The sequence below is a fragment of the Neobacillus drentensis genome (genome assembly GCF_036962125.1).
Taxonomy (GTDB): domain Bacteria; phylum Bacillota; class Bacilli; order Bacillales; family Cytobacillaceae; genus Neobacillus; species Neobacillus drentensis_B.
On record NZ_JBALOA010000014.1, the window covers coordinates 185,740 to 301,082 of the forward strand.

The 115,343-nt window shown below is 38.8% G+C and carries 127 protein-coding genes and 1 riboswitch (1 of these 128 running past the window's edge); of the genes, 98 read left to right on the plus strand and 29 right to left on the minus strand.

All coding sequences use genetic code 11. From position 1 onward, the window contains the following. The first annotated feature begins 43 nt into the window (after window positions 1-43). The 4 genes from V7121_RS12605 to V7121_RS12620 all read left to right on the plus strand — a co-directional run bounded on the left by V7121_RS12605 (window position 44) and on the right by V7121_RS12620 (window position 2,956). On the plus strand, window positions 44-250 hold the full coding sequence (locus V7121_RS12605) for a YqgQ family protein (protein WP_335496376.1): 207 nt from the start codon (window positions 44-46) through the stop codon (window positions 248-250). Between the two features lie 14 nt (window positions 251-264). Continuing rightward, on the plus strand, window positions 265-1,236 hold the full coding sequence (locus V7121_RS12610; protein WP_335496375.1) for an ROK family glucokinase: 972 nt from the start codon (window positions 265-267) through the stop codon (window positions 1,234-1,236). A gap of 186 nt (window positions 1,237-1,422) precedes the next feature. Further along, the gene (locus V7121_RS12615; protein WP_335546898.1) at window positions 1,423-2,550 is read left to right on the plus strand and encodes a hypothetical protein; all 1,128 of its coding nucleotides are present in this window, start codon (window positions 1,423-1,425) and stop codon (window positions 2,548-2,550) included. 88 nt (window positions 2,551-2,638) lie between these two features. Further along, window positions 2,639-2,956, plus strand: coding sequence for an MTH1187 family thiamine-binding protein (locus V7121_RS12620; protein ID WP_335496372.1), 318 nt, complete (start codon window positions 2,639-2,641; stop codon window positions 2,954-2,956). 52 nt (window positions 2,957-3,008) lie between these two features. Here the strand turns inward: V7121_RS12620 and V7121_RS12625 are convergent, their stop codons facing one another. Next, window positions 3,009-3,185: a DUF2759 domain-containing protein gene (locus V7121_RS12625; RefSeq protein WP_335496370.1), complete on the minus strand. Its 177-nt coding sequence runs from the start codon at window positions 3,183-3,185 to the stop codon at window positions 3,009-3,011. A 207-nt stretch (window positions 3,186-3,392) separates the two neighbouring features. Here V7121_RS12625 and V7121_RS12630 point away from each other — a divergent pair, with 207 nt between their 5' ends. Next, complete coding sequence (locus V7121_RS12630) at window positions 3,393-4,028, plus strand: MBL fold metallo-hydrolase (protein ID WP_335496368.1); 636 nt, start codon at window positions 3,393-3,395, stop codon at window positions 4,026-4,028. A 171-nt stretch (window positions 4,029-4,199) separates the two neighbouring features. Beyond that, window positions 4,200-5,291, plus strand: coding sequence for a class I SAM-dependent methyltransferase (locus V7121_RS12635; RefSeq protein WP_335546738.1), 1,092 nt, complete (start codon window positions 4,200-4,202; stop codon window positions 5,289-5,291). Window positions 5,292-5,330: 39 nt separating this feature from the next. On the opposite strand, the gene V7121_RS12640 is transcribed toward V7121_RS12635, so the two are convergent. The 11 genes from V7121_RS12640 to V7121_RS12690 all read right to left on the minus strand — a co-directional run bounded on the left by V7121_RS12640 (window position 5,331) and on the right by V7121_RS12690 (window position 13,451). Continuing rightward, entirely contained in the window at window positions 5,331-5,573 is a 243-nt protein-coding gene (locus V7121_RS12640; RefSeq protein ID WP_335496366.1) for a DUF2626 domain-containing protein, read from the minus strand. 83 nt (window positions 5,574-5,656) lie between these two features. Beyond that, a complete protein-coding gene (locus tag V7121_RS12645) occupies window positions 5,657-6,355 on the minus strand; it encodes a helix-turn-helix transcriptional regulator (RefSeq protein WP_335496364.1) in 699 nt (232 codons plus the stop codon). Window positions 6,356-6,585: 230 nt separating this feature from the next. Then, on the minus strand, window positions 6,586-6,771 hold the full coding sequence (locus tag V7121_RS12650) for a YqzE family protein (RefSeq protein WP_335496362.1): 186 nt from the start codon (window positions 6,769-6,771) through the stop codon (window positions 6,586-6,588). Window positions 6,772-6,818: 47 nt separating this feature from the next. After that, complete coding sequence (gene comGG / locus V7121_RS12655; RefSeq protein WP_335546740.1) at window positions 6,819-7,262, minus strand: competence type IV pilus minor pilin ComGG; 444 nt, start codon at window positions 7,260-7,262, stop codon at window positions 6,819-6,821. Then, a complete protein-coding gene (gene comGF, locus V7121_RS12660) occupies window positions 7,202-7,687 on the minus strand; it encodes a competence type IV pilus minor pilin ComGF (RefSeq protein WP_335546742.1) in 486 nt (161 codons plus the stop codon). Before comGF ends, comGG begins: the two co-directional genes overlap by 61 nt. 260 nt (window positions 7,688-7,947) lie before the next feature. Continuing rightward, window positions 7,948-8,388, minus strand: a complete 441-nt coding sequence (comGD, locus tag V7121_RS12665) for a competence type IV pilus minor pilin ComGD (RefSeq protein ID WP_335496356.1) — start codon at window positions 8,386-8,388, stop codon at window positions 7,948-7,950. Continuing rightward, window positions 8,388-8,702 carry a competence type IV pilus major pilin ComGC gene (gene comGC, locus V7121_RS12670; protein ID WP_335496354.1) on the minus strand — a complete coding sequence of 105 codons (315 nt, stop codon included), beginning with the start codon at window positions 8,700-8,702 and terminating at the stop codon, window positions 8,388-8,390. Before comGC ends, comGD begins: the two co-directional genes overlap by 1 nt. 20 nt (window positions 8,703-8,722) lie before the next feature. Beyond that, complete coding sequence (gene comGB / locus V7121_RS12675) at window positions 8,723-9,757, minus strand: competence type IV pilus assembly protein ComGB (RefSeq protein WP_335546744.1); 1,035 nt, start codon at window positions 9,755-9,757, stop codon at window positions 8,723-8,725. Further along, entirely contained in the window at window positions 9,741-10,823 is a 1,083-nt protein-coding gene (gene comGA, locus V7121_RS12680) for a competence type IV pilus ATPase ComGA (protein ID WP_335496351.1), read from the minus strand. Before comGA ends, comGB begins: the two co-directional genes overlap by 17 nt. Before the next feature lie 170 nt (window positions 10,824-10,993). After that, window positions 10,994-11,785: a YqhG family protein gene (locus V7121_RS12685; RefSeq protein ID WP_335546746.1), complete on the minus strand. Its 792-nt coding sequence runs from the start codon at window positions 11,783-11,785 to the stop codon at window positions 10,994-10,996. Continuing rightward, window positions 11,763-13,451: a DEAD/DEAH box helicase gene (locus V7121_RS12690; RefSeq protein ID WP_335496348.1), complete on the minus strand. Its 1,689-nt coding sequence runs from the start codon at window positions 13,449-13,451 to the stop codon at window positions 11,763-11,765. Before V7121_RS12690 ends, V7121_RS12685 begins: the two co-directional genes overlap by 23 nt. Before the next feature lie 177 nt (window positions 13,452-13,628). Continuing rightward, window positions 13,629-13,716, plus strand: a riboswitch (glycine riboswitch). Window positions 13,717-13,886: 170 nt separating this feature from the next. Between V7121_RS12690 and gcvT the strand changes: the two genes are divergently transcribed. Genes gcvT through gcvPB form a run of 3 tightly spaced genes read left to right on the plus strand, consistent with a single transcriptional unit; the run spans window position 13,887 to window position 17,811 of the window. Beyond that, the gene (gene gcvT / locus V7121_RS12695; RefSeq protein ID WP_335546747.1) at window positions 13,887-14,993 is read left to right on the plus strand and encodes a glycine cleavage system aminomethyltransferase GcvT; all 1,107 of its coding nucleotides are present in this window, start codon (window positions 13,887-13,889) and stop codon (window positions 14,991-14,993) included. A gap of 18 nt (window positions 14,994-15,011) precedes the next feature. After that, entirely contained in the window at window positions 15,012-16,358 is a 1,347-nt protein-coding gene (gene gcvPA / locus V7121_RS12700) for an aminomethyl-transferring glycine dehydrogenase subunit GcvPA (RefSeq protein ID WP_335496345.1), read from the plus strand. Next, window positions 16,351-17,811, plus strand: a complete 1,461-nt coding sequence (gcvPB, locus tag V7121_RS12705; protein ID WP_335546750.1) for an aminomethyl-transferring glycine dehydrogenase subunit GcvPB — start codon at window positions 16,351-16,353, stop codon at window positions 17,809-17,811. The genes gcvPA and gcvPB overlap by 8 nt, the downstream gene beginning before the upstream one ends. Before the next feature lie 325 nt (window positions 17,812-18,136). On the opposite strand, the gene V7121_RS12710 is transcribed toward gcvPB, so the two are convergent. Beyond that, window positions 18,137-18,523: a rhodanese-like domain-containing protein gene (locus V7121_RS12710; protein WP_335496342.1), complete on the minus strand. Its 387-nt coding sequence runs from the start codon at window positions 18,521-18,523 to the stop codon at window positions 18,137-18,139. A gap of 189 nt (window positions 18,524-18,712) precedes the next feature. Between V7121_RS12710 and V7121_RS12715 the strand changes: the two genes are divergently transcribed. The 4 genes from V7121_RS12715 (at window position 18,713) to V7121_RS12730 (ending at window position 24,138) form a co-directional block, all read left to right on the plus strand. After that, window positions 18,713-19,549 (plus strand): lipoate--protein ligase family protein, encoded by an 837-nt coding sequence (locus V7121_RS12715; protein ID WP_335496340.1) that lies wholly within the window; start codon window positions 18,713-18,715, stop codon window positions 19,547-19,549. A gap of 318 nt (window positions 19,550-19,867) precedes the next feature. Further along, window positions 19,868-22,426, plus strand: a complete 2,559-nt coding sequence (locus V7121_RS12720; protein WP_335546752.1) for a vitamin B12-dependent ribonucleotide reductase — start codon at window positions 19,868-19,870, stop codon at window positions 22,424-22,426. A 220-nt stretch (window positions 22,427-22,646) separates the two neighbouring features. Beyond that, window positions 22,647-23,096, plus strand: coding sequence for a C40 family peptidase (locus V7121_RS12725; RefSeq protein WP_335496336.1), 450 nt, complete (start codon window positions 22,647-22,649; stop codon window positions 23,094-23,096). A 157-nt stretch (window positions 23,097-23,253) separates the two neighbouring features. Next, the gene (locus V7121_RS12730; RefSeq protein WP_335496334.1) at window positions 23,254-24,138 is read left to right on the plus strand and encodes a patatin-like phospholipase family protein; all 885 of its coding nucleotides are present in this window, start codon (window positions 23,254-23,256) and stop codon (window positions 24,136-24,138) included. A gap of 55 nt (window positions 24,139-24,193) precedes the next feature. Here the strand turns inward: V7121_RS12730 and V7121_RS12735 are convergent, their stop codons facing one another. Then, window positions 24,194-24,589: an SA1362 family protein gene (locus tag V7121_RS12735; RefSeq protein ID WP_335496331.1), complete on the minus strand. Its 396-nt coding sequence runs from the start codon at window positions 24,587-24,589 to the stop codon at window positions 24,194-24,196. Between the two features lie 56 nt (window positions 24,590-24,645). Then, window positions 24,646-25,590, minus strand: a complete 945-nt coding sequence (locus tag V7121_RS12740) for a DUF1385 domain-containing protein (protein WP_335496328.1) — start codon at window positions 25,588-25,590, stop codon at window positions 24,646-24,648. Window positions 25,591-26,035: 445 nt separating this feature from the next. Here V7121_RS12740 and V7121_RS12745 point away from each other — a divergent pair, with 445 nt between their 5' ends. From V7121_RS12745 to V7121_RS12830, 18 genes are all read left to right on the plus strand, one after another. Next, window positions 26,036-26,533, plus strand: coding sequence for a YqhR family membrane protein (locus V7121_RS12745; RefSeq protein WP_335496325.1), 498 nt, complete (start codon window positions 26,036-26,038; stop codon window positions 26,531-26,533). 79 nt (window positions 26,534-26,612) lie between these two features. Continuing rightward, window positions 26,613-27,674, plus strand: coding sequence for a M24 family metallopeptidase (locus V7121_RS12750; protein WP_335546754.1), 1,062 nt, complete (start codon window positions 26,613-26,615; stop codon window positions 27,672-27,674). Window positions 27,675-27,695: 21 nt separating this feature from the next. Next, window positions 27,696-28,253: an elongation factor P gene (gene efp / locus V7121_RS12755; protein WP_335546756.1), complete on the plus strand. Its 558-nt coding sequence runs from the start codon at window positions 27,696-27,698 to the stop codon at window positions 28,251-28,253. 136 nt (window positions 28,254-28,389) lie between these two features. Further along, a complete protein-coding gene (locus tag V7121_RS12760; RefSeq protein WP_335496318.1) occupies window positions 28,390-28,893 on the plus strand; it encodes a DUF6803 family protein in 504 nt (167 codons plus the stop codon). Window positions 28,894-29,141: 248 nt separating this feature from the next. Continuing rightward, window positions 29,142-29,804 carry a response regulator transcription factor gene (locus V7121_RS12765; RefSeq protein WP_335496316.1) on the plus strand — a complete coding sequence of 221 codons (663 nt, stop codon included), beginning with the start codon at window positions 29,142-29,144 and terminating at the stop codon, window positions 29,802-29,804. A gap of 131 nt (window positions 29,805-29,935) precedes the next feature. Next, window positions 29,936-30,385 (plus strand): PCYCGC motif-containing (lipo)protein, encoded by a 450-nt coding sequence (locus V7121_RS24935; protein WP_335496313.1) that lies wholly within the window; start codon window positions 29,936-29,938, stop codon window positions 30,383-30,385. 10 nt (window positions 30,386-30,395) lie between these two features. Further along, on the plus strand, window positions 30,396-31,049 hold the full coding sequence (locus V7121_RS12775; protein WP_335496311.1) for a c-type cytochrome: 654 nt from the start codon (window positions 30,396-30,398) through the stop codon (window positions 31,047-31,049). A 388-nt stretch (window positions 31,050-31,437) separates the two neighbouring features. Further along, complete coding sequence (locus V7121_RS12780; RefSeq protein WP_335546758.1) at window positions 31,438-32,499, plus strand: hypothetical protein; 1,062 nt, start codon at window positions 31,438-31,440, stop codon at window positions 32,497-32,499. A 13-nt stretch (window positions 32,500-32,512) separates the two neighbouring features. Further along, window positions 32,513-32,965 (plus strand): cytochrome c maturation protein CcmE, encoded by a 453-nt coding sequence (locus V7121_RS12785; RefSeq protein WP_335496306.1) that lies wholly within the window; start codon window positions 32,513-32,515, stop codon window positions 32,963-32,965. Between the two features lie 25 nt (window positions 32,966-32,990). Continuing rightward, window positions 32,991-34,973 (plus strand): heme lyase CcmF/NrfE family subunit, encoded by a 1,983-nt coding sequence (locus V7121_RS12790; protein WP_335496303.1) that lies wholly within the window; start codon window positions 32,991-32,993, stop codon window positions 34,971-34,973. Window position 34,974: 1 nt separating this feature from the next. Continuing rightward, window positions 34,975-35,481 carry a cytochrome c-type biogenesis protein gene (locus V7121_RS12795; protein WP_335496300.1) on the plus strand — a complete coding sequence of 169 codons (507 nt, stop codon included), beginning with the start codon at window positions 34,975-34,977 and terminating at the stop codon, window positions 35,479-35,481. A gap of 12 nt (window positions 35,482-35,493) precedes the next feature. Continuing rightward, a complete protein-coding gene (locus V7121_RS12800; RefSeq protein WP_335546759.1) occupies window positions 35,494-35,868 on the plus strand; it encodes a hypothetical protein in 375 nt (124 codons plus the stop codon). After that, window positions 35,865-36,854 (plus strand): hypothetical protein, encoded by a 990-nt coding sequence (locus V7121_RS12805; RefSeq protein ID WP_335496295.1) that lies wholly within the window; start codon window positions 35,865-35,867, stop codon window positions 36,852-36,854. Before V7121_RS12800 ends, V7121_RS12805 begins: the two co-directional genes overlap by 4 nt. A gap of 24 nt (window positions 36,855-36,878) precedes the next feature. Continuing rightward, complete coding sequence (locus V7121_RS12810) at window positions 36,879-37,583, plus strand: ABC transporter ATP-binding protein (protein ID WP_335496292.1); 705 nt, start codon at window positions 36,879-36,881, stop codon at window positions 37,581-37,583. Next, window positions 37,580-38,260 carry a heme exporter protein CcmB gene (locus tag V7121_RS12815; protein WP_335496289.1) on the plus strand — a complete coding sequence of 227 codons (681 nt, stop codon included), beginning with the start codon at window positions 37,580-37,582 and terminating at the stop codon, window positions 38,258-38,260. The genes V7121_RS12810 and V7121_RS12815 overlap by 4 nt, the downstream gene beginning before the upstream one ends. Window positions 38,261-38,263: 3 nt before the next feature. After that, the gene (locus V7121_RS12820) at window positions 38,264-39,025 is read left to right on the plus strand and encodes a cytochrome c biogenesis protein (protein WP_335496287.1); all 762 of its coding nucleotides are present in this window, start codon (window positions 38,264-38,266) and stop codon (window positions 39,023-39,025) included. Window positions 39,026-39,037: 12 nt separating this feature from the next. Continuing rightward, window positions 39,038-39,169 (plus strand): CcmD family protein, encoded by a 132-nt coding sequence (locus V7121_RS12825; RefSeq protein WP_335496285.1) that lies wholly within the window; start codon window positions 39,038-39,040, stop codon window positions 39,167-39,169. Window positions 39,170-39,246: 77 nt separating this feature from the next. After that, entirely contained in the window at window positions 39,247-39,756 is a 510-nt protein-coding gene (locus tag V7121_RS12830) for a TlpA family protein disulfide reductase (RefSeq protein WP_335496282.1), read from the plus strand. A gap of 219 nt (window positions 39,757-39,975) precedes the next feature. Here V7121_RS12830 and V7121_RS12835 read toward each other — a convergent pair whose 3' ends face one another. Beyond that, entirely contained in the window at window positions 39,976-40,650 is a 675-nt protein-coding gene (locus V7121_RS12835) for an SIMPL domain-containing protein (RefSeq protein WP_335546760.1), read from the minus strand. 211 nt (window positions 40,651-40,861) lie between these two features. Between V7121_RS12835 and spoIIIAA the strand changes: the two genes are divergently transcribed. From spoIIIAA to spo0A, 22 genes are all read left to right on the plus strand, one after another. Next, a complete protein-coding gene (gene spoIIIAA / locus V7121_RS12840) occupies window positions 40,862-41,785 on the plus strand; it encodes a stage III sporulation protein AA (RefSeq protein ID WP_335546762.1) in 924 nt (307 codons plus the stop codon). Beyond that, on the plus strand, window positions 41,786-42,301 hold the full coding sequence (gene spoIIIAB / locus V7121_RS12845) for a stage III sporulation protein SpoIIIAB (protein ID WP_335496274.1): 516 nt from the start codon (window positions 41,786-41,788) through the stop codon (window positions 42,299-42,301). A gap of 11 nt (window positions 42,302-42,312) precedes the next feature. Beyond that, entirely contained in the window at window positions 42,313-42,516 is a 204-nt protein-coding gene (gene spoIIIAC, locus V7121_RS12850) for a stage III sporulation protein AC (RefSeq protein ID WP_007084610.1), read from the plus strand. Between the two features lie 24 nt (window positions 42,517-42,540). Further along, window positions 42,541-42,921, plus strand: coding sequence for a stage III sporulation protein AD (gene spoIIIAD / locus V7121_RS12855; protein WP_335496761.1), 381 nt, complete (start codon window positions 42,541-42,543; stop codon window positions 42,919-42,921). 25 nt (window positions 42,922-42,946) lie between these two features. Continuing rightward, on the plus strand, window positions 42,947-44,146 hold the full coding sequence (gene spoIIIAE, locus V7121_RS12860; RefSeq protein ID WP_335546764.1) for a stage III sporulation protein AE: 1,200 nt from the start codon (window positions 42,947-42,949) through the stop codon (window positions 44,144-44,146). Between the two features lie 11 nt (window positions 44,147-44,157). Then, window positions 44,158-44,787, plus strand: coding sequence for a stage III sporulation protein AF (gene spoIIIAF / locus V7121_RS12865; protein WP_335496270.1), 630 nt, complete (start codon window positions 44,158-44,160; stop codon window positions 44,785-44,787). Next, on the plus strand, window positions 44,780-45,433 hold the full coding sequence (gene spoIIIAG, locus V7121_RS12870; RefSeq protein WP_335496268.1) for a stage III sporulation protein AG: 654 nt from the start codon (window positions 44,780-44,782) through the stop codon (window positions 45,431-45,433). The genes spoIIIAF and spoIIIAG overlap by 8 nt, the downstream gene beginning before the upstream one ends. A 15-nt stretch (window positions 45,434-45,448) precedes the next feature. Next, a complete protein-coding gene (locus V7121_RS12875) occupies window positions 45,449-46,021 on the plus strand; it encodes a SpoIIIAH-like family protein (RefSeq protein ID WP_335496265.1) in 573 nt (190 codons plus the stop codon). Window positions 46,022-46,980: 959 nt separating this feature from the next. Beyond that, the gene (gene accB, locus V7121_RS12880; protein ID WP_335496262.1) at window positions 46,981-47,496 is read left to right on the plus strand and encodes an acetyl-CoA carboxylase biotin carboxyl carrier protein; all 516 of its coding nucleotides are present in this window, start codon (window positions 46,981-46,983) and stop codon (window positions 47,494-47,496) included. An 18-nt stretch (window positions 47,497-47,514) separates the two neighbouring features. After that, complete coding sequence (gene accC, locus V7121_RS12885) at window positions 47,515-48,870, plus strand: acetyl-CoA carboxylase biotin carboxylase subunit (protein WP_335496259.1); 1,356 nt, start codon at window positions 47,515-47,517, stop codon at window positions 48,868-48,870. 19 nt (window positions 48,871-48,889) lie between these two features. Next, the gene (locus V7121_RS12890) at window positions 48,890-49,300 is read left to right on the plus strand and encodes an Asp23/Gls24 family envelope stress response protein (protein WP_335496257.1); all 411 of its coding nucleotides are present in this window, start codon (window positions 48,890-48,892) and stop codon (window positions 49,298-49,300) included. A 209-nt stretch (window positions 49,301-49,509) separates the two neighbouring features. After that, on the plus strand, window positions 49,510-49,908 hold the full coding sequence (gene nusB / locus V7121_RS12895) for a transcription antitermination factor NusB (protein WP_335496255.1): 399 nt from the start codon (window positions 49,510-49,512) through the stop codon (window positions 49,906-49,908). A gap of 36 nt (window positions 49,909-49,944) precedes the next feature. Further along, on the plus strand, window positions 49,945-50,802 hold the full coding sequence (gene folD / locus V7121_RS12900; RefSeq protein WP_335496252.1) for a bifunctional methylenetetrahydrofolate dehydrogenase/methenyltetrahydrofolate cyclohydrolase FolD: 858 nt from the start codon (window positions 49,945-49,947) through the stop codon (window positions 50,800-50,802). Between the two features lie 95 nt (window positions 50,803-50,897). Then, entirely contained in the window at window positions 50,898-52,256 is a 1,359-nt protein-coding gene (gene xseA, locus V7121_RS12905; RefSeq protein WP_335496249.1) for an exodeoxyribonuclease VII large subunit, read from the plus strand. Further along, window positions 52,246-52,479 (plus strand): exodeoxyribonuclease VII small subunit, encoded by a 234-nt coding sequence (locus V7121_RS12910; RefSeq protein ID WP_335496246.1) that lies wholly within the window; start codon window positions 52,246-52,248, stop codon window positions 52,477-52,479. The genes xseA and V7121_RS12910 overlap by 11 nt, the downstream gene beginning before the upstream one ends. A 3-nt stretch (window positions 52,480-52,482) precedes the next feature. Continuing rightward, the gene (locus V7121_RS12915) at window positions 52,483-53,376 is read left to right on the plus strand and encodes a polyprenyl synthetase family protein (protein WP_335496243.1); all 894 of its coding nucleotides are present in this window, start codon (window positions 52,483-52,485) and stop codon (window positions 53,374-53,376) included. A 188-nt stretch (window positions 53,377-53,564) separates the two neighbouring features. Next, window positions 53,565-55,460 carry a 1-deoxy-D-xylulose-5-phosphate synthase gene (dxs, locus tag V7121_RS12920; RefSeq protein WP_335496240.1) on the plus strand — a complete coding sequence of 632 codons (1,896 nt, stop codon included), beginning with the start codon at window positions 53,565-53,567 and terminating at the stop codon, window positions 55,458-55,460. Between the two features lie 3 nt (window positions 55,461-55,463). Then, window positions 55,464-56,303, plus strand: coding sequence for a TlyA family RNA methyltransferase (locus tag V7121_RS12925; protein ID WP_335496238.1), 840 nt, complete (start codon window positions 55,464-55,466; stop codon window positions 56,301-56,303). 156 nt (window positions 56,304-56,459) lie between these two features. Beyond that, the gene (ahrC, locus tag V7121_RS12930; protein WP_026563645.1) at window positions 56,460-56,909 is read left to right on the plus strand and encodes a transcriptional regulator AhrC/ArgR; all 450 of its coding nucleotides are present in this window, start codon (window positions 56,460-56,462) and stop codon (window positions 56,907-56,909) included. A gap of 15 nt (window positions 56,910-56,924) precedes the next feature. Further along, on the plus strand, window positions 56,925-58,637 hold the full coding sequence (recN, locus tag V7121_RS12935; RefSeq protein WP_335496235.1) for a DNA repair protein RecN: 1,713 nt from the start codon (window positions 56,925-56,927) through the stop codon (window positions 58,635-58,637). A 181-nt stretch (window positions 58,638-58,818) separates the two neighbouring features. Next, the gene (gene spoIVB, locus V7121_RS12940; protein ID WP_335496233.1) at window positions 58,819-60,108 is read left to right on the plus strand and encodes a SpoIVB peptidase; all 1,290 of its coding nucleotides are present in this window, start codon (window positions 58,819-58,821) and stop codon (window positions 60,106-60,108) included. Between the two features lie 284 nt (window positions 60,109-60,392). After that, on the plus strand, window positions 60,393-61,184 hold the full coding sequence (gene spo0A / locus V7121_RS12945) for a sporulation transcription factor Spo0A (RefSeq protein WP_335496230.1): 792 nt from the start codon (window positions 60,393-60,395) through the stop codon (window positions 61,182-61,184). A 70-nt stretch (window positions 61,185-61,254) separates the two neighbouring features. On the opposite strand, the gene V7121_RS12950 is transcribed toward spo0A, so the two are convergent. Then, window positions 61,255-61,395, minus strand: a complete 141-nt coding sequence (locus V7121_RS12950; RefSeq protein ID WP_335496227.1) for a YycC family protein — start codon at window positions 61,393-61,395, stop codon at window positions 61,255-61,257. 36 nt (window positions 61,396-61,431) lie between these two features. On the opposite strand from V7121_RS12950, the gene V7121_RS12955 reads away from it, so the two are divergent. Continuing rightward, entirely contained in the window at window positions 61,432-62,160 is a 729-nt protein-coding gene (locus tag V7121_RS12955; RefSeq protein WP_335496225.1) for a glycerophosphodiester phosphodiesterase, read from the plus strand. Window positions 62,161-62,170: 10 nt separating this feature from the next. On the opposite strand, the gene V7121_RS12960 is transcribed toward V7121_RS12955, so the two are convergent. Further along, window positions 62,171-62,404 carry a DUF2627 domain-containing protein gene (locus tag V7121_RS12960; protein WP_335496223.1) on the minus strand — a complete coding sequence of 78 codons (234 nt, stop codon included), beginning with the start codon at window positions 62,402-62,404 and terminating at the stop codon, window positions 62,171-62,173. A gap of 185 nt (window positions 62,405-62,589) precedes the next feature. Here V7121_RS12960 and V7121_RS12965 point away from each other — a divergent pair, with 185 nt between their 5' ends. The 18 genes from V7121_RS12965 (at window position 62,590) to V7121_RS13050 (ending at window position 84,120) form a co-directional block, all read left to right on the plus strand. Continuing rightward, window positions 62,590-64,665 (plus strand): sigma 54-interacting transcriptional regulator, encoded by a 2,076-nt coding sequence (locus tag V7121_RS12965; RefSeq protein ID WP_335546766.1) that lies wholly within the window; start codon window positions 62,590-62,592, stop codon window positions 64,663-64,665. Window positions 64,666-64,795: 130 nt separating this feature from the next. Further along, window positions 64,796-65,704, plus strand: coding sequence for a phosphate butyryltransferase (gene yqiS, locus V7121_RS12970; RefSeq protein WP_335546900.1), 909 nt, complete (start codon window positions 64,796-64,798; stop codon window positions 65,702-65,704). 28 nt (window positions 65,705-65,732) lie between these two features. Then, on the plus strand, window positions 65,733-66,836 hold the full coding sequence (gene bcd / locus V7121_RS12975) for a branched-chain amino acid dehydrogenase (protein ID WP_335496218.1): 1,104 nt from the start codon (window positions 65,733-65,735) through the stop codon (window positions 66,834-66,836). 122 nt (window positions 66,837-66,958) lie between these two features. Further along, window positions 66,959-68,062 (plus strand): butyrate kinase, encoded by a 1,104-nt coding sequence (gene buk / locus V7121_RS12980; protein WP_335496215.1) that lies wholly within the window; start codon window positions 66,959-66,961, stop codon window positions 68,060-68,062. Between the two features lie 20 nt (window positions 68,063-68,082). Continuing rightward, window positions 68,083-69,504: a dihydrolipoyl dehydrogenase gene (lpdA, locus tag V7121_RS12985; RefSeq protein WP_335496213.1), complete on the plus strand. Its 1,422-nt coding sequence runs from the start codon at window positions 68,083-68,085 to the stop codon at window positions 69,502-69,504. A 38-nt stretch (window positions 69,505-69,542) separates the two neighbouring features. After that, complete coding sequence (locus V7121_RS12990) at window positions 69,543-70,538, plus strand: thiamine pyrophosphate-dependent dehydrogenase E1 component subunit alpha (protein WP_335496210.1); 996 nt, start codon at window positions 69,543-69,545, stop codon at window positions 70,536-70,538. A gap of 12 nt (window positions 70,539-70,550) precedes the next feature. Continuing rightward, entirely contained in the window at window positions 70,551-71,534 is a 984-nt protein-coding gene (locus tag V7121_RS12995; protein WP_335546768.1) for an alpha-ketoacid dehydrogenase subunit beta, read from the plus strand. A 64-nt stretch (window positions 71,535-71,598) separates the two neighbouring features. Beyond that, on the plus strand, window positions 71,599-72,906 hold the full coding sequence (locus tag V7121_RS13000) for a dihydrolipoamide acetyltransferase family protein (RefSeq protein ID WP_335546770.1): 1,308 nt from the start codon (window positions 71,599-71,601) through the stop codon (window positions 72,904-72,906). Window positions 72,907-73,040: 134 nt separating this feature from the next. Then, the gene (locus V7121_RS13005) at window positions 73,041-74,924 is read left to right on the plus strand and encodes a methylmalonyl-CoA mutase subunit beta (RefSeq protein WP_335546772.1); all 1,884 of its coding nucleotides are present in this window, start codon (window positions 73,041-73,043) and stop codon (window positions 74,922-74,924) included. 37 nt (window positions 74,925-74,961) lie between these two features. Continuing rightward, a complete protein-coding gene (scpA, locus tag V7121_RS13010) occupies window positions 74,962-77,103 on the plus strand; it encodes a methylmalonyl-CoA mutase (RefSeq protein WP_335546902.1) in 2,142 nt (713 codons plus the stop codon). Then, window positions 77,103-78,218 carry a methylmalonyl Co-A mutase-associated GTPase MeaB gene (gene meaB, locus V7121_RS13015; protein ID WP_335496200.1) on the plus strand — a complete coding sequence of 372 codons (1,116 nt, stop codon included), beginning with the start codon at window positions 77,103-77,105 and terminating at the stop codon, window positions 78,216-78,218. Before scpA ends, meaB begins: the two co-directional genes overlap by 1 nt. Before the next feature lie 112 nt (window positions 78,219-78,330). Then, window positions 78,331-78,768, plus strand: coding sequence for a BrxA/BrxB family bacilliredoxin (locus V7121_RS13020; RefSeq protein WP_335496198.1), 438 nt, complete (start codon window positions 78,331-78,333; stop codon window positions 78,766-78,768). A gap of 125 nt (window positions 78,769-78,893) precedes the next feature. Further along, window positions 78,894-80,060 carry a M20 family metallopeptidase gene (locus V7121_RS13025; RefSeq protein ID WP_335546774.1) on the plus strand — a complete coding sequence of 389 codons (1,167 nt, stop codon included), beginning with the start codon at window positions 78,894-78,896 and terminating at the stop codon, window positions 80,058-80,060. A gap of 204 nt (window positions 80,061-80,264) precedes the next feature. Further along, on the plus strand, window positions 80,265-81,041 hold the full coding sequence (locus V7121_RS13030; RefSeq protein WP_335496192.1) for an ABC transporter substrate-binding protein: 777 nt from the start codon (window positions 80,265-80,267) through the stop codon (window positions 81,039-81,041). Between the two features lie 62 nt (window positions 81,042-81,103). Continuing rightward, window positions 81,104-81,763 (plus strand): amino acid ABC transporter permease, encoded by a 660-nt coding sequence (locus tag V7121_RS13035; RefSeq protein WP_335496189.1) that lies wholly within the window; start codon window positions 81,104-81,106, stop codon window positions 81,761-81,763. Then, window positions 81,756-82,478: an amino acid ABC transporter ATP-binding protein gene (locus V7121_RS13040; protein ID WP_335496186.1), complete on the plus strand. Its 723-nt coding sequence runs from the start codon at window positions 81,756-81,758 to the stop codon at window positions 82,476-82,478. Before V7121_RS13035 ends, V7121_RS13040 begins: the two co-directional genes overlap by 8 nt. A 111-nt stretch (window positions 82,479-82,589) precedes the next feature. Further along, window positions 82,590-83,585 (plus strand): aromatic acid exporter family protein, encoded by a 996-nt coding sequence (locus tag V7121_RS13045; protein ID WP_335546775.1) that lies wholly within the window; start codon window positions 82,590-82,592, stop codon window positions 83,583-83,585. Window positions 83,586-83,607: 22 nt separating this feature from the next. After that, entirely contained in the window at window positions 83,608-84,120 is a 513-nt protein-coding gene (locus tag V7121_RS13050; protein WP_335496180.1) for a L,D-transpeptidase, read from the plus strand. A gap of 40 nt (window positions 84,121-84,160) precedes the next feature. Here V7121_RS13050 and prli42 read toward each other — a convergent pair whose 3' ends face one another. Next, a complete protein-coding gene (gene prli42 / locus V7121_RS13055; RefSeq protein ID WP_335496177.1) occupies window positions 84,161-84,259 on the minus strand; it encodes a stressosome-associated protein Prli42 in 99 nt (32 codons plus the stop codon). A gap of 163 nt (window positions 84,260-84,422) precedes the next feature. Between prli42 and mce the strand changes: the two genes are divergently transcribed. The 4 genes from mce (at window position 84,423) to V7121_RS13075 (ending at window position 88,966) form a co-directional block, all read left to right on the plus strand. Continuing rightward, the gene (gene mce, locus V7121_RS13060; protein WP_335496175.1) at window positions 84,423-84,836 is read left to right on the plus strand and encodes a methylmalonyl-CoA epimerase; all 414 of its coding nucleotides are present in this window, start codon (window positions 84,423-84,425) and stop codon (window positions 84,834-84,836) included. Window position 84,837: 1 nt separating this feature from the next. Then, entirely contained in the window at window positions 84,838-86,391 is a 1,554-nt protein-coding gene (locus V7121_RS13065; RefSeq protein ID WP_335496173.1) for an acyl-CoA carboxylase subunit beta, read from the plus strand. A 96-nt stretch (window positions 86,392-86,487) separates the two neighbouring features. Next, entirely contained in the window at window positions 86,488-87,609 is a 1,122-nt protein-coding gene (locus V7121_RS13070; protein ID WP_335496170.1) for a tripeptidase T, read from the plus strand. Between the two features lie 79 nt (window positions 87,610-87,688). Then, window positions 87,689-88,966: a DNA polymerase IV gene (locus V7121_RS13075; protein ID WP_335496167.1), complete on the plus strand. Its 1,278-nt coding sequence runs from the start codon at window positions 87,689-87,691 to the stop codon at window positions 88,964-88,966. 43 nt (window positions 88,967-89,009) lie between these two features. On the opposite strand, the gene zwf is transcribed toward V7121_RS13075, so the two are convergent. Beyond that, entirely contained in the window at window positions 89,010-90,479 is a 1,470-nt protein-coding gene (gene zwf, locus V7121_RS13080) for a glucose-6-phosphate dehydrogenase (protein WP_335496754.1), read from the minus strand. Window positions 90,480-90,759: 280 nt separating this feature from the next. Between zwf and rnz the strand changes: the two genes are divergently transcribed. Beyond that, window positions 90,760-91,686 carry a ribonuclease Z gene (gene rnz / locus V7121_RS13085; RefSeq protein WP_335546776.1) on the plus strand — a complete coding sequence of 309 codons (927 nt, stop codon included), beginning with the start codon at window positions 90,760-90,762 and terminating at the stop codon, window positions 91,684-91,686. 62 nt (window positions 91,687-91,748) lie between these two features. On the opposite strand, the gene namA is transcribed toward rnz, so the two are convergent. The 3 genes from namA to proC form a co-directional block, all read right to left on the minus strand. Beyond that, entirely contained in the window at window positions 91,749-92,768 is a 1,020-nt protein-coding gene (gene namA, locus V7121_RS13090; protein WP_335546778.1) for an NADPH dehydrogenase NamA, read from the minus strand. Between the two features lie 77 nt (window positions 92,769-92,845). Beyond that, a complete protein-coding gene (locus V7121_RS13095) occupies window positions 92,846-93,985 on the minus strand; it encodes a glycosyltransferase (RefSeq protein WP_335496162.1) in 1,140 nt (379 codons plus the stop codon). A 59-nt stretch (window positions 93,986-94,044) separates the two neighbouring features. Continuing rightward, window positions 94,045-94,890 (minus strand): pyrroline-5-carboxylate reductase, encoded by an 846-nt coding sequence (gene proC / locus V7121_RS13100; RefSeq protein WP_335496160.1) that lies wholly within the window; start codon window positions 94,888-94,890, stop codon window positions 94,045-94,047. 218 nt (window positions 94,891-95,108) lie between these two features. Here proC and V7121_RS13105 point away from each other — a divergent pair, with 218 nt between their 5' ends. Both V7121_RS13105 and V7121_RS13110 read left to right on the plus strand, forming a co-directional pair. After that, window positions 95,109-96,071 carry an MBL fold metallo-hydrolase gene (locus tag V7121_RS13105; RefSeq protein ID WP_335496158.1) on the plus strand — a complete coding sequence of 321 codons (963 nt, stop codon included), beginning with the start codon at window positions 95,109-95,111 and terminating at the stop codon, window positions 96,069-96,071. A 30-nt stretch (window positions 96,072-96,101) separates the two neighbouring features. Then, a complete protein-coding gene (locus tag V7121_RS13110) occupies window positions 96,102-96,899 on the plus strand; it encodes an SDR family NAD(P)-dependent oxidoreductase (protein WP_335496156.1) in 798 nt (265 codons plus the stop codon). Between the two features lie 48 nt (window positions 96,900-96,947). Here V7121_RS13110 and V7121_RS13115 read toward each other — a convergent pair whose 3' ends face one another. Next, complete coding sequence (locus V7121_RS13115) at window positions 96,948-97,139, minus strand: YqzH family protein (RefSeq protein WP_335496154.1); 192 nt, start codon at window positions 97,137-97,139, stop codon at window positions 96,948-96,950. A 158-nt stretch (window positions 97,140-97,297) separates the two neighbouring features. Here V7121_RS13115 and V7121_RS13120 point away from each other — a divergent pair, with 158 nt between their 5' ends. The 3 genes from V7121_RS13120 to V7121_RS13130 all read left to right on the plus strand — a co-directional run bounded on the left by V7121_RS13120 (window position 97,298) and on the right by V7121_RS13130 (window position 99,381). Then, window positions 97,298-98,557, plus strand: a complete 1,260-nt coding sequence (locus tag V7121_RS13120) for a DinB/UmuC family translesion DNA polymerase (protein WP_335546781.1) — start codon at window positions 97,298-97,300, stop codon at window positions 98,555-98,557. Between the two features lie 77 nt (window positions 98,558-98,634). Continuing rightward, entirely contained in the window at window positions 98,635-98,970 is a 336-nt protein-coding gene (locus V7121_RS13125) for a YolD-like family protein (RefSeq protein ID WP_335496150.1), read from the plus strand. Between the two features lie 78 nt (window positions 98,971-99,048). Next, window positions 99,049-99,381: an iron-sulfur cluster biosynthesis family protein gene (locus V7121_RS13130; RefSeq protein WP_335496148.1), complete on the plus strand. Its 333-nt coding sequence runs from the start codon at window positions 99,049-99,051 to the stop codon at window positions 99,379-99,381. Window positions 99,382-99,401: 20 nt separating this feature from the next. Here the strand turns inward: V7121_RS13130 and V7121_RS13135 are convergent, their stop codons facing one another. The 3 genes from V7121_RS13135 to V7121_RS13145 all read right to left on the minus strand — a co-directional run bounded on the left by V7121_RS13135 (window position 99,402) and on the right by V7121_RS13145 (window position 101,579). Continuing rightward, window positions 99,402-100,322 carry an alpha/beta hydrolase gene (locus V7121_RS13135; RefSeq protein WP_335496146.1) on the minus strand — a complete coding sequence of 307 codons (921 nt, stop codon included), beginning with the start codon at window positions 100,320-100,322 and terminating at the stop codon, window positions 99,402-99,404. Window positions 100,323-100,453: 131 nt separating this feature from the next. Next, complete coding sequence (locus V7121_RS13140; RefSeq protein ID WP_335496144.1) at window positions 100,454-100,594, minus strand: hypothetical protein; 141 nt, start codon at window positions 100,592-100,594, stop codon at window positions 100,454-100,456. Between the two features lie 82 nt (window positions 100,595-100,676). Continuing rightward, on the minus strand, window positions 100,677-101,579 hold the full coding sequence (locus V7121_RS13145; protein WP_335496142.1) for a hydroxymethylglutaryl-CoA lyase: 903 nt from the start codon (window positions 101,577-101,579) through the stop codon (window positions 100,677-100,679). Between the two features lie 188 nt (window positions 101,580-101,767). On the opposite strand from V7121_RS13145, the gene V7121_RS13150 reads away from it, so the two are divergent. The 3 genes from V7121_RS13150 to V7121_RS13160 all read left to right on the plus strand — a co-directional run bounded on the left by V7121_RS13150 (window position 101,768) and on the right by V7121_RS13160 (window position 103,513). Continuing rightward, window positions 101,768-102,457 carry a CoA transferase subunit A gene (locus V7121_RS13150; RefSeq protein ID WP_335496141.1) on the plus strand — a complete coding sequence of 230 codons (690 nt, stop codon included), beginning with the start codon at window positions 101,768-101,770 and terminating at the stop codon, window positions 102,455-102,457. Window positions 102,458-102,480: 23 nt separating this feature from the next. Then, the gene (locus V7121_RS13155; RefSeq protein WP_335496139.1) at window positions 102,481-103,152 is read left to right on the plus strand and encodes a 3-oxoacid CoA-transferase subunit B; all 672 of its coding nucleotides are present in this window, start codon (window positions 102,481-102,483) and stop codon (window positions 103,150-103,152) included. A 106-nt stretch (window positions 103,153-103,258) separates the two neighbouring features. Further along, window positions 103,259-103,513 carry a YqkE family protein gene (locus V7121_RS13160; protein WP_335496137.1) on the plus strand — a complete coding sequence of 85 codons (255 nt, stop codon included), beginning with the start codon at window positions 103,259-103,261 and terminating at the stop codon, window positions 103,511-103,513. Window positions 103,514-103,551: 38 nt separating this feature from the next. Here the strand turns inward: V7121_RS13160 and V7121_RS13165 are convergent, their stop codons facing one another. Together V7121_RS13165 and mciZ are read right to left on the minus strand one after the other, a co-directional pair. Continuing rightward, window positions 103,552-104,463, minus strand: a complete 912-nt coding sequence (locus V7121_RS13165; RefSeq protein ID WP_335496134.1) for an aldo/keto reductase — start codon at window positions 104,461-104,463, stop codon at window positions 103,552-103,554. Window positions 104,464-104,516: 53 nt separating this feature from the next. Continuing rightward, window positions 104,517-104,657, minus strand: a complete 141-nt coding sequence (gene mciZ, locus V7121_RS13170; RefSeq protein WP_335496131.1) for a Z-ring formation inhibitor MciZ — start codon at window positions 104,655-104,657, stop codon at window positions 104,517-104,519. Between the two features lie 71 nt (window positions 104,658-104,728). Between mciZ and V7121_RS13175 the strand changes: the two genes are divergently transcribed. The 13 genes from V7121_RS13175 to sigF form a co-directional block, all read left to right on the plus strand. After that, window positions 104,729-105,283: an NUDIX hydrolase gene (locus tag V7121_RS13175; protein WP_335496130.1), complete on the plus strand. Its 555-nt coding sequence runs from the start codon at window positions 104,729-104,731 to the stop codon at window positions 105,281-105,283. Continuing rightward, window positions 105,280-106,443 (plus strand): endonuclease Q family protein, encoded by a 1,164-nt coding sequence (locus V7121_RS13180; RefSeq protein WP_335496128.1) that lies wholly within the window; start codon window positions 105,280-105,282, stop codon window positions 106,441-106,443. Before V7121_RS13175 ends, V7121_RS13180 begins: the two co-directional genes overlap by 4 nt. Window positions 106,444-106,573: 130 nt before the next feature. After that, window positions 106,574-107,221 carry a stage II sporulation protein M gene (gene spoIIM / locus V7121_RS13185; protein WP_335496126.1) on the plus strand — a complete coding sequence of 216 codons (648 nt, stop codon included), beginning with the start codon at window positions 106,574-106,576 and terminating at the stop codon, window positions 107,219-107,221. A 118-nt stretch (window positions 107,222-107,339) separates the two neighbouring features. Then, complete coding sequence (gene fur / locus V7121_RS13190; RefSeq protein WP_335496125.1) at window positions 107,340-107,804, plus strand: ferric iron uptake transcriptional regulator; 465 nt, start codon at window positions 107,340-107,342, stop codon at window positions 107,802-107,804. 121 nt (window positions 107,805-107,925) lie between these two features. Further along, a complete protein-coding gene (locus V7121_RS13195) occupies window positions 107,926-108,153 on the plus strand; it encodes a YqzK family protein (RefSeq protein ID WP_335496124.1) in 228 nt (75 codons plus the stop codon). A 5-nt stretch (window positions 108,154-108,158) separates the two neighbouring features. Further along, the gene (gene xerD, locus V7121_RS13200) at window positions 108,159-109,046 is read left to right on the plus strand and encodes a site-specific tyrosine recombinase XerD (RefSeq protein WP_335496122.1); all 888 of its coding nucleotides are present in this window, start codon (window positions 108,159-108,161) and stop codon (window positions 109,044-109,046) included. 215 nt (window positions 109,047-109,261) lie between these two features. Further along, on the plus strand, window positions 109,262-110,446 hold the full coding sequence (deoB, locus tag V7121_RS13205) for a phosphopentomutase (protein WP_335496120.1): 1,185 nt from the start codon (window positions 109,262-109,264) through the stop codon (window positions 110,444-110,446). An 18-nt stretch (window positions 110,447-110,464) separates the two neighbouring features. Beyond that, complete coding sequence (locus V7121_RS13210) at window positions 110,465-111,286, plus strand: purine-nucleoside phosphorylase (RefSeq protein WP_335496118.1); 822 nt, start codon at window positions 110,465-110,467, stop codon at window positions 111,284-111,286. Between the two features lie 27 nt (window positions 111,287-111,313). Continuing rightward, window positions 111,314-112,618 carry a pyrimidine-nucleoside phosphorylase gene (locus tag V7121_RS13215; protein WP_335496751.1) on the plus strand — a complete coding sequence of 435 codons (1,305 nt, stop codon included), beginning with the start codon at window positions 111,314-111,316 and terminating at the stop codon, window positions 112,616-112,618. Between the two features lie 144 nt (window positions 112,619-112,762). Beyond that, a complete protein-coding gene (locus V7121_RS13220; RefSeq protein ID WP_335496116.1) occupies window positions 112,763-113,935 on the plus strand; it encodes a D-alanyl-D-alanine carboxypeptidase family protein in 1,173 nt (390 codons plus the stop codon). A gap of 133 nt (window positions 113,936-114,068) precedes the next feature. After that, entirely contained in the window at window positions 114,069-114,419 is a 351-nt protein-coding gene (spoIIAA, locus tag V7121_RS13225) for an anti-sigma F factor antagonist (protein WP_335496113.1), read from the plus strand. Further along, window positions 114,420-114,860, plus strand: a complete 441-nt coding sequence (gene spoIIAB / locus V7121_RS13230; protein WP_335496111.1) for an anti-sigma F factor — start codon at window positions 114,420-114,422, stop codon at window positions 114,858-114,860. 12 nt (window positions 114,861-114,872) lie between these two features. Beyond that, window positions 114,873-115,343, plus strand: partial view of an RNA polymerase sporulation sigma factor SigF gene (sigF, locus tag V7121_RS13235; protein ID WP_335496108.1) — the 5' portion only. It continues 288 nt past the right edge of the window; only the first 471 of its 759 coding nucleotides appear in the window; its start codon is at window positions 114,873-114,875; its stop codon lies beyond the right edge, outside the window.

Here is a 115,343-nt window from a genome sequence, read left to right on the forward strand (position 1 = left end):
GTATTAATATATCACTCTCAATTAAAATACTAGGAGATATAGGATGAAAACTATTTATGATATTCAACAATTTTTAAAGAGATTTGGAACGTTTATTTATATTGGTGATCGAGTCGCAGATCTTGAATTAATGGAAATGGAACTAAAGGAACTGTATCAATCACAACTAATCGAACCAAAGGAATTTCAAACAGCATTATTAATTTTGAGACATGAAATTCAATTTCAAAAAGAAAAAAGTCAAAAATAAGTTAGGTGATACTATTGTCAACAAAATGGATTGTTGGTGTCGATCTTGGTGGGACAACGACTAAATTAGCTTTCGTTACATTTGATGGCGTAATCGTTCATAAATGGGAAATACCCACGGATAATACTGATGAAGGAAAAAACATAACGATTAATATTGCAAAAACAATTGATGAAAAATTAAATGAACTTGGTCAAACAAAGGATCAGTTGATAGGAATCGGTATGGGGGCACCCGGACCGGTTAACTATGAAAAAGGCATCCTGTTAAATGTAGTAAATTTAGGCTGGCCCGATAACTATCCTCTTAAAGAAAGTCTTGAAGCAGCAACCTCACTTCCAGCAGCGATTGAAAATGATGCTAATTGTGCAGCGTTGGGTGAAATGTGGATGGGGGCTGGTGGTGGAGCGAAGGACCTTGTATGTGTCACCCTCGGTACAGGAGTCGGCGGGGGGGTTATTGCCGGCGGCAGGGTCGTACAGGGTATTAATGGTGCAGCAGGCGAAATTGGCCATATTACAGCCGTTCCAACAGGTGGCGGTCAATGTAATTGTGGGAAAACAGGTTGTCTTGAAACAGTGGCATCGGCGACAGGAATTGTTCGTCTAGCTCGTCTGGAACTGGCGAAGGGGTTAGAAAGTGAACTATCAGCAAAAATGACTGAGAATGGGACCTTTACAGCAAAAGACGTCATTGATGCGGCACGTAATAATGATAGATTGGCAAAATCTGTAATGAATGAGGTTTCTTTTCACTTAGGCTTCGTATTGGCTAGTATCGCCAACACACTTAATCCAGAAAAAATTGTTCTTGGCGGCGGTGTTTCGAAAGCAGGAGAGTTTTTATTAAACCCAGTAAAAAGTAACTTTGAAAAGTATGCCTTTTCAGCGGTCCGTGACTCCACTAAACTTGCTCTAGCTACTCTTGGAAATGATGCGGGAGTATTAGGTTCTGCCTGGCTTATTAAAAATAAATTAAATCAATAGAGTCAAAAGAAGAACCCGCAAATAATGCGGGTTCTCTTTAATATCTTCAACATAAAGTTTAATATTGCAACCTATGGCCTCTTTTATATTTTGAAAAATTTGTTATAATATTGAAACAATATTGTTAAATAAACGTCTAATTTTTAAGTGAGAATAAAGAGAGGAGGAAATATTGATAAATTGAAAGTGAACAAGAGTAATTATCCTACTTTTCTGGTCCTCTATTTATTATCTGTAATCCTCATCTTAGGTGCATGCTCCCAAAAGGAACAAGTAGAAAAAGAAGCTCCCATTAATAAAGAAAAGTTGAAATCTCGAGATATCTCAGACCTAAAGCAATGGAAATTACCAATTTCCATCCCTGAAGGTGAATTTTCCCAACTCGCCGGCTGGATTTCAGGGAACCAAGTCCTCTTTACTACAAATCTAGAAAAAACTTCAAATGTTTATCGGTATGATTTTGTCACAGGTAAAAGTGAAGTAATATATAAAAGTGAATATCCGATTGTCAAAGTGCGAATTGCGCCTTCAAGAAAACATATTTTAATCCATGCCTCAAAGTCATCCACTGAAGGACTTGTTACTATTATCGATACGAGCGGAACAGTATTACTTACCAAGTCGTTCCCATCCTATGAATTAGAAGTTGAATGGAATCCGTATAATGATTCTGAGTTGTTAGTGTCAACTTTTGCAGAGGATTGGAGTTTTAAAGAGTTACTTTTAGACGTTCAGAATGCAAAGATAACAGAACTCACCTTGGCTCAACCTTTTAATAAATGGATTGATAACGATAAGATTGCCTTTATTGATTGGGATGAAGAGAATCCTTCCTTTTTTGCACCGCTTATCGAAAGAAATTTAGAAAACGCAAATGAGAAAACACTGCTCCCTGCAGTCATTGATTTTTCAGTCTTTCCTGATCTGCTAATGACAATCTCTGTAAACGAACAAAACCAGTCTTTGTCTAGTTATTCATTTTTTAATAAAAAAATGAATCAGCAATTTAGTTTTTCTATGCCACAGTTAACCAAGTATTCAGATTGGCTCATTCCTTTTTATGACTATAATGAACGGAGAAATCAATTTATTACCTTTAGTCCACTCTCAAGCGGTGAGGTAGATTCTTATACAGATGGTTTTCAACTTTTAGCATATAATCTTAAGAAGGGGACTAGCACATTGATAATGGATGGTTTAGAAAATGTGCCAATTAGTGTTTCTCCAACAGGCGAAGCTCTCTTATACGGGAATAGGTTGGAAAAAATGATTGACCTCGGGACCAAGAAAATATATGAGTTGATAAAAGAATGACACGATAATTGTGTCATTTTTTTTGTATTATCTCCTATTATGATAAAATCACGTTGATATTAAAAATTATAAGAGGATGGGATTATTCGTGGCAATTGTCGATGTAACAGTCATACCAATTGGAACAGAAACTCCGAGTGTTAGTAAATATGTTGCAAGTGTTCAAAAGGTTTTAAGAAAATATCAAGAAGAAGGGAAAATTCGCTTTCAATTAACTCCAATGAATACAATTATTGAAGGTGAATTGCCTATTCTTTTCGAAGTCATCCAAGATATGCATGAGGTACCCTTCTCAGAAGGAATCCAACGGGTCGCTACAACGATTCGTATCGATGACAGAAGAGATGTCAAGCGGAGTATGGAATATAAAGTAGAGCGGGTAACAAGCCTTTTAAATGAGGAGTAAAGTATTTCCCTATAAGTAAAAAAGACTGCCACATGGCAGTCTTTTTAAGTTCTTAGTGAGTTCCTGTAGGAAAACCAGATTCAACAATGGTCATAACTGTAAACCAGCCGAAAACCAAAAATGATGCTACACCCCAAAAGGCACCTAAGAAGTTTTTATTCTTTAGTGCTGAAAATCCACCGTAAGCAGCAAGGATGGTTACGAGAGCAAAAATAATGACTAAACCCATGGAAAATCCCCCTTTTCGTCACAATCAGATCATACTTAAACATTTTAAAGAAAATTATGTACCTATATTATATACATTCGTTTCTTATTTTATATTTTTTTCTTTGATTTGTCGAGAGCAAAAAAGGCGCAATGCAATTGTAATCTTTCTTCTTGCTTATGTATTAGTGTAAAATAGTGATATCGTAATTTATTGGAGGTACACAAAATGAAATGGCAACAAATTCCTTTAGGTCCGCTTCAAACGAACTGTTACATAGTTGAAAATTCTGATCGCACCTGTTTAATTATCGATCCTGGCAGCGAAGCGAAAAAGCTGATTAATCTGTTGAACAATCGAAAACTTAAACCTCTGGCCATTTTCTTAACCCATGCGCATTTTGATCATATTGGCGGGGTCGACGAAGTAAGAGCTTTTTATCAAATTCCCGTTTATCTTCACAAACAAGAAGAAAAATGGCTGGGCGACCCGGTATTAAATGGTTCACAAATGTTTATGATTCAGGATTCAATAAAAGTAAACCCTGCTGATCATCTCATTAAAAATGAGGGCACCATGAAAATTGGTGATTTCGAGTTTAGTGTTTTTCATACCCCTGGACATTCACCAGGCAGTCTTTCTTATTATTTCGAAAGGGAAGGATTTATCCTCTCAGGCGATGCGCTATTCCAAGGAAGCATTGGACGGACTGACCTCCGAGAGGGGAACGAAGCACAGTTATTAAAAAGCATTCATGACAAGCTGCTAATCTTACCAGAAGAAACCTATGTATTATCTGGTCATGGACCTGTGACAACAATAGGTGAGGAAATGGATAATAATCCCTTTTTGAATGGTTTTTAGATTTTAGATCTGAAAGAAAACAAAATAGAAAAACCCTTCTCCACATTGAGAAGGGTTTTTCTGGGGGATATTCTATTCTAATATGGGAGGGGATAAAGTTTAAGCTACTATCCTAACAATATTATAAAGTTTTCACTATGTCAATAGTGTTTATTCAAAAAAGGAGCATATATGAACACATTTTTAAAAGCTTTGATTACTAATTCACCCAATCAGTTAATAACCTACGCTGAGTACATGGGAGCAGCTTTGTATCATCCTGAATTCGGCTATTATATGAAGAATAAACAAAAGATTGGACGTGAAGGGGATTTCATAACAACAAGTAATATTTCTGATTTATACGGAAGAATGATGGCTAAATGGTTCTCTCACATTTGTGAAAAGTTCCATCTATCGCCTGTTTTTTGTGAAGTAGGAGCAGGTAATGGGCGCTTTGCAAGAGCATTTTTACAGGAATGGAAGGAATCGATTCAAACCCCAATAAAATATATTATTGTTGAGAGCAGTCCTTACCACCATAAATTACAACAGGAATTGCTCGGGGCAGATTTTTCATTTTTCCAGGTTGAGAGTCTTAATGAAGTTGGTGCATTTGAAGGCATGGTTTTTTCCAACGAACTCTTTGATGCCTTACCAGTTCATGTAATTGAAAAGCAAAATGGAGTGCTGTATGAAATAATGATCGGGATTCGAGAGGATGAATTGTATGAGCAAATGGTTCCCTTAACAAATTCAGACATTCAATTCTTTTTACAGGAAAGCCAGATTGAATTAAAGGAAAAGCAAAGGATAGAGGTTCCGTTAGCACTAAAGGAAATGGTAAGAGATTTTTCTCGGACATTGACAAAAGGAATGGTCGTAACAGTGGATTATGGTTATACGAATGAGGAATGGATGCACCCTGGAAGGTCAAAGGGGAGTTTACGAGGATATTATCAGCACCAACAGGTGGATGATGTCTTGCAGCACCCCGGCGAAATGGATATCACCACCCATATTCAATTTGATTATCTTATTCAAATAGGTCAACAAGAAGATTTAGACCTATTAACAAAACACAGACAGGATGAATTTTTATTAAAAGTTGGTATTTTGAAGGAATTAGAGAACCACTATGATCCCAACCCATTTTCCGAAGTAAGTAAACGGAATCGAGCGATTCGCAGCTTAATTATGCCATCAGGGATGAGTTCCTTTTTTCATGTGGTTATCCAGCAAAAAGGCCTTCAATTTAATGCAAATGATATTTTTGCAGAATAAAAAACGCCGGAATTTATCCGGCGTTTTTTCAAATACTTTTTATTCCGCTACACCAGGTGTCATCATGAACGTTGTCCAATAAGTGAAGCCTGCGAAGAAAATTGTTAAATATGCTCCGAATACCCACAAATACATGCGCTCGGATAATTTAAGATAACTAAGTAGAACGAAAAAACCTGTTTGGGCTAAGAATAACATTGCTGTTTTATCCATATCACCTAGAAAAAACATTACTGTAAAAATGCCCGTCCAGAAACCACAAACCCTGAACATGCGATCCATATGTATCCCTCCTTTTACCCTACGATACCATCATTACAATATTATAAAGTAAAAGGAGGTATAATGTAAATAATGGTTTCGAATTAGTTTGATACTAACGCCTGATAAGAACAAGTTTCACAGCCTGATATAATATTGTCCTTTTCAATCAGCTCAACGGATTCAAATAGTGCGCCAAACATTCCTTTAAGGAACTCATGGTGCATACTGCAAACTGTTTCCGAATGTTCTTCTGCCACTTCTTTAAAAGGACAATTAAAAATTTGGAAATAGATCTTTGTTTGATCACCGTTTGCTTCAAATTCAGGATAAAAGCCAGCAAGAGTTGCAGCGCTTTTTAATATTGTTAGCTTTTGCTCAAATTCTAATTCTTCACCTAAAGCTCTTTTTGCTTTTTCTTGATCAATGACTTCTGTACCAAATCGTTTGCCTGTCAAAAATAGTGCTTCTTTTCCAACTTCTCCAAGGGAAATCATTGTTTGAATGGCAACTTTAGATAAAAGCATGTAGTCACGGAATGGGAAATGCAGCTGAATTACATCGTCTGATAAACGATACAATCTGCTTGGTCTGCCGCCTTTACCAGTTTTCTTTGTTTCTGATGCTAACATATTCACATCTTCCAGCTTCGATAAATGCAATCTTGCCACATTTGGATGAATATTAAAGTTTTCTGCCACCTCTTGAACTGTTACTTCTTGATGACGTTTAGTAATGTATTGATAGATATAGTACCGTGTTGGATCTGACAAAACGTTTGTTATCTTTAATGTTTGTTCCATCACTGTTCACCTCGGACCCCCATAATTTATTCCCATTATAATACAGCCCTTGTAACATGGGAATGAGGTTAACAATGTTAACACTATATGTTTAGAAAATGTTCACAATTTGCGTCTTTTTATTGTAACAATATAATAAAAGGACAGCCATATATGATAAAATAGTTTATTGTCAATAGCCTAATTATAGTTATTTTGGAAAAATAATGACCATAGTAAAACCAGCGTTGTTACATTTTTCGACGTTTTACTACTTCAAAATAGAGAATGTATGGTAGAATTCCAAACCAACGATACCAAAAGGAGGCTTTAGTTTCTTTACGCTCTATCCGCATCCTTTTGCGTTCATCCTTCGGTTGATCTGCATATTTCACAATGGTCTGGGTCATGTACTTAACATAGTCATTTGTTTTCATGGACACACCTGCCTTTAATTTTCATCAACAAGTATGTCCATATTTGCCTATTTAAATTCAAGCCATTTGGTTAATCGCTTGGTCCTTGTATCAAAGTATCCTCTTCCATTGGCAGTGACTTTACCTATATTAAGCTGCAAAGTAAAATTGACTTTTTGAGAATACCCAATAGGAGTTTCCGACTGGTAATCCATAGTACCCTTCCCAAACTTAAACGTTCCTTTGATAGGTAAGGTGCCGCTTTTTTGGAATATTACTTCCACTTTTTTTACAGACGATAAAAAATAGTACTCCTCTAGCTGGATAATTTTCGTTTCCTGTGCCATTTTCCTCCCGGATAATAATTGTTCAACTCGCCCTGAAAAAAATAACAAAAATAAAATTAAGAGGCACAAAGTAAGTGGGTAGGTGAAGCCTTTTTCATTATTTTTCATGGGAGTGGCTGTCCATTGACAAAAGGGAAGGCTGTAACAGCATAATCTCTTCCCCATAGGTCAATGACCTTGATATTTACTGAGTTGTTACTAATTGTGAAAGAATGTTGTGCTACATTTTGGAGTATTACTTCATGTCCTGTGGAATTCACACGCCGCCTAAGACTGGTTCCGTATTTTTCATATTGAATGGTTTCAGAATCCTTTGTTAGAATTAACCGGTTAGAGAGTAGTTCTGCACGGGTAGACAGCCTAATTTCCTTCTTAATTTGGCTTGAAAAAACTTCCCACTCCATGGCTTGCAAGTTCTTCTCGGCATCCTTATTATTCACTGATATTTGGAATACAGGTGTGGTAAAAAAAATGATTGTTAAGAAAATCGAAAAAGCTATGAGCGCCTCAATAAGTGTAAACCCTTTTTCATTCAAGGTACCCACAGACTTCAATTTCAGACAGGAAAGAACTTTTTTCAATTCTGACACACACCTCCTTTTGACCAGTCAATTCACTGTCATTCCAATTAATCTTATATTCAATTCCATTCTGCATCGAGGTGTATTTTGAATTAGCTGGTATGCTGATTAAACCTGCCTGTAATTCTTCGTACAACAACTGTCGCGCCTTATTTTCTAATTCCAGAAGTCGAGATTGGTCTCTAAGATCAGTCAATAGCGGTAGTAAAAAAAAACTGAGCAATAATAAGGCTGATAAAGAAAGTAACAGGTCAAGCAAAAAAAATCCTTTAGAACTCCTTAACATAGAATCGTCCCTTTCCAATCAAAACCGTTAGCTGATAGGTTTTACTTGTGGTTTGGATATGTAAGGTACCAAACTTGTTCACATTGCCGTCTCTTAGGAATTTAAAATATAGGGGAATTGTACCTTCGACGAAATAAAAATTTTTTGAATAATTACGTTCGATTATTGGCGGGAGCTCGGGTCTCCCTACCATATAATACCTATACTGCTCTGGTAGAAAAACAACGGATACATCATATTGACGAGATATAGCATATTGTTGTGAATAATATAGGTCGGCTTTTAGTTGTGTTAAAAAGGCCTCATCCTCAAGGACCGAATGCTGTGGTTTTAAGGAGAAAACTGTAATTGAGGAGATAATCATAAAGATGGAGAGAACCAACAAGGACTCAATTAAAGTGAAGCCGTCTTGATTGTTTTTCATTATGGAGTGGTTACTTTTGCTGTTACAGTACCTTCAGAGTCTATTTCAACTATCTTACCATTTGGACATCCCTTCGCATCTTCCTTTATATATCCTTCACTCTTAAGTTCTGCAATTGTCGGTACCTTGTTTTTGTCCATTTCATAGGCTTCAACTTGAGCTTGGACCATTTTTACATAGGCGTCACAGCCTTTATTGTTGATATTAGTATTATGCTTGGCAACGTTTGGAATGGTGATAATTAACAGGACAGATATCACAAGCATGACAATCATCATTTCTATTAAGGTAAAACCTTTTTCATTGTTTCTCATTTTGACTAACCTCCCATTTTTTATATTCCATCTAGTAGGTGGAACATCGGTAAAAGAATTGCTAAATACATAGAAACCACCAGGAATCCAATAAAAACATATAAAATTGGCTGGATCGCTGATAATCGTTTTTCAATCATTTCTTCCATGTTTGTGATACAGTGCTTGCTGAAAAATAGTAATTCCTGTTCTAATTTCCCATTTTCTTGACCATGTTTTACAATCATCGGGAATTCACTTTCAAAAAATGACAATGCGGTCAAAATTGTCTCCAGTCTTTCTCCGGTAATTAGCTTACTCTTAATCATTTTAGCTAAGTGACTATAAAAAGGATGTCTGAGATTTTGTTCAAAGAGTAGCAGTGCTTCAGATACCGATAAACCACCGGATAATAGGAAGCTCAATTGAATGGAAAAGTAATGGGTAAACAGCAATTTGAGGATTCTGCCAACAATGGGGAGCCGGACAAGCAGGGCCCTTTGTCTGAGGACGGAGAGCTTTCGAAAAACAAGTAAATAATAAGCGGCTCCACCAAATAGGGTAATTAGCAAGACACTAATAACCACTGGGAAATAACGGTCGAATGCATAAATGACATTCATGAAAAAATTTGCTTCGAGACCAAGTGATGAAAAAAGAGTTGTGAACCTTGGCAGTAATGTATTTTCGACGAAAATGAATAGAAAACCGGTAATAACTAAGAGCACTGCTGGATACTGAAGCATCTTAAAGAGTTTGTGTAAATCTTTATCCTTTAAGAGGGCAAGGTCACTTCCTTCTAACAGAGCATCCGCAAAGCAGCCATGCTGTTCTGCGAAATAAACATAACCTACTAAGTCTTTGTGAAAGTCAAGTTTATTTAATGCATCGTGAAACGGCAAGCCTTTTTTTAATTCTTCTAAACAATCATTAAGTTCCTCCTTCCTTTTTGATGGTAATTGTAATGCTATGGATTCAATTGCTAGAGCAATTGGATACCCCCTTGCCAATAATTCACCAATTCTTCTCAGAAAATTAGCTTGTTCATTGATTGACCATTTATGACGATTCATCATTATATACCAAACGTTCGTACTCAGATTCTTGAATATATCCAAGGGCGATCCCTTTGTTAATCACTTCTTTAATCGTGCGGTAATTTGTTTTGACCGATTCTCCTTGGGCTGCTTTCATGACTCCATGTAAATTTCTGCCCGCTAGTAGCTCAAATACACTCGCACGTTTCCATCTTCCATAGGAATAACATATGGGTGAGCAATCTCCCTCACAAAACGGGCAGGTTAGTTCCACCAACCTCTGGGCCGTTATTGCAATAAGAGTCTGCTCGACTTCCAACCAATTTACACCAAATTCCCGGAGGCGATAAACCGCTCCTTTTGCATCGCGTGTATGCATGGTGGAGAGGACAAGATGGCCTGTTAAGGCAGCTCTTACAGCAATCTTCGCTGTCTCAGCATCGCGGATTTCTCCGACCATAATAATGTCAGGGTCATGGCGAAGAATCGCTTTTAGACCAGAAGCATACGTTACACCTGCTTTTTCATTCACTTGTATTTGTAGGACGGAGTCATAGTTTTTCTCAATGGGATCTTCAAGAGTGATGACGTTGCGATGAAATAAGTGGGCCGTTTCATTTAAAAGGGAATAGAGTGTAGTTGTTTTGCCGCTGCCTGTTGGCCCGGTGAAAATGATTAAGCCATGAGCATGTTTGAGTAGGGCGAGTAGTTTTCGTGTCATGGATGGGAACAGTGAGAGTTGATGAAATGGGATTTGTTCTTGCTGTGGAAGGAGCCGGATGACAAGACTTTCGCTGTTATTAGAAGGAAGTGTGGAAAGCCGTAGACCCATTAAATGTCCGTCGACCTCACAAAAGATTGCTCCACTTTGAGGCCGTCTTCTTTCGCCGATATCCATATTGGCTGTGAATTTAAAATGTGAGATTAATCTGTCGCATTCATCTTTTGGAAGGGATAGTCGAGGAATAAGTTTGTTGGTTAATCGAATTTGGACAAGTGTGTCTTTCTTCCTTGGGATAATGTGAATATCTGTTGCCTGGTTTCGTGCCGCATCTGTAATGATTCGATTCGCTAAAATTTCTATCGCGCTAACAATGGGTACCACCGCCTTAATATTTTTACTTTGGTTAAATTCGACAGGGTTCTACCTAATCCTTTTTTATTTTCAATAATTTTTATATTTTCTGCCAAATAATTTAGGGACTGTCAATAAGTTGTCACAAAAGGGTGTCAGGTACCATGTGGAATTTTCACATGGTACCTGACACCCTAATTTTATATCGCTTTTTCAGTTAGGTAAAAAAGGCCGCCGTTGATGAAGGAAATGGATATTTTTGGTTCGTATTGTTCTTTTAGGGCTAGTTTTTCCGTTTCATAGTTTTCATTTTCTTCTTCAACATCTTCGTAAAAATGGTTTAAAAGTTTTAAATCTTGCTCCCAGCGTTCTCTTGCTTCCTCTGCCCAAGAGTGGTCATCCTTCTCAATCACCGAGGTCAGATAGGTTTCAATCCTCGTCATTCCACTTTGGGGCCTTACTAAGGGCGATAAAGTAAAAGAATAATCCGGTATCTTGGGTGTTAATGGAATTTTCATGAGTCTATCATGGAAATCTTCAATCATGGTACCATTGATGAGTTGCAAGCCGATGGACTTAAAAATATCGCGTTTTCGATCACATTGATAGGAAATTTTAACATTCATACATAGCCATGGTAGTAAAGGGGTCTGCTTATTTAGGTGCTGATGATTTTCATAAAGCCGCATGTAACTGGCTAATTTTTTCGCCGAAACAAAAATTTGGTGAAGACGAGGAGAACCAAAATGAATGATTTCCCCTTTGATATTTTCAGGAGCAGTATCCTGATTGGTAATAAAGCTTAGCCTCATCGGATTTGGTATTCCGCCCGTTTTTTCTAAATAGTGCCAATAAAATGGCCGGTTCATTAATTCCTTGTCCAGTTCCACGGTTAACTGGACAGTCAAGTATCCGGGACCATTTTCAACGATTGGACATTCATTGGCCTGAAAATAGTTCAATAAAAAATTATGAATTTCCTGCTGCTGCATGAGAATCTCCTTTCTTCATCGATTCTGCAAATTCAATCATTGATGTGAGATTTTCCATTTTGATCCGCATTTCTCCTTCAGATGAGGATTGTCCAAAAATATCTATCAAATGGTCTTCAATATTGCCAAATTCCAGCTTTGTTAAAATATCGTCAAGTTCTCCAATTACCTTTTCGAATAAATGGATTTTCTCATATAGAAGTTTTAAAATGTGTTCTTCAACCGTATTCTTAATCGCGAAGTTATAAATCATGACATCCTTCTCTTGGCCGAGACGATGAATACGCCCGATGCGCTGCTCGAGCCGCATTGGATTCCACGGCAAATCAAAGTTAATGATATGGTTGCAAAATTGAAGATTAATTCCTTCGCCGCCCGCTTCTGTCGCAATCAGGACTTGTGCATGCTTCTGAAATAATTCTCTCATCCAGTCTTTCTTTCCACGTTTAAAGCCGCCGCGAAAGGGAACAGATGAAATACCGTGCTGCTTTAAATACCATTGTAAGTACATTTGTGTTGCTCGATATTCGGTAAAAATAATTACTTTATCATTTACTTTTTGAATCAATTCTAAAGCTTTTTCTGCTTTAGAATTTTTCTGAACCGCTTCGACCTTTTTCATTAAGTACTGAATTTGTTCCTCAAAAGCTGGGGTAGGGTCTTCCTTTTTTTGAAGCATGTTTTTTAAAGTATAAAATACGGCTTCGCGGCTGCTGCATGCCTCACGCTGTAAGGTCATGACTGAGAATGAACTTGCCTGTGCCCAATTCCCTTCACTTTTTAAATCGGTGATGGACTCGTAAAGGTCTTTTTCTTCAGGGCTGCATTCAATGGGGATCGTTTCGACATGCCGTTTCGTCCACTCGATTCCTGTATCAGCGCGGCGATTTCGAATCATCACCTTGTTTACTAATTCTTTTAAATGCTCATCATCATTTAATGACCTTGCATCACGTTTGTACTTTTCATAGAATGCCGTTTCGCTCCCTAAATGGCCGGGTTTTAATAATGAGACTAGGTTGAAAATTTCCTCAACCCGGTTCTGGATCGGTGTCGCAGTCAATAATAAACAAAATTTCTTTTTTAGATTTTGAACAAATTCGTAGTTTTTTGTTTTGTTATTTTTTAATTTATGTGCTTCATCAATAATGATTAAATCATAGTCTTGCTTGAAGATGATGTCTCGATGTGGATTACGTTTCGCCGTATCAATAGACGATACGATGACATCACATTGTTCCCATACATAGCTTTTTCGTTGTGAGACAGCTGGAATGAAAAACTTGCTATTTAACTCGCTCGACCATTGGGTAACTAAGGAAGCTGGAACAAGAATTAATACCTTTTTTACCAATCCGCGAATCATGTATTCTTTTAGAATTAACCCAGCCTCAATCGTTTTTCCTAATCCAACCTCATCAGCAAGAATGGCTTTCCCGTTCATATTTTCAATGACTTGTTTCGCTGTTTCGAGCTGGTGTGGGAGAGGGGTTAAGTTGGGTAAATGACTTGGTGCCAAAAGCCCTTTAAAATCTGGAATAACAAGATGTTTTTCTACACCAATTGCTAGTTTAAAAAGATCCCAATTCCCCCATGGACCGTCATTTTCAATTCTATGTAAAAAATCATCCTTCCAGGAGGAATCAAATTCAATTTCAATCGACATGGTTTCAGCTCCTACTGTGCAATTTTTTATCTGTATGCTTTTCTAATAAAGTTATTGCTCAATGTATTATTTTAATGGTAGGATGATAATAGCTTTGAATGTTTTAAATATTTTAATAAGGTAATTTATTTTATAAGTATAATTAGTATGACCAATTTGGATAATATTATAATGCGAATGATAACAAGGGGAGAGACTACCTGAGTAGCGCCGAAGGAGCAAACAGAAATGTGAATCTCTCAGGCAAAAGAACTCTTGTTTGACGCAGCTCTGGAGAGCGCTGCTGTAATTTTGCAGCCACCAAAGGGGAAAGCCTTTAATAGGTAAACTTTCAGGTGCAAGGACAGAGACCTTCTTATGTTTCATAGGAGGTTTCTGTCCTTTTTTATGTTATCCAATGAACAAGTTGTGCCAAAGACTGAAGGGGGATTAAGAATGTCTGAATTAAAACGAACTCCGCTTTTTGATGTGTATAAGGAATGGGGAGGAAAAACGATTGATTTCGGAGGCTGGGAACTGCCAGTCCAATTCTCAAGTATTAAAGAAGAGCATGAAGCTGTTCGCACACGTGCTGGCTTATTTGATGTTTCCCATATGGGCGAAGTGGAAGTAAAAGGCACTAATAGCTTAGATTATTTACAAAAAATGATGACAAATGATATTTCAAAAATTAAAAATGGCGGTGCTCAGTATACGGCCATGTGTTATGAAAATGGCGGTACTGTTGATGATCTGCTGGTATATAAAATTGAGGACAATCATTACCTTTTAGTAGTTAACGCATCAAATATTGAAAAAGATTATAAGTGGCTTGAAGACCATCTATTTGGCGATGTCAGCCTAGAAAACTTTTCAGATAAAACAGCGCAGCTGGCGCTTCAGGGACCGCTTGCGGAAAAAGTATTGCAAAAGCTCGCCGGGGATACAGATTTGAGCGGGATTGGTTTTTTCAAATTTCAGCAAGAAGTTATCCTAAATGGAAAAAAAGCTTTAGTTTCAAGAACGGGTTATACGGGTGAAGATGGTTTTGAAGTCTATTGCGATGCTGAGGATGCAGCGGATCTTTGGAGAGAAATTTTAGCTGCAGGTAATGAAGATGGAGTCATTCCTGTAGGGTTAGGTGCCCGCGATACACTGCGTTTTGAAGCAGTATTAGCACTTTATGGCCAAGAATTATCTGCAGAAATTTCACCGCTGGAAGCAGGAATTGGCTTTGCTGTAAAATTAACAAAAGAAGCTGACTTTATTGGGAAAGAAGCGTTAATTCAGCAAAAAGAACAGGGTTTAACTAGAAAATTGGTAGGAATTGAAATGATTGATCGTGGAATTCCACGTCATGGATACCCTGTTTATAGTGGGGACCAGTTAATTGGTGAGGTGACAACAGGTACTCAATCACCAACATTAAAGAAAAATATTGGTCTTGCTCTTATAAATTCAGAATTTACAAGCCTTGAATCCGTTGTTGAAGTAGAGATTCGCGGCAAAAGGTTAAAAGCTACTGTCGTTCCAACACCTTTTTATAAAAGAGAAAAGAAATAACAGAAGGGAGTTAGGTTTATGAAACATCGCTATTTACCTATGACTGAACAAGATAAGAAGACTATGCTCGAGGCAATTGGGGTTTCCTCTATTGATGAACTGTTTAGCGATATCCCTGAGAAAGTAAGATTTAAAGGTGAATACAATATTAAAGCAGCGAAGTCTGAAACAGCATTGATGAAAGAATTGTTTAAGATGGCTAGCCGGAACGCTGACCTAAAAAGAAATGTATCTTTTATCGGTGCCGGTGTCTATGACCATTACATGCCTGTAATTGTTGACCATGTTATTTCTAGATCAGAATTTTATACAGCTTATACACCATATCAACCAGAAATATCTCAAGGTGAACTTCAAGCCATCTTTGAATTTCAAACGATGATTTGTGAATTAACTGGCATGGATGTGGCCAACTCCTCTATGTATGATGGCGGAACCGCACTTGCTGAAGCAGCAATGCTTAGTGCAGGCCATACCAAACGAAAAACAATCGTCGTCTCTAGCGCCGTCCACCCTGAGGCACGTGACGTACTAAAAACCTATGCAAAGGGTCAATACCTTAATGTAGTTGAAGTACCTGTAAAAGATGGGGTTACTGATATAGATGCATTAAAAGGGCTCGTTAATGAGGATGTTGCAGCGGTGATTGTTCAATATCCAAACTTCTTTGGTCGAATCGAGCCTTTAAAAGAGCTAGAAGAGATTATCCATGAAAACAAGTCCATGTTTGTAGTATCAAGTAATCCATTATCACTTGGCGTGTTAACACCTCCAGGTAAATTTGGTGCTGACATTGTTATTGGTGATGCCCAGCCGTTTGGAATTTCAACAGCCTTTGGCGGGCCACACTGTGGTTATTTCGCAGTTACTACTAAGTTAATGAGGAAAGTTCCTGGCCGTCTAGTCGGACAGACAACAGACGACCAAGGCCGCCGCGGGTTCGTATTAACCCTGCAAGCTCGTGAACAGCATATCCGTCGTGATAAAGCGACATCAAATATTTGTTCTAACCAAGCATTAAATGCCCTTGCAGCATCTGTAGCGATGACTGCTCTTGGTAAGAAGGGTGTACGTGAAATGGCGGCAGCCAACTTACAAAAGGCTCATTATGCTAAAAATGCATTTAAAGAAGCTGGTTTTGAAGTGGTGTATGACGGTCATTCCTTCAATGAATTCGTTGTGAAATTAAATAAGCCTGTCAAAGAAATTAATCAACAGCTTTTACAAAAAGGAATCATTGGCGGCTATGATTTGGGTCGTGATTATCCAGAACTAGTTAACCATATGCTGATTGCTGTTACAGAACAACGCTCGAAGGAAGAAATTGATACTCTAGTGAAAGAATTGGGGGATTTCCATGCATAATCAAGACCAGGCACTCATTTTTGAACTTAGCACACCAGGCCGCATCGGCTATAGTCTGCCGGAAATGGATGTACCAGAACTAGATCTCACTGGCCTTCTTCCTGATGGTTATATTCGCACTGAAGAGCCAGAACTTCCTGAAGTTTCGGAACTTGATATCATGCGCCACTACACAGCACTATCAAGAAGAAATCATGGTGTCGATTCAGGATTTTATCCACTCGGCTCCTGTACAATGAAATATAATCCGAAGATCAATGAAAATGTAGCCCGATTTAACGGCTTTGCACATGTCCATCCGCTCCAAGATGAAAGTTCTGTTCAAGGTGCTCTTGAGCTTTTATACGATTTGCAGGAGCATTTAATCGAAATAACTGGTATGGATGAAGTAACTCTTCAGCCAGCAGCCGGTGCCCATGGGGAATGGACTGGATTAATGATGATCCGTGCCTATCATGAGGCTAATGGTGATATGAAGCGTACAAAAGTAATTGTTCCAGATTCTGCCCATGGTACTAATCCAGCTTCGGCTACGATTGCAGGTCTTGAAACCATTACCGTTAAATCAAATGAACATGGTTTAGTTGATCTTGAAGATTTAAGAAGAGTTGTTGGTGAAGATACAGCAGCACTAATGCTAACCAATCCGAATACGCTTGGTTTATTTGAAGAAAACATACTTGAATTGGCTGAAATAGTCCATGAAGCTGGCGGTAAGCTTTATTATGACGGAGCAAACTTAAATGCAGTTCTATCCAAAGCTAGACCTGGAGATATGGGATTTGATGTGGTTCACTTAAATCTTCATAAAACATTTACAGGCCCGCACGGCGGCGGAGGTCCTGGTTCTGGTCCTGTTGGGGTGAAGGCAGACCTTATCCCGTTTTTACCGAAGCCGATTATCACTAAACAAGGTGAGGAATTTGTCCTAGATTATGACCGCCCGCAATCAATCGGCCGCGTCAAGCCATTTTACGGAAACTTTGGAATCAATGTTCGTGCCTACACATACATTCGCTCAATGGGGCCTGATGGCTTAAAAGCGGTAACAGAGTATGCGGTATTAAATGCGAACTACATGATGAGAAGGCTTGCTGAATATTATGATCTGCCATTTGATCGTCATTGTAAGCATGAATTTGTACTAAGCGGCAGACGCCAGAAGAAGCTTGGTGTCCGTACATTGGATATTGCGAAACGTCTGCTTGATTTTGGTTATCACCCACCAACCATTTACTTCCCGTTAAATGTGGAAGAATGTATTATGATCGAACCAACTGAGACAGAATCAAAAGAGACCCTAGATTCGTTCATTGATATTATGATTCAGATCGCTAAAGAAGCGGAAGAAAATCCGGAAGTCGTTCAAGAAGCACCACATACAACCGTGGTCGGCCGTATGGACGAAACAAAAGCGGCTCGTAAACCAGTTCTTAAATATCAACAAGCATAATAATAAATGTGAGGTCAGATTCGAAATGGAATCTGACTTTCTTTTGTTCTCAACGATTGTGATCAAAATAAAGGCTGTTTTCGAGAATTTTTGATGAAATAATGTCCTGTATGTGCTTAAGGACAAAACTCGCTAAGCGACAGGGTGAAATGTCCGCAACACTGGTTCTTACGGACAAAACTGGTTAATCGGCAGGGGGAAATGTCCGTAATGCTGGCACTTTCGTGAAGTTAGAAAACTGATAACCATTAGGACAAAATCTGAAAGGAACAATCTTTTTTTAGAACAAAAAAAAGGCTCCAAAATACGGAGCCTTGCTAAACATTTATGATTTCTTAGTTTTTACTTTACCAGACCATTTTTTGAACCCGCCCTGAAGCTGGGTTAGGTCTTTATAGCCTTTACGGTGTAAGAATTGTGCGGCACGGGCACTGCGCATTCCGCTTTGACAATATAAATAGACCGGCATATCAGAACGGATTTCTTTCATGCGCATTTTCATTTGTGACATTGGGATATTACGTGCCCCTAAAATATGACCGCCATCAAATTCGTTTGCTTCACGAACATCTATTAGTTGTGCCTTTCTGTATCCCGCACGGAATTCTTCTTCTGTTACCGTTTTAACAATCCTTTTCTGATAGAAAAAGGTAAAAACGGAATAGATAATAACTGCTACGATAATGATTAGTAAGGGATAAAGTTGATTCAATTTTTTTTGCTCCTTTCAAGCTTTGCTGCACTAGTTTATTATATAAGCCAATCTCCTAAAGATAAAGATGAAAGCAAAAAAATCTTCTTATATTACCTAATTTATTATAGCAGAAACATCTTATTTTGAATCTATATCAGAATTTGGTAGACTTAAAAACGAAATAATTAAAAAAATGAGGTTTTTTCAATGAAAAAAGAAGTTTGGCGTTTTATCGATACTGGAAATCGGTCCCCATCTTTTAATATGGCGTTAGATGAGGCGCTGTTGGATTGGCATAGTGAAGGGAAAATTCCTCCCGTGATTCGATTCTATGGCTGGGACCCAGCTACACTATCGGTAGGATATTTTCAAAAGGTAGAAAAGGAAATTGATATGGATGCTGTTAAAGCTCACCAATTAGGCTTTGTAAGAAGACCTACCGGTGGCCGTGGAGTACTTCATGAGCACGAACTTACCTATAGTGTCATCGTTTCTGAAAATCATCCGGAAATGCCTAATTCTGTAACTGAAGCCTATCGTGTGATTTCAGAAGGTATTTTAAAAGGTTTTCATCACTTAGGGCTTGAGGCCTATTTTGCTGTTCCTAAAACAGCGGAAGAACGAGATGCGTTGAAAAACCCCCGTTCTGCTGTCTGCTTTGATGCTCCGAGTTGGTACGAGCTTGTAGTCGAAGGCAGGAAGGTAGCTGGCAGTGCGCAAACAAGGCAAAAGGGCGTTATCCTTCAGCACGGTTCTATTCTGTTAGACTTAGATGAAGATAAGCTGTTTAGTTTATTTAAATATCCTAGTGAACGAGTGAAGGAACGGATGAGGAAAGCCTTTAAGGATAAAGCGGTCGCTATTAATGCGATTAGTCCACGAAGAATTACACTTGAAGAAGCTAAGGAAGCTTTTTATAAGGGCTTTGCAGAAGGGCTGAATATTGACTTAGAGCCATATCAGCTAACCGATGAAGAACTTGCTTACGTTGATAAAATAGCAAAAGATCGTTATGAAAGTGATGAATGGAATTATAAGAGGTAACCCAAAGCGACGATTTCGTCGCTATTTTTTATGCCAAAATAAAGATGCAACCTGCGAAATTTGTTAAATTTTCCTGTTTTATGATGAAAATCGTCTGCTAGCTTTTGATTACTTCTATATCTATTATATTTTGAGTTTGACAAAATGATTGTTAGTTGTTCAATATACAATATATAGTGGTGTCGAAAATATTTTCGGTACTATATATTGATTTATTGTGTTGGGCTATGATAACCTAAAAATACAAGCCAACTAGATATAGCGTAATCCTGCTAGATTTAGCACAATAGGTAGATTTATTATGAAGGAGTTGTTCTCATGTCTGTAGTTTTTAGACAAACACTGAATATTGATTTTGAAAGGTTGAATGAGGATATCCACTTATTCCCGCAGGTACATCCAGTTACCCCAGATATGAAAATAACTCACAAAGGTGTTTCGCGCTTGGTTATGCTAGACCGGTATACCTTTAAGGACACCGCGAAAATTACTCTTACAAACGGCGACTTCGTTGTCTTAACTATTAAAGAAGATCCGAAATTCCCGGCACGGGGCCTTGGTTATATCAAGGAAATTGATTGGGAAAGCAAAAAAGCCCAGGTTTTAGTAGAGGAAGAATTTAGAGGAGTTCTCGATGATCCAGAGGAAGCCCTCACTGGTGTGATTGTCAGGTCATTAGATGTGATTGAAAAGCCGTTGGAGCTCTTTTACGAACAGATAGCGAAGCGTAATGCAACAGGTCTTGCTTCGGTAGAAGAAACAGAAGAGAAGCGAAGAGAATGGACGGAAAAGTTTTATCAAGAGCTGGTTAACATGAACTTCATTCCGGCAGGTCGTGTCCTTTACGGTGCGGGGGCAGATACCGATGTCACTTACTTTAATTGTTACGTGATGCCGTTCGTCCCAGACTCACGTGAAGGAATCTCTGACCATCGAAAGCAGGTAATGGAGATTATGAGTCGCGGCGGCGGTGTTGGAACAAATGGATCAACGCTAAGACCTAGAAATACCTTGGCTAGAGGCGTAAATGGTAAATCATCTGGTTCGGTTTCATGGTTAGATGATATTGCGAAATTGACTCATTTGGTCGAGCAGGGTGGATCCCGGCGCGGAGCTCAGATGATAATGTTGGCCGACTGGCATCCAGACATTATTGAATTTATTATTTCAAAGATGCAAAATCCTAGAATTCTACGATTCTTAATTGAAAATACAAATGATGAAACGATTAAAAAACTTGCTAAAGATAAGTTAAAGTTTACCCCTCTTACTCTAAGAGAAACTGCAATGTACCAGGGAATTGTAAATTATAAAAACATTCCTGGGTTCGGTGGATTTGATGAAAACATCATTGCGGACGCAGAAGAAAAATTATTAACCGGTGGAAATTACACGGTTCACAATTCTGAGTTCCTTACAGGGGCAAACATCTCCGTTTGTTTAACAAAGGAATTTATGGAAGCTGTTGAAAATGATAGTGAATACGAACTGCGCTTCCCATATGTTGAACACTATAATCAAGAAGAAATGAAGATTTACAATGAGGAATGGCATAAAGTTGGTGACGTGCGCGAGTGGGAGAAACGTGGACATAAAGTAAGGGTCTATAAAAAGTTTAAAGCGAAAGAACTTTGGAACCTAATCAATATTTGTGCGACTTACTCAGCAGAACCGGGAATATTTTTTATCGATAATGCCAACGACATGACCAATGCAAAAGCATACGGCCAACAGGTCGTTGCGACAAATCCATGTGGGGAACAACCACTTGCACCATTTTCTGTTTGTAACCTAGCAGCGGTTAATCTTGCAGAAATGGCTGATAAGGACACAAAAACGATCGATTTTGATAAACTTAAGAAAACAGTAGCTGTTGGCGTGAGGATGCAGGATAATGTCATCAACGCAACACCATATTTCCTTGAAGAAAATAAAAAGCAGGCCCTTGGTGAACGACGGGTCGGGCTTGGAGTAATGGGCTTACATGACATGCTCATCTATTGTGAAACAGAATATGGATCACCGGAAGGAAACAAACTAGTTGACCAAGTTTTTGAAGTTATTGCAACGACTGCGTACAGAACTTCAATCGAATTGGCAAAAGAGAAAGGAAGTTTCCCATTTTTAACAGGTGATACACTAACAGAAACCAATCGATTACGACAAGCATTCATTGAAACTGGTTTTATGAAGAAAATGCCTGATGATATCCGCCAATCTATTTTAGAAAGTGGAATTAGAAATTCACATTTACTAACTGTTGCTCCTACGGGATCCACTGGGACAATGATTGGCGTCGCCACAGGCTTAGAGCCTTATTTCTCATTCTCTTACTTCCGAAGCGGACGCCTCGGTAAATTTATCGAAGTAAAAGCAGATATCGTTCAAGAATATTTAGATCAGCATCCAGAGGCAGATCCAAATGATCTTCCAAACTGGTTTGTTACAGCAATGGACCTCTCGACAGATGCACATGCAGATGTCCAGTGTGTCATTCAGCGTTGGATCGACAGCTCTATTAGTAAAACAGTTAATGCACCAAAAGGCTATAGCGTGGAACAGGTTGAAAAGGTATACCAGCGTCTGTACCGCGGCGGTGCTAAAGGTGGAACGGTTTACGTGGATGGTTCGCGCGATTCACAGGTGCTAACACTGAAAGCAGAAGAAAACACCAATGAACAATTAGAAATTTTTAATGAAAAGCCTAGTCAACATGTTGTCCTTGTTGATACAATCACTGAACTTCGCTCCACAAGCGTGACGATTGGATCAGAAGTAGGGAACACTTGCCCCGTTTGCCGTACCGGTAAAGTTAAAGAAATGGGTGGCTGCAATACCTGTACAAACTGCGGAGCACAATTAAAATGTGGTTTGTAATATGAAGGGAAAGGGGGGAAGCTAATCCCTCCTTTTTATTGAAATAAATGTCGATTTCTCTTTATTGTCGGCACAAATACTACAAAAGCTAATCGGTATTTTGCTAGATTCGGTAAAACGAAGTCGAAATTTGTAATATAACTGTAATCTACCTGTTACTTCGATGTTATTCTTTTTTTGTATAGTAGTAGTATCGAAGCACACAGGGGGATTAAACAAGATGTTGAAAAAAATCATTGCAGCCATAGCCATGACAATTATTCTAAGTTCATTGTTTACCACTACGGGTGATCAAGCGGAAGCGGCCTATTATCATACGAAGGCAATCAAAGTTGCAAAGTCATATCTCGGTGTTCCATATAGATGGGGTGGGTTAACTCCAAGAGGTTTTGACTGCTCAGGTTTGGTTAAATATTCTTATGGTAAGGCTGGCAAGGTATTGCCAAGAACGGCTGCTGAAATGTACTACAAAAAAGGGTACCGTGTTAAATCTTTAAGAGTTGGAGACTTAATGTTCTTTGCACAGAATAAGGCTAGCAGACCAAGTCATGTTGCGATTTACATAGGTGGCGGAAAAATGATTCAATCAGCATCATCAAGGGGCGTTTCCATCGCTTCTACAAACAATAGTTATTGGAAGCCAAGATTTATTGGAGCTAAACGTTTTTAATAAGAAGTTAAGCGGTTACAACACTTTTACATAAAAAGGACATCGTTCATGAATGATGTCTTTTTTTATTTTTATATTTTCTCCTTGTCCACTGTACTATTTATTATAAAAGCCGCTTAAAGATGTAAAAACGAGTTCATCTATGGGAGTGGCTGCCATGTATATTGACGGCGTTTTTTCAGGAGGGGGCATTAAAGGGTTTGCATTAATTGGGGCCTGTGATGAAATTGAAAATAAAGGGTTACGTTTCGCCAGAGTTGCAGGAACAAGTGCGGGGTCAATTGTTGCTGCTTTAATTGCAGCAGGCTATACAAGTAAAGAAATTTACCAGTTGCTTGACGAATTAGATTTATCGAAATTGCTTGATGCCCGTAAAACGTTCATTCCCTTCCCGTTTGCAAAGTGGCTATTCGTTTATTGGAAACTAGGCCTATATAAGGGAAATGAACTGGAAAAATGGATTTGTGAGAAACTTGAAGCTAAAGGGCTAAGGACATTTGCTGATTTGCCTCCACATTCACTCCGGGTTATTGGGTCGGACCTATCTAATGGTCAAATGATTGTTTTTCCAGATGACTTACAAAAATATGGTATATCACCTAATACCTTTCCCATTGCTAAAGCAATTAGAATCAGCTGCAGTATCCCTTATTTCTTTGAACCAGTAAAAATGCGCTCCATGGATGGGGTTAACGTATTGGTTGATGGTGGAGTTCTAAGTAATTTTCCAATGTGGCTTTTTGATAAGGAAAATGCACAAAAGATAAGACCTGTCCTTGGTATTAAATTAAGTTCGAGTGAATACGAACACAAAAAACATAATATAAAAAATGCGGTTCAATTATTTGCGGCTCTTTTTGAAACGATGAAGGACGCTCACGATGCAAGGTATATTTCTAAAAAACATGTTAAGAATATTATCTTTATTCCTACGGAAGGTGTTTTATCAACAGAGTTTCATTTGACAAACGAAAAGAAGCAGGAATTGTTTGAAATAGGTAGGGAGAAAGCCAAGGAATTTTTAAAGACTTGGGGATATTAATTCATCTTGGATAGTTTCCTATAATTGGATGGATTAGCCATAAAAAATCGAGCGCCTAGAGAGACGCTCGATTTTTCTTTTTACCCTTTTTACCGTCGATAACGGTCAAATGAGCAGGTGATTTCTTTTTTGTCTTGTTGCTTTTCTTTAAGGATGATAATGACCCAAGAGTGGAGGTCTTAACAGTTGATTCACCACTCTTTTGCTGTAATCGTTTTTTTGACTTTTTGGCTGCTTTAAGAAATGCGCGCTGCTCTTTTTTCTGAGGGCTTGAGCCGGAAAACTTCCTAACTAGGAAATAAACAACTAACGCAATCAATGCGATGACAGCTATTCTCTGAATGAAACCGGCTGGATTAGCTGTAAATGTACTAACAAGTCCAAGCAATGCAAGAATGATAAGTCCCCCGACAACCACATTAACGAATGTCCGATTTTTCAAGAAAGCCACCTCCCTAAGAGCATCTTAAGCATATTTATGATCTTTTAAACACATTACAACAAGATTTAGACAATTTCCTCATTTTCCGGCGTGACCTCAGAATCCTTCTCCATTTTTAATAACCTGTTAAATGAAAGAATCGCCACTTCCACTTGGTCATTTTCTGGCTCCTTGGTTGTAATAAGTTGGAGCCATAGACCTGGTAACCCTAGAAACCTTAACACAGGGATATCTCTTAGTTTGTTGGTCACTTGCAGGATTTCAAATGCTATTCCTAAAACAACTGGGATTAAAAGGAGTCGGTCCACAACCCGTAACCAAAGTGGGGTCGTCGGTACTAACATGTAAACAAAAACGCCAACAATGACTGTAAATAAAATGAAACTACTGCCACAGCGGTAATGGAGGCGGGAATGAGCCTGCACATTTTCTACAGTCAACTCTACACCTGCTTCAAAAGTATTAATTACTTTATGTTCAGCTCCGTGATATTGAAACACTCTTTTAATCAAAGGGGTAAGTGAAACAAAATAAATATAGGATATTAGCAAAATCAGTTTAAAAAAGCCTTCCACTAACACTTGAGCAAAGTCAGAAGGGAAAATTGGTTTTGTTAAAACAGCGAGGAAGACTGGAATTAAAGTAAAGGCAAATTTGCCAAATAAAAATGAAATGACCCCAATTGCTGCTACACCTAGGTACATGGTTAATTTAGAGACTTCTTTTTCCTTTATTTTTTCATCTTCAATTGGGTCAACATCAAATCTTTCCGTTGAGAAATTTAAATGTTTTGATCCGTTTGCACTCGATTCAATAATGGCAATAATCCCTCGTAGGAAAGGAATTTTTTTAAAGATGGTAAAGTAAGGATTTGCTTTACGTGGCAAATGAAAATATTCAACAGATTGATCTTTTCTGCGAACAGCCGTAACATAATGATGTTTTCCGCCAAACATAACACCTTCGACAACCGCTTGGCCGCCATAAACCGGTTTTTGAGAACTAGACATATACATAACACCAACCTAATCAAAAGTTGCACAACAGCAGAAGTAGATAAATCTGTATGTACTTAATTCTATTCTACTAGAAAAATGAAAAAACCTCTAGGAATGACATAATATTTCCATTTAAAAAGTTTTTTTTATGCAAGGGATTGAATAGCTAAGGGCATAATAAAAAATGGATTTTATCCCGCATTAACTGGCAGTAATACCCCCACCTTAAAATTCTAAGTTTACAAAGTGGAAGAAGATAATGGGGAGGGTGTACCAACTGCCAGTAAAAGCCCGATTGGTTCAACTAACAATCGGTGGGGGGTGAATCCCCCACTAATTGAAGTTTCACCTTATTTTGGCCTTTAGTTGGTCCCGCAAAAGGGGCTGATTATCTAAATAATTTACATTAATAAAGGCACTTCCCACGAAGCGCAGAAAGTAAACGGAGGTTGTTAGAATGACTAATGATAACAAATCAGGTAATTATCCCGCACCTATGTCTTTTCCGGTTATGGTCTTTTGGACAGGATTATTTGGAGGTTTATTTTGGGGAACAATTGGATGGATTGCTTCCTATTTTAATTTTACAGAAATTCGTCCCAATGTCATACTTGAACCATGGGCATTAGGGGAGTGGAAGCACCAATGGCTTGGTACAGTGATTTCCATCATTTTAATTAGCATTTGTTCAGTGGTGGCTGCATTTATTTACTATGCCGCATTGAAAAAATTCAAGGGTTTTTGGTTTGGTCTAGGTTATGGACTTGTTTTGTTTGCAGTGGTCTTCTTTGTATTAAATCCACTTTTTCCTGGAATGAAATCGTTCTTTGATTTAAATCGAGATACGATTATTACTTCCATTTGTTTATATATCGTATATGGAATCTTTATTGGGTATTCCATAAATTATGAGTATCAAAATAATAAAGTACAAGACAAAGAGGCATCAACCTAAGTTGGGAATAGTCTGATTTCGTTGGTTGTGATAAAATATTTCATGTCCTCATTTGATTTGAAAAGGAGAGTGGAGAATCATGGAAAAAGTAGAAAAGTTAAGATCTGATTTTTCAACATATGGAATTGATGGGATCCTGATTACTAGTCCATTTAATCGACGCTACATATCTAACTTTACTGGTACGGCCGGTGTTGTTTTAATCAGTGCAGATAAAGCGCTGTTTCTTACAGATTTCCGATATACTGAACAAGCAACAAAGCAATGTCAGGGGTTCGAAATAATAAAAATGACTGGACCAATTCCTGAAGAGGTAGCTGCACAAGCAAAAAAACTAGGCATTCAAAAGCTTGGATTTGAAGAGGATTATCTAACTTATTCCTCCTTTCAATTATATGATAAAGAAATTGAAGCTGAACTTGTTCCGATTTCCAATGTAATTGAAAAGTTACGCTTGATAAAGACTGATGCAGAGATTAAGATATTAAAGGTAGCGGCTGATATTGCGGATGCTGCATTTAAACACATTTTAGACTTCATTAGTCCAGGAAAAACTGAATTAGAAGTGTCGAATGAGTTAGAATTTTTTATGAGAAAGGCGGGAGCCACATCTTCTTCATTTGACACAATCGTTGCATCAGGTTATCGTTCTGCACTTCCCCATGGCGTGGCAAGCGATAAAGTAATTGAGGTTGGAGATATAGTGACCATGGATTATGGATGTTATTACAATGGTTATGTTTCTGATATAACGAGGACCGTTGCAGTCGGTGAACCAGATGTCAAATTAAAAGAAATTTATGAAGTCGTTCTTGAAGCACAGCTGCGTGGTATGGCCGGAATAAAGCCAGGTTTGACAGGCAAGCAAGCTGATGCAATCACAAGAGATTACATAACAGAAAAAGGTTATGGAGAATACTTCGGTCATTCTACGGGACATGGTATCGGACTTGAAATCCATGAGGCTCCTGGATTGTCAATGAAATCTGATGTGATCCTAGAACCTGGAATGGTAGTCACATGTGAACCAGGTATCTATGTCCCAGGTCTTGGCGGTGTCAGGATTGAAGATGATACATTGATTACGAAGGACCATAACGAAGCACTCACCCATTCAACAAAAGAATTAATAATACTGTAATGAGTTTAGGAGGATTTTAAAATGATATCTGTTAATGATTTTAAAACAGGATTGACGATTGAAGTGGATGGCGGTCTATGGAGAGTTCTAGATTTCCAACACGTAAAACCAGGTAAGGGAGCAGCGTTTGTTCGTTCCAAGTTAAGAAATCTACGGAATGGTGCGATTCAAGAAAAAACATTTCGTGCCGGTGAAAAAGTAGAGAAAGCACAAATTGATAATCGTAAAATGCAATATCTGTATGCAAGTGGTGATAATCATGTGTTTATGGATATGGAATCATACGAGCAAGTAGAACTTCCAGCCTCAAGCATTGAATATGAATTAAAGTTTTTGAAAGAAAACATGGAAGTTCAAATTATGATGTATAATTATGAAACTCTTGGAGTTGAATTGCCAAACAATGTAATCCTAGAGGTTGTTGAAACAGAACCAGGAATTAAAGGGGATACATCTTCCGGCGGAACAAAGTCAGCCACGCTTGAAACTGGTCTTCATGTTCAGGTTCCGTTTTTCATCAATCAAGGTGATAAGTTAATCATCAACACTACTGATAGTTCATACGTATCACGTGCATAACCCAGTTCAAAAAGCCTTAGTCCGAAATTTGTCGGACTAAGGCTTTTTTTTAACAATTTATCCATAGTTTCTCCTAAGTTTCTGCACATTTCTTCACTATATTAAGGGTGTAGAAAAAATAAAGGAGAAGATAAATATGAATATGACACATTATATGGGATTACTAGCAGACAATCAGCCTTGGAATTTGTTAATTTTTATGGCGGTACCTGTTATCTGTGCTGAAATCCTTGCAATTTCTGAAATTGCCATTTTATTTACAAGAAAATTAGATGGTGCCCTTAAAAAATTGAACAAGATAACAGGGATTTTTGCAGGCTTTTACTTTACTGGTATTTTTATTTACTTAATGAAAACTGCGTACATTCCACTAACTGTAAATGGTGATTGGAAGGGCTGGATTGACGTTGTTGCTGTTACTTTTTATCTGCTTGGAATTATCCCTTTCCTTGGCATGGCATTACTAGACTTAGGTCTTATCTTTAGAAATAAAACAGAGGAAGAAAAGCTGAAAATCCATGCAATCTTTGTTAGTATTTTTCTAGTCGTTGCCCACATCGCGATGATTTTTGGAATGATTGATCCTGCGCTCGGCACAGGTTCCGGCTCATCTCCAATGCATGATATGAAGAATATGTAATATTTATCACTGGAAATCTCCCATGGGATTTTCCAGTTTTTTTAAATATTTTATGGCTTCCTCCGAATTCATTAAATAATTGAACAGCTTGTGAAAAGTAAACCAGATAAATTTGAACATTTTATTAAACTGATACTTTCTAACTAGTATGTTTAATTTTAGACTGTAGAATGAGTGGTATAAAGGCAACTGCTTCATAGTAACATTGTTGCTTAGCACAAGAATTGTTGCTTTTCAGGGGGAGTCCAATGAAAAAAATAAAGGTTTTAATTGCGGACGATCATTATTTATTTGTCCGAGGTATTGAAAGCATTCTTAGCGAAGACGATTCACTTCAGGTAATTGGAAAAGCTTCAAATGGAGAAGAAGCTTTTGAAATGGCAAAGCAGCATTTGCCAGATGTCGTTTTGTTAGATGTTAATATGCCAGTGATGGACGGTTTACAGGCATTAAAACTAATCATCGCTGAATTACCGGATGCCAAAGTACTAATGTTAACTATGAATGACAGTGATGATTATCTAATCGAAGCATTAAAATCTGGAGCAAAGGGTTTTTTGCATAAGAATTTAATGCCGAATGAACTGTTGACCTTCATCCATATGGTCAATAGGGGAGAAAGTGTTATCTCTGGCCGCATGGCTGGGAAAATCATTGAAAATCTAACGAGGTCGGCTAATCTGTCGACAGAAATACCTGATAATAAAGCGGATAAATTAACGCGTAGAGAGAAAGAAATATTAACACATGTGATGAAGGGATTAACCAACCGTGAAATCGCTGGTACTCTTTTTATATCCGAAAATACGGTAAAAAACCATTTGCGAAATATCATGGAAAAGCTGCAGATGAGCAACCGCATTCAAGCAGCCACTTATGCATTACAAGAGGGCTGGCTCCAAGAGGTGTAAGCTGAGAAATATTTTTTATTATAAATAGCTTTAAAACTTCACGAAATAGTAAGAATTAGTTACTAAATGGCTAATTTCTTTTTGCTAAACTGAAATAGTATAAAAAATTAAAGGAAGGGGTGCAACAGATCATGAAACGAATAACATCTCTCTTGTTCCTTGGGATTTTGTTTGCTATTGTAGCTGCAGGCTGTAGTTCCAAACTCAGTGACGAGACTTGGAAACTTGATAAAAAACACACGCCATTACCTGATTTTGTTCTAAATACATCAGAAAAAATTCAAGAAACATACGTTATGGCAGCAACATATCCGGAAGTCGTAGCCCAAGTTCCATGTTATTGTGGATGTGTAAATGACGGTCATAAAAGTAACCTTGATTGCTTTATCAAGGGAATGGGACCAGGAAATGCTGTCCAAGAATGGGATTCGCATGGTATAGCTTGAGACACTTGTGTCAATATCGCCCGGGAGGCGGTAGAAATGCATCTTAACGGAAAAAGCCCTGCGAAAATCTATGATTTATTAACAAGAAAATATGAAGATATTGGGGAACCAACCCCAACACCCGCACCCAAGTAAGGGGTAACCCATGAAGAAAATACTAATCGGATTTTACGTTTTGATTATTATTGGAATAATTATCTGTATAGGTAATAGCGATATTTTTGATAGCAAAAAATCGGAGGCAATTGCTGCAGGTGAGAAAATATATAAGAGCAATTGTATTTTTTGTCACGGTGAAACAGGTAAAGGAGAAGGTTCAAAAACGGGGACAGCTTTAAATAGCCAGAATTTTTTAAGCAACGTATCCGATAAGGACTTATATAATTATGTGAAATATGGCAGAGAAGGCACCGTTATGCCAGCGTATGGTCCACGCATGTCGGACAAAGATTTAAAGAATGTTGTTGCCTTTATTAGAGATTGGCAAAATGAAGAAAAAGAGTTTGATGTACCTAAAAAGTTGTCGGGTGATTCTGAACGTGGAAAAGCTCAATATAATTTATATTGCCTCAACTGTCATGGTGAAGCAGGTGCTGGTAAGGATAAAATGGGAACAGCTTTATCAAGCCCGCAATACCTGAAATATAATACGGATAAGCAAATATGGATTGACGCAGCGTATGGCCGTGAAGACACACGGATGGGCCCATCATTAAAGGGTCTGGAAGGTGCACGTCAACTTAAAGAAAAGGATATTACTGATATTATTTCCTATATCCGATCTTTAGAGAAAAAGTAATAAGAAACGAGTATCTAAGACCTGAATCTACAACAAGTGATTCAGGTCTTTTTATTAGCCATCAAGTTCATACTCGGGTGAAATTGATGTAACTACAAACGGAATAGTGATCCAATTAATGGTAAATAAAAAAATCAAATTCATTGCTATGTCAAGCTATCAGGTCACAAAAGGCAGGAAATTTTATGAAATATTTTTCCCAATATTTCAATTGTGAACATTATGTGGTGGTTTTTTGACGAAATCACAACGATTTTAATCCTTTAACAAAATGTTCAAGAGTGATTCAACAAATATGGGCTGATAACGATTATATTTATTTCAAAGAGGACTATAGTGAAAAATAGTACTTTCTAGTGATTAGTTTTTTAAGTCAAGGAGGATTAAGATGCTTAAAAATAAGTTGTTGGCATTATTTGTAATCACATCATTTTTAATGAATTTCATCATCCCGAAGGCTAGTGCTGAAGCAGCCTTTCCGGCAGAAAAATTTCCTTTTAAGGAAATGCAGGTTCAGGTAATGCCAGAGTTTGATTATCCAGATGATTGGTCGTCACGTAAAGAACCATCCTTACTCGTTGGCCAGTACGGAACAATTACCAACAAGAGTGGTCAAGATTATAATGGGAAAATTGAGATTCCCGTTCCAGCCATGGAAAAAGGCTTTGAAGCATTCTTGGTAGCAGAATTTCCAGAAAAAGATAAGCCTGAAGTACAGCGCCCATACGATGTAGATAAAGAAAAAGGGATCGTAAGTTGGAAGCCAGCCAAGGCGATTAAGAATAATCAAACATACGAATTTGTTATTGAGTACTATACCAAGTCAATTGATGTGAAAAACAACAAGACATTTTCATACGAACTTAAAAATAAAGCAGATATCGCTCTTTTAGATGTTATCTTTTATGCACCAATGGATGCAAAGGAAATAACAATTGAGCCAAAGGCTCAAAATAATTCGAAAAATGAATACGGTGAAGAACTCTATTACTATCAGTACAAAAATGTAAAGGCAAACGCTGGTTTAAAATACTCCTTCTCATATAAGAAAGATGGTACTGAATCTACGATGGAAGCAATTAATAAACAACAACCGCCTAATGATGAAAACCATAGTGGTGTAAGTGCAACTGATCAAGTGGATAAAACTGGTGGAACAGCGGCTAGTTCCAAACGTCCCATCATCGGACTGGGTGGTGCTGCAATAATCGGACTTGCGGTAATTATTGCTGGACTTTTTGTATTCCTTGGATTAAAAGGAAATAATCAAACCGCATCCAAGGGTAGTAAACAAAATAAAAATCAAAATCAACCAAGAAAACCATCACAAAATGCAAAAAAGGATAACAAAATAGCGAATTCAGAAGAAAAGAAGGAACTACGGAAAAAGTTATTAACGGGTAAGATTGACCAAGAAATGTATGATGAAGAAATGAAAAAATTAATTTAATGGGGTGACCAGAATGAAAAAAAATACGATTGTTATGCTTGGGGGATTTATAATCGCAGGTGCCATTGTTTTCCTTTTAATGGCAGCGACTCCTGGGTCAAGTGGTGTTGAATTAACCTTGAAAGAATTGATGGCAACGCAAGATCAGCATAAAGATGATTTTGTTACTGTTGAAGGTTTACTGATTGAGGATTCGATTAAATGGGATGCAAAAAAAATTGAACTAAAATTTGATGTGAAGGATAACGATGGTGATGTTATGCATGTCATTCATCACGGAACTAAACCAGATAACTTTGCAGAAGGTGTCATCACGATTCTTCAAGGAGCACCAACTAAAAAAGACACATTTGTTGCTGAGACTGTTAAAACAAGATGCCCATCTAAATACGAAGGAAAAGATATCAAGGATTATAATCCAGAAACACATAAAGATAAGTTAAATCAAACACCGAAAGAAAAATAACAGGCTAACTTAAGAAGGTGACGAAATGTATTTATTTGCCAACGCAACAATTTATATAGGCTTAGCCATTGCGATTTATTCTCTTCTTATTATCACATTGGGAATTAGCACAAAAAATCAAAAATTCGTTAACAGTGGTAAAGGTGGATTAATTGCACTATTAGTTTGTTCATCTTTAGCCATGCTTACCTTGTTCTACTTATTAGCAACATCACAATTTCAATACGAATATGTTCGTGATTATACTAGCAGTGAACTCCCAATCATCTACAAGCTTACAGCACTATGGGCGGGTAATGCAGGATCATTGTTATTGTGGACATTTTTCCTAACTCTCTATTCTTGCATGATTGCTTTCTCAAGAAAGTTAAAAGGAAATCCTATGGTTCCTTACATTTCTGCTATTTTACTAGCAAACGCGGTTTTCTTCTTCTTTATTCTTGGGTTTGTAGCAAAACCTTTCATTCTATTAAATGAGATTCCGATTGAAGGTAAAGGCTTAAATCCTATGCTTCAAAACCCTGGCATGATTATTCATCCAGTTACGCTTTACCTAGGATATGTAGGACTTGCGATACCATTTGCCTTTGCAATGGCAGCATTGATTTTGAAAAACGTTGATGATTTCTGGATTAAAATGACAAGACGCTGGACAATTATTGCTTGGTTATTTTTAAGTCTTGGTAATATCTTTGGCGGGCAATGGGCTTATGTTGAGTTAGGATGGGGCGGCTACTGGGCATGGGATCCAGTTGAAAATGCTTCCTTTATGCCTTGGTTAACAGCAACTGCATTCTTGCATTCTGTAATGATTCAAGAACGAAAAAATATGTTGAAAATTTGGAATATCAGCTTAATCATTGTTTCTTATGCACTTACTTTATTTGGTACATTCTTAGTACGAAGCGGGGTACTGACCTCTGTTCATGCCTTTGCCAATTCAAACCTTGGATTATACTTCTTAATCTTTATGGGTGTGGCGGTTATTGGTGCACTTTATGTATTGATGAGCCGTTACAACCTGCTTAAACGTAGTGCAGGTGAATTTAATTCCTTTGTTTCAAAAGAAAGCAGTTTCTTAGTAAATAACTTATTACTTGTTGGTGCAGCCTTTGCGGTATTCTGGGGAACAATCTTCCCGTTAGTATCTGAAGCAGTTCGTGGTACAAAAGTAACAGTGGGTCTACCATTCTTTAACAAAGTAGAAGCACCGATTCTATTATCTATGATGTTTGTTATGGCAGTTTGTCCAATGCTTGCTTGGCAAAAATCTACCGTGAAAAATCTTAAGAAGAACTTCATGATTCCAGCTATTCTTGCAGTATTGGCTATGATTTTGATGGTAGTTTTAGGAATTCAAAAAGCATGGGCAGTCATTGGCTATGGCGTAATCGCTCTATTATTAATCACACACTTCTTAGAGTTTTATAGAGGTGTAAAAGCTAGAAGGAAAATGACGAAAGAATCACCATTTGTTGCACTGTACCGCTTAATGATTCGAAATCGACGCAGGTACGGCGGATATATCGTTCACCTAGGAATCGCCTTTATTACGATGGGAATCATTGGGTCACAAAACTATGATTTACAAACTATGAAAACTGTCGATTTAGGACAATCAATTGAATTACAAGACTACCGAATCAACTATGATCGACTCGATCAGAAAAAAGAAGGTATCAATGATATCGTTTATGCAGATGTAACAGTATTTAGAAATGGTAAAAAGCTCGGCACCTACCAGCCGGAAAAAGTATTTTACGGTAACTGGGAACAGCCATCTTCCGAAGTAGCGATAATTTCCTCGCTTAAGGAAGACTTATACATCGTCTTAAGTGCATGGGAAGATGATGGAAAAGCTACATTTGTGGTAAAGGTTAATCCAATGATGGATTGGTTATGGATTGGTTCTTTCATGATTGTTATTGGTGCACTATTTGCGGTTTGGAATGGAAAATATGGAAATGTCACTCCGAGATACACAGGAGTACGCAGAGAGGTGTCTTAATATGAAAAATAAACTTTATATTGGACTACTCATCATCGCGTTCATCTTTCAGGGGTCATTCCTTCGAGTCGAAGCAGCAAAACAGATTGACTATAAATCAGCAGAATTCAAAGCAGTTGCTCAGCAGTTTGCCTGTACATGCGGGTGTGGGCAGGATCATTATGAATGTGATCCCAATACATGTAATCTAACAACTGAGTTTAAAGCAGACTTAGTAGACATGATGAACAAAGGCTGGGATAAGGATAAAATTCGTGAGTATTATGTCAACATCTATGGTGAAGAGATTTTAACTTCACCTGAGAAAAGTGGTTTTAGCCTAACTGCCTGGGTCCTTCCTTTTGTTGTATTAGGAGCTGCTGGTATAGCTGTGTTTTTCATAATCCGAAAATGGGTTAAGAAAAAGGGAACAAACGAAGATGTTGCTGAATACGAGAGCACCGAGGATGAAGTAGAAGGAGAAATCCTGTCATCTATGATTGATGAAGAACGCAAAAAGTATCTTTAGGATGTGAACATAATGCATGATATCACAGTCGTTTCAATGATTTTTACAACCATTTTAGCGCTTGCCTGTCTATTTCTAATTTTATCACCCTTATTTAAGTGGGATACTTATTTACAAGTTACTTCCAAAGGTAAGGACATCGGTGCTACAAAAGAAGCACTTTTGACAACTTTAAATGAAATAGAATTCGAGTACAAAATGGATAAAATCTCACACGCTGATTATAAACATTTAAAGAAACAATATGAAAATGAAGTCGCCAGTATTATGAAGGAAGAAGAAGAAATTATGCACACCAGTGTCGACAAAGATTTAATGGACGAAGTTGAAAAAGAAATTGAAGCTCAAATGAAAACTTATAAGAATAAAAAGGGGGAAGGAAAGTGATCAAAAAAATCACCGTTTTCTTCCTCGGGCTGATGCTGTTAATCCCATTTCATGGATTAGCGGCATCAGATTCAAAGGTTTCAATTGATATGCATTATCTCGTTATCAGTCCTGCTGAAGATGGCGGGGCGAATATGATGAATATGGTTAATTATACAAATACGGCTGCAGAAAAATATAATGGTGACGGAAAAAGTGAAGCAGTATTACATGTTTCTCTTCCTCAAGGAGCAGAGGATCTTAACTTTTTAGATAATCAAATTGCTTTTAAGCAAGTTGACAAAGGATTCATTACAACTACCCCAATACCAGGGAATCAAACAATGGTATTGCCATACAGCTATAGGATGGCAAAGGGGAAAGAAATAATTTTAAAATCTGACTATCCTGTACAACTGATGCAAATCCTTGTTCCAGAAGGAAGAGGCAGCATTGAAGTAAAGGGTGCTGAGGCAACTAGTCAAGGCAGTTTCAAATTTGATGATCAAAATTATTTTGGATATAGTATTGAAGGACTAAAAGCTAACCAAGAATTTACACTAGTTTATAACAAAGATGTACAGCCGCCGGCAAGTGAAACAAAAAAGGCGGAGACAACAAGCGACAGTAATAGTAATGTTACACATACAGCACCTGCTTTCCATAATCCAGGGCATCTAAGACTTTGGGCTCAGTCGCCATTACATCGTTTTAATCCACACGTTTTTATGATTATTCTATTAGCAATAGTGATCGCGGGTATCTCCTACTATGTCTACTTTAGAAGGAAGGCAAAGCGGGATGATGAAAGACTGGGTGCTGATAAAGAGGAGAAAGCCTTCAAACTTTTAATGGCGAAGCAAAAAGCGATAATGGATAAGATTATTGAATTGGAAGAATCTTTTGGGGATGGAAAGCTCTCAGAAGATGAATATCATGCAAAGCTTGAAGCTTATAAACAGCATCTTGTCCAAGTAAAATTAAATCTTCGTAATTTTGTAGAGTAGTAGCTGGGATGGGAGAGACTGCAAATGATAGAAATAAAAAAACTTACGAAGCAAGCTGATAATAAACTCATTTTGCGTAGTGTAGACCTCTCCATCAAAAAAGGAGAAACAGTTGCCATTTTGGGACCGAATGGTGCAGGAAAGAGCACGCTGTTAAAAGTGCTTGCTACCTTAATAAAACCTACATCTGGCTTGATAAAGGTAAATGGGATGGATTTGAAAAAAAATCATATCCAAATCAAAAAAATAATGGGTTATTTACCCCATTCCAGTTTGCTTTACGATCATTACACACCGTTAGAAAATATTGTCTTCTTCGGAAATATTTACGGTGTGAAAAATGTGGAACAACGAGCCATTGAACTAGTTAAAGAAGTTGGATTGTCATTCTTCTTGAATGAACCTGTAAAAAACTTTTCACGAGGTATGATTCAACGGATTGCTATAGCTCGGGCGATTGTTCATGAACCGGACATTCTCCTTCTAGACGAACCGCACACAGGCTTGGACCAGGGGGCAATCGGGATACTAAACAATGTGATTCTTTCTATGAAAGCCAAAGGAACGACGACCTTGATGGTAACCCATGATTTTAAGCAAGCGGCTGAAATTTGCGACAGAATTATTATTGTTAAAAATGGTAAGATTGTCGATGATTTTAGAATTGAAAATCAGAACTTAGATTACGTATCTGAAAAATATGAACAATTAGTGGAGGGAGTATCATGAACCTTTTTCGAACAGCCCTCTTACTAGCCAAAAAGGATTTATATTCCGAGTTAAAAACAAAGCAAATTATGGTCACACAAATTATTTTCGCTGGCCTAGTCATCGTGGTTTTCAGCTTTGCCTTTGACCCTGCAAATAATACAACAAAAGCCGTTATTCCTGGAGTCATTTGGGTGATTATCGTTTTTGCTGGAATCTTGGGCCTCAATAGATCGTTTATTTCAGAGCAGCGGAATGATACCATGCAAGGATTATTGGTTGCACCAATGGAAGCCGCCAGCATTTATTTAGGAAAGTTCTTAGCCAATTTCACGATGATGCTGATTGTTGAACTTGTTTCCATTCCGTTTTTGTTCTTATTGTTTGATTTTAAATTCTATGGCAGTATACCCTATTTTATCTTAGTAGTATTCTTAGGAAGCTTTGGATTTATCGCCATAGGTACATTCTTAGCGGCATTGGCAGCTAATTCTAAAAGTAGTGAAATGCTGCTTCCATTATTGCTCTTTCCGATTACAACGCCAATCTTAATCGGTGTTGTTCAAGCAACAAGAATCATCTTAACGAATATGGAGAAATTCTCAAGTGCATTAGCTTGGATCCAGTTGGTTACAGCGTATGATGTTATCTTCTTCGTTGTTTGTTTCTTATTAATAGATTATGTGCTGGAGGTTTAAGAGATGAGTATGAATCTCGAACGAGAAAAAGCAGTTCTTCATGGAACTCAAGTGGCTGAAAAGAAAAGCATCGATATGTCAAAGATTTTGTTTGGTGCTACAGTAATCTCCATGTTGGTTGCCCTTTATTTTATCTTTATCTTTGCTGCTGAAGAAGTAACAATGGGTGCAGCCCAAAAAATCTTTTATTTTCATGTAAGTTCAGCTTGGCTGGCATTTATGGCGTTTTTCGTTACATTTGTCTTTAGTATTTTGTTCCTAGTCAAGCGGAAAAGAATATTTGACACCTATGCTTATATCTCTGCTGAAATCGGTGTTGTGTTTACCATCATCGTTTTAACAACTGGTCCAATTTGGGCGAAGTCTTCTTGGAACACATGGTGGGTATGGGAACCGCGGTTAATTACTACGTTGATTCTTTTCTTTATCTATATTGCTTACATTATGATTCGTCAAATGGATGGGGTATGGGATAAAAAAGCCAGGCTTGCTGCGGTATTTGGAATTATCGGGTTTGCAGACGTTCCAATTGTATTTTTCGCGATTCGCTGGTGGCAAACAAAGTTTCATCCAATTGTTTTTGGTGAAGGTCCATCCCAAAAGGGCGGAGGAATTGAGGGTACGATGTTAGTAGCCCTGTTTGTTTCCCTTGCGGCATTTACGATTCTATATTCTTACCTTCTTCATAAAGGTGTATCTTTTGAAAAAATGAAACTTAAAGTAGAGCGTTATAAAGAAAAATTACGCGAAGACTTAGAAAAATAGGAGGAATTGATCATGGGATTTGAATTTATGTATGGTGCGTATTCTGTTGCTTGGGTTGTTATTTTTTCTTATATGTTAATACTCGGGAAGAGACATTCCAAACTTAAGAAGGAAATTGAATTCTTAAAGCAACTAGAAAAATAATTAGCAATTAAATTAGGGCCTGTGTTGAATTTGCAGGCCTTTTGCATAGATCCTTAGTGGTGTCAGGAGGAAACACGATGAACAATCGGGTTATCAAATTACTCGTATTGATTCTTATTGTAGGGATGTTTGGTTTCTTTGGTTATAGTTTAGTAACAAAAGGAAAACACACGGATGTTGGAGATAAGGCTTATAATTTTTCGATGCCTAATTTGGATGGCAGTACAACCAAACTTAGCGATTTTAAGGGTGAGGTTGTTATCTTGAATTACTTTGCCTCCTGGTGTGCTCCCTGTAAAGAAGAGTTGCCTGAGTTAGAGGCATTTCAAAAAGAATATGGTGATCAATACAATTTTCTGATGATTAATCGCGGTGAAACCATGGATAAGATTAATAAGGTAACCGAGAAAAATAAAGCCGGGATGAATTATTTATTCGATTATAATGCTAAAGTTTCAAAAATGTATAATGTGACAGGTCAACCAGAAACCTTTGTGATTGATAAACAAGGAATCATTCGAGAGCACTTTAATGGTCCAGTTACGGAAATGCAATTATATAATTGGGCAAAGAAGTATGACAAATAGAAAGCTTAAGCGCCCGTTTAGCGGCGTATGGACTGGAGCGCTTTGACTGAGATAAAGGAAACACGGAGAGCGAAGCGATTCGATGTTGACTTATCGTAGGGAAAAGAGCGAAGTCCACTAGCCATTGGGCGCTGGAGCTAGACTGTTGTCTAAGTTCAGAAACATAGACTTATCATTTTATATAAAAGGATTGAACCAGACAAATGGTTCAATCCTTTTTTAATAGGAAGGGGTAAATTGATATTCTGCCATGACATTGGCTTTGAGTATTATTTGGCCAGGCTCTAATTGTGTGGCTGTCATACTTTTTACAAAGGTGCCAGGCTGATTATATACAGGCTGGACCGAACTTCCACCTTCGACAATTAATATCGGGGTAGGTATCAAAACCGCCTTTAAGGTCTCTGCAATGGTTTTTGCTTTTTCATTGGCATTATTTACAGCAAGAACCAAGGCTTGCTTATAAAAGGATTCTTTGTTTTTTACAGTGAATTGAATATTTGATACATGATTTACCCCGTTCTGAACAGCAGTATCCACGACATTTCCAATTTTTGAAATATCATCAAATTTCACCTCTAAAATATGAGTTATTTTATAGCCGCGAAATATTTGTTTACCTTGATCATAATCATAGTCCGATTCAATTCGATAATCGAAGGTCTGCAGATGATTTTTGGGGACTCCTAGTGAAATAAGGGCATTGATTACCTTTGTCGCTTCGAGGGAGTTCTGCTGTTGAGCCGTTATTAATTGTTTCCCTTCTGTAATAATTCCTAGGTTTACAGAAGCCGAGTCAGGCTGTATAGCCATTTCACCATCACCGGTAACTTTGATTAAATGCCCCTTGTGTGCCTGCCCATTGCGAATAGGTGGGTAACTGAAATGGTGCACTTTTTCTCCTCCTTCATGATTATTCCTCCTATAAAATACGATTCACCTCATGAAACGTTCCGATATAATCATTGATCCTGTTACCATAGCAACTTTGTTCTAGTAATGTAAGTGGAAATTGAAAAAGAATTGAAAGATTTGAAAGTCATAATGTGACCAAGCAGGCATACATTTTAAATAATGAGAAAGGAAAACAAGGGAGGACCTATACGTGGAATCAATCCTAAACTTTTTACCTAAAAAAATAGCTGACCTAATCAGTAAAATCCCTCCTAACCAAAAAGAAGAACTAGAAGAAATTCGGATTCGTATCAATAGGCCAATTGAAATGACTATGAAGGGTACTCCTAGATTTCTATCATACGTTATTCAGCCCGAAGATGCATTTCAGCTAATGAATAAAATAAGTCATTTCTCCATCTATACACTTGAAGAGGAACTTAAGCAAGGGTTTATCACTGTCTCCGGAGGACATCGGATTGGGCTTGCTGGAAAGGTAATCCTTGAGGGCGGAAAGGTGAAGGCAATTAGAGATATTTCCTCGTTTAACATCAGAATCGCTAGGGAAAGGGTGGGGATAGCAGAACCGCTTATACCATATATTTTTCAAGGCAGTTGGTTGCATACAATGGTAATCGGTCCACCACAAACAGGAAAAACAACCTTGCTGCGTGATATTGCACGAATCGCTTCATCTGGGTTCGGAGCGAGAGGGATACAAGCAAGTAAGGTGGGAATTGTGGATGAACGTAGTGAAATAGCTGGATGCGTAAATGGGATACCGCAATTGACCTTTGGAGACCGCTTGGATGTATTAGATGCCTGCCCGAAAGCTGAGGGAATGATGATGATGATCCGGTCGATGAGCCCAGATATTTTGGTTGTGGATGAAATTGGTCGTAAAGAAGATACTGAAGCGATCCAAGAGGCCGTGCATGCAGGAATTACGTTAATAATGACTACCCATGGGACGAGCATTGAGGAAGTAAAGAACAGACCATCTTTACGAAACATTCTTGAGCAGCACATCTTTCAGCGATTTGTTGTGCTTAGCAGAGCATCAGGACCTGGAACCATTACACAAATTTTAGATGCTAATGGGAAAGAAATGATTCAAAAAGTGAGAGTGACATAAATGATAAAGATTGTAGGTGCTGTTTTCATCATTTTTGCAACAACATGGATTGGTTTCGAAATTGCAAGAAGGTTTAGTGAGCGTCCAAAGCAGCTTAGAGCATTACGGTCTGCCCTTCAATCACTTGAAGCAGAAATTATGTACGGGCATACGCCGTTACATGAAGCAGCTAGGAGATTAGCAGATCAGTTATCAAAACCACTTTCGGCGTTTTTTGATACCTTTTCTAAGAAATTAACGGACACTGAGACAACAGTTAAGGAAGCTTGGGAAACGAGTTTGAGACAAATATGGAGTTCTACCGCATTAAAGCAAGGGGAATTTGAAATCATGAAGCAATTTGGGGAAACCCTGGGCCGACATGACCGTATGTCCCAGCAAAAACATATTCTGCTAACACTAACACATCTTGAAAGAGAAGAGGAAGACGCAATTCAAGCCCAAGCAACATACGAAAAAATGGTAAAGAGCTTGGGGTTCTTGTCAGGATTATTACTGATTATTTTATTATTTTAGGGGGAAAAGCAATGGGGTTAGAAGTGGATATCATCTTTAAAATTGCAGGTGTGGGTATCGTGGTTGCTTTTTTGCATACCGTTTTGGACCAAGTGGGAAAAAAGGAATACGCCCAATGGGTTACGTTGTTTGGGTTTATTTATATCTTATTTCAGGTAGCCTCAATTGTGGATGATCTCTTTCAAAAAATTAAATCTGTGTTTTTATTTCAATAAAGGAGGGGCCCTAAGATTGAAATCATAAAAATAGTCGGCATAGCTCTCGTAGCAACTTTTCTTGCTTTAATAGTAAAAGAACAAAAGCCTAACTTCGCATTTCTCTTAATCGTCTTTGTAGGCTGTGTCATTTTTCTTTTTTTAGTAGATAAAATTTATGAAATCATTCACATGCTAGAAAAACTGGCAGTGAATGCAAAAGTAAATATGGTTTATATTGAAACGATATTAAAAATTATTGGAATTGCATATATCGCTGAATTTGCCGCACAGATTACCAAGGATGCCGGTCAGGGAGCACTCTCCTCTAAGATTGAATTAGCCGGAAAAATTATTATTCTTGCCATGGCAATCCCGATTTTAACTGTTTTGATTGAAACAATTATCAAGCTTATTCCGAGTTAATACCTGAAAAAGAGGTGTGAAAAAGTTGAAGCAGCGATGGCAGTTCATTCCTATTATTATTCTCGTATTCTTCTTTTTATCAATTACAAGTGTACAAGCTGCTGAAGAGGGCAAAGACACATCGAATCCGCTTTCCCCCCACGAGTTGGTCGATGAACAGCTTAAATCTCTCGATATCACTGAACTTAAACAATTTTGGGAAGACATCTCCTATAAATACGGAGGATTCCTTCCAGAAAGTCAGAAGGGCAGTTTATATGACTTTATCAGTGGAGAGAAAAAATTTTCGTTAAAACAATGGGGATTGGGAGTAGTAAAATTTGCTTTTCAAGAGTTTGTTGCTAACGGAAAATTACTTGGGTCATTGATTATGTTAACGATTTTTAGTATGTTCCTACAATCCATGCAGAATGCCTTCGAGAAGAGTGCCATTAGTAAAATCGCTTATTCAATTGTCTATATGGTGTTAGTCATCATCGCCCTTAATAGTTTCCATATCGCCATCAGTTATACCAATGAGGCAATTGGATCAATGATTTCTTTTGTATTAGCACTTGTCCCGCTGTTACTCGCCTTAATAGCCGCATCTGGCGGCTTGATTTCAGCGGCCTTCTTTCATCCGGTAATCTTATTCCTGATGAATATAAGCGGCTTATTTATGCAATATATTATCCTGCCTTTCCTGTTTCTCGCAACCCTATTGAGTATTGTAAGCACGATGTCAGAACAGTATAAAGTGTCTCAATTAGCTGCGCTGCTTAGAAACTGGAGTATCGGGTTAATGGGCCTCTTTTTAACAGTCTTCCTTGGCGTTATATCCGTACAAGGGGCCTCTGCTGCAGTGTCAGATGGGGTTACGATTAGAACAGCAAAATTTGTAACAGGGAACTTTATCCCGGTGATTGGCAGAATGTTTACAGATGCAACCGATACCGTTGTTAGTGCTTCAGTCCTATTAAAAAATACGGTAGGCATTGCTGGGGTAGGAATCTTATTGATTATCGTTGCTTTTCCGGCTGTTAAAATCTTAATGATCGCGTTTATCTATAAATTTGCCGCTGCCATATTGCAGCCATTAGGTGGCGGACCAATTATCACATGTCTGGATATTATTAGTAAGAGTGTCATTTATGTTTTTGCTGCACTGGGAATTGTATCACTCATGTTCTTTTTATGTATAACCGTAATTGTTGCAGCAGGAAATCTGACGATGATGATGAGATAAGGGGGGATAAAATGGATTATTTAATAGAGTGGGTAACGAATATAATTCTCTTTATTTTATTAGCAACGGTAATTGATATGCTTCTCCCAAACTCAGGCATGCAAAAGTATACAAAAATGGTTACGGGACTCCTCTTAATTGCCATTATTCTTACTCCAATCTTTAAATTAATCTCCAAGGATTTTGAAACAGCACTTGGATCCATCCCTTCATATCAAGCCCCTGGAGAAGAAAATATGAAAAATTTAATAGATTTAAAGAAAAAAGAAATACAAGCCTCACAACATGCATATATTTTAGAAGAAATGGCTGTCCAACTGACTAAGGACGTGAAAGAGGAGTTGATGGAACAATACGGATTGGAGATCGCAAAAATTGATATAGCTACAAATGAAGAAAGCGACCAGGCATTTCCTGAAAACCTCCAAAAGGTTATGGTTCTTCTGAAACAACCAGAGAATAAAGTGAAGACAGTCGAAGCGATTAAACAAGTAGAAATTAACACAGAAACACCTCTTCCATCTAAAAGCTCAACAGAAGAAACAGAAAAAATAGCCGCTTTTCTTTCACAAAAATGGAATGTAACCGAAAAAACAGTTGAAGTTTCGATTGAAGGGGGGATCAATAACAAAAATGGATAACAACAATCAAGGACCATTTTCGTGGCTTAAAAAGGTGCTGAAAATTGAAGGGAATTCCGAAAAGAAGGCTGGTAAGTACCAATATATGCTCGTGGTATTATGCATTGGTGCAGCATTTATGCTTGTTGGCAATATAGTCTTTAAGAAAGCCCCAAGTAATTCAGATATACCGGTTACAACCAGTGGTAAAGTCAACGCTGAAGATGTTCCTGCCTTTGGTCTAAACAAGGGCACAGGCAATAAGGCAGTAACCGCATATGAAGAAAAATACGAAAACCAACTTAAGAAGGCTCTTCAACAAATGTTAGGGGTGAACGATGTTACGGTTGTAGTTAACATTGATTCAACTGATAAGAAAGTACTTGAAAAAAATAGGGTTTCTAAATCACAAACAACGGAAGAAACAGACCGAGAAGGCGGGGAACGTAAAGTTCAGGAGGCCTCAACAGATGAACAGTTAGTGATTATTCGTGAGGGTGATAAAGAGGTTCCTATTGTAGTAGAAACAAAGAAACCTGAAATTCGGGGTGTCTTAGTGGTTGCAAAAGGTGCAGACAATATTCAGGTGAAAAAGTGGATTGTCGAAGCTGTCACACGTGCCTTAGATGTACCGAGCCATCGCGTTGCTGTTATGCCTAAAAAATAAAAGGGGTGTTTTTATATGCTATTGAAAAAACAAACAGTTTGGTTATTAACGATGTTAAGTTTAGTAGTTGTATTGTCTGTGTATTACATTACTTCACCAGAGCAAAAGAGTAATGACCTTGCTGCTATTCAACAAGATGCGAAAGATCAAAATAAAGGAAAAACAACTACAAAAACAAAAACAACAGAAACGGCCGCAAAGGATGATAAAACAATCGTTTCAACCGTTGCAGGTGATGATGCGTTTGAAGAGCTCCGGATGAAGCTTGATGATCTTAGAAGTCAACAGCAAGAGGATTTAACGACTGAGCTAGCCTCCACTGACCTTCCAGCAGTTGAACGCAGCAAAGTAAAAGATCAAATGGATAAATTGAATCAAACTGCTCAAAAAGAAGAAATTCTTGAAACCTTAATTAAGACAATGGGATATGAAGACGCGTTAGTAAGAGCAGATGGTGAGAAAGTAAGAGTTACAGTAAAATCTAAGAAAAAGCCTTCCGCAACAGAAGCCAATAAGATTATTTTACAAGTGAAAAAAGAAATTGGTGAAACCAATTACGTAGCAGTCGAATTCCAGCCAACAAAATAAAGTCTAAGAAAGGAAAGTCATAGGCTTTCCTTTCAAATTGTCGAGAAAGGGTATTTTTCTCGGCAATTTTTTTCTTTATCTGAAGCCAATTTTTGATTAGGTCCCTGCTAATGGGCCTGTTGATTTCCGCTCCATTCAACAGGGGGAAACAAGACAATAATTGCCACAACCACCTCAATAATAGTGTTCTCAAAGTTGATTCAATTATGATGTTCCTTGTGGCTGGACTAATTAAAGTAAGGGTCTATATTTAATAAACGGAGAAATTCCGTTTAAATTGGGAAATACACATATTTCCTAAAAATTAAGGGGAGTTTTTCCGCTTATATGATCCAAATCTTTGGATTTTATCTCTTTACGAGCAGTTAACCGGAAAATCTCCGCCTATGATTTCTCATACTACACGAAAATCAACAATGAATATTAACAACTAATACACTCACTGATTTAACAGCTTGTTTATTATTAGTTGAGTTGAAAGTCCTTATAATACCACTCTGTTGTTTGCGCGGAAGGCACGAAGACTCCTGCGGTAGTACGGGGCAGGGGAGACCCCGCAGAAGCGAAGCGACGAGGAGGCTCCCCGGCACTCCCGCGGAAAGCGAAGTGCCTGGAGCGCAAATCGACAGACCTGTCAAAAGTCTATAAACTAATAATCTTTTTACACGGTGAATTGTAAAATTAAGAATAAAATAAAAGCCAATTTAGATTTTGCCAGCTTGAAAGGAAGGTCGTGGCTTTCCTTTTTTTGATTGTTACCCATGAAATAGGTTAAAATAATATGTTGAGAGACAACAACTGTCCAAAGTTCCCTTTTAGCCATAAAAATATTAAGATAGGGGTATACGACAGTGGGTAAAAGTTCAAAGGTGAAAATATACATTATTGAACTTTTACTAGGTATTATCGTATAGTAATAGTAGTTAGTCATAATTTTGTAGTATGAGGGGTGTAACTCAATGTTAAAAGTACAAGAAATTCGTGAATTAATAAAATTGGTGGACCAATCAAGTATTGATGAATTTGTGTATGAATATGAAGGTTCAAAAATCAAAATGAAAAAAAATGCTTCGGCTACATATGTTTCACAAGTAAATACTGCTCCACGTGAAGTTGATTTTGTGTCGACGCCAGTTCAACCAGTTGCAGCAGTAGCACAAGCAACACCTTCCGTTGCCGTTCAGGAAGTAAGTCAGGAAGTGCAAAACCAAGATACGGATAAGTCAGCTTCAACAAATCTTCACAAAATTGTTTCTCCGATGGTGGGGACTTTCTATGCGTCTCCAACGCCAGACACGGATGCATATGTTAGAGTTGGATCAAATGTAAGCAAAGATTCAATTGTGTGTATCGTTGAAGCAATGAAATTATTCAATGAGATTGAAGCAGAAATCGACGGAGAAATTGTAGAAATCCTTGTTAAAAATGGTCAATTAGTAGAATACGGGCAGCCTTTATTTTTAGTAAAGCCTTAAGTTAGGAGCGATAACAGAATGATAAAAAAACTGTTAATTGCAAACAGAGGGGAAATTGCAGTTAGAATTATACGTGCATGCAGGGAAATGGGAATTGAATCTGTTGCTGTTTATTCGGAAGCAGACAGAGAAGCATTGCATGTTCAGTTAGCAGATGAAGCCTATTGCATTGGCCCGACTGCATCAAAAGACAGTTATTTAAACGTTACAAATCTTATTAGTGTTGCGAAGTTAACAGCTTGTGACGCCATCCACCCTGGTTATGGATTTTTAGCTGAAAATGCAGATTTCGCAGAACTTTGCCGGGAATGTAATATCACATTCGTTGGTCCAAGCCCTGAAGCGATTACGAAAATGGGGACTAAGGATATTGCAAGAGAAACCATGAGGGAAGCCGGTGTCCCAATTGTCCCAGGGTCAACTGGTATAATTAATGATATTGATGAGGCCCTTGAACTTGTGAAAGAAATCCACTATCCAGTCATCATAAAAGCAACAGCTGGCGGAGGCGGTAAAGGGATTCGTGTTGCCAAAAACGAACAGGAATTAATTAAAGGCATAAGCATCACCCAACAAGAAGCGATGACAGCCTTTGGAAATCCTGGTGTTTACATCGAAAAGTATATTGAGGATTTCCGTCATGTTGAAATTCAAGTCCTTGCTGACTCTTATGGAAACACTATTCATTTGGGAGAAAGAGACTGTTCAATCCAACGCAGGCTCCAAAAGCTTCTTGAAGAAACCCCATCACCAGCATTAGATGGAGAGGTACGAGAAGAAATGGGAAATGCGGCTGTAAAAGCAGCAAAAGCAGTTGATTATTCAGGTGCCGGCACGGTAGAATTTATATATGACTACCGCAATCGTAAATTTTATTTTATGGAAATGAACACACGGATCCAGGTGGAACATCCAGTAACGGAAATGGTCACCGGAATAGACCTTATTAAAGAACAAATCCGAGTGGCTTCCGGAGAGAAACTAAAGCTAAAACAGAAGGATGTCACATTTACCGGATGGGCAATCGAGTGTCGGATTAATGCCGAAAACCCTGAAAAGAATTTTCTTCCGTCCGCAGGAAAAATCAACATGTACCTGCCACCAGGTGGATTTGGTGTACGTATTGATTCTGCAGCATACCCAGGGTATACGATTCCACCATATTACGATTCCATGATTGCGAAGGTCATTGCATATGGCGCAAGCAGGGAAGAGGCAATTGCTAGGATGAAGCGTGCCCTAAGTGAGTTTGTTGTTGAAGGGATTCACACAACCATTCCCTTCCATTTAAAGCTGCTCGAACATGAAAAGTTTGTAGAAGGTGCCTTTAATACAAAATTCCTAGAATTGCATGATGTGATGAAGTCTAATTAAATATCTGGAGGTGTTATTGATGAGTGAATTTAGTGTCTTGGAAATGGAACCAAGCAATAACGGACTTGGAAAAGTTGAAATTGCTCCTGAAGTGATTGAAGTGATTGCAGGTATTGCTGCTTCTGAGGTAGAAGGTGTAGCTGCGATGCGCGGAAATTTTGCAACTGGTGTCGTTGAACGATTAGGGAAGAAAAACCATGGCAAAGGTGTTAAAGTGGAATTAACCGAATCTGGGATAAAAGTTGATGTGTATTGTATGATGAAGTTTGGCGTTTCGATTCCTTCCGTTGCAAGTAAGGTGCAGGATAATATTCGCCAAGCATTGCTGAATATGACTGCTTTAGATGCGGAAGAAGTAAACATTCATGTGGTTGGCATCCAATTTGAGAACCATAAGAATGAACAAGAAATTGTTGACACTGAAGTCTAAATTTGGAAACCAAAGGATTCTGTTCCTTTGGTTTTTCTATTTCAGACATATAAATTGAAATAAAAGTGCATACATATTGGAAAAATAACAAGGTTAGAGTGCGAATCAATTTTAGTTATGCTATTATCGTTATTGTGAAAACAATTCAATGACTTATTATGAAAATTAGACAAAAATTAATGAATTTCTCTAAAGGAGTTAAAGGTATAATGAAAAGAAGAACAGCAAGGGAAAAGGCATTACAGGCACTTTTTCAAATTGATATAAGCAACAGCGAGCCAGAGGCGGCAATTGAACATGTTTTGGAAGGAGAGGCTAATGACGAGTACTTATCTAGGATTGTTCTAGGCGTAGTCGAACAAAAAGCTGAAATTGATAATTTAATAAGTGAAAATCTTGAAAAATGGTCCATTGACCGATTAGCTACTGTTGACCGAAATTTATTAAGAATAGCTGCATATGAAATGAAGTACTTCAGAAATGAAGTGCCGGAAAATGTTATTTTAGATGAAGCCATCGAGATTGCAAAAATATATGGTGATGACCAATCAAGTAAGTTCATTAATGGTGTTCTTTCAAAGGTTAAACAAAATCTTCTTAACAATTAATTGGGGATCTTTTAAGAGCAAAGGGAGACGAGACAAATGACCGCATCTATTATTAATGGGAAAGAAATTGCTGCAAAGAAGAGAATGGAAATTGCTGAAGAGGTAAACAGAATAAAAAATCTAGGGGTTACTCCAGGTTTAGCAGTAATTCTTGTCGGAGATAACCCTGCTTCTCAAACCTATGTTAAAAATAAAGAAAAAGCTTGCCAAGAACTTGGGATGAATTCTGTCTTGATCAAAATGCCAGAGGAAATTTCAGAAGAGAGCTTACTATCGAAAATTGCAGAATTAAATAATGACCCTTCTATCCATGGAATTTTAGTTCAGTTACCACTTCCTAAACATATTGAAGAAAAAAAGGTAATTGAATCAATTTCCCCTTTTAAAGATGTGGATGGATTTCACCCTATTAATATCGGCAGAATGATGACTGGACAAGATGCCTTCCTGCCATGTACTCCATATGGCATTATGGTGTTACTGGAAGAAACAGATATCTCGATAGCGGGAAAACATGTAGTAGTCGTTGGGAGAAGTAATATTGTCGGTAAGCCGGTCGGACAATTATTCCTAAATAAGGATGCTACCGTAACATATTGTCATTCTAAAACTAAGGATTTAAAGATACATACTAATCAAGCGGACATTTTGATTGCCGCCGTAGGAATACCGAACTTTATTAAAGCAGAGCATGTTAAAGATGGTGCCGTCGTCATTGATGTTGGGATTAACCGAAATGAAGCTGGAAAGCTTTGCGGGGATGTTGACTTTGCTGAGGTTAGCGAAAAAGCAGGATACATTACACCAGTTCCTAAGGGTGTAGGCCCGATGACTATTACTATGCTTATGTATAATACCCTAAAATCGGCTGCCCAAAGCCTTAACCGTAATTAAAGGAGGAACTTGTCCTTATCTTTTACATAGATAAGGACTGTTTTTCGCTAATAGAGAAGTATCAAGTATCTTATTGGTTGAAAAAGGAGTTACCTATGCAGGAACAAAGATATTTAACTGTAAATGCCTTAACCAAATACATTAAAAGAAAATTTGATGCAGACCCACATTTACGAGATGTTCATGTCAGAGGTGAAATCTCAAACTTCAAACAGCATTCGAGCGGTCATATGTATTTTACCTTAAAGGATGAAAAAGCACGTATTTTAGCTGTTATGTTTTCCAGTCATTCTAGGACCATGAAATACATACCCGAAAATGGCATGAAAGTGATTGTAAAAGGTGAAATTTCAGTTTATGAACCAAGTGGCCAATATCAGATTTATATAAAAGAAATGCTTCCAGATGGAATAGGGGAATTGTTTTTAGCTTATGAACAGCTCAAACAAAGGTTGGAATTAGAAGGATTATTTGCGATGGAAGCCAAAAAGGCAATTCCATTGTATCCAAGAACCATTGGAGTAATTACTTCGCCCACAGGGGCTGCCATACGGGATGTCATTACAACAATAAAAAGACGTTATCCGATTGCAAACATCCTAGTCTTTCCTGCCCTTGTACAGGGAGAGAACGCAGCGACATCTATTGCTAAAGCAATTTCTAAAGCAAATAGCATGAAGGGGATTGATGTGCTGATTGTTGGGCGAGGCGGGGGTTCGATTGAGGAGTTGTGGGCATTTAATGAAGAACTCGTCGCCCGGACAATTTTTACATCTGACATTCCAATCATTTCAGCAGTAGGGCATGAAACGGATTTTACCATTGCTGATTTTGTCGCAGATTTACGTGCTCCGACACCAACAGGTGCGGCTGAACTGGCAGTCCCGCATATTGATGAATTAATGGAGAGGGTCTTGCAGCGTCAAACAAGACTGCTTCGTACAATGAAAGGGAAATTTCAGTTTGAAACAGAACGTTTTAATCGAGTTCAGAAATCTTATGCCTTCCGCTATCCACATCGGCTCTATGAACAAAAGCTTGAACAGGTTGATAAACTAACAGAAATGCTTGTTCGCGGGGCGTCTAGGTTGTCCCAAATTAAAAAAGGGCAACACGAAATTCTTCATAAACGCTTAGAGAGGAACCATCCGAGCCAATCCTTACAGGAAGCAAATAAGCGATTAGATCTTACCAATAAAGAAATGAAACGTGCCATGCTCCAAGTATTTTCAAAAAAACAAACTGAATTTGAACGAATTCTTTCCACCTTAGGGGCATTAAGCCCTTTAAAAATTATGGAACGTGGCTATAGTTTAGCATATTCGGAAGAGAACAGACTGATAAAAAGTATTCATCAAGTGAATGTGAACGAGCAGGTTCAGATTCAATTAACAGATGGCAGTTTATTCTGTAAAGTTGAGAATATTAAGGAGAGCGAACAACGTGACGAATGAAAAAAAACTATCCTTTGAAGAAGCAATGACTAAACTGGAGCAAATTGTAGATAAGCTTGAAGAAGGAGATGTCCCTTTAGAAGAAGCAATTATCTTCTATAAAGAAGGTATGGAGTTGTCCAAACTTTGCCATGATAAATTAAAAAGTGTTGAAGATCAATTAACACAAATTATTACGGAGGACGGCCGGACGGAGAGTTTTACGATTGAAGAGGAGGTATAAGACTTGGGAACCGAGTTATTAGATGCATTTGCACAAAAATATAAACTACTACTTGATTCGGAGCTTCGGACTCTTGTTAGTAAACTTGACTCTCCTCCTATAATCAAAGAATCCATGATTTATTCATTGGAAGCCGGCGGTAAACGCATTCGCCCCCTTTTATTATTCGCTACTTTAGCTGCATTTGGAGCGGACCCGCAAAAAGGCCTTCATGCAGCTGCGGCTATTGAGATGATCCATACTTATTCCCTTATTCATGACGATTTACCGAGCATGGATAACGATGATCTTAGAAGAGGGAAACCTACAAATCATAAAGTTTTTGGCGATGCAACCGCCATTTTAGCAGGCGATGCTTTATTAACATATAGTTTTGAGGTAATGGCGAACATACCTCATGAATTTGCAACAGATACAACAAAACTAAAATTAGTCATAGAATTAGCAAAAGCAGCCGGAACAGAAGGAATGGTTGGCGGCCAGATTGCAGATATGGAAGCAGAAGGGAAATCCTTAACCTTAGATGAACTGGAATATATTCATGTCCATAAAACGGGAAAATTACTTAAGTTTAGTGTTCTAGCAGGAGCAATTATTGCAGGTGCAAGTCAGAACCAATTAGAAAACCTTTCTGCTTTCGCTCATCACTTAGGACTCGCTTTTCAGATTCAGGATGATATTCTTGACCTGGTTGGAAATCAACAATTAATTGGCAAGCCCGTTGGCAGTGATACAACCAATCATAAAAGTACGTATCCACAATTATTATCAATAGAGGGTGCTACTGCAGCATTGCATAAACAAATAAACCTGTCAAAGGAACATCTAGGCATGACAGGATTGAATACGAACCTACTTATGGAAATAACGGATTTAGTTGCTTCTAGAGACCATTAAAAAACGGAATTTGAGGCATTGATATAATTGTGTTATAATTGTTTTCATTGTAGAAAATCGTTGTCAATGCCGTTATCACAAAAGTGTTAGCGGCTATTTTTTAATCATAGGTAATTATACTGGTTGTGTAATATAACACAATAACTTAACAGCGAATGCATAAAAGTATGAAAGTGAGTGGTCCAAAAATGGATCTGTTATCAATAAAAGACCCAGCCTTTTTAAAAGGCATGTCTAACACCGAATTGGAGGCTTTAAGTCAAGAAATTCGTGATTTTTTGATTGAAAAGCTGTCTGTAACTGGAGGCCATATTGGACCAAATTTAGGTGTAGTCGAATTAACCATTGCTTTACATAAATGTTTTAACAGTCCAACAGATAAAATCATTTGGGATGTTGGACATCAGTCCTATGTCCATAAAATTTTAACAGGCAGGGCATGTGAGTTTGACACATTAAGGCAATTTAAAGGCTTATGCGGATTCCCAAAACGGACAGAAAGCGAGCATGATGTTTGGGAAACAGGTCATAGTTCCACATCGCTTTCTGCCGCGATGGGTATGGCAATTGCTAGAGATTTAAAAAAGGAAAAGTCTTTTGTTGTTCCTGTAATCGGCGATGGCGCCTTAACAGGGGGTATGGCATTAGAAGCCCTAAATCACATTGGTCATGAGAAAAAAGATATGATCGTCATCTTAAATGATAATGAAATGTCGATTGCTCCGAATGTTGGTGCCCTTCATAATATTCTTGGTCAACTGCGGACCGCGGGGAAATATCAATGGGTGAAGGATGAACTTGAAGTTCTGCTGAAAAAAGTCCCTGCTGTGGGTGGAAAGTTAGCAGCTACAGCTGAAAGGGTGAAAGACAGCCTTAAATACTTATTTGTTTCCGGAATGTTTTTTGAGGAGTTGGGTTTTACCTATCTTGGACCAATTGATGGTCATAATTTTGAAGCGCTATTCGAAAATTTCAGCTATGCGAAAAAGACTGAGGGTCCTATCCTTTTACATGTAATTACTAAAAAAGGAAAAGGGTATCAGCCTGCAGAAAGTGATAAAACAGGCACATGGCATGGAACAGGTCCATATAAAATGGACACTGGTGCATTCGTTAAGCCGGCAAAAACTCCACCGCCTGCATGGAGCAGCCTAGTTAGTGAAACCGTTCGAAAGCTTGCCCGTACCGATGACAGGATTGTTGCGATTACACCAGCGATGCCTGTTGGCTCGAAGCTTGAAGGATTTGCTAGTGAATTTCCTGAGAGAATGTACGATGTAGGGATTGCCGAGCAACATGCTGCAACAGTAGCTGCTGGTTTAGCTACACAAAACATGAAACCTTTTCTTGCGATATACTCAACCTTCCTGCAACGTGCCTATGACCAAGTTGTTCATGACATATGCAGACAAAATTTAAATGTCTTTATTGGGATTGACCGTGCTGGATTAGTAGGTGCTGATGGTGAAACACACCAAGGCGTGTTTGATATTGCTTTTCTTAGACATATTCCAAATATGATATTAATGATGCCTAAAGATGAAAATGAAGGTCAGAACATGGTGTACACAGCACTCACTTATGATGACGGTCCAATTGCGATGAGGTTCCCGCGTGGAAATGGTCTAGGTGTTCCAATGGATAAAGACTTCCATTCCATTCCAATTGGCACATGGGAGGTACTTAAAGAGGGTGATGATGCAGCAATCTTAACGTTTGGAACAACCATTCCAATGGCGCTAGAAGCTGCTGAGGTGCTTGAGAAGAAGGGGGTATCAGTTAAAGTTGTCAATGCCCGATTTATCAAGCCGTTGGACGGGCAGATGCTCACTGATCTTCTTCTGAAAAATATGCCGATTCTAACTATCGAAGAAGCGATTCTACAAGGTGGTTTTGGGAGTGCTGTGCTTGAATATGCACAGACACAGGGATTTTATCATTCACACATTGACAGAATTGGAATACCGGATCAGTTCATTGAACACGGAGATGTAAATTCCCTTCTTGAAGAGATTGGGTTAACAACCGAAGAAGTAATTAAAAGGGTTTCCAGTCTAGCAAGAAAAAAACAACAAAGGGCTTAAGCAATGAAAAATAAAGAGCGATTAGATGTTTTACTTGTAGAAAGAGGTTTAATCGAAACAAGGGAAAAGGCAAAACGTGCAATTATGGCAGGTCTAGTTTATTCCAATGAAGAGCGGTTAGACAAACCAGGAGAGAAAGTCAAAACGGATATACCCCTTAAAATAAAAGGGAAGGTACTTCCGTATGTCAGCCGTGGGGGATTAAAGCTAGAAAAGGCTTTAAAGAGCTTTGATGTGAGTGTTACCGATAAGGTGCTGCTTGACATAGGTTCTTCGACTGGTGGATTTACAGATTGTGCTCTGCAAAATGGTGCGAGAATGTCTTATGCTTTAGATGTGGGGTATAATCAGCTAGCGTGGAAACTTAGACAGGATGAACGAGTTGTCGTGATGGAAAGGACAAACTTCCGCTATGTCACACCTGCTGATTTAATTGGAGATATGCCAAATTTCGCGACAATCGATGTATCCTTTATATCCTTAACCTTGATATTGCCTGTTTTAAAAACACTTCTGGTCCCTGACAGTGATGTAATTGCCTTGGTAAAACCGCAATTTGAGGCGGGACGTGAGCAGGTTGGCAAAAAAGGGATTGTCCGGGATGAGAAGGTACATTTACAAGTTATTGATAAAATCATTACTTTTGCCTTTAAACAGGGATATGCAATCAAAAACCTTTCCTTTTCACCTATTACTGGCGGGGACGGAAATATCGAATATCTTCTTCACCTAAAATGGGAAGGTGAACGAGAAACAGGTGTTAATCAGTTACCTGTTACACCAATTGAAATCGTAAAGGAATCCCATCTGGAATTTAAAACTAAACAGAGTTCAGAAGGATAGGCGATTGCTTATCCTTTTCTCCTTTTTCAAACAAATTTCCCTTCTTTTAGACAAGAATAAATGTACAAGTTTGTTAAAATCGGCTAACATATGTGTAGAAGTACATGTTATACATAATACTTAGATATTTGTTTTCAAAGATTATGGGGTGAGACAATGAATAAAGGCCAACGTCATATTAAAATAAGAGAAATCATTGCAAGTAATGACATAGAGACACAAGATGATTTGGTGGATGAATTGAAGAACGCTGGCTATAATATAACGCAGGCAACGGTTTCGAGGGATATTAAAGAATTACATTTGGTTAAGGTTCCCTTAAGCGACGGACGTTATAAATACAGTCTGCCTGCAGACCAACGGTTTAATCCATTACAAAAACTAAAAAGATCATTAATTGATGCATTTGTTCGAATCGATTCTGCGGGTCATTTGCTAGTCATGAAATGCTTACCTGGTAATGCGATGGCGATTGGCGCTTTAATTGATAATCTAGATTGGGAAGAAATTTTAGGAACTATCTGCGGTGATGATACAATGTTAATCATTTGCCGAACTCCAGAAGATACTGAAGTCATTACAAACCGGTTCCTAGATATGCTTTAATTGGGGGAATGTTCCTTGTTAGCAGAACTATCTATAAAGAACTTCGCGATTATCGAAACCTTATCTGTTTCTTTTACCAAAGGTTTAACGGTACTTACAGGAGAAACTGGTGCAGGTAAATCAATTATTATTGATGCAGTTCACTTATTAGTTGGCAGCAGAGGGTCTGCCGAATTTGTCCGGCATGGAGAAGAAAGGGCAGAAATAGAAGGGTTATTTCAAATTGACGATAACAAGCATCCTGTAATTGCCAAGGCCAATGAATTTGGCATTGAAGTAGATGAAGGGATGGTCGTATTACGTCGGGATATTTCCCAGTCTGGTAAAAGTATTTGCAGAGTAAACGGAAAACTTGTGACGATTTCCACGCTTCGGGAAATTGGGTCTACACTTGTTGATATCCATGGCCAACATGAGCATCAAGAGTTAATGGATGAGTCGAGACACTTAGGTTTGCTAGACCAATTCGGTGCAGAAGATATATCCCCTTCACAGAGCGAATATCAGCAAGTATTCCGCCGGTATGAGCAGACATTACAAAAGTTGAAAGCATTAAGTGAAAACGACCAACAAACCGCTCACAGGCTGGATTTAATCCAGTTCCAATTGGATGAAATTCAAACTGCCGGCTTAAAACTTAATGAAGATGAAGAACTTTTTGAGGAAAAAAGAAAACTAAGTAATTTTGAACGAGTGTTTGAAGCCCTTCAGTCGAGTCATACAGCCCTTCAAGGAGAACAGAAAGGGCTTGATTGGATTAGTATGGTCATGGGGCATCTTGAGGTCGCAGCGGCCATTGACACTGCCTATAAAGGGATTTACGAAAGTGTCTCTAATAGCTTTTACCAATTGGAAGATGCAGCACATTCCTTAAGAAATGAATTAGATTCATTAGAGTTCGACCCATTGCGTTTACATGAAATTGAAGATCGTTTAAATGAAATTAATCGCTTAAAACGAAAGTACGGTAAAACAATCGGTGAGATTTTAGAATATGCTGTTAAAATTGAAGAAGAAATTGAAACATTACAAAATAAAGAAACACATATCAGCGAATTGGAAAAAGAAGTATCCTCGATAAAAAAAGACTTAATGCTTGAAGCGAGGCAATTAACTGAGATTCGACTTAAATGGGCAGATAAACTAACCAAGCTAATACATAAAGAACTAAAAGAATTGTATATGGCAAAGACTGTTTTTGAAATTCGTTTTGAAACCAACACCGTACATTTTACGAAAAACGGTGTTGACCAAGTCGAATTCTATATCTCAACCAATCCAGGTGAGCCCCTAAAGCCTTTATCAAAAGTAGCCTCCGGTGGGGAATTATCAAGAATTATGCTGGCTCTTAAAAGTATTTTTTCCAAGCATCAAGGGGTAACTTCGATTATTTTTGACGAAGTAGATACTGGTGTAAGCGGCAGGGTTGCCCAGTCCATTGCAGAAAAAATTTATAAGGTCGCAAGCAGCTCACAGGTGTTATGCATTTCACATCTACCGCAGGTTGCAGCAATGGCTGATACCCACCTGTTTATCACTAAAATCATTAAGGGAGGACGAACAAAAACCTCTGTCACTCCTTTAAAGGTTGAGGAGAAAATTAATGAAATAGGACGGATGATTTCTGGGACTGAAATCACCGACCTAACAAAAAAACATGCGGAAGAATTGTTATTTTTAGCTGCCAAGAGTAAGAAAAGTGGAAGTGGAGCATTATTGGGTCATTGAAATTTAGATGAAATTGTCATTCAATAAAGTGAAAATTACTATATTTTTAATAAAAATTGTAATGCTATCCATTTAGGGTAGCTTTTTTATGTAGAACGAAGTTATAAATGATTGTCAAGGAGGCAAAATTATAGATGTAGCCATTTCAATGTAATGAATAGAAGCGAGGAGAGTGAAAAATTTGAAGTTAGAAATAATTAGAAAGATTATTGGTGGAATTCTCCTTGTTTCATTAATTAGCCTTATTTTTTTTCAGCCGATACAGCAATATCTCGCGATACCTAAGACAATCACGGTTTTTGAAGGACAAGATTATACTTTTCAAAAGGCTGTACCGGTATCAGCCTCTTTGGTTTCTCAAAATTCAAATATCACACTTGATCAAGGAAGACATTCGGTTTCAATGGCAGCAACTAAAAACGGAAAAAGTGAAATGCTGTTAGAGTTTGCGGGTATTCCAATAAAAAAGGTGGATGTACGTGTTTTAAAGGATTTTAGGGTCATTCCAGGCGGGCAATCAATCGGAGTAAAGTTAAATACGGTCGGTGTCTTGGTTGTAGGCCACCATTTAATCAATACTATTTCCGGTAAAAAGTCCCCTGGTGAAATTGCAGGAATAAAAATTGGGGATATCATTACAGAAATAAATGGCAATAAAATAGAAAAAATGACGGATGTAGCACCGTATGTGCAAAGTGCTGGACAAGAAGGGAAAGCGCTTGATATGGTGATTAGCCGAGAAAGTGGCAAATTTACTACAAAACTGACCCCATTGAAAGATAAGGGGGAAAATGTTTATAAGCTTGGCTTATATATAAGAGATTCAGCTGCAGGAATTGGGACAATGACTTTTGTCCACCCACAATCGAAAAAATATGGTGCACTAGGGCATGTCATATCTGACATGGATACAAAGCAGCCTATCGTCGTAGAAGATGGACAAATTGTCCGTTCAACAGTAACTTCCATTGAAAAAGGCAGTAACGGGGACCCAGGAGAAAAGCTGGCGCGTTTTTCTTCGGATCGAGAAATTGTTGGTAATATCCAAAAAAACAGTCCCTTTGGAATTTTTGGTGAAATGGTTAAAGATTTAAAAAATGGTGTGATGGATAAACCACTTCCAATCGCATTATCACATCAGGTCAAAGAAGGACCAGCAAAAATATTAACGGTTGTCAATGATGACCGTGTGGAAGAATTCGATATAGAAATTGTAAGCACAATCCCGCAAAAGTTTCCAGCTACAAAAGGCATGGTAATAAAAGTAACCGACCCTAAACTCCTTAAGAAAACAGGAGGTATCGTACAAGGGATGAGTGGAAGCCCAATTATCCAAGATGGAAAGCTAATTGGCGCTGTTACACATGTCTTTGTTAATGATCCAACCTCTGGGTACGGGGTACACATTGAGTGGATGTTAAATGAAGCTGGAATTAATATATATGAAATGCCTAAAAATAAAGCCAGTTAATTAGGAGAGCAAAATAGGAGAAATACCCTATTTTGCTTTTTTTACATAAACATTTTTCGACAAGAACAACTTAAATATTAGAAAATGCGCGGTTTACGTCGAAAAAGTGAGAAAAACAAAGAAAAGATGAGATTTTCTCACTATTTTAAGAAATATTAAAAAAATGAGAGGAATTTTTGTTGCATTGTCGAATTTCTAATTTAGAATAGAATTAAGAGTATAAAACTGATTAGAGATATTTAATGAGATAGAGGTTATGATTTGAATTGAGGAGGAAACTGGAAGTGAAAAAAATTAAAGTATGTGTTGTTGATGACAATCGTGAGCTTGTAGGATTATTAGAGGACTTTATTTCGTCCCAGGATGATATGGAAGTTGTAGGTATTGCGCACAATGGTCAAGAGTGTTTAGAAATGTTATCAACAACGGACCCTGATGTACTTGTTTTGGATATTATTATGCCTCATCTGGATGGGCTAGCTGTACTCGAGCGCCTCCGTGATATAAAAAAGGGAGTACTCCCAAATGTCATTATGTTAACAGCGTTTGGCCAGGAGGATGTTACCAAAAAGGCAGTTGAACTTGGTGCTTCATACTTTATTCTAAAACCATTTGATATGGAGAACTTAGGAAGTCATATTCGACAAGTGAGTGGAAACTCTAATTCATTTACACGAAAATCACCTACCACTAGTTATCGTTCTCAAACAGAATCAAAACCAAAGAATTTAGATGCAAGTATTACAAGTATAATTCATGAAATTGGCGTCCCAGCGCATATTAAAGGATACTTATATTTACGTGAAGCGATTTCAATGGTTTATAACGACATCGAACTTTTAGGTTCCATCACAAAAGTGTTGTATCCAGATATCGCTAAAAAATATAACACCACTGCCAGCCGTGTAGAACGGGCAATTCGTCATGCGATTGAAGTTGCTTGGAGCCGTGGAAATATTGATTCCATTTCCTCTTTGTTCGGATATACTGTCAGCATGTCAAAGGCAAAGCCAACCAATTCCGAATTCATCGCGATGGTTGCTGATAAACTTCGCCTTGAGCATAAGGCTTCTTAAAAAAGGATATACATGAATTTAAGCCTTCATTTGATAATGAAGGCTTTTTGATTTTCTTGTAAAAATTTCATTAATTTTCTTCTTTTTTTTCCAATTCCATTAGTTTTTGAATTAGAATATGCTGAGGCATATGCATAAGCTGTTCTACTGGTACGTTTAGCTTGCTGGAAAGTTTTAAGGCTGTCTCAGGTGATAACTGTAAAGGTTTCAATGGGAATCCTCCTATATTAAGTTGGGAAGTGAAAACATGACTCAAATTTTTGCGCACCGTGGATATTCTGCTTCTTTTGCTGAAAATACGTTAACAGCCTTTTTCGAAGCAGAAAAAGCAGGAGCAGACGGATTAGAATTGGATGTACAATTAACGAAAGATGGAGAAATTGTCGTTATCCATGATGAAAAAGTCGATCGAACAACAGACGGAAATGGGTTTGTAAAAGATTATTTATATAAAGATCTTAGAAAATTAAATGCCAATAAAAAAAGTAATAAAAAGGAACCAATCCCTGCCTTAACCGAAGTATTTGAATGGCTAACATCAAATAAATTAATATGCAATATTGAACTTAAAAATGGCCTTTTTCCTTATAAAGGACTCGAGGAAAAAATCATCGAGCTTATCCATAAATATCAGCTAGTGGATAGAATAATCATTTCCTCGTTTAATCACTATAGTATCGTCTATAGTTATCGATTAGCACCAGAAATAGAAACGGCTCCTCTGTTTTATGAAGGGATCTATATGCCTTGGATCTATACTCAATCGATACGAGCAAAAGGAATGCATCCCAGATACTCGGCGATTATTGATGAAATTATTATAAAAGCCATGGAAAATGGGATCGCGGTTCGTCCATATACAGTTAATAAAGAGGAAGACCTCCGTCGTTTGTTTAATATTAATTGTACAGCACTTATCACAGACGACCCAGTAAAAGCATTGAATATACGCAACCAATATGAAAAGAGACCGTAATGGTCTCTTTCTATTTCTTAAACCGTTTTTGCACTTTGCTTCTTTTTCGATCGCGATGAAAGATAAATCCCGCGACAAATCCAAGACCTCCGACAAAAAAGAGTAGTCCTGTTATAAATTGAAACAATAAATTAGGAAATGGTGCCTGCAGAATCCCAAATAACATATCGCGCATGAGTTTAATACCAATAGCAGCGAGGATACCGGGAATTAAAACAATGATGAGGGCGATGATCCGCGTCATAAATAAATCCTTCCACTATCGAATTTTGCTAAATTTAGTCTTATTTTAAATTATATCTCATCAAAAATATTATTACATAGATTAAATTTGTCAAGAGAAGTAATTGATTATAAAATAGATATGAAAAAAGTTGCATAAATCACTTAAGTAATCATGAAAAAAATTTCTTAAAAGGGGTAGAAAAAATGCAAAACGTCATGATTGTTGGTGCTGGAAAAGGAGGTACGGCAATCTTAAAGATCTTAAAAGAATCGGAAGTGTTAAAGGTTGGTGTAGTAATTGATCGAAATTTAGATGCACCAGGCATTCTTTTAGCGGAAAAAGAAGGAATTAAAACCGGAACAGACTGGCTTCCATTTTTAGAAGATCAAATTGATATTATAATTGAAGTAACTGGAAATGAAAATGTCTTTCAAGAATTACGAAAGGCAAAAAATCAAAATACTGTGTTGATTCCAGGAAGCGTTGCTTTTTTAGTTGCAAAAATTATGGAAGAAAAAGAAGAATTAATTGAAAAGCATAAAAATGAATCCTACCAGCAGGAACTAATTTTTAATGCAGCAAATGATGGCATGATCGTTATTGACAAATACGGGAAGATTATATTATTCAACAAACGGGCTCAAGAAATAATGGGAGTAAAAAGAGAGCAGGCGATTGGAAAATATGTTGTTGAAGTTATTCCAACCAGTCGGCTTCCATTGATCTTAGAATCAAGAAGAATTGAAGCAAACCAAGAAATGATTTTGGGAAATGACCGTAAAATCATTACGACTCGAATACCAATTATCGAGGAAAATGGAACTATAATTGGTGCGTTTGCTGTTTTTAAAGATATTACTGAAGTTGTTAATCTTGCAGAAGAATTAACGGATTTAAGAGAAATTCAAACAATGCTGCAAGCGATTATTCACTCAAGTGATGATGCCATTTCTGTGGTGGATGAGCATGGCCGGGGAATCTTAATTAATCCAGCTTATTCAAGAATTACAGGACTAACCCACGAGCAAGTAATCGGGCAGCCTGCTACGGCTGATATCTCTGAGGGAGAAAGTATGCACATGAAAGTGCTGCAAACAAGAAGAGCTGTTCGCGGAGTACCGATGAGGGTTGGACCTAACAAAAGAGAAGTAATTGTTAATGTTGCCCCAATTATCGTAAAAGGAAAATTAAAAGGCAGTGTCGGTGTTATTCATGATATGTCTGAAATAAAATCTTTGAATAGAGAATTGAACCGAGCTCGTCAACTGATTCGCAAACTTGAAGCTAAATATACCTTTGAGGATATCATTGGTCAATCAGATGAAATGATGCTCGCGATTGAACAAGCAAAACTGGGTGCAAAAACACCTGCAACGGTTCTCCTTCGTGGTGAATCAGGAACCGGAAAAGAGTTGTTTGCCCATGCAATACATAATGCAAGTGATCGAAAGTACAACAAATTTATCAGGGTCAATTGTGCAGCAATTTCAGAGACCTTATTAGAAAGTGAACTATTTGGTTATGAAGAAGGAGCTTTTTCAGGGGCAGTAAGAGGTGGAAAAAGAGGTTTTTTCGAAGAGGCGAATAATGGAAGTATCTTTCTTGATGAGATTGGTGAACTTCCGGTGAATACACAAGCTAAGTTGCTAAGGGTACTGCAGGAAAAAGAGATTATCCGCGTCGGTGGAACTAAACCGATTACTATTAATGTAAGAATCATTGCCGCAACGAATGTCAATTTAGAAAAGGGTATTGCTAAAGGTTCCTTTCGGGAAGACTTATATTATCGTTTAAATCGTATGCCGATCCATATTCCGCCATTAAGGAAACGAAAAGAAGAAATTCCACTATTGAATGAAAGACTTATTCAAAAAATAAGCCAGGATTATGGAAGAAATGTAGAAGGTATAACGCCGGAGGCTTTAAAGCAGTTAATGGACTATGATTGGCCGGGAAACGTAAGAGAATTAGAAAATATTTTAGGCCGAGCAATAATTTTTATGAATTATTTTGAGCAATTAATTGATGTGCAACACTTACCGGAATTAAAAAATAAAAAAGGCCCAAATGAAGCTACAAATACTATTAATGTTGAAACGGTTGTACCCGATCGTTCCTTATCAGATTTACTGGATAATTATGAAGCGAAGATCATCACGCAAACACTCCGTCGTCTAAATGGAAATAAGACTTTGACAGCAAAAACCCTTGGATTGTCTGTCAGGAATTTATATTATAAAATAGAAAAACATAATATTGAAAGGAATAGCATGCAATAATTTTCACATTAGGAAAATTATTGCGCACTAGGAATCGTGAATAAAGCGTTTTCATAGCGTTTGGTTTGGCACGGAAATTGCATACTATATTATGGGAGTTGCAGTAATAGGAGAAAGGGTTGATGACAACTTGTTGCTGGATTCACTAATTGACAAAGCAGCCCAAAAAAGTTCAAACACTGTTGCAGTTGCAGCCGCAGAGGATTTAGAAGTCATAGAAGCTGTGATTGCGGCATTAGACCAAAGACTCACCAACTTTATTCTATTTGGTGACAAAGATAAAATTAATTCCATGCTTGAATTAAAAAAACACCAAAACTTTAGCGATCATTCTTTAAAAGTTATCCATGCTGATTCTAATGCTGCGGCGGCGGAATTAGCAGTAGAGACAGTTTTTAACAAACAAGCAAACGTCCTGATGAAAGGTAATATTCCCACAAACATATTCCTAAAAGCAGTCTTGAATAAGGAGTATGGACTGAGAACGGGAAATATTTTATCGCATAATGCTGTGTTTGAGGTACCCGGTTTCAAACGTTTGATGATTATAACCGATGCCGCAATGAATATTGCTCCTGATTTAGAACAAAAAGCGCAAATTATTAATAATGCAGTTACTCTTGCAAAGTCGATTGGAATAGATTTGCCGAAGGTTGCTCCGATTGCTGCCGTGGAGGTGGTTAACCCAGCTATGGAAGCTACATTGGATGCGGCCGCATTAACTGTAATGAATAAACGAGGTCAAATTGCTGGTTGTGTTGTTGATGGCCCGTTAGGTCTAGATAATGCCATATCCACACTTGCTGCTGAGCATAAAGGAATTCAAAGTGAAGTAGCCGGTAATGCAGATATTTTATTAGTTCCAACAATCGAAGTAGGAAATGCATTGTATAAATCATTAATATATTTCGCAAACGCAAAAGTTGGTGCGATCATTTCAGGTGCCAAAGCACCAATTGTACTAACATCAAGAGCGGACTCTGCTGAAAGTAAGCTTTATTCTCTTGCCCTAGCGCTATGCTGTGCTTCAACAAAATAGAGTTAATAATCTGAGGAGGAATTTTACAATGGAAATTTTCAAGTACTTAGAACAATACGATTATGAGCAGGTAGTATTCTGTCAGGATAAACAATCAGGATTAAAAGCAATTATCGCAATCCATGATACAACTCTAGGACCCGCATTGGGAGGCACCCGTATGTGGACTTATGCATCAGAAGAAGCAGCCATTGAAGATGCACTACGCCTAGCAAAAGGGATGACATATAAGAATGCTGCTGCAGGGTTAAATCTTGGCGGTGGTAAAACTGTAATTATCGGTGATCCAAGAAAAGATAAAAATGAAGCAATGTTTCGCGCATTTGGCCGCTACATCCAGGGGTTAAACGGCAGATATATTACGGCTGAGGATGTTGGTACAACGGTTGCAGATATGGATTTAATACATGAAGAAACAGATTTTGTAACAGGTATCTCACCAGCATTTGGTTCTTCAGGTAATCCATCTCCAGTAACCGCATTTGGTGTATATCGAGGAATGAAAGCAGCTGCGAAAGAAGCGTTTGGAACGGATTCACTTGAAGGAAAAGTAGTTGCTATACAAGGTGTTGGAAATGTAGCCTACACTTTATGTGAATATTTACATGAAGAAGGGGCACAGCTTATTGTAACAGACATAAATAAAGAAGCTGTTAACCGTGCGGTAGAAGCATTCGGTGCCCTAGCAGTCGACCCTGATGAAATTTATGGAGTTGAATGTGATATATATGCACCATGTGCACTAGGCGCAACAATAAATGATGAAACGATTCCACAGTTAAAAGCAAAAGTAATTGCTGGTTCTGCTAACAATCAACTAAAAGATACCCGCCATGGGGATATCATCCACGAAATGGGGATTGTTTATGCTCCAGATTATGTAATAAATGCTGGTGGTGTAATCAACGTAGCAGATGAGCTATATGGATACAACCAAGAACGGGCCATGAAAAAGGTTGAACAACTTTATACAACAATTGAAAAAATCATCGAAATTTCAAAACGTGATGGTATTCCAACTTACGTAGCTGCTGACCGTATGGCAGAAGAAAGAATTGCGAGAATACGCAATTCAAGAAGCCAATTCCTTCAAAATGGCCATCATATTCTTAGTCATAGAATTTCACGGTAAACAAGAAAAACGGAGCGCTGAATGGGAATTCAGCGTCTTTGCCTTTCATAGGGCAATTAGTAGATAATCCAACACTCTTAAACTTCAATCTTTCAGAAAAACCAAATTGGAGGTCAAAAACGTTGCAAGATAATGAATATCGAATTCTCGTCATCAATCCTGGTTCAACTTCTACGAAGATTGGGGTTTTCGATAATGATATTTCCATTTTTGAAAAAACGCTTCGACATGACACAGAGAAAATTAATTCATTTACAAATATAATTGATCAATATGAATTTAGAAAAGAGACAATTTTGGAAACACTGGATCATGAAGGGATTAATCTTTCTAAACTTTCAGCTGTATGTGGCAGAGGAGGTTTGCTGCGACCAATTGAAGGAGGTACTTATTCGGTTAATGGTGTGATGCTAAAAGATTTACAATCGGGCTATGCTGGACAGCACGCATCAAACCTTGGGGGAATCATTGCCCACGAAATTGCTGCCGGATTGAATATTCCCGCCTATATTGTCGATCCGGTTGTAGTAGATGAGCTTGAGCCAATTGCAAGAATCTCAGGTTTTTCACTAATAGAAAGAAAAAGTATCTTTCATGCCTTAAATCAGAAAGCAGTCGCAAGAAGAATAGCCAAAGAGTTAGGTAAAATATATGAAGATTTAAATTTGATTATCACCCATATGGGTGGTGGAATTACTGTAGGTGTCCATAGACACGGTAAGGTTATTGATGTCAACAACGGTCTTCATGGAGATGGGCCATTTAGTCCGGAACGCGCTGGAACGGTACCTGTAGGGGACTTAGTTGCTCTCTGTTATTCTGGTGAATACTACCGTGAAGAAGTTATGAAAATGCTTGTTGGCCAGGGTGGCCTCGTGGGTTACTTAGGTACTAATGATGCTGTTAAAGTAGAGCAGCGTATTGCAGCAGGCGATGAAGAAGCAAAGCTTATTTATGATGCAATGGCTTATCAAGTTGCCAAGGAGATTGGCGCTGCTAGTGCTGTTCTTTCAGGAAAAGTAGATGCGATTGTTTTGACTGGCGGCCTTGCTTACGGTAAAGGATTTGTAAAATCAATTAGCGATAGAGTTAATTGGATTGCTGATGTAATTGTTCATCCAGGTGAAAATGAACTCCAAGCACTTGCAGAAGGTGCACTACGTGTCTTAAAAGGCGAGGAAGAAGTAAAAATATATCCTGGTAAATTTAAAACAGCAAAAATATAAGGTTATGGGGAGGAAATAAAGTGGCACAAGAATATGATTTGGTTGTACTTGGCGGAGGAACTGGCGGCTACGTAGCCGCCATCAGGGCCTCTCAGCTTGGTTTAAAAACAGCTATTGTAGAAAAAGGAAAACTTGGCGGGACTTGTTTGCATAAAGGGTGTATACCAAGTAAGGCACTTCTTAGAAGTGCCGAAGTTTATGCTACAACCAAACATAGTAAAGATTTTGGTGTGATTACCAATGATGTTTCAGTGGATTTTAGCCTAGTGCAAGACCGGAAAAACAAAATAATAGATCAACTCCATAAAGGTGTTCAGCATTTAATGAAGCAAGGAAAAATTGATGTCTATGAAGGAGTAGGAAGAATTTTGGGTCCATCCATTTTTTCTCCAATGCCTGGAACTATTTCTGTAGAAATGAATAATGGCGAAGACAATGAAATGCTGCTACCTAAAAATGTAATAGTCGCTACTGGTTCTAGACCTCGGACACTTCCTGGCCTTGAAGTGGATGGAGAATATGTTATGTCTTCTGATGAAGCCTTGCAAATGGAATCACTCCCTAGCTCCATCATTATTGTGGGCGGGGGAGTAATTGGAATTGAATGGGCCTCTATGCTAAAAGATTTTGGTGTAGATGTAACTGTTATTGAGTATGCTGACCGTATTATTCCGACGGAAGATAAAGAAATTTCAAAAGAAATGCAGCGTTTGATGAAGAAAAAAGGTATAAAACTGGTTACAGACGCAAAAGTCCTGCCAGAAACAATAGTTAGGGATAATGGAGTCACAATTTCTGCGGAAGTGAAGGGGACACTTAAAGAGTTTAAGGCAGAAAAAGTTCTTGTTTCTGTTGGACGTCAAGCAAATATAGAAGGAATTGGGCTTGAGAATACAGAAATACAAGTAGAGAAGGGTTTTATCGTTACAAATGAATTCTTTCAAACTAAAGAATCCCATATTTATGCGATTGGTGACGTAATAGGCGGTTTACAACTCGCACACGTCGCTTCACATGAGGGTATTATTGCTGTTGAGCATATTGGTTTAAAAGATCCGTCCCCACTAAATTATCACCTTGTGTCCAGATGTATTTATAGTAATCCAGAAGTTTCAAGTGTAGGGATAACAGAAGCGCAAGCTGTGGAAAAAGGTCATAAAGTAAAAACAGGAAAGTTTTCTTTCCGTGCAATTGGGAAAGCACTTGTATTTGGAGAATCAGATGGATTTGTAAAAATTGTTGCGGATGAAGAGACCAATGATATTCTAGGGGTGCATATGATTGGTCCGCATGTAACTGATATGATAACGGAGGCGGGACTTGCAATGGTCCTCGATGCAACACCATGGGAAATTGCTCATACAATTCATCCCCACCCAACATTATCAGAAGCCATTGGAGAAGCAGCACTTGCCGTCGATGGGAATGCGATTCATTCTTAGTTAAGTATTCAAGCGAATAAATGGGAGGTAAATAATAGATGACAGAAAATCGTCATGATGCTTTAGGTTTAAGTGACGGAAAAGTATTGGAAATTTATGAAACTATGCTACTAGCCCGTCGCATTGATGAGCGGATGTGGTTATTAAATCGTGCTGGTAAAATTCCATTCGTCATTTCTTGTCAGGGGCAGGAAGCAGCACAGGTAGGAGCTGCATTTGCACTCGATAATGAGAAAGATTATGTTCTTCCATATTATCGCGATATGGGCGTAGTTTTAACGTTTGGTATGACTCCAAAAGAATTAATGCTTTCCGGCTTTGCAAAAGCGGAGGACCCTAATTCAGGGAGCCGACAAATGCCTGGGCATTTTGGTCAAAAGAAAAACCGAATTGTTACAGGTTCATCGCCAGTTACAACACAAGTTCCCCACGCGGTCGGAATTGCTCTTGCTGGCAAGATGGAAAGAAAAGACCTTGTCACTTTTGTCACTTTTGGAGAAGGCTCCTCAAACCAAGGAGATTTCCATGAGGGTGCAAACTTTGCAGGTGTTCATAAACTTCCTGTTATCTTCATGTGTGAAAATAATAAGTACGCCATCTCTGTTCCAATCGAAAAACAATTAGCCTGTGAAAAAGTTTCAGACCGGGCAATTGGTTATGGAATGCCTGGCTACACGGTTGATGGGAATGATCCATTAGAAGTATATAAAGCGGTAAAAGAAGCAGCGGACCGCGGCAGGCGCGGAGAAGGTCCAACATTAATTGAAACGGTCTCATACCGTTTAACACCACACTCTTCTGATGATGATGATCGTTCATACCGTGCACCGGATGAGGTCGCCAAAGCAAAAACTCAAGATCCCATCATTACCTTTGGTGCGTATCTAAAGGAAACAGGTGTCATGGATGATGAGTTAGAAAAAGAAATAAATGACCGAGTGATGAAGCTTGTGAATGAGGCGACAGACTATGCAGAAAATGCACCTTATTCTGCACCTGAAGATGCCCTGAAATATGTTTATGAGGACTTGTAAGGGGGATATACCATGGCGATAATTTCATATATTGATTCAATCACAATGGCGATGCGAGAAGAAATGGAAAGAGACCCACGAGTTTTTGTCCTTGGCGAAGATGTGGGGTTAAAAGGCGGAGTTTTTAAGGCGACCCAAGGGTTATATGAACAATTTGGTGAAGAACGAGTCATTGATACACCACTTGCTGAATCAGCCATTGCTGGAGTAGGAATTGGTGCAGCAATGTACGGCATGCGTCCCATCGCGGAAATGCAATTTGCTGATTTTATCATGCCTGCAGTAAATCAAATTATTTCTGAAGCGGCAAAAATTCGATATCGTTCCAATAACGACTGGAGTTGTCCGATGGTTATTCGAGCTCCATATGGCGGTGGGGTTCATGGTGCACTTTATCATTCCCAATCAGTTGAAGCGGTATTTGCAAATCAGCCTGGGCTAAAAATTGTCATGCCATCGACACCATACGATGCCAAGGGGCTATTAAAAGCAGCAGTCCGTGATAATGACCCAGTTTTATTCTTCGAGCACAAACGGGCGTATCGACTAATTAAAGGTGAGGTTCCTACGGATGATTACACTCTGCCAATTGGTAAAGCAGATGTAAAGCGCAAAGGAGAAGATATTACTGTAATTACTTATGGTCTTTGTGTTCATTTTGCCCTTCAAGCAGCGGAAAAATTAGCACAAGATGGCATTTCCGCACACATTCTTGATTTAAGAACTGTCTATCCTCTTGATAAAGAAGCGATTATTGAGGCGGCATCCAAAACGGGCAAAGTTCTCCTGATTACCGAGGATACAAAAGAAGGCAGTATCATTAGTGAAGTCGCAGCTATTATAGCAGAAAATTGCTTATTCGAATTAGATGCACCGATTATGCGGTTAGCGGGACCAGATGTACCTGCGATGCCGTATTCTCCGACAATGGAGAAATTCTTTATGGTAAATCCCGAAAAGGTCGAAAAAGCAATGCGAGAGCTAGCAGAGTACTAAAACGAAAAGCCCTGACACCTTAAGGGGTTAGGTGTCAGGGCTGGACAATAGGAGTGTGTAAATAGTGGTAATTGAACAAATCAAAATGCCTCAGTTAGGAGAAAGTGTAACCGAGGGCACGATTAGCAAATGGCTAGTATCTGTAGGGGATAAGGTAAATAAATATGACCCCCTGGCAGAAGTGATGACAGATAAAGTAAATGCGGAAATTCCATCCTCCTTTTCGGGTGTAATAAAGGAACTGATAGCTGAAGAAGGTGATACCTTAGCTGTTGGGGAAAAGATTTGCACGATCGCATTGGAAGGTGATACAACGGAAGATACACCTAAACTATCAATGGCAGTTGACTCTAAGCCTGCCATAAGCGGCGACGAAAATGCTGCACCGGAAGTTGACCAAGGAAACAAAGCCCGATACTCACCAGCTGTTTTAAAAATTTCTCAAGAACACGGCATTGATTTAACTAAGGTGTCAGGTACTGGTGCAGGTGGAAGGATTACAAGAAAAGACCTCTTAAAACTTATCGAATCAGGAAACATTCCTGAAGCAGGACAAAGAGTAGAAGCTAAAACTGAGCCTGCTGCTGTCAAAGAACCAAAACAAGAAGTGGCTCCGTCTGCTCCAACGCATACACCACTGGCACCAGTGGTAAATATCCCAGTTTCCGTTGGTGACATTGAAATTCCAGTTACAGGCATCCGTAAAGCAATTGCCGCTAACATGCTGCGGAGTAAACACGAAGCACCACATGCTTGGACTATGATTGAAGTGGATGCCACGAATTTGGTGGAGTACCGTAACTCTTTAAAAGATGAATTTAAGAAAAAAGAAGGCTTCAATTTAACCTTCTTCGCATTTTTTGTGAAGGCAGTTGCCCAGGCATTAAAAGAATTTCCCCAAATCAATTCGATGTGGGCAGGAGATAAAATCATCCAAAAGAAGGATATCAACATTTCAATTGCAGTGGCAACAGATGATGCACTCTATGTTCCTGTCATAAAACAGGCAGATGAAAAAACAATCAAGGGAATTGCGCGTGAAATCGCTGAACTTGCTGTCAAAGTGAGAACAGGTAAGCTAAGATCTGAAGATATGCAGGGTGGAACCTTCACCGTGAACAACACGGGTTCGTTTGGCTCTGTTCAATCCATGGGAATCATCAATTATCCACAAGCAGCTATCCTTCAAGTCGAGTCAATCGTCAAACGTCCAGTAGTTATGAATAATGGAATGATCGCTGTTCGTGATATGGTAAATTTGTGTATGTCACTTGATCATCGAGTATTAGACGGATTAGTTTGTGGTCGTTTCTTACAGCGTGTAAAAGAAATATTAGAAAATACATCAAAGACAACGACTTCGATTTATTAATATAGTCCAAACCGCTGCCAATATGGCAGCGGTTGTTTGTTTTTGATTGCTTGAAATGTGTTTGTGCCATAAAATAGTATTTAGTAGAATTATTTGAATTTTAATGCAATTATACAGGAAGGGGGATGAGGAATATGGAAAAAATAAAGAATCAGTCTTTTCCTTCAGTTACAACTGATGAATGGAAAGATAAAGCAGAACAATCATTAAAAGGGAAGGCCATTGAATCTTTACAAGCCACTACATATGAAAACATTATTTTGAAACCGCTTTATACACCTAAAGATATGCTAGAACTATCAGATTATCCAGGAGGTTCAGATTTTAGAAGGGGGATTTACCCGTTAGGATATATGACAAATGATTGGAAGGTGGCCCAACGACTATCCTGCCAAACAATCAGTGAATTGCAGGAAAAACTACATCAATCATTTGCAAATGGTCAAGCAACAATCTCCTTTTATGTCTCAAAAAGCTTGTTAGAAATAAATCAATCACTGGGATCAGTTTTAGCAGATTTTTATGAACAATATCCATTTGCCATTAACGCCAAAATGTTACAAGCTCCAATGCTTGCAGATTTAGAAAGAATAGTAGAACAAAAGGGAGATAGCAACATTAGTGGCTATATTGGAGCAGATCCAATTGCAATCTTTGCTGAAGAAGGTAGTATTTCAGAGGAATATTTTAATAAGTGGGTAACCAGCATCCTTAGTTCAAGTCAAAAGTTGCCTGCTTTGCGAACCATTCTAATTGACTCTTCGATTTATAATAATGGCGGGGCTAGTGCTGTTCAAGAACTAGGCATCGCCGTTGCAGTGGGAGTAAATTATCTTGAAGAACTTCAGGAAGCGGGCATGGATCTCGAGGATATCTTTGCCAAGATGATTTTTCAATTTTCAATTGGCAGCAATTTCTTCATGGAAGTTGCGAAACTTCGCGCAGCACGAGTGCTTTGGTATCGAATTAGCAGTGTTTATGGGGCTGATGAGGATAGGGCTAAGATGCATATTGCAGCGGAAACGTCCTCGTTTACAAAAACAGTAAATGATCCCCATGTTAATCTCCTTCGTGCGGGAAATGAAGCATTTGCCGCTGTTTTAGGGGGGATTCAATACTTACATGTGAGTCCATTCAATGAGCTTACGGGAGCCACTCCTTTGTCAGAAAGAATTGCTAGAAATACTCAACTGCTGTTAAAGGAAGAAGCACAGTTGAAAAAGGTTATTGATCCGGCTGGGGGTTCCTGGTATGTAGAACAATTAACAAATGAACTAGCTGAAAAAGCATGGGGATTTTTCCAGCAAATTGAAGCAAATGGCGGTATTAGAGAAGCTTTAAAATCAAATTGGCTTCAGCAGCAAATAATGGCTGTTTATAAACAAAGGAACCATGATGTCCTAACGAGAAGGAAAAGTATGGTTGGATCCAATGTCTATGCTAATTTGGATGAGGAAATTACATTTAATAATCTACAAACGAGAGGCTCATATTTTGCTAATGAGGAGAATGCGTTAAAAATAGAGGAAATTCCAAATCGCAGGTTAGCTGAACCCTTTGAAAGATTACGACAAAAAGCCATCAAGCTTGAAGAAACATTAGGGTCTAAGCCAACTATTGGTTTGCTTTGTCTTGGCGGGTTAAAGCAGCATAAAGCGAGACAAGATTTTATGAAGGGTTTTCTTGCAGCCGGAGGTTTGAAAGCGCAGGAAAGTAAACCAATTCTAACTGTAGAGGATGCCAGAAAATTTGTTATCGAACATCCGGGCAGGATTTATTGCTTATGCGGTACGAATGATCAATATGAAATAATCGGACATGACATCCTAGCTGCTCTGAAAACTGAATCAACAGAACTGACTTTATATCTGGCGGGCCTGCCAGACAAAGAAAAGCAGGACCTGTGGCACGTTGAGGGAATTAAACAGTTTATCCATATGAAAAGTAATTGCTATGAAACACTGGAAGCCATTCTTAGTGAGTTGGAGGTGAGTGAGGTTGAAGAAACAAAAGCCTGACTTTCAAAAATTATCCTTATTTGATGAACAAAAATTGATGACAAAAGAAGAGTGGCAGCAAAAAGCCTGCAAAGAAATAGATAGGAACATTGATGATCTGCTGTTTGAGACGAATGAACAAATCAAATTAAAACCGCTCTATACAAAAGAGGACCGTCTAGATTTAGAGCATTTAGACGATTTACCAGGACTCCCTCCCTTTACAAGAGGACCATATCCAACGATGTATGTAAATCGCCCATGGACCGTTAGACAATATGCAGGATTTTCCACGGCTGAGGAAAGCAACGCCTTTTATCGCAGGAATCTGGCCATGGGACAAAAGGGATTATCGGTTGCGTTTGATTTAGCTACGCACCGAGGCTATGATTCTGATCATCCACGAGTAGTCGGTGATGTGGGTAAAGCAGGGGTTGCCATCGATTCAATTCTTGATATGAAGACGCTATTTGAGGGGATCCCGTTAGACCAAATGTCTGTCTCCATGACTATGAACGGTGCGGTGCTGCCGATTCTTGCTTTTTTCATCGTGACGGCTGAAGAACAAGGGGTAAGTCAAGAAAAACTAGCGGGTACCATCCAAAATGATATTTTAAAAGAATACATGGTTCGAAATACGTATATTTATCCACCGGACATGTCAATGAAAATAATCGCGGATATCTTTGAATATACGTCCAAACACATGCCTAAGTTCAACAGTATTAGTATATCAGGCTATCATATGCAGGAGGCGGGGGCGCCGGCTGATATAGAACTGGCTTACACGCTTGCAGATGGCTTGGAATACGTACGGACGGGTCTGAAGGCAGGAATTGAAATTGACTCTTTTGCACCAAGATTGTCCTTTTTCTGGGCTATTGGGATGAATTACTTTATGGAAGTTGCAAAAATGCGTGCAGCAAGATTGATTTGGGCAAAAATGATGAAATCGTTCCATCCACATAACGAAAAGTCTTTAGCGTTACGCACACATTCACAAACATCAGGCTGGAGTTTGACAGAGCAGGATCCGTTTAATAATGTCACCAGAACTCTGATCGAAGCGCATGCTGCTGCCATGGGACATACTCAATCCCTGCATACAAATGCCTTGGATGAAGCGATTGCACTGCCAACCGATTTTTCTGCACGAATTGCCCGTAACACGCAATTGTTTTTACAAGAGGAAACTGGAATTACTGATGTGATTGACCCGTGGGCAGGTTCTTACTACGTTGAAAAATTAACAGACGAATTGGTTCATAGAGCTTGGACACATATTGAAGAAATAGAAAGTCTCGGTGGAATGGCTAAGGCAATTGAAACCGGCTTACCAAAAATGAGAATTGAAGAAGCTGCTGCTAGAAGACAGGCACAGATTGATTCCGGTAAGGAAACGATTATCGGTGTTAATCGTTATCGCTTAGATAAGGAAGAAGCGATCGATATCTTAGATATTGATAATACTGCAGTCCGTATAAAACAAATTGAAAAGTTAAATACACTGAAAGCTAATCGAGATGACCGTAAAGTAAAAGAAACGCTTACTGCAATAACAAAAGCTGCAGAAACTGGTGAACAGAACTTACTAGCGCTGGCTGTCCAAGCAGCAAGAGCGAGAGCCACACTTGGGGAAATTTCTGATGCGATTGAGCATGTGGCGGGCCGACATAAGGCCGTTATTCGTTCAATCAGCGGTGTGTATAGTACAGCTTTTAGCAATGAAAAAGAAATCGACGAAGTAAAGAAAATGACGGATGAATTCCTAGAAATTGAAGGCAGAAGGCCAAGAATATTGATAGCAAAAATGGGACAGGATGGTCATGACCGCGGTGCAAAAGTGATTGCTACAGCCTTCGCTGACCTTGGTTTTGATGTTGATATTGGACCGTTATTTCAAACTCCGGAAGAAACAGCAATGCAAGCAGTAGAAAACGATGTTCATGTAATTGGAATGAGTTCGCTCGCTGCAGGGCATAAAACGCTTCTCCCGCAATTGGCAGCTGAATTAAAAAAGCTTGGCAGAGAGGATATATTAGTTGTTATTGGCGGTGTGATCCCGGCTCAGGATTATCAATTTTTATATGACCATGGTGCTTCAGCCATCTTTGGACCGGGGACGATAATTCCAGTCGCTGCACAAAAGGTCGTCAAGGAGATTTATCACAAACTCGGTTATGAGGAAGTGGACCAATAATGGCTCCAGATCAAAAGCCCGAATGGAGCGATCCAAACCAGCCAGATCATTGTTTAAGCGTGATTAAAAAGGGTGAAGAACTTGAAGGACAAATGTTATCCGTTCAACGTAATATCCGCTTTCAAAAACGCAGAATTTCTGAACCGACAGTCGATGAGCTATATGAAGGGGTCATAAACGGGGATAGGAGTCTATTAGCACGGGCTATTACGCTTGTTGAAAGTAATGCGGAACAGCATTTTCAAAAAGCACAGCAGCTCCTGCAGAAACTCCTGCCTAAAAGTGGTCAAGCGATCCGCATTGGAATTACAGGTGTTCCTGGTGCAGGGAAAAGTACTTTTATTGAGACCTTTGGTACGTACCTTTGCAACTTAGGACACCGTGTAGCGGTATTAGCGATTGACCCAAGCTCGAGCATAAGCGGCGGCAGTATCCTTGGTGACAAAACAAGGATGGAGCAGTTATCGAGGAACCCTCGCGCCTATATCCGTCCTTCTCCTACTGCTGGAAAACTAGGTGGGGTTCATCGAAAGACGAGAGAGGCGATGTTAATTTGTGAGGCAGCCGGTTTTGATGTCGTCTTAATCGAAACAGTCGGAGTTGGGCAAAGTGAAGTCATTATTAGAGATATGGTAGACTTTTTTATGCTATTAGTTCTTACAGGTGCTGGCGACGAATTGCAAGGGATGAAAAAAGGGATTATGGAGTTGGCTGATGCTGTCCTTGTTCATAAAGCTGATGGGGAGAACAAACAAACCGCTGAGCAGACGAGAAAAGAGTATAATCGTATCCTCCATTTTCTTCATCCCGCTACAAAGGGCTGGGCTACTAAAGCCTTTACATGTTCTTCTTTGACTCAAGAGGGGATAAGCGAAGTTTGGAATGTCATTCAGTCCTTTGAGGAAAAAGGTAAAACATCCGGTGTGCTATTTGAAAGAAGGAGAACCCAAGCGAAGGAATGGCTCTATTCTATGATTACTGACCAACTTCAGTTTCAATTTTTTCATCACCAAGGTGTGAAAAATTTGCTTCCAAAGTTAGAAAACGAAGTCATTGCAGGAGAAAAAACCATTGCTAGCGCGGTTGAGGCATTATTTACTATTTATTTAAGATAACAGACTGAAACCGCCATTGAATTCTTTGAAAGAAATAAGATTCTATATTTGAAAAAAACATATTTTTACTGTTAATATGTAGATATAGGTATAAATCTAAGGAGTGAATTTAATGAGCATGGATTTTAATTTCTTTATGAATGATGTGGTAAATCAGGCACGTCAAGAAATCGTGTCTGCTGGATATAAAGAGCTGAAAACACCTGAGGAAGTGGAAGCAGCACTTGAACAAAAAGGAACCACTTTAGTAATGATAAATTCTGTTTGTGGTTGTGCTGGTGGCGTCGCACGTCCGGCCGCTGCACATGCCTTGCATTACGATAAGCGCCCAGATCATCTTGTCACTGTTTTTGCAGGACAAGATAAGGAAGCAACGGAGAAGGCAAGAAGCTATTTCACTGGCTATCCGCCATCCTCTCCGTCATTTGCCTTACTAAAAGACGGTAAGATTATATCAATGGTGGAAAGACATCAAATTGAGGGGTATGATCCGGCAACAGTTGTATCAAAACTTCAAAAAGAATTTGATGAAAACTGCGAAGAAGTATAAAAAATGAATGAAAAAAGGTCAAATCGTAAATAGATTTGGCCTTTTTTTCTTGTCGAAATGATACTTTTAATGTATATTTATTAATTATTTCGCAATTTTAATCATAACATAAGGGAGTTTTCAGCATGAGGGATTTATTAAAAAGTCATTTAGTAACGGTTCAAAATCAATTATGGGAGATTAGTGATTCCTTATACCATCATCCCGAATTAGGTGATCAAGAATATGAATCTAGTAAACGATTAATAGAGTTCCTAGAGGAACATAACTTTGTGGTTGAAAAAGGAATTGTTGGCCGGCCAACAGCCTTTAAAGCTGTGTATGACAGCAAAAAGGATGGTCCAACAATAGCCTATTTATCTGAATACGATGCGTTACCCGAAGTTGGTCATGGGTGCGGCCATAATTTAATTGGGACGATGAGTGTTGGGGCCGGAGTGACGTTAAGTAAAGTCGTCAATGAAATTGGCGGCCGTGTGGTTGTACTAGGCACACCTGCTGAAGAAACAAACGGGGCGAAAGTGCCGATGGCAGAACAAGGTATTTTTGATGATATTGATGCGGCAATGATCTTACATCCTGCAGATGAATCTTATGAAAGTGGTGATTCTCTTGCCATGGATGCCATTCAATTTGACTTCCGTGGCAGAACTAGTCATGCGGCTGCTTCCCCAGAGATGGGCATTAATGCATTGGATGCTGTCATCCAATTATTTAATGGAATCAATGCGCTTCGTCAACATGTTACATCTGATGTAAGAATTCATGGGATTATTAAAGATGGCGGAGTAGCAGCCAATATTATCCCAGATAAAGCAGTCGCCCAATTTTATGTTCGAGCCAAGGATCGCACCTATTTAAATGAAGTAGTTCATAAGGTAATAAATATTGCGAAAGGGGCATCTTCAATGACTGGTGCAGAGGTTCATATTGAAAACTATGAATTGAGCTATGATAATATGGTTACCAACCATACCTTGTCCCAGTTATTTACTGCCAATCTTTTATCAACAGGTGTTAAGCAAGTAAAGAAAGCGAAGGATTCATATGGTTCGATTGATATGGGGAATGTGAGCCATGTTGTCCCAGCCATTCATCCCTATATTGGTCTTGATTCGCCTGGATTAATTGCCCATACAAGGGAATTTGCCAACATAACGATCACGGACAACACCCATCAGATTCTTTCAAAAGGTGCCTTGGCCCTTGCCTTGACTGGTTATGAATTAATAACCAATAAAGAAACATTGGAAAAAATGAAAGGTGAATTTCGTCAAACTGTATTAAGCTAAGTTTTAACAGAGGCATCCCTTCTAAAAGAGATGCTTCTTATTTTTATTAATATTATATTAAGATAATAGATTACAGAATTATTAGAATATTTTTATATTGGAAAAATATCTTTTCAAAATAAAATCTATGTGTTAATATTCATTTTGTTGAATAAAAATCCAAATCGACATTAACAGATCTTATTTAATACAGGGGGAAACATCATGAAAAAAACAGTTTTATTTTTTACGATGATAGTAACATTAGTGGTTTTGGCTGCATGCGGCCAGAGTAATAAGGACGGTGCAACTGGCGATAAAGCTAGTGATAAGAAAGTATTAACAATGGCCACTTCGGCTGATTTTGCTCCATTTGAATCAAGAGACCCATCAGGTAAGGTTGAGGGCTTTGATATTGATTTAGCGAATGCGATTGCTAAGGAATTAGGATATAAATTGGATATTAAAGACATGAAGTTTGATGGTTTAATTGGGGCAATTCAGGCTAAACGTGTGGATATGGTACTTGCTGGTATGTCTGCAACTGAAAAGCGCAAGCAAAATGTTGATTTCTCAACAGCATATAACCATTCAGGTGAAATGTTTATCACCCTTAAAGATTCTAAGATTAAAACAATTGATGATCTTAAAGGAAAAACAGTTGGAGTACAATTGGGAACCATTCAAGAAGAAGGTGCCAAAACTCTTCAAAAAAAGGTAGACTTTACGTTAAAGCCTTTAGACAATGCCACAACGTTAATTCAAGAACTATTATCGAATCGAATCCAGGTTGCCTATATGGACAAATCAGTTGCAACCGGGTATATAAAGGAACAAGGTTTAGGTGGATTTGACGATCCGACAACAAGTTCTCCTGGAATGGCTGTTGCTTTTCCAAAAGGCAGTGACTTAACTGAAAAAGTAAATAAGGTTCTTAAAGACATGGAGGATAATGGAAAACTCCAAGAATTAAAGGACAAGTGGTTAAAAGACCAGCAATAAGCATAAAATGAAATGCAACAGGGCTAGTGACACAAAGAAAATGATGAAGTGAGGTGTAAGGCATGAATTTGGATTTTAGCCAAATTGTGCCTTATATTCCTTTTATACTAGAGGGAATATGGGTTACATTAAAATTTGTTATTATTTCGATTATTGTAGGTTTTATTCTTGGAACAATTTTAGCTTTATGTAAAATTTCACGTATCAAAGCATTAAATTGGTTTGGAGATCTATACACATCTATTTTTCGTGGAACACCACTAATTTTACAATTAATGCTCATTTATTTTGCGATACCGCAATTAACGGGTTATGATATTTCACCATTCTTATCATCAATCCTAGCTTTTGGCTTAAATTCATCAGCGTATGTTTCGGAGATTATCAGAGCGGGAATTCAGGCGGTGGATAAAGGTCAAACCGAAGCAGCTCAAGCATTAGGAGTTCCTTATCGTTTGATGATGAAGGATCTTATTTTACCTCAAGCACTTAAAAATATCTTACCTGCATTAATGAATGAATTTATTACCTTAACAAAAGAATCAGCGATTGTCTCAACAATTGGATACTTAGATTTGATGCGCCGTGCACAGGTGGTTGGGGCGGATACGTATCGAAATTTTGAACCATTAATTTTTGTTGGTTTAATCTATTGGGTATTAGTCATGGTGCTTACTTTGGCAGGTAAACGGTTTGAACGGAGGCTGAAGTACAGTGATTAAAGTTGAAAACCTCTATAAACAATTTGGTCATAATGAAGTATTAAAGAATATTTCTACTAGCATTGATAGTGGGGAGGTAGTTTCGATTATTGGACCGTCTGGATCTGGTAAATCGACTTTTCTTCGCTGTTTAAACTTGTTAGAGACCCCTACAAAAGGGAAGGTTTGGATTAATAATCAAGAGATTACCGATAGCAAAACGAATATCATGAAAGTACGTGAGCAAATCGGGATGGTTTTTCAACACTTTTATTTATTTCCACATCTTTCGGTTTTGGATAACTTAACATATGCACCAATCAAAGTTAAAGGGGAGTCCCGAGATCTTGCTGAAAAAAAAGCAAGGGACTTACTTGCCCGTGTCGGTCTTTCCGAGAAAGAGAAAGCTTTTCCGAATAATTTATCAGGTGGCCAGAAGCAGCGTGTGGCGATTGCGCGTGCACTTGCGATGGAACCACAGCTAATGTTATTTGATGAGCCAACCTCTGCGCTAGACCCTGAAATGGTAAAAGAAGTACTTACGGTTATGAAGGATTTAGCTCAGTCGGGAATGACAATGGCGATCGTAACACATGAAATGGGATTTGCACGTGAAGTTTCTGACCGCATTATCTTTCTTGATGAAGGGGTATTACTAGAAGAAGGCTCTCCTGAGAACTTTTTTAATAACCCTAAGACAAGCAGAGCAAAGGACTTTTTGGAAAAAGTATTGTAGTAATCTCAATATTGAAATGGCATATCCTTGCAATGCATGATTTAATAAGGATATGCTTAAGATGGTCGAATCGACCATCTTTTTATTTCGTCTTTTTTTGGAGAGATTACTATGAAATTTCGGATCGGGTATCGGACAATGAAAACAGCTGTAGGGACTGCCATTTCGATTTTACTTGCACAGCAGCTTGGACTAGATAACTTTGCCTCCGCAGGTATCTTAACAATCTTATGTATTCAAGTAACAAAACGGAGATCACTCCGAACGGCTCTGGATCGTTTTCTTGCCTGCGTATTAGCCATGCCTTTTTCAGCTTTATTCTTTGAAGGAATCTCATATCACCCGATTGTCATTGGGATAATGTTATTTTTCTTTATACCAACGATTGTAATGCTGAAAGCGCCTGATGGTATTGTGACCAGCAGTGTTATTATTTTACATATTTATATGGCAGGGAAAGTAACCATGGCGATATTTTTAAATGAACTAGGGGTTATCGCGATCGGGATTGGGGTGGCATTACTCATTAATCTGTATATGCCAAGCGTGGATAAAAAGCTACAGAACTATGTAAGCAAAATTGAGGAGAATTTTAAGATCATTTTCTCTGAAATGGTACGATATTTAAGAATTGGGGATAGCAATTGGGACGGAAAAGAAATTACTGTTGGTGCTCGTTTACTAGATGAGGCAATCACACTAGCCCTACAGGATGTAGAAAACCACTTTTTACGAGATGAGGATACATATTTTCATTATTTTACAATGAGGGAAAAACAATTTGATATTATTGAACGTATTTTACCTATTGTCACCTCCATTACTCATACCGTAACGCAAGGACATATGATTGCCGATTTTCTTGAAGAACTTTCGGAGAACATTCATTCAAGAAATACGGCTCATATTTATATTCAAAAATTAAGAGAAATGAAAGTTACATTTGAAGAGATGGAGTTGCCGAAGACAAGAGAAGAATTTGAAGTGCGGGCTGCTTTACTACAATTAGTTAATGAAATGAAAGATTATCTAATTATTAAAAGTACATTTAAAGGATTAAAATCTTCCTCAGATGTGAATGAAACTGGTAGGCTTGAAGCAAACTAGGAAAAAAAGGCAGGTGGCTGCTTTGATAAAAATTTTATCGCATATCCTGATTGCTTTTTTCATTTCACCATTTTGGCCATTGGGACCAAATCCTTTGCCGGGTGACCCATTTGTTATAGTTAATAAAAGTAAAAATGAACTAGCTTTTATTAATGAAAATAAAGTTCAAACGGTCGTTAGCGTGGGTACAGGGAAAACCCAAGACTTAACGCCAGAAGGTCTTTTCACTATTACGGTAAAAGCTAAAGATCCTTATTTTCGGAAAGGGAATATTCCAGGAGGAGATCCAAAGAATCCACTCGGGGCGAGATGGATTGGCTTTGATGCAAAGGGAACGGATGGCAGAACCTTTGGCATTCATGGAACGAATCAGCCTTCATCAATTGGGAAATATGTCTCGCAAGGCTGTATCCGCACTCAAAACGAGGTGGTTAGCTCATTATTTCCACTAATACCTATAGGAACAAAAATATTAGTTATTTCCACAAAAAAATCATATGAGATCCTTGCCCAAGATTATGGAGCAATACAATAGCAAAGGGACTGTTCAAATGGAACAGTCCCTTTTTATATTTTTAAGACAAAAATTTACCGATTCCAATGAGGAGAGTTGAGGCCAACATGGCGAACAACATTAAATAAACAATAATTTTTCTCGTTTTCTTTTTTTTCAAAGTGGGTACCTCCCTTAAACATTTTGGAGCTTTATTTATATTGTACAAGGAAAAACCAGAATGAACAACGGAACAACTAAGTAATTTAGGAAGGATTTATGAACTTTTTAACGAATAAGATAATTGTCTAATTAATTTTAATATTTAGAACAGAGGGGTAATAATGATTAAAAAAGTTGATCATATTGGAATTGCTGTGAAGTCTCTTGAATGTACGCTTCCTTTTTATACCGATGTGCTGATGCTGCCATTACTAGGAATTGAAGAGGTTGAGACTCAATTGGTTAGAGTTGCTTTTTTACAGGCTGGAGGCACCAAACTTGAACTGCTTGAGCCAACTTCGAACGAAAGTGCCATTGCCAAGTTTATTGAAAAACGTGGTGAAGGCATCCACCATGTTGCATTAGGGGTCGAATCGATTAAAGAGAGAATTAGCGAGATGAGAGAAAAAGGGATACGCATGATTGACGAGGAGCCAAGAACTGGTGCAGGTGGAGCAAACATTGCCTTCATGCATCCAAAGTCATCCTCTGGAGTGTTATTTGAGTTATGCGAGAAGAAGGGGTTGAAGGGGTAGAATGATAGATATATTTGAAAAAATAAATGAGTTGTATGATAAACGCCGTGAGGTTGAGATGGGTGGCGGTGATGAGCGAATTGAGAAGCAACATGCTAAAGGAAAGTTGACTGCCCGAGAAAGAATTGATCTTTTGGTCGACAAAGGTACTTTCTTTGAACTCAACCCTTTTATAGAGCATCGTACCAATGATTTTGGTCTCGATGAGCAAAAGGGTCCTGGTGACGGAGTGGTCACAGGTTATGGAAAAGTAAATGGCCGTCCAATTTATCTTTTTTCGCAGGATTTTACGGTTTTTGGTGGTGCACTAGGGGAAATGCATGCTAAAAAAATTGCAAATGTGATGGATTTAGCAGCGAAAAATGGAGCGCCATTTGTCGGTCTAAATGATTCGGGTGGGGCACGGATTCAAGAAGGTGTTGTATCCTTGGATGGATATGGTCATATATTTTATCGAAATGCGATTTATTCGGGTGTTATTCCGCAAATCTCAGTCATTTTAGGTCCATGTGCGGGGGGAGCTGTCTATTCACCGGCGATTACTGATTTTGTGTTTATGGTGGAAAAGACGAGTCAAATGTTTATTACTGGTCCAAAAGTAATTGAAACGGTGACTGGTGAGAAGATTTCCGCAGAGGAATTGGGCGGTGCGAATGTACATAGCTCTATTAGTGGAAATGCCCATTTTCACGCTGATTCCGAAGAAGAGGTGTTAGAAAACGTCCGCAGATTGTTAAGTTATCTGCCGCAGAATAATGAAGAAAGGGCGCCAATGGTAGAAGTAGACGAGGAAGACGAAGATTATCGCCCTGATTTAATGGATGTTATTCCATTTGATACGGTTCGGCCCTATGATGTCCGCAAAGTCATCGAGCAAGTAGTAGACGAGAAGTCTTTCATGGAAATCCAAAGAGATTTTGCTAGAAATATTGTTGTTGGATTTGCTCGAATCAAGGGTGAATCAGTAGGTCTTGTCTGTAATCAGCCCAAAGTAATGGCTGGCGGCTTAGACATCGACTCCTCTGACAAAGCTGCCCGATTTATCCGAACCTGTGATTCTTTTAATATCCCAATTATCACCTTTGAGGATGTGACAGGGTTCTTCCCTGGGGTCAAGCAGGAACACGGCGGTATCATTCGCCACGGGGCAAAAATATTATTCGCCTATTCCGAGGCAACCGTCCCAAAATTAACGGTTATTTTAAGAAAAGCCTACGGCGGTGCCTATGTTGCGTTAAATAGTAAGTCAATTGGTGCCGATTTGGTATTCGCATGGCCGAATGCAGAAATTGCTGTTATGGGTCCACAAGGTGCCGCTAATATCATTTTTGCTAGGGAAATTAACAATAGTGACAATCCGGAACTGACAAGACAGCAAAAAATCGATGAGTATCGTGAGAAGTTTGCCAATCCATATGTTGCTGCAAGCAGGGGGATGGTTGATGATGTCATCGACCCCCGCGAAACTAGAATGAAGATTGTCCAAGGCTTAGAAATGCTTAGAAACAAAAAAGAGTCCCGACCATATAAAAAGCATGGAAATATACCACTATAATAATTTCAAATTGCCTTCCGACTCTTTCAATTTGATGATGTTCTTTAGAAAGAGGTATACTAGTATAGTGAGTACATAATTGGAGGGTTCAATATAATGGTTAATCAAGAACGTCTTTTGAACGAATTTTTAGAACTAGTGCAAATTGACTCAGAAACAAAATTCGAGACTGAAATTGCGAAGGTATTAAAACAAAAATTTACTGAGCTTGGTCTTGAAGTTTTTGAAGATGATACAACTGCTATTACTGGTCATGGTGCGGGTAATTTAGTCTGTACACTTGCGGCAACTAAAGAGGGGATTGACCCGATTTATTTTACCTGTCATATGGATACTGTTACACCGGCAAAAGGGGTAAAACCGTCCATTAAGGATGGATATGTTGTGACTGATGGTACAACAATCTTAGGTGCGGATGATAAAACCGGTATATCTGTCATGCTTGAAACCATCCGTCAATTAAAAGAACAAAATCTCCCACATGGTTTGATTCAATTCGTCATTACGGTTGGGGAAGAGTCCGGACTTGTCGGTGCAAAAGCACTTGATTCTTCATTGATGAAAGCAAAATATGGTTATGCTCTTGATAGTGATGGCTTAGTGGGGAATATTGTCGTTGCAGCCCCAACCCAAGCGAAGGTGAAAGCTATTATTTACGGCAAAACAGCTCATGCTGGTGTAGCTCCGGAAAAAGGGGTTTCCGCAATTACCATTGCAGCCAAATCAATTGCAAAAATGCCGTTGGGACGAATTGACCACGAAACGACTGCCAACATTGGCCGCTTTGAAGGTGGTCAGGCAACAAATATCGTGTGTGACCGTGTCGATATTTTAGCTGAAGCCCGTTCATTGATCCCTGAAAAGATGCAAGCTCAGGTGAACAAAATGAAGGAAGCCTTTGAAACTGTTGCAGCAGCTATGGGCGGCAGAGCCGAAGTAGATGTGCAAGTCATGTATCCAGGCTTTAAGTTTGGGGAAGGCGACCATGTCGTTGAGGTGGCTCGTAAGGCTGCTGCAAAAATTGGGCGCAGCTGTGAACTTCAGCATAGCGGTGGCGGAAGCGATGCTAACGTATTTGCAGGGTTTAATATTCCAACAGTTAACCTTGCTGTTGGCTATGAAGAAATTCATACTACAAATGAACGCATGCCTGTGGAAGAATTGTATAAATTAGCCGAAATGACACTTGCGATTATCGCTGAAGTGGCAAATCAATAATCTAATGGAAGGAGAACCTAACTGTCGGTTCTCCTTTTTGTTATACTAAAGAAAAAATGTATTAAGGAAGTGCCGCAGCATGAAGGAAATGTACCCCAAAAACGGAAGAGTCATTTTACATGTGGATATGAATAGCTTTTACGCGTCTGTCGAAATGGCATATGATCCTAACCTTAAGGGGAAACCGCTCGCGATTGCTGGAAATGTAGAGGAGCGCAGAGGGATTATAGTTACCTGCAATTACGAAGCAAGAAAATTTGGTGTCAAAACAACGATGGCACTTTGGGAGGCGCGGAAGCTTTGTCCGCAGTTAATCGTCATGAAACCAAATTTTGAGCGGTATCGTTCTGTTTCCATAGCTATGTTTGAAATTCTTAGGCACTACACAGAGCTTGTAGAACCTGTATCGATTGATGAGGGATACTTAGATATAACCCAAAGTTTTGAGTACGGAAGCCCGATTGAAATTGCTGAAAGTATTCAAAAAAGGATTTTAGAACAACTTGATATACCATGCAGCATAGGGATTGCTCCGAATAAATTTTTGGCAAAAACAGCTTCAGACATGAAAAAGCCGATGGGGATTACCATTCTTCGGAAGCGTGATATACCCAAAATTCTTTGGCCTTTAAATACAGGCGAAATGCATGGTGTTGGTAAAAAGACAGCCGAAAAATTACAAACGATTGAAATTTATACAATTGGTGAATTAGCAAAAGGCAATGAGATTCAACTAAAAACCCTGCTAGGCATTAATGGAATTCGATTAAAAGAACGAGCCAATGGGATAGACCATCGCCCAGTTGACCCAGAATCAATTGAGGATTTTAAGAGCATCGGCAATTCAACAACTCTTCCTAGGGATGTTAGTAATCAACAAGAGCTCTTTCGTGTGTTAACGTCATTAGCGGAAACTGTTTCAGTTAGGCTGAAACGTAAGAATGTCCTTGCTGGAACTCTTGGAGTAACTATCCGCTATAAGGACCGAAAAACCATTACCAGGAGTAAAAAACTTCCTAACCCAATCAATCATAAGGATGACATTTCTTCTTTTGCGGAGCAAATCTTTCTAAAGGCTTGGACTGGTGACGCTGTCCGCTTGTTAGGGATTACAGGTACAGATTTAATGGATTTTGACCATGCCTATAAGCAATTAGATTTGTTTTCCTTTGAAAAAGACGCGAAAAAGGAACCGTTACTTAATACACTCTCCATTCTTCGTGCAAAATATGGTAAAAAAATTATTGAAAATGCAGCCGGACATCAAGCTCCTTCCGACAATAATATCGGTACAGGGACGAGCTTTAATAAAGATTTTCTACGGGACTTTCCCCATAAAAATAATCAAACAGACTAAAAGCACCACTTTGTATTGATTAACAAAGTGGTGCTTTTTGATTTTACTTGCAAATATCTACTTCTAAATCAGAAACCGGCCACCAGAAGGAGCCATCCTTTTCCAATAGTTCTTCCGCTTCTTTGGGACCCATTGTCCCTGACTGATAATTGGGGAAGTTATCAGCCTTCGTGTTTTCCCATACCGCGGAAATTTTATCAACAAAGCTCCAGGAATAGGCGACCTCATCCCAATGCGTGAAATTAGTAGCATCCCCTCGCATACAATCCAAAAGAAGTTTTTCGTAGCCTTCTGGAGTGTTCATCGCATGGATGCCAGTATTGGCGAAGCTAAGTTTTACTTCTTGCGCATCCAAATGCCCGCCCGCTTTCTTGGCGTTTAGGTGAAGGGTAATTCCCTCCTCTGGTTGAATATGAATCACAAGGAGGTTCGGATTTAACATCTTGTCAGTCTGGTAATATAAATTCATTGGAATATCTTTAAATTGAACCACAATTTTTGTTGATTTTGTTGACATTCTTTTCCCTGTCCGAATATAAAAAGGAACACCCGCCCAACGGAAATTATCAATCATGATCTTTCCGGCAACAAAGGTTTCAGTATTTGATTCTTTGTCCACCATTTGTTCATCGCGATAGGCAGGAACCTGGACATCCTGAACCGTTCCTTCACCGTACTGACCGCGGACAAAATAATTATTTACTTTATCTCCTTCAATCGATCGAAGCGCACGGAATACACGAACCTTTTCAGAACGAATTTCATCGGTGGAAAGGTTAATAGGTGGTTCCATTGCAAGCAATGCTACCATTTGCAGCATATGGTTTTGCAGCATATCTCTTAGGGCGCCGCTTGTTTCATAATAACGTCCGCGTTCTTCAACACCGAGTATTTCACTTGAGGTGATTTGAATATTCGAGATATAGCGGTTATTCCAAAGCGGCTCAAAAATAGCATTGGCGAAACGGATTACCTCGATGTTTCTCACCATTTCTTTTCCTAAATAATGATCGATACGGTAAACTTCTTTTTCTTTAAACGCACTTCTAATTTGCTTATTTAGCTCGATTGCGGATGGTAAGTCATGTCCGAAGGGCTTCTCAATTACAAGTCGTTTATAGCCTTTTACTTCCGTCAGTTTATCTGATTTTAAGTGTAAGGCAATCGTTCCAAAAAACTCAGGGGCCATGGCGAGATAAAAAATACGGTTGCCTTCCAATTGATAATTTCCATCAATTTCATCTGCTAAAGTTTTTAACAAGGCATAAGAATGGGAATCTGAAACATCATGGGATTGATAGTAAAAATGGGAGACAAATTCATCAATCTTGTCTTTTTTACCTAAGGCAGATAAGACTGAGTCTTTTACTGAATGTTGAAACTCATCCTTAGTAAGGGATCTTCTTGCCACCCCAATAACCGCAAATTTATTTAATTTACCTTTCTCAAATAACCGGTAGAGGGAAGGAAACAACTTCCGTTTAGCTAAATCACCAGTCGCACCAAAAATCATAATTAATGAAGTTACGTTTCCAGTTTGCGTCAAATTAAAGACCTCTTTTCTGTTTATGTAAAAATGCCTGAAACTTTAAGTTCACATTGTTTGATTTTATCTCATTCTGTTAGACTTCGCAAAAATAATACAATGCAGTATTTAATTTCTTTTATTTTTCACATAATAATCCCTGATATTCACTACATAAATTAGCCCACCTTTACGAGAAATTGATTTCTTTTTGTGCTATATTGACAATATTAGATATAAGGAATGGAATTGAGAGGAGCATTTATTTGTGGATATATTTTTCCTAGGAACTGGGGCCGGAATGCCGGCAAAACTCCGCAATGTGACGTCAATCGCATTGAAATTGCTTGAGGAGCGGGGGGGAGTTTGGTTATTTGATGCTGGAGAGGCTACGCAGCATCAAATCTTACATACTTCGCTAAAACCACGGCGAATTGAAAAAATTTTTATTACCCACCTACATGGTGATCACATTTACGGTCTGCCAGGATTATTATCAAGCCGTTCTTTCCAGGGGGGGGAATCGGAGGTGACGGTTTATGGGCCGAAGGGAATAAAAGAGTATATACACACCAGCCTCTCATTAAGCCAGACCTATTTGAAATACCCTCTGACTGTAAATGAAGTTGACGAAGGGGTTATCTTTGAAGATGATCAGTTTAAGGTAGAAACGCTCAGACTGGATCACGGTATTCCTTCCTATGGATACCGTATTATCGAAAAGGACAGGCCGGGAACCTTGCTTGCTGAGAAGTTGAAGGATGCGGGTGTTGCGCCAGGGCCGATTTTCAGAAAAATAAAAAATGGTGAAGCCGTAATACTTGAAGACGGCAGGACAATAAATCCAACGGAGTTTCTTGGACCCACACAGAAGGGGAGAATTGTGACGATATTAGGTGACACCCGTTACTGTGAAAATGCGATTTCTTTGGCTAATAATGCCGATTTTTTGGTACATGAAGCGACTTTTTCTGCTAATGAAGAAAAACTAGCCCATGACTATTTTCATTCGACCACACATCAAGCCGCACAAGTCGCAAAGATAGCTGGTTGTAAGCAATTGTGTCTGACTCACATTAGTTCTCGCTACGATCGAAAGGACTGGTTAGAATTAGTAGATGAGGCGAAGGGGATATTTCCAAATACAGATATTGCCGAGGATTTTAAAGAAATAAATATCCCGCTTAAGCATTAACTAGGGAACTTGAATGCAGTTTAAAATGAAGAGAGGATGTCAATTGACATCCTCTCTATATATTATAACCAGCCGCGTTCGTATTGTTTCGGTCCCGCAATTTGCACACCTAGTTCTTTTGCTGCAGTTCGCGGCCAATAGGGATCGCGTAGCAGTTCACGTGCTAAGAAGATTAAATCCGCTCTTTCATTTTGTAAAATTTCTTCCGCATGGATTGGCGAAGTAATTAAGCCTACCGCACCTGTTGGGATGTTAGCACCATTTTTAATGGTTTCGGAGTATTTTACTTGGTAGCCAGGATATACGTCAATATGGGCAGGGATAACCCCACCAGAACTTACATCGATTAAATCGACACCCTGTTCTTTCATCCATTGACTATATGTTATGTAATCATTTGGCGTTAACCCTTCTTCGTGGTAATCATGTGCAGAAACTCTCACAAATAATGGACCTTCCCAGACGGTTTTGATTGCATCAATCACTTCGCGGAGGATTCTGTAGCGGTTCTCAGGTGATCCACCGTATTCATCGGTTCTTTTATTGGTAAGAGGTGAAAGGAATTCATTGATGAGATACCCATGCGCACCATGAACTTCAATTACGTCAAAACCAGCCTTTGCTGCTCGTTCTGCCCCTTCTTTAAAGGCTTCTACTGTATCTTTAATATCTGTTTTTGACATTTCCTTTGGTGTTTTCATGTCTCTATTAAAAGCTAGTGCAGACGGAGCATGAATTTCTCCATCTAATTGGGCTTTTCGACCAGCATGGGCGAGTTGAATCCCTGTCTTTGCCCCATGCTCCTTCATTAAGCCCACAAGCTCTTGAAAGCCTTCAATATGCTCATCACTCCAAATCCCTAAATCTTGTGTTGAAATTCTGCCTTGCGATGTTACTGCTGTTGCTTCAACAATGAGCAGTCCCACGTGACCGACGGCTCTGCTTGTGTAGTGGGTACGATGCCAGTTTTGAACATGGCCATCTTCGTTATGACTGGAATACATGCACATGGGTGCCATTACAATCCGATTTTTAAGCGTAACCCCCTTGATTGTATAAGGGGAAAATAGTTTTGATACCATTTTAGAAGCCTCCTGAATCCAATATATTCTCCTTTTCTAATATAGCAAAAAGGATCGATTAATGAAAAAACAAGCTTCTAGTCTTTTTCTCTGAGTTCACTTAATTTATAGGTAGTCCCTCTCCAGACAATTCCACCGCGCTTAAAGGTTAACAGACTTGCCCGAATGATCGAATAAATAAACAGTAAGGCAGTGATGGGAAAAACCAAAAACATCATCGGGGAAAATAAGGTTAATTTTTTTATGACAATCACATAAAGAATCCCACTAAGGACTATATTTCCGAAGGATAACAATGCAATCGTTTTGTTCCCTGAAAAAATCATGATAAAGGGCAGAACGTTTGTGATAAAAACTCCTAAGACCGAAAAGATCACCATGCTTATTCGGTAGTGTAAGCCAGCAAAAGTATTTTTTTCCAGTCCTACTAAAGCCTCTCTTAGACTTCCATACCATTCCACTTCTATTAGCTGTAGGGCGGTGACAATTCTCTGTCTGTAGCCTGCTTTTTTCATTTTCATCCCTAGCTGCAAGTCATCATCTGGGCGCATTTTTATTCTTTCATGTGTTCCAAAAGATTCATAAGCTTCTTTTAAAACAAGATTAAAGGCACCGATGCCTGTTCCGATCTTTGATTTGGGGTTATTGGCCAGCCAAGGACGTTTGAAATATGAAAAGCCAAATAGGAAAAAGGCAACAAATGATTTGAGCCAAAACCGGTGCGCACTTAAGTTTGGCGCAGCGGTTAGGTGGTCCAACTGATGTCTTTCAAAATAATGAAGGGCTTTGGCGAAAGCATGTTTATCATATTTAACATCAGCATCAGTAAATAATATCCATTTACCTGAGGCTATGAGCGTACCCTTGTATAGGGCGTTATTTTTTCCAAGCCATCCGGCTGGTAATGTTTCGATATGGATTACTTTAATACGAGGATCTGTTTTTGTTAGTTCTTCCATGATTGTTCCAGTAGTATCAGTGGAACGATCATTAACAAGGATCCATTCCACGTTTTTATAGGTCTGTTCCAATTGACTGAGGATACTTGTGCTGATTTGTTTTTCCTCATTCCGAGCCGCGACTACTACGGATAATAATGACCCACTCTCTAAATCTTCTTCTTTTTCCAGCGGGTCGATTTTGTGCAATCCAATCAGACCGTCTAATAGAAAAATACTCCATACTAGAATACCTAAAGAAAATAAGATCGTTAGCATACCTGACACTTCCCTAGCCTTTTTCCCTTAGTGTAAAGGAAGAAAGGCAAAAATCAAACTCAAGAAGGCTGATCTGCTATTTGAAGCTTGGAACTTAATTCGGCCCCCATTTTTTTTGATTGAGCCGTGGCTGCTTTGATACAAGATATGAATGCTTGTTGGACCCTATGTTCTTCAAGCACTTTAATCCCAGCCTCAGTTGTCCCTCCAGGACTTGTAACCTCTTTGCGCAGCTGGGTAGAGGACTTACTTGAGTTTTTCACCATTTCCGCAGCACCAAGGAGTGTTTGGACAATCAGTGCACTGGCCATTTCTTTTTCCAGACCCACTTCAACGGCACTTTTCTCCATGGCTTCAATTAGATAATAAATATAGGCGGGACCGCTCCCCGAAAGTCCAGTAACAGCATCTAATTGCTCTTCTTCGACAAATGATGCCAAGCCAACGGTATCAAAAAGATTTTTGGTTGTTTCTAGCTGCTGCTTAGTAACTCGATGGTTGACGGCAACAGCGGTTGCCGATTTTCCAACAGCGGCGGAAGTATTTGGCATGGATCGCACAATCGCTAATGGTATTCGTGCTAATGTTTCAATTGTTTCCATGGACACCCCGGCTAGGACAGAGACGACGAGCATTTGCTCTGTTAAATGTTCGCGAATCGATTGAATGGCAGTCGCGACGTCCTTTGGTTTCATGGCTAACATCACAATGTCTGCTTGATCAAACAGTTCATTCAAATGATAAGTCGTTCGAATTCCATAACGAGTTTCTAAGTTAGCTAATCTTTTTTGATTAGAATTATTTGTAATCCAGATATTTTTTTTATCAATAAACCCATTTTCGAGAATTCCTGAAATGAATGCCTCAGCCATCGATCCTGCACCAATAATTGCGATTTTTTTCATGAATGTTCCTCCCTTATTTTGCAGATTATGCAAGATCCCAACCTATCTGTCAAGAAATAAATTCATTGAATTTTTTATTTTTTCTAAAAAATTATGCGGTTATAATGACATTTGGTTAAAAAATCGCTACACTTTAGTATATATAATGAATGTCACATAATGTTCATATCTATATCAATGAATTCTTTATTTGAAAATAATGATAAGGGGATTTAGGAATGACAAAATGGAAAGACGGAATAGCAAAAATTACAGTGCCAACTCCTTTCGCTGTCGGGGATGTCAATGTGTATTTAATAAAAGGCGAACGCTTAACTCTTGTTGACGCTGGAGTGAAAACAAAGGAGTCTTGGGGGTCCTTTAAGGAACAAATTGGGGAGTTAGGCTTGAGTCCTGCCGATATTGAACAGGTGATTTTAACACATCATCATCCTGATCATGTTGGGATGCTTGACTTTTTTTCGGAGTCCTTAGAAGTATATGGTCATTATCTAAATGAACGTTGGATTCATCAAACAGAAGCTTTTTTTCAAGAACAAGAAGAATTTTTCCGTGTGCATTTTCTAGAGTTTGGTCTGCCTGAGGAATTTATCCCATTGCTATCGGAGCTAAGAAAAACCTTAAAGTATTCTTGTAACCGTTCGTTGTCTGGACATCTTATTGAAGGAATGAGACCTCCTGGGCTAAACGATTGGCAGGTTATTGAAACTCCGGGTCATGCCCAAAGTCAAATTGCCCTTTTTCGAGAAAAAGATGGAATTTTAATTGGCGGAGATTTGATTTTAGCACATATTTCACCCAATCCATTGCTTGAACCGCCAGCCCCTGGTGAAACGGAAAGACCAAAGCCTCAGCTTCAGCATAATGACTCGATGAAGAAGCTGCTATCGTATCCGATTCAATGTGTTTACACCGGGCATGGTGAAGAAGTCTACAAATTAGCAGAGTTGATTGATAAACGATTGATACGCCAACATGAGCGGGCCATGACAGTCCATAGCTGGTTAAGAGAAGAAGAGCTGACTGTTTTTGAAATTTGTAAACGCCTGTTCCCTTCGGTTTATCGACGCCAATTGATGTTGACTATATCAGAAACCGTCGCTCAGCTTGACTATTTATCATCTATCGGGGAGATTATTAGTAAGGGGACAAATCCCGTTCTTTATCAGGCTAAACTTTAGCATTGGAATCAACTCAGATGAGGTGTAGAAATGGTTAGGGAACAATTAAAAGGTAAAAATATCGTGATTACTGGTGCATCAGGAGGTATTGGAGCGGAAATCGCCAAGCTTTGTGCTTCTAGCGGGGCCAATCTTGTTTTATTAGCCCGAAGTATTGGTAAGCTCGAGCAATTGCGAAGGGATCTCCTGCAAACGCATCCCGTTAAAGTCGATGTTTATCAGTTGGATGTATCGGATACAGGTCAGGTGGAGAAGGTTTTTCAACGGATTTTCGATACCATCGGGGATATTGATATCCTCGTCAATAATGCCGGCTTTGGAATTTTTCGTGAAGCCCACTTGGCGACATTGGACGAAATCAAGGGAATGTTTGATGTGAATGTGGTTGGTCTTATGGCCTGCACAAGTATGGTGCTCCCGAAAATGCGCGAACGGCGGTTTGGTCATATTATTAATATTGCCTCACAGGCTGGGAAAATTGCCACGCCCAAATCGAGTGTTTATTCTGCTTCGAAGCATGCCGTTCTTGGGTACACAAATTCTTTGCGAATGGAGCTTGCCGATTATAATGTCCAGGTGACTTCGGTAAACCCTGGACCAATCGCTACCAACTTTTTTAATATTGCCGACGAAAAAGGCACCTATGTTAAAAATGTACAGAGATTTATGCTTAAGCCTGAGTATGTCGCCGGGAAAGTCGTTGACAGTATGCTGACGAAAACAAGGGAGATTAATTTGCCGCGCTGGATGAACATGGGGAGCGTTGTATATGTTCTTTTTCCTCGGCTGTTTGAGCGGATTGGCAGGCGGGCATTTAATCAAAAATAAGCCAATTGTTAAGCCTCTGTTTCAGGGGCTTTTGTTTTGGAATTTTCATTAGCCTGTTAAAAATTCATAGACTGTATCATTAACCACCTCATATAAATCTGCAGTAGGTTCATCCTCTTTCAATTGGAGAATTCGATTCGTAAGTTCCTCTAGTTCTTTGTCGCCAATCGGATTGGCATCCTCTTTATAATACTGTTTAAAACAATTTTTTATCATTTTCACCACTAGTTTTTTATCCATAAACATGCACCTCACACACATTATACTCTTTTTTATTAAGTTTTTATAAACGAAAAAATGCCAAAAAATTTCCATTGAATACGAACGCATATTCGCTTATGATAATGAATATATTAAAAAGGAACGAATGTTCGATATTTAAGTTGTGGGGGATAGTCATGGTGGATTACAGCGCACTGCCGCAAAATAAAATTTTATGTGTCGACATGAAGAGCTTCTATGCCAGCTGTTCGGCTGTCATGCATGGCCTTGACCCGATGGAGTGTTATTTAGTGGTGGTTGGTCAAAAAGAGCGGCAGGGAAGTATCGTTCTTGCAGCTTCACCGCGGATGAAAAAAGAATTTGGCATCAAAACGGGTTCACGGATGTTTGAGATTCCCAATGACCCGAAGATTCAAATTGTCGAACCGAAAATGGCCACGTATTTGCGAATTGCGACAGAAATTTCGCGTGTATTTAATCGCTATGTTCCAAAAGAAGCGATTCATGTCTATAGCGTCGATGAAAGTTTTATTAAAGTGGATGGCGCGATTGGTCTATGGGGGGATGCCCACACAATCGCCCGAAAAATAAAGAATGATATTGAGCGGGAGTTTCAATTGCCGTGTGCGGTTGGAATTGGTCCTAACATGTTACTGTCAAAGCTGTGTCTAGACCTTGATGCCAAGAAAGCAGGAGTGGCTGAGTGGACGTATGAAGATGTTCAAACCAAGCTTTGGAATGTGTCGCCACTAAGGGAAATGTGGGGAATTGGCAGACGCGTTGAAAAAACATTAAATGGAATGGGTATTTTTACAGTCGGTCAGCTCGCCCGCTATGATTTAGAAACGTTGGAAAAGAAATTCGGCATCATGGGGAATCAGCTTTATTATCATGCCTGGGGTGTCGATCTTTCAGAATTGGGCGCACCGCTTATCCAAGGGCAGATTAGCTTTGGCAAAAGTCAAATTCTGTTAAGGGACTATAAAGAGGAAGCGGAAATTAAGACGGTCATTTTAGAAATGTGTGAGGAGGTAGCAAGGCGGGCACGAACACATCGAAAGGCAGGGAGAACGATCAGTCTCGGAGTCGGCTACAGTCAGGATGAATTTGGCGGCGGTTTTCATCGCTCGAGAACGGTCGGACAGCCAACCAATGTGACGATGGAACTTTATCATATCTGTCTTGAATTATTTCAAGAGCATTACTCCGGAAAGACGGTGCGGCAAATTTCGATTGCCATCAGCAATATTGTTGATGACCGTGAGCTTCAACTCGATCTTTTCGATATAGGGGCCTATAAAAGGCGCGAGCTTGGCTATGTGGTAGATACTCTGCGCAGACGCTTTGGCTCTGGTTCCTTGCTACGTGCGGTTTCTTATACGGCTGCCGGAACGGCAAAGCATCGGGCCACATTAGTTGGAGGACACAAAAGATAAAAGCGGAGGTGCTCGTTTAGTGCACGACAGGACTGGAGCGCTTTGACTGAGATAAAGATGGAAAGAAGGAGAAGCGTATGATTCGCGATCGTGGGAGGATCAAATGGACGTCGATGATGCTTCCTGAGCACGTAAAACTGCTTAGAGATTGGGTAAAGGAAGATCGGTATGAACAGAAACGAGAAATGGATGAACAGCAGCTGCAAATGATGAACGAGGTCTTGTCCGAAGCGATTGAATATGATCAGTACGTGACGATCACCCATTACCGGATGCGGAACTATGAAATCGTGATAGGCAAAATCCATTACTGGGACGAACTGACACAAAGGCTCCATGTGATCGATCGCTTTGAAGAAGTGCACCGGATTCCAATGGATGCCATTGCTGACATCCGGATAACAGAGACCTAAATCTATGAGCAAAGAAGAATCAACCTCACGTAACATATGGTACAATCACCATATGTTGAAAGAGGGGGAGTAATAAACGTGGAGATTAATATAACGGCAGCGGCAGCTGAAAAAATAAATCAAAGAATTGATGGCCGAGACGGCTACTTAAAGCTAAAATACGATACCGACGGCTGTGGTTGTGCGGTTAATGGAGTAGTGGCATTATGGTTTGTCCCCAATCTAGATTCAGATGATATTGCGATTGAGACAAATGATCGAACGATTTATGCAGAAAAATCAAAAACAGTTTTTTTCGATGAGCAAATGAAAATTGATTTTTCTAATACGGCCAATTGCTTTCAATTAAAGAGTCCACAGCAAATCTTAAATGGCCATATGAGCTTACTCATCAAAGCTAAAACAGACTGATCCATTTAGGACAGTCTGTTCTAGCTTGGCAAGGGCTGATTAACATATTTTTGTAAGAATTCATCAATCACCCGTTCGTAATCGGCCCGGTTTTCATTAAAGGATTGGGCATGGCGTCCGTTAGCGGCAAGAAATAGCATTTTAGGTCCCTTTTTTTGCTCAAATAAATCCTTTGTCATAGTTGGAAGGATAAAATCATCCTTTTGGCTGTGTATAAACAAAATCGGATGTTTAATATTTTCTATGACTGAAATTGGCGAAACATTTCGAATCGAATATTTGTCGCGCAATCGTAAAAGAGCATCCCCAAGCGGCAGTAAAAGATTAGGGACGAGCTTGAAATCCTTTTTAATAAGATAGGCAAGCTGCTCCCTAAAATCTGAAAATGGACAATCAGCAATATAAAAATCAGCACCGTCCTCAAGAAGACCAGCATAGAGAAGCATGGTTGCAGCCCCCATCGATTCACCATGAATCCCGAGTTCAAGCTGAGGACCTTTTTCTTTTTTGAGCCAATCAACGACTGTTTTTAAATCAAATTTTTCATAATGACCAAAGCTTGTCGTTTTCCCGCCGGATTCGCCGTGGCGGCGATGGTCATAAATTAACGTATTAAAACCCCGCGCTAAAAACAGATTGGCATATTTAATTGAATTAATTTTCGTTTCGGTGACACCATGAGAAATAATGATATAGCGGTCGGTTTGATGTGGTTCAACAAGCTCCGCTTTAATCATATAACCAAAAGGGGATGGAATATCAACTGCCCGTTTTGGAAGGGAATCAAATTCATCAGGATTATACCTGCCTGCCTCTTTTTCACGCCTTAAAATTAATTCCTCATCCTTCTTTTTCATATACATCAGACGGTTTGTAAAATAGAAACCAAGAGATAACCAGAAAAACAACAAGACAAACATGGTTCGGAATGCTTTCTTCACGAATGGCACCTCCCGTAGTATTTTTTATAACATATGTTATTTGAGCACCGAGCGCCCATAAATTAACAGTTTTAATTTTAACATAAAGAAAACCGCTGATACCAATGAGCGGTTTTGAGAGTTTGAGAATTTTACTGCTCTGCGTTTTGTCTTTTCGTAGGGTGGAGCGCTTTTTCCATTTCTTCAGCGGCCATCACCCGCTGACCTCCGCCTGCTGTATCTGCGTAGTTTTTTCCCTTTTGACTGGAACCTTTATCGCGTTTTTGACTCAAAATAATCAGTCTCCCTTCAAGCTAGTCTCAATAAATAAGATGCATCAGTGGAGGGCTGATTATTCACTCACAGAAAGTAAATTTAGAAAATTTGGGTATGAAGGCGATAGTATCCACTTTCAATTGGTCTGGAAAGATGAGGGCGTACGACTTCAATTGCATCAATCAGCTTATGTAAATTAACCCCAGTATCAATTCCCATTCGATCAAGCATATAAACCACATCCTCTGTCGCTACATTTCCAGACGCACCAGGTGCAAATGGACAACCGCCAAGCCCGCCGGCAGAGGAATCAAAGCGATCAATTCCTGCCTGGAGAGAGGCGAATATGTTCGCAAGGGCGAGCTTTCGGGTGTCATGAAAATGAGCGGTTAAAAGTGTATGAGGAAACAGATTTTTCAAACGTGAAAACAAGGAATAGCTTTCAGCTGGGGTTGCCATCCCGATAGTATCGGCAACGCTTAATTCATCGACGCCTGCGTCAATAAATTCTTGGCAAAGCTTTATCGTATCACTCTCCGCAATTTTCCCCTCATAAGGACAATAAAAGGCTGTAGAAATGCAGGCTCGAACAAAATAATTTTTCCCTTTTAATTCAGCGAGAATCGGGGCAAGTTCTGCCATGCCAGCCCTAGTTGATTTATTAATATTTTTTTGATTAAAGCTATTGCTGACGCCAACAAACACAGCAACAGCCTGACAATCGGTAGAGTATACCCTGTCAATTCCTTTACGATTCGGTGCTAGAACGATATTTCGGGCATCAGCATTGAGACAGTCAACTGCAATTTCAGCAGCATCACCCATTTGAGGCACCCATTTCGGTGACACAAATGAGGTGAGCTCCATTTCCTGGAAACCAGCTTTCCATAATTCTCCGATAAATTGTTTTTTTATATCAGTTGGTACAAATGACTTTTCATTTTGAAGCCCATCTCGAGGGCCGACCTCGATAATTGTGACCTTTTTAGGTAAATTTAGCATTCATTTTCCACCTCCGATAATCATACTTTCATTGTAGTGGTATTAAATTCGAAAAAGCAAGAATAATAGCAATTTTGACAAAATAAGAGGACTTTTTGAATTATTAATAGAAATAGTAAAGGTAAAAAGTTGAAGGGGCCGCTACATTCGTTGTAAGAGTATCAATAATTAAAGGGGTGTAATCAAAAATGAAGAAAATTTGTACAACCTTCCAGGAGGCAGTTGCCGATATTCATGATGGAGCTACCTTGATGGTTGGTGGATTTGGTTTATGCGGGATACCAGAAAATTTGATTCTTGCCTTAGCTGAAAAGGGTGTCAAGGATTTAACTGTTATTTCGAATAACTGCGGGATTGATGAGTGGGGCTTAGGATTACTATTAAATAATAAACAAATCAAAAAAATGATTGGCTCCTATGTCGGTGAAAATAAAGAGTTTGAGAGACAAGTTTTAACTGGAGAACTGGAAGTAGAATTAACGCCTCAAGGCACATTGGCTGAAAAAATCAGGGCAGGCGGTGCGGGGATTCCAGCATTTTATACACCTGCTGGAGTGGGAACTCCAATCGCTGAAGGGAAAGAAACGAAGATTTTTAATGGGAGAGAGTACCTGCTAGAAGAGGCACTAACAGCCGATTTTAGCCTTGTGAGGGCGTGGAAGGGCGACAAAATGGGCAATCTTGTTTACCACAAAACCGCGCGAAACTTTAATCCGATGATTGCGGCGGCAGGAAAAGTAACGATTGCGGAAGTGGAAACACTGTATGAAATTGGCGAATTGGATGCCAACTTTATTCATACCCCAAGTATCTATGTGCAAACCATAATCAAAGGAACGCAAGAAAAACGAATTGAGAGATTGACAGTCAGAAAATAATTTTGGGGAAGGGAGAGAGTAGAATGACTAATGAAAAAGTCTCAGTCAGAGAGAGAATTGCAATTAGGGCAGAGAAGGAAATAGAAAATGGCTTTTATGTAAACCTCGGCATCGGTATGCCCACACTTGTCGCTAATTATATGTCCGCTAATAAGCAAGTTGTCTTGCAATCTGAAAATGGACTTCTTGGCATCGGCCCATATCCAGATGCGGATGAGGTGGACCCGGATTTAATCAATGCCGGTAAAGAAACCGTTACAGCAATTAGTGGTGCAGCCTATTTCGATAGTGCGGAATCGTTTGCGATGATTCGCGGCGGACATGTCAATTTGGCCATCCTAGGCGGAATGGAAGTATCGGAAACAGGTGATTTAGCGAATTGGATGATCCCAGGAAAGATGATTAAAGGCATGGGTGGTGCGATGGACCTTGTTCATGGTGCCCAAAAAATAATTGTAATCATGGAACATGTAAATAAAAAAGGTGAATCCAAGATATTGAAACAGTGCACACTTCCTTTAACAGGTAAAGGGGTAGTCAATCGGATTATTACTGAGCGAGCAGTCATGGATGTAACGGATACTGGTCTAAAGCTCGTAGAAGTCGCAAAAGGATATACGATTGAAGAAGTTGTCAACTCTACGGAAGCCGAATTATTTGTTGATGAAAACGAAGTGAAAATTGAAGCTTACTAAATAAATAAGTGCGAGCAGGCAGAAAAATAAAGCCTGCTTTTTTCTGTGGGCATTTTTGATGACATGATATAATAGAAATGAATTTTGACAACGGAGGCGCTTTGAATTGAAAAAGCAAAACAGACAAAAAAATCAATCGAAACCTAAAAAAGATGATTCAGCGGTAACGCTTGGCGATATGATTAATCCAAATTTATTCAAACAACTAAAAGAACAACAGGAGCAGCTGAAAGCCGCTGAAGACAAAAGAAAAGAAGAAGAGGAACAAAGAAAGCGGGAAGAGAGAAAATTAAAGGAAAAAAACAAATCCTTTGAAGAACTATTAAATGAGAGCGGTATGAACTGGAAAGAGTTTAAATAAAACTACTATGAAAAGGAGAGCAAAATAACGCTCTCCTTTTAGCGATGTTCTTTATAGAAACTGGCCTTCGTTATCTCTTTAATAAATGAAATCTCTTTATCAGTCAATGGCTGGCTTCTGACTGCCTTTGCATTACTCCTAACTTGCTCTATACTGCTTGCCCCGGCCACAACAGAGGCCACAGCAGGGGTTGCGAGATTGTAATGAATGGCGATCTCTGTAAAGGAGCGAGAGTCTGCTAGCTTTTCCTTTAGCAATGGCAAGACTTCATAAAGCTCGCTTGAGCTATAGTCTTGATATCCCTTTTCGGTGACCTTTTCTAACATTTTGTCGCTTAAAATTCCTTTGGCAAGCGGCCCGCGGGTGACCACACTAACGCCATATTCTTGTAGGAGTGGAAGTGCTTCTTCTTCGGGGCGGCGGTCTAAGATACTATACTGCATCATTACAGATACAAGACTAGACTTTTTAACATATTCCCTAATGACATTCGGGCGAATCGATGAAATGCCGTAATAGCGAATATAACCTTCCGCTTTTAATTCTTCGAACGCTTCAATCGTTTCCTCAATTGGATCATCAATTGTCCCGCCGTGCAGTTGATAAAGATCGATATAGTCCGTACCCAGTCGTTTAAGACTTTGTTTAACCTCTTCCTTTATATAGGCCTTCGACGGGTCCCATGCCCATCCATTCTTAGCTTGATTCCAGCGATTTCCCACCTTCGTTGCTATAATAACCCTTTCACGAACCTCTTTTAATGCGTTCCCAACAATTCTTTCATTTTCACCAAAATCATATAAATCAGCTGTATCAAAATAATTGATCCCTTCCTCAAGTGAGGCTTCAATAATTTTTCTAGCTGTTTTCTCCTCTGTTCCAATCGACATACATCCAAGTCCTAATTCTGTTATATACAAATCTGAATTTCCCAGTTTTCTTTTTTTCAAATTATCACCCGTCCTTTTTCTACAATTTTAATAAAGAAAAGGACAGACTACAATCAGTAGGTCTTATTTTTGGTAACATTTTGAACCCATTCAGAAACAGAATCGTATTCTTTGTTATACTGCTTCAGTTTTTGAAGTATCTCCCATCCCTTGCCAACAAGAATGATTCCTTTGTCATGTACATACACCTTCATTCCATACCCCTCCAAATAAAGTATGGTAAAATGTATGAGCAGATTATAGGATTAGAACAGGAGTGACCCATATGACCAATCTTGAAGAAAAAACGCTCCATAGCGAAGAAATTTTCTCGGGAAAAGTAATCAGTCTTCATTTACAGGATGTCGAACTTCCGAATGGGAAACAATCCAAACGGGAAATCATTAAGCATCCAGGGGCAGTCGCTATTTTAGCTATTACGGACGATAAGAAAGTTGTTATGGTCGAGCAATTCAGGAAAGCACTGGAACGGACCATTGTTGAAATCCCCGCCGGAAAGCTGGAAAAGGGTGAAGAACCCGCACTTTGTGCGCGTCGTGAACTGGAAGAAGAGACAGGCTATGAATGTGAGAGCTTAGAATGGCTCACCTCTTTTTACACCTCACCGGGATTTGCCGATGAAATCGTACATGTCTATGTAGCAACAGGGCTGACTAAAAAAGAAAATGCTGCAGCACTTGATGAGGACGAGTTTGTAAATCTAGAGGAATTGACCCTTGATGAAGCGGTTCAATATGTAAAAGAGCAAAAAATCTATGATGCCAAAACGATTTTCGCTGTACAATATTTACAGTTGCAAGAGGCGTTGAAAAATAAATGAATCGCTACTATGTAGATTTACATATTCATATTGGCCGGACATGGACAGGGAAGCCGGTAAAAATCACTGGGGCCAAGTCACTAACGTTTACGAATATTATTGAACATGCCCGACATGAGAAGGGGCTTAATATGGTGGGAATCATCGATAGTCATTCACCAGAAGTCATCCTCGAAATGGAAAGTCTTATTGAAAGTGGAGATATAATAGAGCATCCAGACGGGGGCCTGGTTTTTGGTGATTTAACAGTTATTCCAGGTTCGGAATTAGAGATTTATGATGAGCAATGCAATGGTCCAATCCATCTACTGAGTTACTTCCCGAATCTTTCCGTCATGAGGGAGTTCTCAACATGGCTGTCAGGTCACTTGAAAAATATTCAACTAAGCTCTCAGAGAATCTATGCCTCTGGGCTCACTTTGCAAAAAAAGGTGAAAGAGTTAGGTGGAATCTTTATTCCTGCCCATGTATTCACGCCCTTTAAGAGTTTATATGGGAAGGGTGTCAACGAGTCATTAACGGAGGTATTAAATCCAGAATTGATTGATGCAATCGAACTTGGATTAAGTTCCGATACGAATATGGCGGATCAAATAAAGGAATTACATGATTATCCCTTTGTAACGAATTCTGATGCCCATTCACTTGCAAAAATTGGCCGAGAATACCAAGTCATTGCAATGAAAGAACCAACCTTTTTAGAATTACAAAAAGCGTTAAAAAAGGAAGATGGACGCAAGATTATCGCAAATTATGGTCTTGATCCATTACTTGGTAAATATCATAAAACTGTTTGTGCCGAATGTCTTCATCCAGCAGCAGACGACGATCTAATCTGTACCCAATGTGGAAACAGGAAGATTATAAAAGGAGTTGCCGACAGAATCCTTGAATTAAAAACAGCTGAACAAAGTCCAGAAGACCGCCCGCCCTATATTCATCAAGTCCCACTTGAATTTATCCCAGGCTTAGGTCCACGCTTACTTGAGAAGTTAGTCGATCACTTTGGCAGTGAAATGGGAATATTGCATGATGTTCCTTATGAAGGATTGAAAGAGGTTGTCCCAACAAAAATTGCCGACCTGATCCTGAAAGCTAGAGAGGGAAAAATAAGTCTAGCAGCCGGCGGCGGTGGAAAATACGGAAAAATTTCAGATTAATGAAGCTAAACCCCGGTAGCCCAAAAAGCTAACGGGGTTTTCAATCTAATCTATTAAAAATTGAGCATAGAAATACTAGACTGGCATACAATGTATTAACTGAACTTGAGAAAAGTAGGGGGATACGCAAATGAAAAAACGATTGTACCAGTCCGATGCCGCTAGTTATTTCCGTGAGCATTCCTCAATTTTTTTATTTATTGTCGTGTTATTTTTAATGGGAGTTATCTTTGGCGCAATTGTTGTTAACAGTATGAGCATTACCCAAAAGGAAGATTTATTCTATTATTTATCACAATTTTTTGGACAAGTCTCGAACGGGAAAGAAGCCGGGGACAATGATTTATTTTTACAAAGCTTATTTCATAACAGTAAGTTTATCGGGCTTATGTGGATTCTAGGAATTTCAATTATCGGTCTTCCTGTTATTCTCATTCTATTATTCTTAAAAGGAATGGTGGTTGGGTTTACCGTGGGTTTTCTTGTCAGCCAAATGGGATGGCAGGGGTTTATGCTTGCCTTTGTATCAATTCTGCCACAGAATCTGATTATCATTCCAGTCTTCATCCTAATGGCAGCATTGTCAGTCATTTTCTCACTCCGAATGATCAAAAAACAATTTATGAAAAAATATGCCCAGCCAATCCTTCCTTTTTTCAAGAGATACATTTTTGCTTTGGTTGTAGCAGTGATATTTATATCTGCTGCATCCGGAATCGAGGCCTATCTCTCGCCATGGTTAATGAAAACCATAATAAATACGACGACTTTAAAATAATTATCATCTAATATTAATTATTATTAATTGTTTATTGTTGTTTATAATAATTTTATTTTGATTCTCAATTGCCATCTGTTATAATGAGAATTAACAGTGGCGAGGGAGGGACTTCAGGATGGAAACTAGAATTGAAAGAATTAAGAAACAGTTGCATTCCGCAAGTTATAAACTAACACCTCAGCGTGAGGCAACCGTTCGAGTTTTATTAGAAAATGAAGAGGATCATTTAAGTGCAGAAGATGTGTACCTCCTCGTAAAAGAAAAATCGCCTGAGATTGGTTTAGCAACTGTTTATCGAACGTTAGAATTGTTAACGGAATTAAAAATTGTTGATAAAATAAATTTTGGGGATGGTGTTTCCCGCTATGACCTCAGGCAGGAAGGTGCAGCCCATTTTCATCACCATCTTGTTTGTATTGAATGCGGTGCCGTTGATGAAATTCAAGAGGATTTACTTGAGGATGTTGAAGCAATTGTGGAACGAAAATGGAATTTTAAAATAAAAGACCATCGGCTTACTTTTCATGGTATCTGTTACCGGTGCTCGGATAAAGAAAAAGACGAAGAAAAAGAAGATTAACCAAAAGAGCTCCTTGAACAGGGCTTTTTTTCTTTTCTCCTTTAATACCAAGGACTAGGTATAAAAATTGTACGATTTGGCATACATTTTACTAGACGACCAGAAAATTGGGGGAAGTAGAATGGGCCAATTTATTAAAGCAGCACTAAAAACCTTAAAAGTTTTTATAATATTCACAGGATGCACGATTCTTTTCTATTATGGTATCATGTTGGTGAATGAAGAATATCAAAATTATCACCGATATGACGAACCGGAGGGAGCTGCTCTCAAAGTTTCTGGCACAGTGAAAGATGAAAAATCTTCCTTGTTAGATCGGCTGATGTTGTTTTATTTAAATGGGGAGTAAATGCGATGGACGAGCTATTAAAGAATTTTATCCAGTATTTAATGATTGAAAAAGGTTTATCCCAAAATACACTTATAGCCTACGAGCGTGATTTAAAAAGCTATCTTCATTATTTGAAAAATGTTGAAACCGTCCATTCTTTAAATGATGTACAACGTGTACATATCGTTCAGTTTTTAAGATTTTTAAAAGAACAAGGGAAATCCTCAAAGACCTTGGCAAGGCATATCGCTTCTGTACGGGCATTTCATCAATTCTTATTAAGGGCAAAGAACACAGAACAAGATCCATCTGTTCAAGTGGAAACACCAAGACTTGAAAGGTCTCTTCCGAATGTACTAAGTTTACAGGAAGTGGAGGTTTTGCTGGAAGCACCCAAACCTCTTGACCACTATGGGATAAGGGATAAAGCGATGCTTGAACTGTTATATGCTACAGGGATCCGTGTTAGTGAACTAATAGATCTTGAGATGGATCATGTTCAGTTATCGATGGGTTTTATCCGTTGTATGGGGAATAAAGAGCGAATCATTCCCATTGGACGAGCCGCCTCTGATGCGATTAAGCATTACCTGGAAGAAGCGAGACCCCGGTTTATTTCCACCAAGCATCAGGACCATGCTTTGTTTTTAAACCACCAAGGGAAGCGGTTGACACGTCAAGGATTTTGGAAAATATTAAAAAAATTAGCCAAAGAAGCCGGTATAGATAAGGACTTGACTCCACATACCTTGCGTCATTCGTTTGCAACTCATTTATTAGAAAATGGGGCGGATTTACGCGCAGTGCAAGAAATGCTAGGTCATGCAGATATCTCAACAACTCAAATATATACACAAGTAACGAAAACAAAGTTAAAAGACGTATATAGTAAATTTCATCCACGAGCTTAATAGAATCAAAGAGTCTAAAAAAACATATATTTGTCAAAAAGCTGCCTGAATTTTGGTGGCTTTTTTCTTGTAATTTCTAAAACATTTAGTACAATAGAGATGTCAGACTTCTGACAAATAGATAAAATCTCATAAACATATTTAATGAGGGCAACATAGTTAAAAGCAATTTTATTATTTGCAAACGTTTTCTATTGATAAAGGAGGAAGAATGAATGGCTGCAAATACATATAAACGTATTTTTATTATTGTAATGGACTCGGTAGGAATCGGGGAAGCACCAGATGCAGAAAAGTTTGGTGACAAGGGTGCAGATACATTCGGTCATATCGCTGAAAGAATGAACGGTCTTAACATGCCAAATATGGGCAAGTTAGGATTAAGCAATATCCGTGAAATAAAGGGAATTCAAAAAGCAGATAGACCGTTAGCTTTTTATACTAAAATGATGGAGGCCTCTAACGGTAAAGATACCATGACAGGTCATTGGGAAATCATGGGTTTAAATATCCAAACCCCTTTCCAAGTGTTTCCAGAGGGTTTTCCAGATGAGCTTCTATCAGAATTAGAAAAACGCACTGGCAGAAAAATTATTGGGAATAAGCCTGCAAGCGGAACAGAAATTCTCGTTGAGTTGGGCGAAGAGCATATGAAGACAGGGGCATTAATTGTCTATACGTCTGCTGATTCCGTCCTTCAGATTGCTGCACATGAAGAAATCGTTCCTCTCGAGGAGCTATACAAAATTTGTAAAATCGCGCGCGAATTGACGCTTGATGAGAAATATATGGTTGGTCGTGTCATTGCCCGCCCGTTCCTAGGTGAACCTGGAAACTTCAAACGTACATCGAACCGTCACGATTATGCTCTAAAACCATTTGATCGCACGGTTATGAGCGAATTAAAAGATGGAGGCTTTGATGTCATTGCAATCGGTAAAATATCCGATATTTATGACGGTGAAGGCGTAACACAATCATTAAGAACCGTTTCTAATATGGATGGAATGGATAAGCTCGTGGAAACCTTAGATATGGAGTTCACAGGAATTAGCTTCTTAAATCTAGTCGATTTTGATGCATTATATGGACATCGTCGTGACCCAGAGGGCTATGGAAAAGCGTTAGAAGAATATGATGCCCGTCTGCCAGAAGTGTTTGCAAAAATGAACGAAGACGATCTTTTAATGATTACAGCCGATCATGGAAATGATCCAGTTGCTCCAGGTACTGACCATACACGTGAATATGTACCATTATTAGTTTACTCTAAGGGAATGACTGAAGGTAAGGAACTAACTATAAGAGAAACGTTTGCTGACCTAGGTGCAACCGTTGCAGAAAACTTCAATGTAAAATTACCGAATTACGGAACAAGCTTTTTAAATCAATTGAAATAACATGGATGGGGTGTACAAATGAACACTGAAAAAATTCAAAATGCTTCAAGCTTTTTAAAACAGAAATATGCAAATACACCTAAAATTGGACTAATTCTAGGTTCTGGGCTAGGTGTATTAGCGGATGAAATTGAGAACCCAGTAAAAATTCCCTACAACGAGATTCCAGACTTTCCAATTTCTACTGTTGAGGGACATGCAGGACAACTCGTATTTGGAGTATTAAGTGGTGTAGAGGTTGTTGCCATGCAAGGGCGGTTCCATTTCTATGAAGGATATAGTATGGAAAAGGTGACCTTCCCAGTTCGTGTTATGAAAGAGTTAGGCGTTGATATGTTAATCGTTACTAATGCTGCAGGAGGAGTGAACGAGAGTTTCTCTGCAGGCGATTTAATGATTATTACCGATCATATTAATTATATGGGCACAAATCCGTTAATTGGACCAAATGATTCCAAGCTCGGAGCACGTTTCCCTGATATGTCAGAGGCATACACGAAAGAATTACGTACCACTGCAAGGGAAATTGCCAGCCGCCTAAACATTAATGTTAAAGAAGGTGTCTATTTCGGAAATCCAGGACCCGTTTATGAAACACCGGCTGAAATTCGGATGGTTCGTACATTGGGCGGGGATGCAGTAGGAATGTCGACTGTCCCAGAGGTAATTGTGGCTCGTCACAGTGGAATGAAGGTTCTGGGTATTTCATGTATCTCCAACATGGCAGCGGGTATCCTTGATCAACCACTTACCCATGATGAGGTAATTGAAACGACCGAACGAGTTAAAGCAGACTTTCTTCAATATATAAAAGAAATAGTTAAAACAATTGCAAAATAAATATTTTACTAAAAAGTGGTGATTATGATGAGAATGGTTGACTTAATTGAGAAAAAAAGAGATGGACAAGAATTAACTAAAGAAGAAATCCAATTTATTATTAATGGATATACCAATGGTTCAATTCCAGATTATCAGGTCAGTGCCTTAACGATGGCAATCTATTTTAAAGGGATGACTGAGCAGGAGAGAGCAGATTTGACCATGGCAATGGTTGAATCGGGTGACCAAATTGATTTATCGCAAATTGAAGGAATTAAAGTGGACAAACATTCCACCGGAGGTGTAGGTGATACCACCACACTAGTTCTTGGACCGCTAGTTGCAGCGCTGGATGTCCCGGTTGCAAAGATGTCAGGGCGCGGTTTAGGACATACGGGTGGAACCATCGATAAATTAGAAGCGGTAAAAGGCTTCCATGTTGAGATTGAAAATGAAGAATTTATTGACCTTGTAAATAAAAACAAAATTGCCGTCATTGGACAAAGTGGAAATTTAACACCTGCAGATAAAAAACTTTATGCATTAAGAGATGTGACAGCAACGGTTGACAGTATTCCTCTAATTGCAAGTTCAATCATGAGTAAAAAAATCGCAGCGGGTGCCGACGCCATTGTTCTTGATGTAAAGACCGGTGCAGGTGCTTTTATGAAGACGCTGGATGACTCTCGTGAACTTGCAAAAGCAATGGTGAGAATCGGTAATAATGTTGGAAGAAGAACAATGGCTGTTATATCTGACATGAGTCAACCTCTAGGTTTTGCGATAGGGAACGCTCTTGAAGTTAAGGAAGCAATTGATACTTTAAAGGGAGAAGGTCCAGAAGATTTAACGGATCTTTGTTTAACTTTAGGCAGCCACATGGTTTATCTGGCAGAAAAGGCTGGGTCACTAGCTGAGGCACGTACCATGCTTGAAGGCGTTATTAAAGATGGTTCAGCGCTTGAAAAATTAAAAGTATTTTTAAGTTCACAAGGTGGGGATGCGTCCATAGTTGATGATCCTTCAAAAATGCCTCAAGCAAAATATATCATTGAACTTGAAGCGAAAGAGGATGGCTATGTTTCTGAGATTGTAGCTGACGAAGTTGGAACGGCAGCAATGATTCTTGGAGCAGGCAGAGCTACAAAAGAATCAGTCATTGATTTAGCAGTGGGCCTCGTCCTAAGAAAGAAAATCGGTGACCAAGTCAAAAAAGGTGAATCATTAGTAACGATTTACAGCAATTTTGAAAATGTAGAAGAAGTAAAAACAAAGCTTTACAAAAATATTAAAGTGTCAGCAACAAAAATAAACGCCCCAATCCTCATTCACGGCGAAATTACAGAATAAAAGCAGTCCAAAGGGTGTCAGGTACCATGTGAATTTTTCACATGGTACCTGACACCTTATTTTTATTTCTTTAAGAGGGAAAATCTGTATAAAGTTATTAATTTTGGAAAAAATGGATGCTATAAAGAATGGAGGGTTATGCGAATGAAACGATTTGTCTCTTTGATAGCGACAATTTTTTTACTTACAAGTTTATGGGGTACATCAGCTTTTGCTGCTGAAGAAAAAAAGAATGCCGATATCGTCAACAATGTAAAATCCGCTATTTTAATTGAACGTGATACGGGTAAAGTGCTCTATGAGAAAAATGGTAATGAGGAACTGCCACCGGCAAGTATGACCAAAATTATGACAATGCTTTTAATTATGGAAGCAATTGATCAAGGCAAACTTAGCTGGAATGAAAAAGTACGTGCAAGTGAATATGCTGCCTCAATGGGAGGTTCACAAATTTTCCTAGAGCCTGGCGAGGAAATGACAACTAAGGAAATGCTAAGGGGAATTGCGATTGGATCTGGTAATGATGCCTCTGTTGCAATGGCAGAGAGGATTGCAGGCTCAGAAGAAGCATTCGTTGATATGATGAATGATAAAGTGAAGGAACTTGGCTTAAAACATACTTTCTTTAAAAATACGACGGGACTACCGGTCAGTGGTCATTTCAGTACTGCAAGTGATATGGCAGTTATGGCAAAAGAACTATTAAAGTATGAAGACATTACAAAATTTACTGGTTTGTATGAAGCCTATCTTCGTGAAAATACAGACAAGAAATTCTGGCTAGTAAATACTAATAAATTGGTGCGTTTTTACCCTGGCGTGGATGGACTTAAAACTGGCTTTACTGCAGAAGCGAAGTACTGCCTAACAGCCACAGCCCAAAAAAATGGAATGCGTGTTATTGCTGTTGTGTTCGGAGCACCTACCTCCAAGGAAAGAAATGCTCAGGTAACCAAAATGCTTAATTATGCGTTTAACCAATACCAAACACATCCAATGTATAAACGGAACCAGGTTATTACTAAAGCAAGGATTAGTAAAGGGCAGGAAAAGTCTGTCCAAGTAGTTACAAGTGAGCCCATTTCATTGCTTACAAAAAAGGGTGAAAAAACAAAAGATGTCAAACAAAAAATAACGATAAATAAAAATCTGCAAGCGCCAATTAATAAGGGTGATAAGATTGGATCCATTAAATTAATTAAGGATGGAAAAGTCTTTGTAGAAAGTCCTTTATTAGCAAGTGCGAGTGTAAAAGAAGCAGGATGGTGGACCCTTTATAAACGTGCCTTCGGAATGTTTACAAAAGCGGGTAAATAAAATCATCTTGTTGTCGAAACAAAGAGATATGTAACTTCTTTTAGCGAAAAACGACTAGTTTTGTATTAATAGAAGGATATTACACCCCAGAAAGAGAATTGACTCACTATACCAGATTAAGGAGGACGGGATAGTGAGTCTTAAAATTGAAATGGAAACAAAACATGATGTTCTTTGTATTCGGTTAAGTGGTGAATTAGATCACCACACCGCGGATGAACTTCGTGAAAAGGCGATATCCGTTATTGAAAAAAATGAAATTCGTCATATTGTCTTAAATCTGGAGCATCTTGCATTTATGGACAGTTCTGGCTTAGGTGTGATATTAGGCAGATACAAACAAATTAAACAGGTGCACGGTGAAATGGTGGTATGTGCAATTTCCCCTGCAATACAAAGATTATTCGATATGTCAGGTTTATTCAAAATCATCAAAATGGAACCGACAGAAGAATTTGCATTGCAAAGATTGGGGGTGGCCTGAATGAAGAATGAAATGAATCTTCAGTTCAGTGCGTTAAGTCAAAACGAGTCATTTGCCCGAGTAACCGTCGCAGCATTTATTGCACAATTAGATCCAAATATGGATGAGTTAACAGAAATCAAAACAGTGGTATCCGAAGCCGTGACTAATGCGATTATTCATGGTTATGAAAATGATCCTAATGGAATAGTGTATATTCAAGTAATTATTGAAGATAGTTTAATTGATCTGACAATTAAAGATGAGGGATTGGGAATTGTAGATGTGGAAGAAGCCCGTCAGCCATTATTTACAACAAAACCGGACCTAGAGCGTTCCGGTATGGGTTTTACTATCATGGAGAATTTCATGGATGAGGTAGAGGTTCACACGCAGCCAGGTCGAGGAACCGAGGTTAGATTACGAAAGCATTTACAAAACCGCAAAATGCTTTGCAATTAAGGAGACTTGCCAATGGATGTGGAGGTTAAGAACGATAAAGGTCAAACATATTTAAAGGACAATGAAGTAAAAGAGCTCATTAAAAAGAGTCAGGATGGAGACCAAGTATCAAGGGATTTAATCGTTGAAAAAAATATGCGTCTCGTCTGGTCTGTTGTCCAGCGATTTCTTAATCGAGGGTATGACCCGGATGACCTGTTTCAGATTGGTTGTATTGGGTTATTAAAATCAGTGGATAAATTTGACCTTTCCTATGATGTAAAGTTTTCAACCTATGCAGTCCCGATGATTATCGGTGAAATTCAGCGATTTATCCGTGATGATGGAACCGTTAAGGTTAGCCGGTCACTGAAAGAAATGGGCAACAAAATCCGAAAAGCAAAAGATGAATTATCGAAGATTCTTGGCAGAATACCAACCGTTAACGAAATATCCGCCCATCTTGAGCTCTCACCAGAGGATGTCATTCTCGCACAAGAAGCA

Excerpts from the sequence above, each read along its gene's own strand:
- V7121_RS12605 (WP_335496376.1), top strand. The coding sequence starts at position 44 with ATGAAAACTATTTATGATATTCAACAATTTTTAAAGAGATTTGGAACG.
- V7121_RS12625 (WP_335496370.1), bottom strand. The coding sequence starts at position 3,185 with ATGGGTTTAGTCATTATTTTTGCTCTCGTAACCATCCTTGCTGCTTAC.
- V7121_RS12630 (WP_335496368.1), top strand. The coding sequence starts at position 3,393 with ATGAAATGGCAACAAATTCCTTTAGGTCCGCTTCAAACGAACTGTTAC.
- V7121_RS12635 (WP_335546738.1), top strand. The coding sequence starts at position 4,200 with ATGAACACATTTTTAAAAGCTTTGATTACTAATTCACCCAATCAGTTA.
- V7121_RS12640 (WP_335496366.1), bottom strand. The coding sequence starts at position 5,573 with ATGGATCGCATGTTCAGGGTTTGTGGTTTCTGGACGGGCATTTTTACA.
- V7121_RS12645 (WP_335496364.1), bottom strand. The coding sequence starts at position 6,355 with ATGGAACAAACATTAAAGATAACAAACGTTTTGTCAGATCCAACACGG.
- V7121_RS12650 (WP_335496362.1), bottom strand. The coding sequence starts at position 6,771 with ATGAAAACAAATGACTATGTTAAGTACATGACCCAGACCATTGTGAAA.
- comGG (WP_335546740.1), bottom strand. The coding sequence starts at position 7,262 with ATGGGGAAGAGATTATGCTGTTACAGCCTTCCCTTTTGTCAATGGACA.
- comGD (WP_335496356.1), bottom strand. The coding sequence starts at position 8,388 with ATGAAAAACAATCAAGACGGCTTCACTTTAATTGAGTCCTTGTTGGTT.
- comGC (WP_335496354.1), bottom strand. The coding sequence starts at position 8,702 with ATGAGAAACAATGAAAAAGGTTTTACCTTAATAGAAATGATGATTGTC.
- comGB (WP_335546744.1), bottom strand. The coding sequence starts at position 9,757 with ATGATGAATCGTCATAAATGGTCAATCAATGAACAAGCTAATTTTCTG.
- V7121_RS12685 (WP_335546746.1), bottom strand. The coding sequence starts at position 11,785 with ATGCAGCAGCAGGAAATTCATAATTTTTTATTGAACTATTTTCAGGCC.
- V7121_RS12690 (WP_335496348.1), bottom strand. The coding sequence starts at position 13,451 with ATGTCGATTGAAATTGAATTTGATTCCTCCTGGAAGGATGATTTTTTA.
- gcvT (WP_335546747.1), top strand. The coding sequence starts at position 13,887 with ATGTCTGAATTAAAACGAACTCCGCTTTTTGATGTGTATAAGGAATGG.
- gcvPA (WP_335496345.1), top strand. The coding sequence starts at position 15,012 with ATGAAACATCGCTATTTACCTATGACTGAACAAGATAAGAAGACTATG.
- gcvPB (WP_335546750.1), top strand. The coding sequence starts at position 16,351 with ATGCATAATCAAGACCAGGCACTCATTTTTGAACTTAGCACACCAGGC.
- V7121_RS12715 (WP_335496340.1), top strand. The coding sequence starts at position 18,713 with ATGAAAAAAGAAGTTTGGCGTTTTATCGATACTGGAAATCGGTCCCCA.
- V7121_RS12720 (WP_335546752.1), top strand. The coding sequence starts at position 19,868 with ATGTCTGTAGTTTTTAGACAAACACTGAATATTGATTTTGAAAGGTTG.
- V7121_RS12725 (WP_335496336.1), top strand. The coding sequence starts at position 22,647 with ATGTTGAAAAAAATCATTGCAGCCATAGCCATGACAATTATTCTAAGT.
- V7121_RS12730 (WP_335496334.1), top strand. The coding sequence starts at position 23,254 with ATGTATATTGACGGCGTTTTTTCAGGAGGGGGCATTAAAGGGTTTGCA.
- V7121_RS12740 (WP_335496328.1), bottom strand. The coding sequence starts at position 25,590 with ATGTCTAGTTCTCAAAAACCGGTTTATGGCGGCCAAGCGGTTGTCGAA.
- V7121_RS12745 (WP_335496325.1), top strand. The coding sequence starts at position 26,036 with ATGACTAATGATAACAAATCAGGTAATTATCCCGCACCTATGTCTTTT.
- V7121_RS12750 (WP_335546754.1), top strand. The coding sequence starts at position 26,613 with ATGGAAAAAGTAGAAAAGTTAAGATCTGATTTTTCAACATATGGAATT.
- efp (WP_335546756.1), top strand. The coding sequence starts at position 27,696 with ATGATATCTGTTAATGATTTTAAAACAGGATTGACGATTGAAGTGGAT.
- V7121_RS12760 (WP_335496318.1), top strand. The coding sequence starts at position 28,390 with ATGAATATGACACATTATATGGGATTACTAGCAGACAATCAGCCTTGG.
- V7121_RS12765 (WP_335496316.1), top strand. The coding sequence starts at position 29,142 with ATGAAAAAAATAAAGGTTTTAATTGCGGACGATCATTATTTATTTGTC.
- V7121_RS12775 (WP_335496311.1), top strand. The coding sequence starts at position 30,396 with ATGAAGAAAATACTAATCGGATTTTACGTTTTGATTATTATTGGAATA.
- V7121_RS12780 (WP_335546758.1), top strand. The coding sequence starts at position 31,438 with ATGCTTAAAAATAAGTTGTTGGCATTATTTGTAATCACATCATTTTTA.
- V7121_RS12785 (WP_335496306.1), top strand. The coding sequence starts at position 32,513 with ATGAAAAAAAATACGATTGTTATGCTTGGGGGATTTATAATCGCAGGT.
- V7121_RS12790 (WP_335496303.1), top strand. The coding sequence starts at position 32,991 with ATGTATTTATTTGCCAACGCAACAATTTATATAGGCTTAGCCATTGCG.
- V7121_RS12795 (WP_335496300.1), top strand. The coding sequence starts at position 34,975 with ATGAAAAATAAACTTTATATTGGACTACTCATCATCGCGTTCATCTTT.
- V7121_RS12800 (WP_335546759.1), top strand. The coding sequence starts at position 35,494 with ATGCATGATATCACAGTCGTTTCAATGATTTTTACAACCATTTTAGCG.
- V7121_RS12810 (WP_335496292.1), top strand. The coding sequence starts at position 36,879 with ATGATAGAAATAAAAAAACTTACGAAGCAAGCTGATAATAAACTCATT.
- V7121_RS12815 (WP_335496289.1), top strand. The coding sequence starts at position 37,580 with ATGAACCTTTTTCGAACAGCCCTCTTACTAGCCAAAAAGGATTTATAT.
- V7121_RS12820 (WP_335496287.1), top strand. The coding sequence starts at position 38,264 with ATGAGTATGAATCTCGAACGAGAAAAAGCAGTTCTTCATGGAACTCAA.
- V7121_RS12825 (WP_335496285.1), top strand. The coding sequence starts at position 39,038 with ATGGGATTTGAATTTATGTATGGTGCGTATTCTGTTGCTTGGGTTGTT.
- V7121_RS12830 (WP_335496282.1), top strand. The coding sequence starts at position 39,247 with ATGAACAATCGGGTTATCAAATTACTCGTATTGATTCTTATTGTAGGG.
- spoIIIAB (WP_335496274.1), top strand. The coding sequence starts at position 41,786 with ATGATAAAGATTGTAGGTGCTGTTTTCATCATTTTTGCAACAACATGG.
- spoIIIAC (WP_007084610.1), top strand. The coding sequence starts at position 42,313 with ATGGGGTTAGAAGTGGATATCATCTTTAAAATTGCAGGTGTGGGTATC.
- spoIIIAF (WP_335496270.1), top strand. The coding sequence starts at position 44,158 with ATGGATTATTTAATAGAGTGGGTAACGAATATAATTCTCTTTATTTTA.
- spoIIIAG (WP_335496268.1), top strand. The coding sequence starts at position 44,780 with ATGGATAACAACAATCAAGGACCATTTTCGTGGCTTAAAAAGGTGCTG.
- V7121_RS12875 (WP_335496265.1), top strand. The coding sequence starts at position 45,449 with ATGCTATTGAAAAAACAAACAGTTTGGTTATTAACGATGTTAAGTTTA.
- accB (WP_335496262.1), top strand. The coding sequence starts at position 46,981 with ATGTTAAAAGTACAAGAAATTCGTGAATTAATAAAATTGGTGGACCAA.
- accC (WP_335496259.1), top strand. The coding sequence starts at position 47,515 with ATGATAAAAAAACTGTTAATTGCAAACAGAGGGGAAATTGCAGTTAGA.
- V7121_RS12890 (WP_335496257.1), top strand. The coding sequence starts at position 48,890 with ATGAGTGAATTTAGTGTCTTGGAAATGGAACCAAGCAATAACGGACTT.
- nusB (WP_335496255.1), top strand. The coding sequence starts at position 49,510 with ATGAAAAGAAGAACAGCAAGGGAAAAGGCATTACAGGCACTTTTTCAA.
- folD (WP_335496252.1), top strand. The coding sequence starts at position 49,945 with ATGACCGCATCTATTATTAATGGGAAAGAAATTGCTGCAAAGAAGAGA.
- xseA (WP_335496249.1), top strand. The coding sequence starts at position 50,898 with ATGCAGGAACAAAGATATTTAACTGTAAATGCCTTAACCAAATACATT.
- dxs (WP_335496240.1), top strand. The coding sequence starts at position 53,565 with ATGGATCTGTTATCAATAAAAGACCCAGCCTTTTTAAAAGGCATGTCT.
- V7121_RS12925 (WP_335496238.1), top strand. The coding sequence starts at position 55,464 with ATGAAAAATAAAGAGCGATTAGATGTTTTACTTGTAGAAAGAGGTTTA.
- ahrC (WP_026563645.1), top strand. The coding sequence starts at position 56,460 with ATGAATAAAGGCCAACGTCATATTAAAATAAGAGAAATCATTGCAAGT.
- V7121_RS12955 (WP_335496225.1), top strand. The coding sequence starts at position 61,432 with ATGACTCAAATTTTTGCGCACCGTGGATATTCTGCTTCTTTTGCTGAA.
- V7121_RS12960 (WP_335496223.1), bottom strand. The coding sequence starts at position 62,404 with ATGACGCGGATCATCGCCCTCATCATTGTTTTAATTCCCGGTATCCTC.
- V7121_RS12965 (WP_335546766.1), top strand. The coding sequence starts at position 62,590 with ATGCAAAACGTCATGATTGTTGGTGCTGGAAAAGGAGGTACGGCAATC.
- bcd (WP_335496218.1), top strand. The coding sequence starts at position 65,733 with ATGGAAATTTTCAAGTACTTAGAACAATACGATTATGAGCAGGTAGTA.
- V7121_RS12990 (WP_335496210.1), top strand. The coding sequence starts at position 69,543 with ATGACAGAAAATCGTCATGATGCTTTAGGTTTAAGTGACGGAAAAGTA.
- V7121_RS12995 (WP_335546768.1), top strand. The coding sequence starts at position 70,551 with ATGGCGATAATTTCATATATTGATTCAATCACAATGGCGATGCGAGAA.
- V7121_RS13005 (WP_335546772.1), top strand. The coding sequence starts at position 73,041 with ATGGAAAAAATAAAGAATCAGTCTTTTCCTTCAGTTACAACTGATGAA.
- scpA (WP_335546902.1), top strand. The coding sequence starts at position 74,962 with ATGACAAAAGAAGAGTGGCAGCAAAAAGCCTGCAAAGAAATAGATAGG.
- meaB (WP_335496200.1), top strand. The coding sequence starts at position 77,103 with ATGGCTCCAGATCAAAAGCCCGAATGGAGCGATCCAAACCAGCCAGAT.
- V7121_RS13020 (WP_335496198.1), top strand. The coding sequence starts at position 78,331 with ATGAGCATGGATTTTAATTTCTTTATGAATGATGTGGTAAATCAGGCA.
- V7121_RS13025 (WP_335546774.1), top strand. The coding sequence starts at position 78,894 with ATGAGGGATTTATTAAAAAGTCATTTAGTAACGGTTCAAAATCAATTA.
- V7121_RS13030 (WP_335496192.1), top strand. The coding sequence starts at position 80,265 with ATGAAAAAAACAGTTTTATTTTTTACGATGATAGTAACATTAGTGGTT.
- V7121_RS13035 (WP_335496189.1), top strand. The coding sequence starts at position 81,104 with ATGAATTTGGATTTTAGCCAAATTGTGCCTTATATTCCTTTTATACTA.
- V7121_RS13045 (WP_335546775.1), top strand. The coding sequence starts at position 82,590 with ATGAAATTTCGGATCGGGTATCGGACAATGAAAACAGCTGTAGGGACT.
- mce (WP_335496175.1), top strand. The coding sequence starts at position 84,423 with ATGATTAAAAAAGTTGATCATATTGGAATTGCTGTGAAGTCTCTTGAA.
- V7121_RS13065 (WP_335496173.1), top strand. The coding sequence starts at position 84,838 with ATGATAGATATATTTGAAAAAATAAATGAGTTGTATGATAAACGCCGT.
- V7121_RS13070 (WP_335496170.1), top strand. The coding sequence starts at position 86,488 with ATGGTTAATCAAGAACGTCTTTTGAACGAATTTTTAGAACTAGTGCAA.
- V7121_RS13075 (WP_335496167.1), top strand. The coding sequence starts at position 87,689 with ATGAAGGAAATGTACCCCAAAAACGGAAGAGTCATTTTACATGTGGAT.
- zwf (WP_335496754.1), bottom strand. The coding sequence starts at position 90,479 with ATGATTTTTGGTGCGACTGGTGATTTAGCTAAACGGAAGTTGTTTCCT.
- namA (WP_335546778.1), bottom strand. The coding sequence starts at position 92,768 with ATGGTATCAAAACTATTTTCCCCTTATACAATCAAGGGGGTTACGCTT.
- V7121_RS13095 (WP_335496162.1), bottom strand. The coding sequence starts at position 93,985 with ATGCTAACGATCTTATTTTCTTTAGGTATTCTAGTATGGAGTATTTTT.
- proC (WP_335496160.1), bottom strand. The coding sequence starts at position 94,890 with ATGAAAAAAATCGCAATTATTGGTGCAGGATCGATGGCTGAGGCATTC.
- V7121_RS13105 (WP_335496158.1), top strand. The coding sequence starts at position 95,109 with ATGACAAAATGGAAAGACGGAATAGCAAAAATTACAGTGCCAACTCCT.
- V7121_RS13110 (WP_335496156.1), top strand. The coding sequence starts at position 96,102 with ATGGTTAGGGAACAATTAAAAGGTAAAAATATCGTGATTACTGGTGCA.
- V7121_RS13115 (WP_335496154.1), bottom strand. The coding sequence starts at position 97,139 with ATGGATAAAAAACTAGTGGTGAAAATGATAAAAAATTGTTTTAAACAG.
- V7121_RS13120 (WP_335546781.1), top strand. The coding sequence starts at position 97,298 with ATGGTGGATTACAGCGCACTGCCGCAAAATAAAATTTTATGTGTCGAC.
- V7121_RS13125 (WP_335496150.1), top strand. The coding sequence starts at position 98,635 with ATGATTCGCGATCGTGGGAGGATCAAATGGACGTCGATGATGCTTCCT.
- V7121_RS13145 (WP_335496142.1), bottom strand. The coding sequence starts at position 101,579 with ATGCTAAATTTACCTAAAAAGGTCACAATTATCGAGGTCGGCCCTCGA.
- V7121_RS13150 (WP_335496141.1), top strand. The coding sequence starts at position 101,768 with ATGAAGAAAATTTGTACAACCTTCCAGGAGGCAGTTGCCGATATTCAT.
- V7121_RS13155 (WP_335496139.1), top strand. The coding sequence starts at position 102,481 with ATGACTAATGAAAAAGTCTCAGTCAGAGAGAGAATTGCAATTAGGGCA.
- mciZ (WP_335496131.1), bottom strand. The coding sequence starts at position 104,657 with ATGAAGGTGTATGTACATGACAAAGGAATCATTCTTGTTGGCAAGGGA.
- V7121_RS13175 (WP_335496130.1), top strand. The coding sequence starts at position 104,729 with ATGACCAATCTTGAAGAAAAAACGCTCCATAGCGAAGAAATTTTCTCG.
- V7121_RS13180 (WP_335496128.1), top strand. The coding sequence starts at position 105,280 with ATGAATCGCTACTATGTAGATTTACATATTCATATTGGCCGGACATGG.
- spoIIM (WP_335496126.1), top strand. The coding sequence starts at position 106,574 with ATGAAAAAACGATTGTACCAGTCCGATGCCGCTAGTTATTTCCGTGAG.
- fur (WP_335496125.1), top strand. The coding sequence starts at position 107,340 with ATGGAAACTAGAATTGAAAGAATTAAGAAACAGTTGCATTCCGCAAGT.
- V7121_RS13195 (WP_335496124.1), top strand. The coding sequence starts at position 107,926 with ATGGGCCAATTTATTAAAGCAGCACTAAAAACCTTAAAAGTTTTTATA.
- xerD (WP_335496122.1), top strand. The coding sequence starts at position 108,159 with ATGGACGAGCTATTAAAGAATTTTATCCAGTATTTAATGATTGAAAAA.
- deoB (WP_335496120.1), top strand. The coding sequence starts at position 109,262 with ATGGCTGCAAATACATATAAACGTATTTTTATTATTGTAATGGACTCG.
- V7121_RS13210 (WP_335496118.1), top strand. The coding sequence starts at position 110,465 with ATGAACACTGAAAAAATTCAAAATGCTTCAAGCTTTTTAAAACAGAAA.
- V7121_RS13215 (WP_335496751.1), top strand. The coding sequence starts at position 111,314 with ATGAGAATGGTTGACTTAATTGAGAAAAAAAGAGATGGACAAGAATTA.
- V7121_RS13220 (WP_335496116.1), top strand. The coding sequence starts at position 112,763 with ATGAAACGATTTGTCTCTTTGATAGCGACAATTTTTTTACTTACAAGT.
- spoIIAB (WP_335496111.1), top strand. The coding sequence starts at position 114,420 with ATGAAGAATGAAATGAATCTTCAGTTCAGTGCGTTAAGTCAAAACGAG.